The following is a 115,343-nucleotide window of genomic DNA, read 5'->3' as shown; positions in this document are numbered from 1 at the left end:
ATTTTTTTTGTCTCTGGTTTGTTAGTGCCTTATTTATCTGGCATAACACATCTATTCAGAGCCTCATAATTGCCTGGTTATTTTTTTTGTTATTCGGGGCAATTTCGATTTATGCAGTCCATTGTATATCGACTGAACGGAAGCTTACCTTAATTCAGACGACCCTCAAGGCTGCTGAGAATCGAAAACTTATGTTAGAGGTATTTAAACAATTAAAATGGAGCGTTTTACAGAATACACAGCAATTCATAATTGCTAATGTTGCAACAAAATGGTTTGAAGTTGGCTCGTTTGCAATTGCTCTGGTCACTGAAAATCAGATTCATCTAAACGTCGTTTCGGGGTCAAACACCAAAGGCAGAATCCCTTTCTATTTTAGAAATAACAAGAGACTAAAGTTGCTAATCGATACAATAAATCAAACGATTTAAGAATTAGAATGGACTACTTCAACGACCCCGAACTCAACGGCAAATACCTTGGCACCATCACCAAGGATTTCGTCGTCGTGTGCGATACCCTGCTCGAAGCCTCTTCCCAGATTCGCAAGGGCGACTTCAGCAAATACCCCATTTTCGTATTTGCCAAGCAGGAAGTGCAGCTCGGAGGCTTGTTGGTAAATGCCGACGAGTTGAACCTCGATTGGCACGTTTTCGCTAGTTACCTGGAGTTGTTCGTGCAGCAAGGCATCATCGATGTCGACGGCATCGAAGGTTTTCAGGCCACTTACAAAGACCCCGACGAATTCTGCTGCCTTTTCGTGCTCGATAAGGAATTTACCAATTTCGTTTTTGTGCCCTATCCGGAGGATTAACGAATGGATTCGCTTCAGAAATTACTCGATTTCTTAGTTAAGCTGGACGACCGGAAAATTCATTATACGCTGGCGCATCACCGCGAGGAAGCTATTATGGTTTTCGTATCAGTTCCCGGTGAAAGGTGGGAAATCGAGTTTTTCGCAGATTTACACTTTGAAGTCGAAGTTTTCAAATCCAATGGCGCATACTTAGAAGACGAAAGCGCCCTGGAACGACTATTCGACGTTTACGGCGAATAGTCGTTCCAGGGCGCTTTCACGAATTATTTGGAAAGGCTAATTGCGGCGCTGCACCGGCAGGTCTTCCAGTTGGGCGTAGCTGAGTTTCCAGGTTTTATCGGCTCCTTTTTTCCAGAGGAAGATGTAGTTGCCTTCGCCAAAACCGCGGGGCTCACCGGGAGCCGCGGGCAGGACGTCCACGGCAAAAGTACCGGCTTCGTAGGCCGTATTGGCATCGGTGGAAGAACTCACCACGCTGGTTTTCAACCCGCTGATGGTGGGCAAGGTCTCGTTTACCCATTTCTGCGAAACCTCGCCTTTGCCTTTCCAGTGGGCGCTGCCTTGCACAAAACTCACGTCCTCGGCCAGGAAACCATTGATTTTGCCGGAATCCTTGTTGTTCCAGGCACTGATAAACTCTTGGTTCAGGTTCTGGATATTAACTGCTTCATCCGCTTTGGAACAAGAGGTTAGCGTTGCAGCCACGAGCAAACTATACAGGAAGGCTTTCATAAAATCGAAAGAGTTGGTGAAGAAAAAGTAAATGTAAAGGCCCTTGAGGCCGCCGCCAACAAGGGGCTAAAATGGCTAAACCCCGGGCGCGGGCGCCCAGGGTTTAGTAAAGGAAGCGAAGCGAGCAATTACCAGCTCTTGCGACGGTACTCCGAAGTAGAGTACGGGTGCGAAGCGTCGCCGTAAGAAGGATTGGGCAAATAGGCTGCGTTCGAAACTACGGGCATGCCCTGGGCATCATACGCAATGGCTGCAGCGGGTGCGGCCGCCAAGCTGTTGTAAGGCACCATGGCCGTTTGGGTGCGGGTGGTCACCGAAGTGTTGCGAGCAACGGCGGCGCGGTTGGCAGCAGCCCGGTTGGCGGCGGCGCGGTCGGCAGCGGCTTGGTTAGCGGCCGCAATGCGAGCCCGCTCTTTCTGCTTGTTGTCGATGTGCTTGCCCACCCCGTAGCCAATGGCACCGCCAGCGACACCGCCAATCACGCCACCCACGGGACGGTTACGCTTGTTGATAATGGCACCAGCGGCAGCACCGCCCAAGCCACCAATTACAGCGCCTTTGGCCTGCGGGCTCCATTTCTTTTTTTCCTGGGCCTGAGCCGAAGGCGAGCTAAATACGGAGCTGAGCAGCACAATCAAAGTGAAGATATAGGGGAGCTTATTCATGGCTAAGGAGATTTAATTTACTGGAAGAAATACCGATGTATGGAGACCAAAGACAATTAGCGTGCCATACCGGAATTCTTTCCATTGGCCCTCCTAACGCTATAGTTAAAAATAAGGTTATTCGCAGGCTCCGTTTTCGGCTTAAAAACTGGTCCAGCCCTGCGCTTGCAATGGCACGGCCTGGCCGGCTTTGGTCACCAGATTGGCCCCGTCGGCTTTGGCCGTCAAATGGCCAATGATGGTAATATCGGGGTGGTTTTTCAGTTTTTCGTGGTCGGTGACTGGCACGGTGAAGAGCAGTTCGTAGTCTTCGCCGCCGTTCAGCACGCAGGTAAGGGGGTCGAGGTTAAACTCGGCCGCCGCTTCGAGGGTGGGGTTGGCCATGGGCAGGAATTCGGTGAATACCCGGGCGCCCGTGCCGCTAGCGGCGCATAAGTGCAGCACTTCCGACGCCAACCCGTCTGAGATATCAATCATGCTGCTGGGCCGGATGCCGCGCTCCCTCAGCTCGTGAATAATGTCGAGGCGGGCTTCGGGCCGGAGCTGGCGCTGCACCACGTACTCGTAGTTGGCCAGTTCGGGCTGGGTTTCCGGGTCGGCCAGGAAAGCTTGCTTTTCCCGCTCGAGCACTTGCAGGCCCAAAAAGGCGCCGCCCAAGTCGCCGCTCACGCAGAGCAAATCGGTGGGCTTGCCCCCGCTGCGGCGCACGGCCTCGCCGGCCGGCGCCTCGCCCAGTACCGTGATGGCCACCGTGAGTCCGCCGCGGCTGGCCGTCATATCGCCACCCACCAGGTCCACGTTGTAGGCTTCGCAGGCCAGGCGCATGCCCGCATACAGCTCCTCAATGGCTTCCACGGTGAAGCGCGGACCGGCCGAAATGCCCACGACCAATTGCGTGGGCAGGGCATTCATAGCAGCCACGTCCGATACGTTCACCGCCACGGCCTTGTAGCCCAGGTGCCGCAAGGGGCAGAACGAGAGGTCAAAATGAATGCCTTCCACCAGCAGGTCGGTGGTCATCACCAGCTCCGCGCCGGGCGTGGGGGATATGATGGCCGCGTCGTCGCCAATTCCCAGCACTGTACCGGGCTGGCGCACGGTAATTCCTTTTTGCAAACGGCTAATCAGGGCAAATTCGCCAATGGCGGTAAGCGGCGTAAGTTCAGACATCGGTTGTAGGGATACTCTTTAAAAAGGGTGTGGTGCCTTCGGGGCACGAAACGCAGCCGAAGGTTGCGCTCAAACCTAGTTTGAGAGGCGTAAAAGTACGCCCACAAAAAAAGGAGGGAATTGCTTCCCTCCTTTTCCGTAACTGCTGCGGAGTGCTTATTCTACCACCAGCTCTTTGTAAACCTTAGTCTGGCCATCGGTGCCGATAACCTGAACGAAGTACAAACCGGCTTTCAGGCCGGAAATGTCCAACGACAATTTCTCCTGGCCCTGGCCTTTGCCCTGGGCGCTGATACGCTGGCCGAGATTGTTGATAACCACCACGCTGCCTACTTTGGCATCCTTAATTTCAACCGTGGCAGTGCCGTGGGCTGGGTTGGGGTACACGCTAATGTTGGCATCGAATTTGGCCAGCTTGCTGCTGAGCACCGTCTGGTAGGCGCCGTGCGGGCCGGTGTAGTCGAGGTGTTGGCCGAGTTGGTCGTAGAGCTGACCGCCGGGGTTAGACACCGTGCCGTTGAAAGCGCGCGAGTAGGAAATCCACTCATCGGCAATATTGTAGGTAGCCGCGGCCGGGTTCACCTTCACGCCGGTGCTGATGTCGGGCCGACGGATAAGGGTTTGGTTAGCCGAGGAAGCATAAACAGGGGGGGTACCGTCGGCAGGGTTCGTGCCGCTCCAGTTGCCGGCTCCGCCCGTGCCACTGGCGGCGGGCTGCGAGCCGATGACGCCAATGATGTCGATGATTACGCCCGTGCCCTGGCCAGCAACGCCGCTGGGGTAGCGCACCAGTGCCATAGCGTCGTCGCCGTTGAAGAACACCGTGCCACCGCCCACAATCACCGTGGGGGTAGTGGTGCCGGCCAGGTAAGCCGCGCTGAACTGATTGGCGTTGTTCACAATCTCATTCAGAGTTGCCTGCCCGTTGGCAATTACGAAGGTGGATTGCGGGGGCAAAGTGTTGGCACCCACGGCCTGCTGCGTGGCGTTGCTGCGGAACAACTTTTCCTCTTCTACCACCGTGGCGCTGCCGTTGGAGTAGCGACGGATGGAATAAGGAGCGAGGCTAACAACGTTGTTAGTAGGATTGTAGATTTCAAGGGCCCGCTCGTTGCCGGTCGAAAGGCCAGTGCCGCCGTAATTAACACCCGACTGGTGTGCGCCTTCGGCATACTCCGAGAAAAACAACTCAGTTCCCTGGGCTTGAGCGGCTCCTGCTAGCAGCAAAGCTGCCGAAAGCATGTAGTAATGTTTTTTCATAAAAAAATGGAAGTAAGAAAGTCTGTGCTTCGGCAAAGATACACTCAGCAGCTAGTTAGTTCATCTGTAGAATTGAGTTTAACACGTGTTTTTCAACCTCAAAATAATGAAATTCAGCATTCTCTCGCTGTTAAATCAGTCAGCCAAAACAGCAACTTTTTCTTGCTAACGAGCGTTAGCAAGCATACCTTTGCTTCGTCTTATGAATACCGCAGCTCCACTTCGTTCGCGCAAGGCCCAGATTGACCGCGTGGCCACGTCCCTTTTTCGGGCGCGGGGCTTTGCGGCCACCAGCATGCGCGAGTTGGCCACGGAGCTGGGCCTGGAGGCGGGTAGTTTGTACTCGCACATCAAGTCCAAGGAGGAAATCCTGCACCGCGTGTGCTTTGGCTTGGCAGAAGAATTTTTTGCTGCTTTTGCCGCGGCCACGGCCGATACGACGGCTCCCATTGCCACCCAATTGCGGCTGGCCATTGAGGGCCACGTGCGGGTGCTTACCCGCGACAGCGCGGCCTCAACTGTGTTTCTGCAGGAGTGGCGCCACTTGAGCGAGCCAGCCCGTACCGACTTTCTGGCCCTGCGCGACCGCTACGAAGCCGCCTTTCGTGCCTTGGTTCAGCAGGGCATCGCCGCTGGGGAGTTGCACGCGCCCGATGCGGCCTTCGTTGCCCTTACGCTATTGGCCAGCCTCAACTGGCTGCCTGCCTGGTACCGCCCCGACGGTAAATTAACCCCCGACGAAATTGCCCACCGCCTGGCCGAACAGTTGCTGGGCGGCCTGCTTGTTAAAGACTAAATGGAAGAGCAAAGCGGAATACGTTCTATTCCACTGCCCTTTTCTACCATCTCCTATCCTTCATCCATTCCCACCCTGTCTCATGTACGGTTCCGCCAGCACTCACGACCTCCCAACCACCGCCGCCACCGGCCTGGAAAACGAAGACCCCATTCTGCTGGCCGAATTTGAGGCCCGCATTGGCCGGGGTGAGAAGATTGAACCCGGCGACTGGATGCCGGCCCTCTACCGCAAGCAGCTTACCCGCATGATTGAGCAGCACGCGCACTCCGAAATCATCGGTTCGCTACCCGAAGGCACCTGGATTACCAGGGCACCCGGCTTCCGCCGCAAAATGGCCCAGATGGCCAAAGTACAGGACGAAGTAGGCCACGCGCAGTTGCTGTATTCGGCGGCCGAAACGCTGGGCAAAACCCGCGAGCAAATGCTGATTGACCTCATCAACGGCAAGAGCAAGTACTCCAACGTGTTCAACTACCCCACGCCCACCTGGGCCGATTCGAACGTGATTTCCTGGCTGATTGACGCCGGGGCCATTGTGAACCAGCTCGCCAACGCCAAGGGCAGCTACGGCCCTTATTGCCGCGCGCTGGACCGGATTTGTGCCGAGGAAGCCTTCCACCTGAAGTACGGCCACGACGCCGTGGTGCACATGGCCACCGGCACGCCCATTCAGCGCAAGATGATGCAGGAAGCTCTAAACCGTTGGTGGCCCGCTATCATGACCTTCTTCGGCCCATCGGATAAGATGTCGGTGCACACCGAAATTTTGATGCGCTGGAAGGTGAAGATGGCGTCGAACGACGAGTGCCGCAACCAGTTTCTGGACATGTATGTGCCCAAAATTTGGGAAATCGGCCTGACGCTGCCCGATGCCAACCTGCGCAAAAACGAGGAAACCGGCCAGTGGGAATTCACCGAGCCCGACTGGGAAGACTTCAAGCGTGTGATAAACGGCGACGGCCCCTGCAACGCCGAGCGCATTGCCGTGCGCCGCGCTGCCGAAGAAAACGGCGCCTGGGTGCGCCGTGCCCTGCTCACGCCCAAAACGCAGTACGTGCGCCCGTTGGCTTAATTGAAAGCAATAGCCTGTCATGATACATTCCCACGACCCGCGCATGAACCGGCTGGGGCTGCCCGATGCGCCCGCCGCACCGGCGGCCAAAGCGGCCTTGGACCAGTTCGGTACCTACGAGGTATTTCATCAAAAGAAAGAAGGCGCGCCCTACGTCTACGTGGGGCCGGTGCACGCACCGGAGGCTGACGTGGCTTTTCTCTTTGCCAAAGAGCAGTACAGCCGGCGCTTTGCCTGCACGGGCCTGTGGGTAGTGCCCACGGCGGCCGTCACCGTAACGGATTATGTTGGCGACCAGGATTCGGCTTACGATACGCTGCCCCTGCTCCCCAACAGCCCTGCGGCAGCCGTTGGGGCCGCTGATTCGCGGGCGACTGACCATACTGCCGAAGAAGAAGCGGCCTACGCGGCGGGCGAGGAAGACTACGACATCTTTCACCTCAAAAAGCGGGGCAAAGCCCATCAGCACGTGGGCAAAGTGCGCGCCAGCTCCCCGGCCGATGCCCTGCAAGTGGCCAAAGCCGTGTTTGGCGAGCAGCGCCCGGTGGCCAATGTGTGGGCCGTGCGCTCGGCCGATTTCCTCCGCTCCAGCGACGAGGACCGCGACATCTGGGCTACCACGCCCGAGAAAAAGTACCGCGACGCCATTTCCTACAAAGTGCAGGACCGCATCGAAAAATTTAAGGCCGAAAACCCGCAAGCGTAGTTCATGGACCCCAAACTCGACCTTTTATATCGCCTCGCCGACGACCAGCTGATTCTCGGCCACCGCAATTCGGAATGGAACGGCCTGGGGCCGATTCTGGAAGAAGACATTGCTTTTTCGAGCATGGCCCAGGATAAGCTTGGCCACAGCCTGCAGCTGTACACGCTGCTGCACCAGCTGGGCGAAAGCGAACCGGATACGGTGGCGTTTACGCGCAACGCCGAACAGTTTCACTGCTGCCAGCTGGTGGAGCTGCCCATTGGCGAGTACGATTTCAGCCTGACCCGCCATTTCCTGTTCGACCACGCCGAGCTGCTGCGCTTCGAAGCCTTGGCTGGCAGCAGCTACGAGCCGCTGGCCCAGGTGGCCCGCAAGCTGCGCGGCGAACTGAAGTACCACGCCCTTCACGCCAATACGTGGGTAAAACGCTTGGGTACGGCCACCGATGAAGCCATCGAGCGCATGCAGCGCTCCCTGGATTTCACGCTGCCCTACGCGCTGGGCATTTTTGAAAAGACCGATGCCGAAGCGGAAATTATTAGCTCCGGCTTGTTTGTTGGCGAAGATGAGTTGCTTGGCCGGTGGCTGGAGAGCATTACCAAAGTACTGGCCCATACGGCGCTACAGGTGCCCGATGTGCTTAGCCTGACGCCCGTTTTTGGTGGGCGCCAGGGCCAGCACACGGAGTATTTGCAGCCCTTACTGGATGAAATGGCCGAGGTATTTCGGCTCGACCCGACGGCTGACTGGTAACCCTTTGGGGGCGGGCGGGCGAAGCCAAAAAAGCGCAGCGCCAATGCCTTACGCCGCATCGTCTTAATTAGCTTGATAGAATAGCTTCCTTCGGGACGCCCCCTAAGCATGACTATTGTACACCCCGATAAAGCGCAAATTCTCGACTGGTTGCAGGCGGTAAAAGACCCGGAAATTCCGACTATTTCGCTCATCGACCTCGGGGTGGTGCGCGGGGTAGCGCTGGACGACGCCACGGGCAAGGTGACGGTGGAGCTTACGCCCACGTTTGCGGGCTGCCCGGCCATGGATTACATGAAGCGCGATGTGGAGCGCACCCTGCTCGCGCACGGCGTGCCGGCGGTCGAAGTCAACATCAGCCTGCGCGAAGCCTGGACGTCGGATATGCTCACCGAAGCTGGCCGGCAAGCGTTGCGCCAGCACAAGCTGTCGCCGCCGCCGGTCATTGGCAACCAAGTCTTTGACCTGGATTTTCTGGAGTATGCAGAATGTCCGAATTGCCACGGCCACAATACGGAGCTGCGCACGCCGTTTGGGGCTACGCTATGCCGGGCCGTGCACTATTGCCACGACTGCCGCCAGCTATTCGAACAGTTCAAGCCGGTGTAGCTTTGCCAGCAGTCTTACTTCATTATTAATTTCTTAGCAATGCCCAAGCCAATCGTTTTCTCTGTTAAATCAGCGGTTGTTATCCTATTAGTTATTACCGGATGCGCGGCTTCCTGCAAGCGCGACGGCAGCAAATCCGTCGTGTTGAACCCGGCATCTGCGGCGGCTATCAAATCTCAATTTGACGTGTTGAGTGATTCTGTGGATGTAAAGTGGCGCAACATGACCGAAAGCGACGACCAGAAAATCGGCGTCACGGGCCTCTTGCTGCGGGAACTGAAGAGCCAGCCCGGCGCCAACGCAACCCAATTGCAAGGCCTGGAACGCGCCAATGCCCGCCTCAAGACCCGCCGCTACACGCAGCAAACTATGGGCAGCTCCGAGCTGATTGACCAGTATGATGCGGCCCAGGATTCGCTGTTCCGGGTGCTCATGCCCGTGGCCTCCCCCAATGGCAATGCCCCCACCGAAAACGCCCGCAATTTTGTAGAAGGCTTGCAGCAGCTCGACGCCGGCGTGGTCGGCTTTCGGGTGCAATACGACCGGGCAGCCATGCAGTACAACAATTACGTCAAGCTTCACCAGGCAGAAATCCAGTCCTTGGGCGGCAAATACAGCGGCGTAAAACTCCTGCCGTTGTTTACGCTGGGCGCCAAATAAACCGGCTCCATCTACTGCAAGACTTGTAAAAAAGGCGCCCGGCAACATTGCCGGGCGCCTTTTTTTGGGGCTCTAATTCCGGGCACTTTGGGAGATAAACCAGGGCCCGATTTTCGCTACCGCGCCCTTACTCCATGCGCAAAAGAGATAAAAAAGCAGCCCATGCAACCTTAAATTCGCCGTGCCGGTCAGCTGCAAAACCCACCTTCAACCAGCCTGCTCTATGCGTCTCTTTACTTCGCTTTACGCGCTAACCTGTATCGGTTTGGCCACGGGCGTTTTGCTTACTGGCTGTGCCGCTCAGGATTCGACCGAGCCGGAGCCTTGCACCACCACGGCTACCGTGCAGCTTTGCTACGGCATGACGGCCGTGTGTCGCACCGAACACACCACGCTCAAGCTTGCCAACGGCACCATTTTGCACCCGAGCGGAAAGGTGTGGGAAGCCTACCTGCCCAATCAGGTAGACAAGCAAATCCTTCGCATTAGCTACGCAATACTCCCCCGCATAACGAACGATGCCCCCGGCTACGAGAATGCCACCCTCTCCTGCCTGGAAAGCAACCAACCACGGTGTGGCAATGAGTAACGCCCGTACAAGCAAAAGCCCCGACCCATTGCTGGGCGGGGCTTTTTGGTGCAAGCGTAGTTGAGCTGAAATTACAGCGCCGCCATTTCCTCCCGCACGAAGTCGGCCAGGGTACGCAGGTAGTCGGTGCTGAAATCGAAGCGAATGCCGGCGGCCGCATAAATCTGTCCAATTGGCGCGGTGTAGCCCAACGCCAGGGCGCGCTTGTAGGCTGCCAATCCTTCCGTCGGGTTTTGGCGGAAGTTGCGCCACACGGCAATGGCGCCGAGCTGGGCCATGGCGTACTCGATGTAGTAAAACGGCACTTCGTAGAGGTGCAACTGCTTCTGCCAGAGGTAGGGCTTGAAGTTCTCCAAACCCGTCCAGTCGACGGTGCGCTGGTTGAATTCGTCGAAAATCTCCACCCAGCGGCTGTGACGCTCGGCCTCGGTGTGGGTGGGGTTTTCGTAAATCCAGTGCTGAAACTTATCGACCGTAGCCACCCACGGGAACGTTTCGAGCACGCTTTCGAGGTGAGTTTTCTTGGCGCGGCGCAGGTCTTCGGCATTCGGGAAAAACACGTGCCATTGGTCCATGCTCATCAGTTCCATGCTCATCGAAGCCAGCTCAGCCACCTCGGACGGCGGGTGCTTGTCGGCGCCCAGGGGCAGGCCCCGGGTGAGGAAGGAATGCACGGCGTGACCGCCCTCGTGCAACATGGTCACCACGTCGCGCAGGCTGCTGGTGGCATTCATAAAGATGAACGGCACGCCGGTTTCGTCCAGCGGGTAGTTGTAGCCGCCGGGGGCCTTGCCCTTGCGGCTTTCCAAGTCGAGGTGGCCCATCTGGCGCATGGTGCGCAGGCAGTCGCCCAGGTACGAATCCAGGTTTTGGAAAACCGTGATGGTTTTCTCCAGTAATTCCTCGCCGGTACCAAAAGGGCGCAAAGGGCCTTGGCCGCTGGGGTCAACGTCGAGGTCCCAGGGCCGCAGGGCGGGCAGGTTCAGGTCTTGGCGGCGCTCCAAATCGAAGTCGTCGCAGAGGGGAACCACCGTTTCGCGAATGGCCCGGTGGAAGTTGAAACAGTCCTGCGGCGTGTAGTCGAACCGGCCCAGGGCCGCAAACATGTAATCGCGGAAGTTAGAAAACCCGGCGTTGAGCGCCACTTGGTTGCGCAGGCCCACCAGTTCGGTAAACAGCGCATCGAGCGGCTGGGCATCTTGCAGGCGGCGGGCCTGAATGGCGCGCCAGGCCGTTTCGCGCACCGTGCGCTCGGGGCTTTTGAGTCGGTCGGCAGCCTGGGGCAAGGTCAACTCCTGGCCGTCGAGGGTCACGTTCATGGCACCTACTGTGGCAGCATATTGCTGCTGCTTGGTGCTGATGTCGGTTTTGAGCGGAATGTTCTCTACTCGATAAATCTCCGAAGCCCGGCGCACCGAGCGCAGAAACACGCCGTAGCGGTTTTCGTTGAGGCCCGCCAGATGCGGCGAGGCCAGCATCTTTTCGTTCAGGGCATGGTCGTAGGGCGCTACTTGAGGCTCTACTTCGTTCACGAAATACTGGAACGCCTCGGCGCGGGCACTATCCTGCGTGTCGCACGTCATGCGGATGTAGCGCCACGCCAAGTCTTCGCTCAGCACCGATTCCAGTTCGGAACGGTCGAGCAGCCAGCGCTCCAACTCGGCGGGCGTATATACCGGCCGGTCCTGTAATTCTTGGAAAAACGGCTCGATGGCGGCCCAGTCGGTTACCGTAAAATCCTCGGGCAGATACTGGCGCGGCGGCCGGCTGGTATCGGTCGCCGACTCGGCGGTGGGTTCAGCAATTAACGTCATAACACAATGATAGTAGAAGAAAATCGGGCAGTTGCAGCCAAGGCCGCGGCCTATGCTTTACGGAGCAAACAACGCGCCGGACGAACAAGGTGCAAGTATAACCGGCAACGGAATAACAGCAAGGTGCTTCCTTGCTTAGCTTATGGAAGCCCGATTCCATTCATTTTCAGCGGCCCTGACTCCCGGTATTGCGAACGAAGAAAAAGGCTTGTCGGGTTCGGCCCGATGGCTCATTTGCAACCGCCCGCGCGGTTTAGAAGTCGCCATCGACCGGCAAACCGGCCCACCGTATTAGCCGATTTCGATTACGACATCATCCGTCATCGGGTGGCCCACGCACGTCAGCACGTAGCCTTGTTTCATTTCCGAATCCGACAAGCCTTCGCGCTCATCCAAATGCACTTTGCCGCTCAGGCACTTGCCGCGGCAGGCGGTGCACAGGCCGGCCTGGCACGAATACGGCAGGTCAATATCCTGGTCCAGTGCCGTTTCGAGGATGGTTTTTCCGGCGGGCACTTCGATAATATACTCGCTGCCTTCGTACTGAATGGTGACGCTGCGGGTCGATTTGGTGTCGTCGCCGGGGCTGGCCGATACGTCGCCGTGGCCGTTGGGCTGGCCGGCCATGGCCTCGGCCGTTTCAGCGCTGGCCACAAAGCTCTCCCGGCGAATGCGCGCCTCTGGCACGTTCAGCAGGTCGAGGGCGGCGCGGGCTTCGGCCATCAGGCCTTCGGGGCCGCACATAAAATACTCGGCCTGCTCGGCCGGAAACTGGTGGCGCTGCTCCAGAATGCGCAGTATCATGGTGCGGTTCAGGCGGCCGGTGTGGCGGTGGGGGCCGCCGGGGTGCAGGGGCTGGCTGTACACGTGCTCTACTTGCACGCGGCCGTTGGTGCTGGTTTCCAGGTCGGCGAGTTGCTTTTGAAAAATCACCGATTCTTCGTTCCGGTTGCCGTAAATCAGCAGCACGTGGCTGTTTTGCTCCGTGCTCACCACTGCTTTGAGGATGGACATGAGCGGCGTGATGCCCGACCCGGCGCCGATGAGCACCAGCGAGCGGGCGGCTTTGGGGCTGGGGCTGAGGGTGAAATTGCCCAGCGGCTCCATCACCTCAATCTGCTGGCCGACCTTGACCGTATCGAGCAGGTAATTGCTCACCAGACCGCCGGTTACGCGTTTCACCGTCACCGACAGGCGCGGCGCTTCCATGGGGGTGCTGCTGAGGGAATAGGCGCGGCGCTCTTTTTTGCCGTTGGGGCCGCAAGGCAGAATAAGCGTCAGAAACTGGCCGGGCCGGCAGGCCACCGGCGCCCGGTCGGGCCGCTCCAGGTGAATGGTTACAGAATCGGCGGTTTCCTGGGTCAGCTCAACAACGGTCAGCGTTTGGTAACTCATGCGGGGGATTGGGGGTGTGGGAAATTTTACGGGTAAACGCAGCCTTTCAGGTTCCCGAACTTCAGAAATGACAAAAAGTTAAACCGAAGCCCGGCGCACGCGGCCAGACCTCGGCCGCAAAGGTAACTTGCCGCGCGGCTGCCGTCTAACAGCAGTCTCCCGGAAACTGTTGGGGAGCGGCAGCCGCGTTTCTACGGTTTCATTTCACTTTGTTCACGCCCGCGCTTCGCCCTTGTCCCTCGCCGCCCTCCTGCTCCGCCACCAGGCCGATTTCGGCCCCGTCCTGCCCGTCGACCTCAACGGCCCCGCCGTCGCCCGCCTCGATTTAACCGATGCCAACCCCGTGGTATGCCACGCCGACCTGCGCGACACCGCCGCCTTTGAAGTCATCGTGAACAACATGCTCGCGCAACAGCATGCCCGCGTGGGCATTGGCGGCTACCTCGAAAACCGCGTTATCTACCGTCGCAGCCAGCATTTCGGGCCCGGCCAGGTTGAGGAGGCCCGCTCCCTGCACCTCGGCGTCGATGTGTGGCTGCCGGCCGGCACGCCGGTGCTGGCGCCGCTGCCGGCCCAGATTCATAGCTTGGCCGACAACGCCAATTTTGGCGATTACGGCCTCACGGTTATTCTGCAGCACGAACTCGACGGCACCATTTTTTACTCGCTCTACGGCCACCTTAGCCGCCTGGAGTGGACAGCGCTCCGCGTCGGCCAACATTTGGCCAAAGGCCAGGCCTTTGCCACCGTGGGGCCCTATCCCGAAAACGGCGACTGGCCGCCGCACCTCCACTTTCAGCTCATTGCCGACATGCAGGGCCGCGTGGGTGATTTTCCCGGCGTAGCACGCCCCTCGGAGCGCGCCCAATGGGCGGCCCTGTGCCCCAACCCTAACTTGATTTTGCAATCGAGCCACCTCTAATAAGTGGCCTGCCAACACGGCCTACCTGGCTAGTCGAACTTGATGGCTACCACCGGCTTAATGCGGGCAATGAGGTAGGTAGGAATCAGCACGGCCAGCAACGACGCGGCGAACGTGGCGAGGTTGAGCACGATGAGCATGCGCGGGTCCCAGGAAATGGGCACGCGGTCCATGTAGTAGTTCTCCGGGTCGAGCGGAATCACGTGGAAATAGTACTGCACGGCGCAAAATCCCACGGCGATGACGTTGCCGATGAGCATGCCACGCACCGTGAGCGAAAGCCCGCGGAAGAAGAACATCTGCCGAATCTGGTTGTCGGTGGCACCCAGCGCTTTCAGAATGCCAATCATATTGGTGCGCTCCAGAATCATGATGAAAATGGTGGCCACCATGTTGAACGTGGCCACGAAAATTATCAGCAGCAGGAAAATAATAACGTTGCGGTTGAGCAACTGCAGCCAATCGAATAGCTGCGCGTACTGGTCCGTGATTTTGTCGATTTTGAGGTCGTACGGCAGCTGCTCGTAGAAATTGTCGGCGGTTTGGTCCAGAACGGCAAAATCTTTCAGCACCACCTCCATGCCTCCTACCAAGGAGTCGGCCCAGGCCGGCGAGTTCAGGTCGCGGATTTGCCGCAAGTCGCCGATGACGTACACCTCATCGAACTCGTCGAGCCCGGTGGAGTAAATTCCGCTCACCCGAAATTGCCGGATGCGCGGCGGGTTCTGAATAAAGTAAAACAGGGCTTTATCGCCCACCACCAGCCGGAGCTTGTCGGCCACTTTGCGCGAAATCAGCACGTCGTCGCTGGCCGCCGAATCCGGAAAGGTCAGAAACTTGCCGCTCTGCAGGTTCTCGCGCATGGGCGAGGGCGCGTCGGTTTCGGCGATGCCTTTCAGCACCACGCCCAGCACCTCGTCTTTGGTTTTGATGATGGCCGTTTTCACGGCGAAGGGATGCGTGGATTTCACCTGCGGAAACTGCCGCAGGTCCTGCACCAAACGCGGCCCGGCAATGGGCGCCACTTCCAGCGAATTGTTGGTATCGTAGCGCGAGATTTGCAGGTGCGCGCCAAACGAGAAAATCTTGTTCTGAATCTCGTTGCGGAACCCCTGCAAAATGGCAAACGACACAATCATCACCGCCAAGCCCATGGCAATGCTGATGATGGCTATTTTTGTAACCGACGAAGTGAACGAGCCGGAATTGGCTCCTCCATCGATTTTGTGCGAAATGTAGCGGGCGACGTTCATTATGTGACCGTAAAGCTACGTTTCCAACCGGTATTGGGCGCGTTGTGGCCCAACATCTGCCGGACTGCGCCAAGCAGCACCGTATTTTTAGCCCTTCCCTTCCCGTTTATGCTCGGAATTTCCGCAAAAATCACCTTCTCAATGCTGCTGGCCCTGCCCACCTGCAGCCCTTCGCCGCCCACTTCCTCACCCGTCGGCGAAAGCAGCCCGCCGATAGCCCCAACCCCAGCTGGTATCCCAGCGGCTACATCTCCAGCCGACCCCATCACCGTAGGCGCCGCACGCCTAGAGCAGTACCTGCCGCTGTTGAAGAACAAACGGGTCTGCCTCGTCATCAACCAAACCTCGCGGGTCGGCAACGCTTTTCTGGTGGATACGCTGCGGGCCCGGGGGGTGAACGTAACGGCCATTTTTGCGCCTGAGCACGGCTTCCGGGGCGAGGAGGCCGACGGCGCGACCATCAAGGACGGGCGCGATGCGCGCAGCGGCGTGGTCGTCCGGTCGGTGTATGGCAAAACCAAAAAGCCGACGCCGGAAATGCTGGCCGATGTAGACGTGCTGGTCTTTGACATTCAGGACGTGGGCGCGCGCTTCTATACGTTCATCAGCACGCTGCATTACGTGATGGAAGCCGCGGCCGAGCTCAACAAACAGGTGGTGGTACTTGACCGCCCCAATCCCAACGGTGACCTGGTGGACGGCCCCGTTTTGGAGCCCGCCCACAAGTCCTTCGTTGGCCTCGACCCCTTGCCCATTGCCCACGGCCTGACGGTGGGCGAGCTGGCCCAGATGCTGAACGGCGAAAAGTGGCTGGCCGGCGGCCAGCGCTGCCAGCTCACCGTGGTGCCCATGGCCAAGGGGTACACACACGCCACCAAATACCACCTGCCGGTGCGCCCCTCGCCCAACCTGCCCACCGACCAAGCCGTGGCCCTGTACCCGAGCATCTGCCTGTTCGAGGGCACCAACGTGAGCGTGGGCCGGGGCACCAGCACGCCGTTTGAAGTCATCGGCAGCCCGTCGCAGCCGGCCACGCGGCCGTTTTCTTTCACGCCCAAACCCAACGCGGGCTCGCCCACCCCGCCCCTCAACGGCCAGCGCTGCTACGGCCTGAACCTAGCCGATGCGCCCACCCGCGAATCGTCGGGCCTGGTGCTCAAATACCTGCTCGATTTTTACCAGCAGAGCAGCGACAAAGCCAACTTCTTTGGTAAGTACTTTGAGCAACTGACTGGCACCCGAACGTTGCGTGAGCAAATCATTGCCGGCAAAAGCGAAGCCGAAATTCGGGCTTCGTGGCAACCGGGCTTGGGCAAATTCAAAACCCTCCGCAGCAAATACCTGCTGTACCCGGAGCGGTAACGACGGGTAGTTGGCGGGACTTCATTTCCGTTTTGCGCAAGTTTTACTATTACATTTCACATGCTGAAAATCGTTTTCATGGGCACGCCCGATTTTGCCGTGCCCACCCTGGAAAGCCTGCTGGCCTGGCCCGGTGGCACCGTGGTGGCCGTGGTGACGGCGCCCGACCGGCCGGCTGGCCGGGGCCGCCAACTGCAAGCTTCTGCCGTGAAGGTGGCGGCCGAGGCGCACGGCTTGCCGGTATTGCAGCCCATCAACCTGAAATCACCCGAGTTTCAGGCCGAGTTGCGCGCTTTTGAGGCCGATTTGCAAGTTGTGGTAGCTTTTCGAATGCTGCCCGAAGCCGTGTGGAACATGCCCCGGCTGGGCTCCATTAACATTCATGCCTCGCTGCTGCCGCAGTACCGCGGCGCGGCACCCATCAACTGGGCGCTGATGCATGGCGACACCGAAACGGGCGTCACCTCCTTTTTTCTGCGCCATGAGATTGACACCGGCGACCTGATTTTGCAGGACCGGCTGCCCATTGCGTCCAGTGACGATTTTGGCAGCCTCTACGACAAACTTAAAATGGCCGGAGCGGCGTTGGCCCGGCGGTCGGTAGAAGCCATTGCGGCGGGCACGGCGCCCAGCACCCCGCAGCAGCACCGCGAGGACTTGCGTTCGGCCCCCAAAATTCAGAAGGAAACCGGCCGGCTCGAGTTCAACCGCCCCGCCGCCGAGTTGGTGAACTGGGTGCGCGGCCTCTCCCCCATTCCCACGGCCTTCGCCACTTTGCCCGACGGCCGCACCTTGAAGATTTTCCGCGCCCAAACTCTCCTGCCCGAAACCGCCGCCGAGCCCCTCCCCGCTCCCGGCACCTGGGCCTCCGACGGCAAGCACTACTTGCGCGTAGCGGCCGCCGATGGCTGGCTCGACCTGCTCGATGTGCAACTGGAAGGCAAAAAACGCCTGCCCATAAAAGAGCTGTTGCTCGGCTTCAAGTTGCCTGCTTGATGCGGCACGGCAGTTCATTCCTCATTTCTTAAAACTGATATCTTCTATGGTTTCTTTTGTTGTGGCGGTGGCCGAAAATGGCGTTATCGGGTCGAATGGGGCATTGCCCTGGGGACGCCTGCCCGCCGACCTTCAGCACTTCAAGCGGCTCACGCTGGGCCATCCGGTCATTATGGGGCGCCGCACCTACGACAGCCTGGGCCGGGCCCTGCCCAAGCGGACCAACATTGTGGTGACCCGCCAAGCCGATTGGGCAGCCCCCGGCTGCGAAACGGCGGCGTCGGTACCGGCCGCATTGGCCCGAGCCCGCGAGTTAGACGAGGAGGTCTGTGTCATTGGCGGGGGTGAAATTTACCGGCAGGCCCTTCCCGCCGCCGATGTCATCTACCTCACCGAAGTGCATCACAACTTCGAGGGCGACGCGGGTTTTCCACCTTTGCCGTCCAGCGACTGGCGCGAAGAAACCCGCGAGCGGCACGAGGCGGATGAGCAACACGCCTATGCCTTCAGCTTCGTAACCCTGCGGCGGCGCTAGCTGGCCGCCTGCACGAATAGCGAAAACAGAGAAGGCAGCCCGTTGAGGCTGCCTTCTCTGTTTTCATGCGAGTTGATTTATCGCATCAGCACCAGCTTGCCCCAATCATTCTTGAAGGCGGTGTCGCCGGCGGTGTTGCGGCGGCCAAACTGGCCGCTGGGGTCGTCGAGCGACACGCGGTAGAGATAGGTGCCGTTGGCCAGCCGGTCGCCGAAGGAATCGGTGCCGTCCCAGGCAAAGTCGGTGATGTTGTTGCCGATGTGCAGCGGGCCTAGCTCGCTCATGAAAATCTCGCGCACCACCCGGCCGGTGATGGTCATAATCTGGATTTTCATGTTGCGGGGCAGCTCCTGGCCCGTCACCGTGAACACAAAGCGCGCCTTGCTGACAACCGGGTTGGGATACGGGTAAACGTTCGTGATTTTGGAGGCATTCACGACCTCAAACTTCACCTGAAACTCCTGGCTGCCGGCGCTGGCGTTGCCGGGGTCGCGCCCTTGCACCCGCAGCGTGTATACGCCATCGGCCAGGGGCGCGCCCATGCCGGGGCGGTATTCCAGCTTGGCCACGCTGCCTTCGCTCACCGAAACGCTAAAGTTGATTTCCGGACCGTTCAGGTCCACCAGCGTGGGCATGCTCGAACCGGGTTTTTGCAAGGTTACCGTGAACACCGTGCGGTCGGTGATGGGGTTTAGCTTGTCTTCGTCGCTCAGCTCAATGTTGATTACCGGCGAGGGCGACACCAACTCGCCGTTGAGAATGTGGCGGCCGTCGAAGGCCACATCCAGCGTGGGGGCCACGTTGTTGTCGTCAATGTTGAAGGGCTCCAGCAGCAGCTCGTTGTTGGAATACACCTGCTCGGGCTGGATGCGGGGATTGACGAATACTTCAAAAGCCAGGGAGCCAAATATTCCCCGCACATCGAACTCCACGTTGATGGTGGCTATCGCGCCGGGCGCCAACGCGCCGGGGAAGGTCACCTCAATGGTTTTTTCCACGGCGTTGGTCACGGTATTCCGCAAGCGGACCTGGGCTTTGAGTGGCGCCAGAAACGCTTCCTCCGACACGTTCTGGAACTTGACGGGGAAGCTCACCGTCCCATTTTTCGCCTGCTCGGCCAGGGTGGCCGGCGCGTAGCTGGCTACCGGCACCAAGTCGCGGCGCACCACGCCTTCGGGAATGCCCCGGTAGGTAACCAGCCATTGGCGCAGCTGGGGCGGTATCCGCGTCACGGAATCGCCCAAGGCCAGTTCCAGGCGCAGGTAAGGATAAGCTGCTGCTGAAACAGCCGTTAGAGGCTGCACCGATGAGGTAACCGCGGGCAATACCACCCGTTCGGCTCCTTGCTCGTCAATGGCAACCACGCTCAGTTTGTGGTACCCGCTGGGCGTTAGCGTTTGAATGGTGGAATACAGATTCAGCCATTCCTTGGCCGGGCCAATACGGGGCGATACAACGAGGCCCGCCGTCGTGCTTTGTTGGAGGTTATCACGCAGTTCAATGGTCTGGCTGCCGCCGGCAATGGTCAGGGAACGGTCCGGACCAACTTCGCGAATCAACCGGCCGGTAGTGGCCGTGAGTTTCTGGCCGACCACGGCGAGCGGGTCGCCATCGGCCAGCTGGGTGATGAGCTGCGAGCCCAGCAAGGCTTGCAGCGACGCTTTGAGCGAAGCCGGCAGCCGGGAATAACGCACCCGGTTGGCCGACACCAGCGCCACGTAGGAACCGTTCGGAATGGCCGCCAGGAAGCTCGCCAGCTGCTGCTGCCGCACGGTGCTGTTGTTCAGGTTGTCCATCGTGTCCAGCACCTGCGGGGCCACGGGGTCACTGGCCGAGAAGTAATAGAAGTTATTAGGCGCCGTACCGCAGGTCTGAAAATTGGCGGGCATGGCCACTGGCTCCAGAGTGCCGGGCGCAAACACGGCCAGCAAAAAGTTGGGTGAGCGCACGCCGCACCCCGTAACGGGTTGCTGGACGCCCGTGGATTGCAAGTAGATACCGGCTCCGCTCACCGTCGCGAACAGGGGCGAGCTGCGCGGCAGCCCACCGCCGCGGGTGCGCAGGCGCAGCGGCACACTGCCCGATTTGAACGTCCACTCACCAGCCGGGGCGCTTACGTCGACCCCGGTGCGGGTGGTGGCCTGCAGCTGCCCGTAGTGGCTTTGCGACCAGCCGCCGGGGCTGGAGGGAATCACCCGGAACGAGGACGCAACCCAACTCCCGTCTTCGCCCACACCCGGCGATTGGAAGCGGGCCCGCCAGTACCAAACCACGCTGTCGCGGGGGGCCACGGCGGGCAACACCGGCTCCCATTCGGCCAATACCCCTGCCGTGATAACCGGCGAGCGCAGCACGATGGGGCTGGTGAAAGTGGGCACGGTATCCAGTTCGAACTCGTAGCCGCGCTGCACTCCGTTGCGGTCGTTGCTTTGCACGACTAGTTTGGGTGTTGTCGAGTTTACAATAGCGAAGTTGGGCGGGCTCACCACGGCCAGGCCTCCTTGCAGGAAGGTAAAATCAATCTGGGCCGTGTTGTTGGTTTCGCTCAGCTCGGCCACGCGGTTGTTGGGGTCCAGCTCCACCCGGAACGTGCTGACGCCGGCTTCGGCCAGCGAGTTTTGCAAGGTCAGGGCGTAGGTGGTGTCGCGCCGCCAAGCTTGGCGGCGCGTGAAAATGGAATATTCCAGCGGCGCACGCCCCGAATCGTAGGTCCGGGTGACTTTAATTTCCAAGGAGTCGAAGGTAATCTTGCCGGGGTTTGAGACGCCCACGTTCAGCACGAATTCAGCCGAGGAAGCCCGCACGGGCTCTTGCCCTGAAACCGGCGTAATGGATAACGAAGCCGAGCTAGCGATGAAATCCGGCTGTTCGGGGGCGAACAGCGACAAGGTTGGGTCGCCCTGCCAGCCCGTGGCCAGCAGCTGCTCGATGCCCACATCGTTGCTGAAAATACCCTTGTTCTGCAGCCGCCGCACTGCCTCGGCATAAACCGCCGTTATGGGCTTGCCATAAAACTCGGGGTTGTTAAACATCAGCTTATACACCGTGTCAATGGAAACCTCCAAGTGGTCGGCGTAGCTGAATCCATACTCCCCTAAAGACCCCAGTGCGCCCTTTTGGCTCGCAAACAACCAGTCCTCAACGATGGTAGAGGCCACCGTGAATGTGTGGTTTGCAGCACACCCGTTCAGGTAAAAGAAGGGGTACTTACCGGGGTTATTATAGTTTTTGGTTGGGTCGGAAGGCACGCCGAAGTTGAGGGCGAAGGTGTTATTGGACCCGTGACCAAAGTAGGTCATAAGGGAAATGCCCGAGTTGATGTAGGACGAAATGTTGATGTTTTCGGGCAAGCCAACCGGAGTCAAGCGCGTCTCCGTGCTTACTTCGCCGCCAAAAAAGGGCCGCTCAACGCGCGCCTTGTTTCGGTCCATTACTTCCCGGAAATCGGCGGTTTCAGCGGGCGTGTAGCCGCCGATGAGGTGCAGCACATTTTTGCGCCAAGGCTCCGGGCCCAGCGCGTCGTGGGTACGCACCTTACCCAGATAATTCATGATTTGCTGGGGCGTGGTAACGGTGAGACGCCCCGTGCGCAGCTTGGGCACGAAATCATCGGCCTGAAAGTTGGCCGTTATCATGTTGTCCGACACTGCCCGCGAGCTGGTGGGCACCAAGTCCACGCCCCGCTCCCCGGTGCCGCGGGCCGTGGTGCGAGTCAAGGTTTCGAAGCGGCTACTGCCGCCAATCAAGGGTTCAGAAGGCACAATGCCTTTGCCCAAGAGCAGCAAGTAACGTTCGGGGTTGTTGGGCGCGCCATCAGCCAACCAGAGACCAAAGTGCCGCAAAGCCAGCCACGACCGTTCGCCGTAATGAAACTGGTCATACAGCTGTGCCATGGTAATCAACAGCGTATCATAGCCACCGCCGGCCGTGGAGGCGCGGTATTTGGCATACTCCAGCGCCGCATTGGTCACCGGAGTGGTGCCATCCAGCGCAGATTTGTAAAGCTGTTGGTGCGAAACAATAGCAAAATTGACGGCGGCTTGGTTGATAGCTCGGAAGCGCACCGGCCGAGCTGCTAGCGGCACAAAGGGCCGCTGCATGTCGGCGAACAGCAGCCTACGCGACTGGGCAGCCGTAGCATTCGGAAAGACGAAACGGCGCCCAAGTGGCCCCAATGTTTGGGCCGTGGTAGGTGCTACGCGCTGCACGTTCCAAGGGTCATGAATATCATATCCTACCACCGACGCCGGAATGCTGTCGACCTCAAACGTGGCCGGTCCGCCGAGCAACGAGTCGCTGGCAAAGAATAGCTGGCGGCGCGGTCCCAGCCAGCGGTTGGCCTGCGGTGCAATCACGCGGATAAAGGCCCGGCGATAATTATCAGCCGACGTACCCGTGCCGGCGGTACTGCCCGAGAGACGCACCGTTACGAGTCCGTTCGGGCCAATTTCAGGGCGCTGCAACGGATAGCGGGCGCCGGCCTGGCCATAGGCCGTAAACGTCAGACGGCCCAGCGAGCGGTAGGTATTGCTGGCGGTGTTCAGCACCAGCACTTCCACGTCGTGGTTGGCAAAAGTGGCCCCCACCAATCGAATTTCCAGGCTCGGCTCGGGCGCAGGTCCGGTGGGCAGCACGGCCCGTAGCACGGTATCAGTCGAAGTAGTGGCGATGCCGTTGAGCTGGCGCGAGAAATAGCCCTCGCCCGGCTCCACCCACGGCAGAAACGTCACCCCGCGGGGCGCGTCGCCAAAGGCTTCGGTTTCCAGCTTGAGGCTGGTAGCTAGGCGCCAAGCCTGAGGGGTACCACCGGCCGAAGCTGGCTCGGCCATGCGTTTGGCGGCCGGGGCGGCCGCCCCGGGGTAAGTCAGGAAATAAGCGGCCGTATCGTTATAAAAACTATAGAGTTTGTGGGGTTGGTCGGCGGGGTTCTTGTACAGGTCGCGGTCCAGCTGGCCATCGTTGCGCTGGCCGTAAAACTCGAAATAAGTATTGCTGTCAAAGACGTTGCTGGTGCCGGCCTGGTACATGGCCACTTCGCGCCCTCGCCGCCAGAGTTGCAGGCGGCTGGGGTCGATGTTGCCCAGACCAGCCAGCGTGAGGTACTGTTGATTCATGCGGTAGATGCCGTCCTGCGCTACCCGAACTTTATAGTATTGCTGGCTGGGTACTATCCACTCGTTGCCGTATGGGCCCGATTGGGCGTGCGCAGCGGAGCCGGCCAGGCAACACGCCAGCACGAGCAGCAACCATCGCAAGCCCTTCCTTTTACCAGTAATTGTATTTTCCATCTTGTCCTTGTAGTAGATATATCTTGTTCTAAGCGTAGTCGTGGCCGTAACCAGTCGCGTGCTGGTCGGGGCTGAGATTATTTGAATCCGTACCCCAGCGAGACAATCAGGGAGTTGGTTTGCGAGGAACTGCCCAGCTTTTCAACGGCCAGGCGCGACAGCGCCAGGTCGACGCGCAGGCCGCTCACGGCCACGCCGGCGCCGAGGCTGTACTGGCCTTTCCAGCTGCTGTCGTAGGTGCCGCTGCTGTTGGCCGAGAAGTCCTGAATTTGTTGGTAGTTGCCGGCCCCGCCGCGCAGAAAAACCAGGTCTTTGTAGCCCAGCTCGATGCCCACGCGCGGGTCCACGCTCAGGGCTTTGGTGGAGATGGGCGTGTTGCGCTCGCCGTCGGTGGTGGTTTCCAAGTCGACGGCAACCAGGGCCGTGAACTGCTTGGGCAGCGTGAAGCGGCGGCCGGCTCCCAGCACAAAGCGCGGCAAGGTAATTTCGGCGCTGTTGGTTGGGATGGCGTCGTTGCCATTGGCCACGGTGCTGTTCACGCCCTTCGTGTATTCTTCGGCGTTGATGGTCCACTGCGTGAACGTGGTGGTGATGTCGCGCGCCATCAGGCCCAGGTTCCAGCCCTTGTGGTTGTACTGCACGCCGGCATCGATGCCGAAGCCGTAGCCGTTGGCAAACTTGCCGATGTTGCGGTAAATGATTTTGCCGTTGGCGCCCACGCTCAGGCCTTCCACGCTGCCCAGTTTGCGGGCGTAGGAGAGCAACAGGGCGTAGTCGGCCACAGAAAACAGCTCAATTTTGCTGTAATCGATGTAGCCGTACTCGTTGATGAGGTTGCGGGTGTCGGCAATGTTGTCGACGCCCAGGCGCATCACGCTCACCCCAATGGCGCTTTTATCGTCCAAGGGCATGGAAAACGCGCCGTAATCGTTCTTCACCACCCCGGCAAACAGCTCGGAGTGCATCAGCACGCCGTCGTACTTGTGGGTTTGGTTCACGAGGCCGGCGGGATTCCAGTAGCCGGCGGTGGCGTTGTCGGCCAAGCTGACCTGCACTTTGCCCATGCCGAGGGCCCGGGCGCCCACTCCGATGTTCAGAAATTCGTTGCTGTACTTGGGTGTTTTGGTAGACTGGGCCGTGGCCGGCAACGCCAGCGCGGCACTAGCGCCCAGAAGAAACAGCCCACGAGCGGCAGAGGAGAGTTGGAGCATATAAATGAAGGCGGGTAATAGTTGCGCCGACGGAACGCAAGTTACTTCAAGATAGTGCGTCTGGCCCACCAAATTCAAGCCAACGACCACAACAATAGCGCTGGCCAGAAGCAGTTGCGTCCGTGCCGAAGCTTTGGGGCCCGGAATTTCTACCCTAAAAAAGCGGGATTGGGCGCTTCGGCGTCCATCCAGGGAACACCCAATGCCGGAAAAGTGCGAAGCAAGCCCGGAGGCTGGAGCTTATATCTGGAATAATCAGCTTTTTCTATTGAAAATTTTATCCTTGATTGTCAGCACTTAGCAAATTATTTTACAGTAAGAAGTGGAATTATTCATCCAGTACCTTGCGTTACAAAGTACCTACCATACATTTGTACTGTTTCTCACCCACTAGCTATTTGTAACGCCCATGAAACTCGAGAACACCCAGGTTCAGATGCGCAAGGGAATCCTTGAATTCTGCATCCTGGAAATCATCGCCCGCGGCGAATCATACGCCTCCGACATGTTGGAGGAGTTGACTTCGGCCCGCATGATAGTGGTGGAGGGGACCCTCTACCCGCTACTGACCCGCCTGAAAAATGCCGCGCTGCTGGACTACGTCTGGAAGGAAAGCACCAGCGGCCCGCCCCGGAAATACTACACCCTGACCGATGCTGGCCGCCAGTTTTTGGGCGAATTGCGCGACACTTGGGAAGAAATGGCCACCTCGGTGGGCATTATCCGCCACAGCGCCCCACCTAAGCCCGCTGTTTGAGTACGCCGCCTTTTTCCTTCTTCACTCACCAGAATTTAAACGGCAGTTTTTCAGCCTTTAACCATGAAAAAGAACATCAGTATCAATCTGCAGGGGATTATCTTTCACATCGAGGAAGACGGCTACGAAGTGCTCAGCCGCTACCTCGCCGAGGTGAAAGCGCACTTTGCACACTACCGCGGCCACGAAGACATTGTAGCCGACATTGAGGGGCGCATTGCCGAGATTTTTTCGGCCCGCCTCTCCCCCACTCAGCAGGTCATCGCCCTGGAAGACGTGGAAGCCATGACAGCCAAAATGGGCCGCGTAAGCGACTTCGCCGCCGATGACCTCGACGCCGAAGACGTAGAAGACACCGCCACGGCCGGCAGCACCTACGGCACCGCCACCTCGTTTGGCACCCAAGGCGCCTACGGTTCGGCTGGCACGGCCACGGCCGGGGCCGCCACCGCCACGGAGCCCCGCCGCCTCTACCGCGACATGGCCCACCGCCGCATAGCCGGGGTAGCCGCCGGCATCGCCCAGTATTTTGCCATCAACCCGGTGTGGGTGCGGCTGGCTTGGATACTGCTCGTGTTTGTGCTGCCCGGCATGTTCGAAGTATTTGATAACCACGACCACGACGGTCATTTCCAATTCGGCGGGTGGGCCTTCCTGGCCTACATCATCCTGTGGATAGTGCTGCCCAAGCGTTACGACGCCCCGGCCCCTAACGATGCCATGCTCAACCAAGGGCCACTGGCGGGCCGCAAGCTCTTCCGCGACACCGGCACGGCTAAAGTAGCCGGCGTAGCGGCTGGCCTGGCCGCCTACTTCAACATCGACGTGACCCTGGTGCGAGTGATATTGCTGGCCGGATTGCTGGGCGGTGGCTTCACCTTCTTCCTCTACATCATCCTGTGGATTGTCTTGCCCGAAGCCAAAACGGTTTCGGACAAGATGCGGATGCGCGGCGACGCCGTGACGCTGGAAGGCTACGACAGCAGCCTGCGGGCCAATGAGTTTGCCGATGGCTCCGCGACCACCAACCGGCCCGTAGGGGCTTTTGTCGAAGATGCTGCCCGGGGCCTGCGCCCGTTGGTTGATTTTGTGGGCTCAGCCATCCGCATTGTGGCGGGGGTGTTGCTCACCGTGGGCGGCTTCTCTTTGCTGCTGACCCTGGCCATTCTGTTGGGCGCCGGCATCGGCCTGATTCCCAGCTCTGAAAATATTTCCTTGGGCGATGCGCCGGCCCACGTCATGCTCAACGGCATCCCCGCCTGGGGCATCATCGCCGGCTTCTTCGCCTTCGGCATTCCCGCCCTGGCCTTGTTTCTGAGCGGCCTGAACCTGCTGCTGCGCCGCTCGCTGATGTCGCGCACGGTGGGCTTGTCGATGCTAGGCCTGTGGATTCTGAGCATTGTGGGCGTGACCATGGCCGTTGCCCAGCAAAGCCGCCAGTACCAATTCGATGCCGAAGTGGAGCAGTTGGAGCGCTACCCCGCCATCACTACGCCGGTAATAATGCTGGACGCCCGCCGGGTAAACCGTGACTGGGAGCAGCACGTGGACGTGCGCCTAGCCGCCGCCGACAGCGGCCGCGCCGTGGAAGTACTCCGCGTGCTGGGCTCGAAAGGCCCCACCGAAGACGAAGCCCGCCGCAACGCCCTGAGCTCCATTGACTACAGCGTGCGGACCCGTGGCGATTCCTCGCTGGTATTCGACGACCATTTCTCGTTCCTGCCCAACGCCAAGTACCGCGACCAGGAACTGGCCCTGACCATTCGGCTGCCCCGCAACCGCACCTACCGGATGAGCTCGCGCTTTGCCTACGACATGCTCAACGACGAAAACTTTGTCAACAACAAGCGCCCCGAAAACCCCGAGCAGTTCCAGTACCGCCTGCGCGGCAACAAGTTTGAGTGCATTGGCTGCTCCGAAACCGACCTGGGCATTTCGGCCGAAGACGAAGACAACGACGTTGACATCAACATTGACATCGATAGTGACGGCAGCAGCTCGGACGGGGGAGATGTGAACGACGACGAAGGCGACGACAACGGCCTCAAGCTCAACTACGGCGGCGCTCCGGCGTTCGACACCGATTTGGAAAGCTATGGCAGCGGCCGCCGCACCTTCCAGCAAAACGGCTTCAACCAGGTGCAGGTAGTGGGCGGCTACCGGGTGGTGGTGCGCAAAGGCGACACCTTCAAGGTGGAAGCCGGCGGCGACGAGGACGTCCTCGAAGACATGCGGGTAACGAGCAGCGGCAACACGCTGGAAATTCGCCCCCGCAACACATCGTTTTTTAGTCGCAACCGCAACGAGAACAAAGTACTGGTTGTCATCGAAATGCCTTCGCTTGAAAAGTTGGATTTGGCCGGCAGCGTGCAGGCCGACCTCGGCGGCTTCGACCGCCAGGACCGGCTGTCCATCGAGCAGGCCGGCGCCAGCCACCTGCGCCTGAACGGCAGCTACGGCAACTTGAAAATTGAGCAGGCCGGCGCCTGCCGCACCACCGCCACCGGCAGCGCCGATGCCGTAGACCTCGACGCCGCCGGCGCCTGCGAATTGGCCGCCGCCAACCTGCATGCCCGCACCGCCACCGTGGACCTGGCCGGCGTGTGCAAGGCCCGCCTCCACGTCACCGAAAGCATTCGGGGCGATGCCGTGGGCGCCAGCCAGATTACCTACAGCGGCAAGCCCAGCAGCAGCGACGTAGACGCCACCGGCCCTTCCAGCGTGAAGCGCCTCTAATGGCCGCAGCGCGGAGCAACGGGTTGTTTCGCGCTGCCGTCTTTGACTTGGCCCGGCATCCCTACGGGGCGGGCTCATTTACTTTCAAGCATTTACCCAGCCTTTGCGCAAGTATTTCCGTATAGCTGACCTCCCTACTCCGAAGCCCCTAAAAACAGAAAAAAAGAAGCCAGGCTTAGTTTGGTGAGTGAACGAAGCCTCCTTCCGGACGAAGTCCTTTGGCCGCCCCCTGCTGCAACAGGAAGGCCAGGGCTTCGTCCATTTCGTTTTTGGGACTTTTGAGAAAAAATACTAAGGCGAGATTTAGAGAAAAGCAGAAATAACTTATTTCGAGGCAACCGCAGCCGTTGGTCTTGCATTAGGTATGGTACAGCATTTCCCCTGCCAAGCCATGAAATCCCTGTATCTCTCTTTTATGACGTATGCCCTGCTGTTAGGGAACGCCGACATCGCCCGTGCTCAGACTACCGCCTTCACCTACGAGCAACTTATGGAGCAAGGGGGTGCCCAACTGCAAGCCCAAAATCCGTGCGAAGCCGTGGCTACGTTTCAGCATGCGTTTGCGCCAGACAGCACCCGCGCCAATGAATTCGAGCTGTTTGGCGCGGCCACTGCGGCGGCTAAATGCCCAGCTCGGCGAGCACTAGCCTGGCGCTGGCTGGGGCAGCTCAGCCGCCACCGGCCCTTGCGCATGACAGCCCAGGACCTCGACAACGTGAGCCAAGACCCGGCGCTAGCCTCGCTAAAGACCGAAGCGGCTTGGCCCCGTTGGGTAGCAGCCATGCGCCGAGCATTGGCTGAGCAGGAAGCGGCCGTTCGCGCCGCCCAAGTGCGGTGGCGGCGCGAAACCCAGGCCCGCGCGCTCTCAACCCCGACCAGCCAAGGGCGCAAGCGCACCCGCTGGGCCACGGCTCAACCCGGTTTGGCGCTCTACTTCAGTTCCGTGCCCAACGACACGGTGCGAATGCCCTATTTGGTCCGCGTGCCTGCCGGCTACTCTCCCGCCCGGCCTGCCCCGGTGGTGGTGTACCTGCACGGCGGCGTGGCCAACACCTCCCAGTTTGGGCACAACGACCCCGAAGTAGTAAACGAACCCATTTTTGCAGCTGCGCCGCCAAACGCCTTGGTGGTGTACCCGTTTGGCCGCCAAACTTTTGGCTGGGTCGACCAACCAGCTGCCTTTGCCCAAATCGAGGCAATAGTGCGCGAAGTACAGGCCCGCTACCGCACCGCCCCCCGCGGCCCCGTGCTGGGCGGCATGAGCAACGGCGGCAGCGCCGCCCTGTGGTTCGCTAGCCAGCGGCCCGACTCTTTCAGTGGGTTCTATGCCCTGTCGCCGGCGCCGAACCTGCCCTTGGGCGCCAGCATCGGTCGCTTGGGCCAGGGAAAAACTTGCCTTCAGTTCAGCGCGCAGGACGACACGCTCTACCCCTACTCAGCCGTGCAGGCCTTCTACGCGGCCAATCAGCGCCAAACGCCTGAGTGGAAATTACAGACCGTGCCCACGGGCGGCCACAGCTTTCTCTACGGCCCCGACGGAATCATGATACTCCAGCAAGCCCTCACCCGCTTATTAACGAAGCTTTAGTTTATCGGGGCAGCGGACTCGGAGCCGGTAATTGATAATGGCGCTTCTGTGTCAGCACTTGGCAAAGCGGCGCCCGGGGATGGCGTCAGTCCTTTGGCTGCCCCCTGCTGCAACAAGAAGGCCAGGGCTTCGTCCATTTCATTTTTAATGGTGCCTTCCAGAATGGCTTCCATCACGGCTTCTTTCAGTTCGCCCACCGTGCGCGACGGCTTCAGGCCAAAGGTTTCCATGATTATTTCGCCGGTAATAACGGGCCGGAAGCTGCGGAGGTGGTCTTTTTCCTCCACTTCCTTCAGCTTCTCCTCCACCTGCCCGAAGTTGCGCAGGTAGCGTTCCTTGCGGGTGTGGTCCTTGCTGGTGATGTCGGCCCGGCAGAGCAGCATCAGGCGGTCGATGTCTTCGCCCGCCTCAAAAAGCAGGCGGCGAATGGCCGAATCGGTCACGGTTTCCTTCACCAGGGCAATGGGGCGCAGGTGCAGCTTCACCAGCTTTTGCACCATGCGCATCTCCTCGCCCTGGGGCAGCTTGAGGTCGGCAAAAATGCCGGGCACCCAGCGCGCGCCCTTGTCCTCGTGGCCGTGGAAGGTCCAGCCCACGCGCTGGTCGAAGCGCTTGGTGGCGGGCTTGGCGATGTCGTGCAGCACGGCGGCCCAGCGCAGCCACAGGTCGCCGCCGGCGTTGGCCACGTTGTCGAGCACTTGCAGGGTGTGAAAAAAATTGTCTTTGTGGGCGTGCGTGCCCACTTTTTCCACGCCGTGCAGCAGCGCCATCTTCGGAAAAATGAGCTGCAACAACCCCGCCTGGAACAGCAACTTGAAGCCATAGCTCGGCGTCGGCGACTCAATTATCTTGTTCAGCTCGACCGTGATGCGCTCCTGTGACACGATTTTTATCCGGTCCTTATTCCGGATAATGGCGTCGAACGTGTCCGGCTCAATGTCGAAATTCAGCTGCGAGGCAAAGCGGATGGCCCGCATCATGCGCAGCGGGTCGTCGGAGAAAGTCACGTCCGGCCCCAGCGGCGTGCGGATGGTTTTGCTGGCCAAGTCCTTCATCCCGTCGTAGCGGTCCACCAGCGCCCCAAAATCTTCCGGGTTCAAACTCAGGCCCAGTGCGTTGATGGTGAAGTCGCGGCGGGCCAGGTCCTCTTCCAGGGTGCCGGCTTCTACCTCCGGCTTCCGCGAATCGGTGCGGTAGCTTTCCTTGCGGGCGCCCACAAATTCGATTTCGCCGGCTTCTTTGGTGGGCAGCATGGCCGTGCCGAAGTTCTTGAAAACGGTGACGCGGCCCCGGCCCGGCAGCTTGGCGCCCACGGCCTGGGCCAGGGCAATGCCGTCGCCCACAGTCACCACGTCAATGTCCTTGCTGTGGCGGCCCAGGGCCAAATCCCGCACGTAGCCGCCGATGACGTACGCCGGCTGCTGCAGCTCCGCAGCGGCGGCGGCGATGGTGCGAAAGATGGGCAATTCGGGCAGTTGGGGCGTCTTCATGGCCGCAAAGTTCGGTAGTGTGCGCAGCAAATCAAGCCCGCCGCCCGTGTCACGGCCTGCCGGGCGCGGCAACCGGGCTCTGCAGCGTGAGGGCTCAGCTTGCGCATACTATCAAGACTGGGGGCTGGAAACGCGCCGGTTCTGCACGCAGCCGTGGCTTGGCTCAGGCATGACCAAAATCAAGCCTCATGATGATAGTAGTCAAGGCATAAGAGGGCTAAAATGGCGATTTTTATCCTGTTCAAACTCCTGTTTTAGGCCGAGCCAGCGGCACTGGCTTCACCCCCAATTTTTACGGTCATGCTTACGCCCGCATTTTGGCTTTCTCTGCTGCCAGTTGCCATTTTTTATATGGCCGTGGCGATGATGGCGCTCTACGGACTGCGCTCCCGCAGCACCGTTAGCCAGCACTAGCTTCCGGTGTCCTTTTTTATCAAAACCCGTTGCGCTCCCCCGGCTGGCGGAGTTGCCGGAGCCCCGTCATATTTCCGGCCCGCCGGGCTGTTGCGGGCCGCATGGCATTTCCCAATAACTATATAATTACCCTCTTTCCCGACTGCTATGACTCCCGCTATCGTTGTGCTGACCGATTTTTTTGCCGTTTCCAACCGCGCCCTTTCATATGCGGCCGGCCTGGCGGTGCCGCTCCAATCGCACTTGGTGTTGCTGCACGTGCGGCACGACGGCCTGCTCTCGCCGGAGGAATACAGCAACCGGGACGCCCGGCGCGACGAGCAGCAAACCGAGAAGGCCCTGCACCAGCTCGCCAGCAGCCTGCCCGTGCCCACTGAGGTACAAATTTCCGAAGCTTTCCTGCCCGAGGCGGTAGCCGATTCCGTGCGCGACCACCAGCCGCAGCTCCTGGTGCTGGGCCGCCCCGGCACAGCGTCTACGCCCGTAGAAATTGTGACCGGCGCCGCCATGGATTTGCTGCGCAACGTGCCGTTTCCGCTGCTGATAGTGCCCACCGTGGGCTGGGGCGACTTTCCACCGCGCCGGCTGGTGCTGGCCGTGGACGGCGACCCGTTTAAGCTGTATGAAAACCAGGGCATTGTGGCGCAGTTGCTAAAGGCGTTGAACGCCACGCTCACCATTCTCTACGTTACCAACGAGAAGGACCCGGGCGCCGCCGCCGGGCACCGCGTGCAACACACCATTATGGACAGCGGATTTGAAGCGTTGACGGCAGACAAATACCCGCACATCGTGTACCACAGCCACGCGGCGCAGGGCATCATGCAGGGCGCTACCGAGCTTGAAGCCGACCTGCTGGTGGTGGTAGCCCGCCGCCATAGTCTGCTGGGCAGCTTGTTTCACCGCAGCGTTACGGCGCAGCTCATCGGCGAGAGCGCGCTCCCCGTTCTGCTGCTGCCCGCCCAGGACTAACGGCCGGCGCCCTTCCAATCACGCTTTCTTTTCTATTCTTCGCTCAGCTCAACCCCACCCTCCTGTGCCATGAAACTTTCGTTGATAGTAATGACCAGCTTCTATCCGGCGGCGCAACACGCGGTGCATTACGCCGATACCCTGGCCCGCACTTTTGGCGGGCAGGTGGTGCTGCTGCACGCCAACCGCGTGGCGCTCTTCGACCCCTACATTTTTGCCGGGGAAGGCCTGCGGCGGGAGGAGCTGAGGGGAGCCGCCGAAATGAAGTCGCTGCTGGCCCGACAGGCCGAAAAGCTAGGGGCGCCCGCCACCGTAGAAATTGCCACCGACCTGCTGCCGGAAGTAGCCCGCGACCTGCTGGCCCGCTACCATCCGGCGCTGTTTGTGGTGGGCCGCCCGGTGCCCACCCGCACCGGGCCGGAGGATTTCAGCAGCGTGGTGCTGGAACTGCTCCAGGCCGCCCACATTCCCGTGCTGCTGGTGCCCCAGGGCGCCGCCGCCGCAAACCCGCCCCGCCGCGTGCTGATAGCGGCCGATTGCGAGGAATTCAGCGTTTCCGGGGCCGCCGTTGGCGTGCACCAGCTGCTCGTGAGCCTGGGCGCGGCCGTGACCGTGGCCCACGTCTCGGCCCTGGAGGAGGACGACAGCTGCCTGTATGCCCTGAACGCCGTGCGGCGCAGCGGCATTCTGGCGGCCCTGCCCGAAGCCGAGCTGCGGGGCTACCAGCACAAGGACGCGGTGAGCGGGGTGCTCGAGGGCATGCACGACACCCAGGCCGACCTGGTGGTGGTGGTGGCCCGGCCGCGCAGCTACCTCGGCGAGCTTTTTCACGAAAGCGTGACGGCGCAGGTGATGCACCAAAGCACGGTACCCGTGCTGGTAGTGCCCGCTGCACAAAACGTGGAAACGCCCGGCCCCAGCAAAAACCTTAAGAAACAGGCGCAACGCCATTCGAGTAGCGCGCACTGAGAGCGTATTGGGGATTTTGCAAAACACGTTTTAGCACGTCAGGCTGAGCTTGTCGAAGCATGACTCAAAAGCAGAGTCTCAAACAGGCTCAAAGCTCCCCCGTCCTTTCCTATGGCCGAACTGGCTGCTCCCCTCGTTGCGTCCGGCACTTCGCCCGCCACCGGCCTCACCGAGGCCGAAGCCCGTGCGCGCCTGCAGCAGTACGGCCCCAATGCGGTAGATGCCCAGCCGCCCGAAAGCTGGGTCCGGGTGCTGCTGCGGCAGTTTCGGAGCGTGATTGTGGTGGTGCTGGGCGGCGCGGCGCTGTTTTCCTTCTTTTTTCAGGACTACGCCGAAGGCTACGCAATTCTGGCGGTTATCTTCATCAACGCTTTCCTAGGGTTTGGGCTGGAGTGGAACGCGCAGGCGTCCATGACGGCCCTGCGCCGCATGGGCCAGGCCACGGCGCGGGTGCTACGCGAGGGCCAAGTTCGAGCCCTGCCCGCCGACCAGTTGACCGTAGGCGATGTGCTACTGGTAGAAGCCGGCGAAGTAGTGGCCGCCGATGCCGAACTCTTCGAAATGCAGCAGCTGCAAGTCAACGAATCGGCCCTCACCGGCGAGTCGATGCCCGTAGAAAAACGCCTGCCCGCGGGCGAGCCCAACGCTGCGCTGGCCGAGCAGCCCCACCGCCTGTTCAAGGGCACGGCGGTGGTCAACGGCACCGGGCGGGCCGTGGTAACGGGCGTGGGCAGCAACACCCAATTGGGTGCCATTGTGCACTTGGTGCAGGGGGCGGAGCGCACCGCCACTCCTCTCGAAGCCAAGCTCAATCACCTGGCCCGCCAGCTGGTTTTTATCACCATCGGTTTGGCCGTATTGTTTGTGGTGGGCGGCTTGCTGCAGGGCAAGTCAGCCTATTCCCTGCTGAAAACTGCCATTGTGCTGGCCGTGGCGGCCATTCCCGAAGGCCTCTCCATTGTGGCCACGCTGGCCCTGGCCTATGGTATGCTGCGCCTGGCCCGCCGCAGCGTGCTGGTGAAGCGCCTGGCCGCCGTAGAAACCCTGGGCAGTACCGACGTCATTTTCACCGATAAAACCGGTACGCTCACCCAAAACCAGATGGCCGTGGACACCGTGCGGCTGTCCGAAGCCAGCCTGCGCTTCCCCCTCGACGCCGCGCACCCGGCCGTCACCAGCGAATCGTACCAGCTGCTGCTGCGGGTGGCCGTGCTCTGCAACAACGCGTCTTACTCGCCGGCGGAAGCCGAGGCTGCCCTCGGCGACCCGCTTGAAGTAGCCCTGCTGGCTCTGGCCCACCAAGCCGGGTTCGACGTGCCCGGCGCCCTGGAAACGGCCAGCCGTCTGGCCGAGCTGCCGTTCAACTCCGATACCCGCCTGATGGCCACCCTGCACCGCCACCACCACGGCCAGGCCTGGGTAGCGGTGAAGGGCGCCGCCGAAGAAGTGCTGCGCCACTGCACCCAGCAGCACACGGCCACCGGCGCCCAGCCGCTGGCCGTGGCCGAACGCGCCGAGTGGCTGCTCCACGCCGAACACCTGGCCCAAACCGGCCTGCGCACCCTGGCCCTCGCCTACCGCATCTTGCCCGCTGAAGACCAGCCCGACTGGGCCCACGAGTTGACCTGGTTGGGCTTGGTGGCGTTTCTCGACCCGCCCCGTCCCGAGGTGATTCCGGCCCTGGATGCGTGCCGGCGGGCGGGCATTCTGGTGCTGATGGCCACCGGCGACCACCCGGCCACGGCCCTTACCGTGGCCCGGCAGGTGCATTTGGCGACTGACGGCGATGGCGACAACGTGGTGGTGACGGGCGCGGAGCTGCCGGATTTGCTGACCCAGCCCCACGGCGCGGCCGCCCGCTTTTGGCAAACGCGGGTGTTTGCCCGCGTGAGCCCGGCCCAAAAGCTGGATTTAATTCGCCTGTACCAGGAGCAAGGCCACATTGTGGCCATGACCGGCGACGGCGTGAACGATGCCCCGGCCCTCAAAAAAGCCGATATCGGCGTGGCCATGGGCCAGCGCGGCACGCAGGTAGCCAGCGAAGCCGCCGCCCTGGTGCTGCGCGACGACTCGTTTGCGTCCATTGTGGCGGCGGTGGAGCAGGGACGCATCATTTTCACCAACATCCGGCGCTTCGTGCTGTATTTGGTTTCGTGCAACCTGAGCGAAATTCTGGTGGTCACGGCCAGCAGCATGCTCCTGCCCGGGGCGGGGCTGCTGCCGCTGCAAATCCTCTTTCTGAACCTGCTCACGGACGTGTTTCCGGCGCTGGCGCTGGGCGTGGGCAAAGGCAGTGCCACCGTGATGAACCACCGCCCCCACGAACCACAAGCGCCCGTGATGCGCCCCGGCGACTGGCGCCTAGCCGTGGCCTACGCCAGCCTGATGACGGCCGCACTGCTGGGCACCAACTACCTGGCGCGTTACCGCTTCGGCCTCTCTCCCGAGGCTGCCAACGCGGTTTTGTTCTATGGCCTTGGCGCCGCGCAGCTGCTGCACGTGTTCAACATGGCGGGCATCGGCACGCCCCTGCGCGCCAACGACGTGCTGCGCAACCAATTTGTGTGGCTGGCGCTAGGGCTGTGCGCGGGCCTATTGCTGCTCACCTACTACCAGCCCGCGCTACACGAGCTGATGAGCATTGTGCCCCTCCCGCCCGTGGCGCTGCTGTTGATTGTGGCGCCGGCCGTGGCCGTGCTGGTACTGGGCCAGTTGCTGGGCCACGCCCTGCGGCGGTGGCAGCACCGGACAGCGGCCGCAGCGCCGGTAGTCAGGAGCTGAGCCGTGGTGAGGATTTCGGGCAAGGAAGACCAACCCCTTCTACAGCACACCCGGCTCGGCTCTGCCACCAGACTGTCACTAACCTTGCTTCGTTGCATCACTACCCATGAAATCAGGTGATGAAATCTAGAAATTAATAGCATAATAAACTTCTATCCAATAAGATACATCATTCATTTACTTGACATTCATCATAGCCTAAGGAATCAATTTTGGCGATTTTTGAAGAGCTTTTAGCTGCCGTATCGACTGGAAGCGGGGGTGGCATCGGGGTGTTTTGTGGCCGACCCTAACTGCCTGAAACCAGTCCAACGAATTTGACTCAACCAGTTTGCCGAAGCATTCCAACCCACCTGCCGGGTCTGTTTCCCGGCCTTAATCCTTCTTCTGTATGAAACCGGCTTTTGCAGTTTTAACCGATATGTCGGCCGCGGCGGAAGCGGCTTTGACCTACACTGCGCGCTTCGCGGCGCTGCTGAACGGGCGGGTGGTGCTGTTGCACGTGTACCTCGACCCACTCCTGGCCCCCGAAGTCTCCATGGTGGGCGCCCCCATCCCCATCACCAGCCGCCAGGCCATCATGCACGACCTAGTGGAGCGCGCCAACTCTCTGCCCGTACCCGCCGATGCCGAGGTCTCCATCGACACGCTGGAAGCCACCGTGGCCGACGTGGTGCGGCGGCGCCATCCGCTCCTGTTTGCCATCGGCCGCGAACAGCCCCAGAACGTGCTGGATAGCTTTCTGGTCAACCTGGCGCTGCCCACTTTGCACCACACCCAGTTCCCCTTGTTGATTGTGCCCGAACACTGGGACAGCCCCGAGCTGCCCAGCCGCGTGGTGGTGGCCGCCGATGGTCACGACTTCCGGCTCACCGAGCCCTCGCAGGCGCTGGCCGAGTTGCTGACCGCCCTTCGCCCCCACGCCACCGTGGTGCACGTGGCCGCCGGCGAAGGCCCCTCCCACGCCGATGTGGGCCTGGAAGCCGTGCGCCAAACCGGCCTGTTCGGGTCGCCCACTGGCAACGACCTGTACGAAGTGCGCGATGAATCCCCGGCCGACGGCATCATGCTGGCGGCGAAGGAAGTGGGCGCCCAGCTTCTGGTGGTGATGGCCCGGCCGCACACTTTCCTGGGCGGGCTGTTCCACCGCAGCGTCACAGCCAAGCTGATGCACCGCAGCCCCATACCGGTGCTGGTGCTGCCCACCACGGCCTAGGGGCAGAAGAAAGGCCTCCTTCCTATTCTGACACAGCGGTTGGCCAGACGCGGTTGAGAGTCTGGCCAACCGCTGTGTGTAATAATCCAAGGTGTAATAATCCAAGCCAACGACTCGGACACGGTAGCGCCAGCCCATGCTCACTGAGTTTGGGCTTGTTTTTTCTGCTGCCGACGGATATAGCCGCGCACCAGAAAATTGTGCTGCAAGGCCTCCATGCTTTGGCTGAAGCCCGCCGTGCCCCGCGCCACGTTTTGCATGCTCTGGCGCAGCTGGCGGCTCATGGTGGTATCCACCAGCAGGGTATTGAGGGGGCCAGCGCCGGTTTGCACCTGCCGTTTCAGGGTGGCCAGGGTGCTGGCCAGGGTGTCGGAGGTGCTGGCCAGCTGGCCGGTGGCGTGCTGCAGCTGGCCGGCAAAAGAGGTGTCGGTGAGCAGGTAGCCCACCGGCCCGCGGCCCTGGCGCACCCCGCGCGTGAGTCGCTGCACGTCCTGAGCCGAGGCCTGCAGCTGGGCCGTGGCGGTTGCGGCCTGGCGCAGGGTTTGGCGCACGCTGGCCACCAGTTGGTCGTCTTCGAGCAGTTGCCAAAGGGAATTGTGGCCGTTGAGCTTGCCGGTTATCTGGCGCAAATCCTGGGTGATGCCGACGAGGTTTTTATTCGACACGTCGAGCGTGCGCAGCATCTCGTTGATGGCCAGCGGCTCGGTGGTGGCCAGCACGTCGCCCGGAGCCACGGGTGGTGCGGGGGTGGCCACGGCGGCCAGGTTCACAATGGTGTTGCCCACCAGCCCGTCGGTGCCAATGGAGGCCACGGCGTTTTTCTTCACGAAGGGGCGCACGTCGCGGTTCAGGGCCATGGCCACCCGCACGGTGCTGTCGTTGATGATGTCGATGCGGCGCACGGTGCCCACGTTAATGCCGGCCAGGCGCACGTTGTTGCCGGTGAGCAGCCCCGACACGTTCCGGAAATCGGCGCGGATTTCCAGCGAGGAGCTGAACATGTTTTCCTTGCGCCCAATCAGGAACAAAGCAGCCACCAGCGCCCCCACGCCAACCAGCACAAACAGGCCCAAACGGGTGTAAATCGAGGTATTGGACTGGGTCATGGGAGCAACTGGTTAAGTGAAAGCCCTATCGAATTGCGCCCGCCAACAGCCCGGCTGAGCTCAGGCAAAAAATTCGTGAATGGCAGGGTCGTCGCGCTGCTCCAGCTCAGCGTAGCTGCCTTCGGCGTAGCAGCGGCCTTCTACCAGCAGGGCCACCCGGTTGGCGGTCAGGCGCACGCAGTTCATGTCGTGCGAAATGATGAGGGCCGAGGTGTTGTACTTCTGCTGCACTTGCAGAATCAGCTGGTCGATTTCGCGGGCCGTCACCGGGTCGAGGCCGGTAGTGGGCTCGTCGTACAGAATGATTTGAGGGCGCAGGATGAGGGTACGGGCCAGCGCGATGCGCTTGCGCATGCCCCCCGACAGCTCGGCGGGCATCATGTCGGCGGTGTGGGCCAGCCCAACGTCCTCCAGGGCCCCGCCCACCAACTCGTTTTCCTCGCCGGCGCGGTGCGTGAGCCAGTGCCGCCGCAGCGGAAACAACAGGTTTTCGCGCACCGTCATCGAGTCGTAGAGAGCGTTGCTCTGAAACAGAAAGCCCACTTTGGCGCGCAGCTGGTCGAGGGCCGCGTGGTCGAGGGAAGCCACGTCCTGGCCCAGCACCGTGATGCGGCCCGCATCAACCGGCAGCAGCCCGATGATGCACTTAATCAGCACCGATTTGCCCGAGCCGGACTTGCCCAGCACTACCAGGTTTTCGCCCTGGTTCAGCGAGAGCGAGAAATCCCGCAGCACCTGGTTGCTGCCAAACGCCTTGCTGACGTGCGCCACCGTGAGCACGGCCTCCGTAGCCGCCGGAGCAGTGCGAGCGGGTGCCGATTGCAGAGTAGTTGCCGGGTTCATATCAGGGGTTGAAGAGGCCGCAAGGCCGATTAGCCTTGTCGAAATCCGGGGAATGTGCCCCTTTTTCAAATATCGTTATTCCATGTGGTTATTGCAATATGCCGCCTTAGCCCGGCGTCAGCACCAACGCGTTTAGTTCAGGCCGAGGGCGCCGGTAATTTGCACGGCCAGCAAGTCGATAATGAAGATGACCAGCGACGACACCACCACCGCCGAGTTGGCCGCCTGCCCCACGCCTTCGGTGCCCTTGTCGGAATGGTAGCCTTTGTAGCAGCCGATAAGCCCGATGACGAAGCCAAAAAAGAAGGTTTTGATAACCGCCGGCACCACGTCGCCAAACGTGAGCCGCTGCAGAATGCTGTTGGTGAACAGCGCCATGCTGGTCACGCCTTTCAGGTTGATGCCAACGTAGGCGGCGAAAAGCGCCACGGCATCGGCCAGCAGCGTGAGGATAGGCAGCATGAGCGTGGTGGCCAGCACCCGCGTCACCACCAGGTACTTAAACGGGTTGGTGCCCGACACTTCCATGGCGTCAATCTGCTCGGTCACGCGCATTGAGCCCAATTCGGCACCGATGCTGGAGCCGATTTTGCCGGCAAAAATGAGGGCCGTGATGATGGGGCCCATCTCCCGGATGATGGTTAGCCCGACCATGGTCGGAATCCAGGCCTCGGCCCCAAACTGGGCCATGGTGGGCCGGCTCTGCAGCGTGAGCACAATGCCCATAATGAAGCCCGTGATGCCCACCAACGGCAACGACTGATAGCCAATAATGTAGCATTGCCGCAGGAGTTCCTGCACCTCGTAGCGCGGGCGAAACCCTTCGCGGAAGAAGCGGCCGGCAAAGTGCGTCATGGCACCGGTTTCGGCCAGCATTGCACTGGTAATCATGGTTTACAGAAAATAAAGCCAGCCCGTTGCTTCCCCATAGGTGGATTTTAGGAGTTTCAGAATCCGCTACGCCCGCTCGAAGGCCGCCGCTTCTTGGGGCCGCTCCCCGGGAGGCGCTTGCTCGGCCGCGGCCATGTTGGCCATTCCTTTGAGCAGCGCATCGGGGCTGAAGGAAATGCTGTCGATGCCTTGCTCCACCAGAAACTGGGCAAATTCCGGGTAGTCGCTCGGCGCCTGGCCGCACAGCCCAATGGGCCGCCCGCAGGCCTTGGCCGTGCGGATAACCTGCGCCAGCATCCGCAGCACGGCCTCGTTGCGCTCATCAAACAGAGAGCTGACGATGGCCGAATCCCGGTCGAGCCCCAGCGTGAGCTGGGTCAGGTCGTTGGAGCCGATGGAAAAGCCATCGAAAACTGCCGCAAACTCCTCGGCCAGCACCACGTTGCTGGGAATTTCGGCCATCACGTAGATTTCCAGGCCGTCCTCGCCGCGCTTCAGGCCAAACTCCTCCATCAACGCCACCACCTTCTGGCCTTCCGCCACGGTGCGGCAGAAGGGCACCATCACTTTCACATTGGTCAGGCCCATCTCGTGGCGCACCCGCTGCAAGGCCGCGCATTCCAGGCGGAAGCCTTCGCGGTACTGCGGGCTGTAGTAGCGCGAGGCTCCGCGGAAGCCCAGCATGGGGTTTTCCTCGGCGGGCTCGAATTGGCGCCCGCCAATCAGGTTGGCGTACTCGTTGGTTTTGAAGTCGCTGAGGCGCACAATCACTTCGCGCGGATAGAAGGCCGCCGCCACCAACCCAATGGCCTGCGCCAGCTTATCGATAAAATATTCGGGCTTGGAGGCATACCGCTCGGTAAGCTTCATGATGGTTTCGCGGGCCTTCTGGTCGGTGAGCTGGTCGAACGCCACCAAGGCCATGGGGTGCACGCGAATGGCGTTATTGATGGCGAATTCCATGCGCAGCAGCCCCACGCCCTGGCTGGGGTAGCGAGCCAGGTGCAGGGCGCGGTCCGGGTCGGCGAGGATGAGCAAGGGCTTGGTGCGCGGCATCTTCACTTGCTGCAAGTCGATGTCGCTTTCTTCCCAGGCCAGCTGGCCGGCATACACGTGGCCTTCGTCGCCCTCGGCGCAGGACACGGTGATGAGCTGTCCGTCCTTGATTTTTTCGGTGGCATTGAGCGTGCCCACCACCGCCGACACGCCCAGCTCGCGGGCCACAATGGCCGCGTGGCTGGTGCGCCCGCCCTTGTTGGTGACGATGACGGCGGCTTTGCGCAGCACCGTGTTCCAGTCCGGGCTGGTGATGTCGGTCACCAGAATGTCGCCCGGCTGCAGGCGGTGGCCGTCGGCCGGCGAGTCGAGGATGCGGGCCACGCCGACCGCAATCTGGTTGCCCACGGCTTTGCCGGTAGCCAGCACCGGGCCTTTTTCGGTGAGCTGGTATTCGTGCAGGCTCACCACCCGCCGGCCGTGGTGAATGGTTTCGGGCCGGGCCTGCACAATGTAGAGCTCGTTGTTGAGCCCATCCTTGGCCCACTCGATGTCCATCGGCATGCCGTAGTGCTCCTCAATCTGCAGGCACCAGCGGCCCAACTGCTCGGCTTCGGCATCGGTGAGTACAAAGGCCTCGCGCCGTTCCGGCGGTGTATCGGTGTTCTTGATGCCCGCCAGCTGATGCTCGTCTACGGCGTAGTGCATGGTTTTGGCCTTGTCGCCCAGCTTTTTGGTAACCAGGGCCCGGGAGTGGTGGCGCAGCGCGGGCTTGAAGAGGTAATATTCGTCGGGGTTAACGGCCCCCTGCACCACGTTTTCGCCCAAACCCCAGCTGCCGGTCAGGTACACCAGGTTTTCGTGCCCCGTTTCGGGCTCGATGGTGAATGCTACGCCGGCGGAGGCCAAATCCGAACGTACCATGGTTTGCACGCCCACCGACAAGGCCACCTGCATGTGGTCGAATCCGTTTTGCAGCCGGTACTTGATGGCCCGGTCGTTGAACAACGACACGTAGCACTCCTGGCAAGCGTGTAGCACGGGCTGCACGCCCCGCACGTTCAAAAACGAGTCGTGCTGCCCGGCAAAGCTGGCCTGCGGCAGGTCTTCGGCGGTGGCGCTGCTGCGCACCGCTACCTGAATGTCGTGGGTGTATTCGGCACTCAGGGCGTGGTAAGCATCGGTGATGTTCTGAACGACCGGCGCCGGAAGGGTGGCGTTGCGCAGCAGGGCCCGCGCCTGGGCCCCCACCTCCTGCAGGTTGCTGAACTCCTGGGCATCCACAGTAGCCAGCAGGGTTGTCAGGGGTTCGCGCAGCCGGTTTTCGTCCAGAAACCGCCAATAAGCCGACGCCGTGGTGGCAAAGCCATCGGGCACGTTGATGCCGTTGGCATTCAACCGATTGAACAGCTCGCCCAGGGAGGCATTTTTGCCGCCTACCAAGGCTACTTTGTCGTTGGCCAGTTCCCGAAAGAACAAGACAAAAGCTTCTTGTGACATGGGAAAGGTGCGTTAAAGGGTGGGGAAGATGGCTGGGAAAAAGCAAGAGGGGGCTACAGCGCAGGCACTATCAGCACGGGCAAAGGGCTGTGCAATAGCACCTGCGAGGTAATGCTGCGGTGAAACAGCCTGCCCAAAAAACTGCGGGGGCGGGTGATGAGCACCACCAGGTCATACTCGGTGGCCTGGGCCGTGGCTAGAATGCCCCGGCCGGGGTTGTCGTGCACCACGGTGCGCATGCGCAAATGCGTGGGATTGGCCACCAGGCTGGCCTGCCGAACGGCTTCCAAAGCCGCCGAACCCAGGTCTTGGGCCTCGGCGTCGGGCGCCACGTACAGCACCGTCACCTCGGCACTCAGGCAGTTGAGCAGGTGCCGGGCCGAAAACGCGTTTTTGCCCAAACCAAACGGCTCGCCATCGACGGCCACCAGCACCCGGCGCGGCGGGGCTGTGGTGGCCCGCGCATGGGGTACCACCAGCAACGGGAAGGGCGCCAGCCGCAGGATATCGAGCGACGTGGTGTGCACCAGCTCATCGGGCGTAGACGGATAATCGGGCCGGCCCAGCACAATGAGAGCGGGCTGGTGCCGGCTGGCGGTGTCCACGGCGGCCGAAGCCACGCGCCCGTGCCCTACTTCGGCCACTACGGGCACGGTGAGGTTGCTCGCCAAGCTGCGCATGGCCAAGTTGATGGCTTCCTTGCTCAGGTTCGACAGCTTGCCGGTAAACATCTCCGGGTCAATTACCGAGTCGCGGTGTACGTGCAGCAGCACCAGCCGCGCGCCCAACGGTTCGGCCAGGTTGGTGGCATAGTCCAACGCCCGGTTGGCCGCCTGAAAAAAATCGGTTAAAACGATAAGGGAAACGGGCATGAGCGGCTGCTGTTGGGAGGCGGGGGGGCAGTTGCAAGGTCGGAGAAGCTAGGCCGAATGGCCATGCGTAAAATCAAGATGGCTATTGATTTGCGTCATGTTGCCCACCAAAACCCAACCCGCATTGGCGGCTCCAGGCCGCACGCATCGCAACGCCACGGGCGTCCCTTGTAGGCCACCTAAAACAACACCTAATGCACCGGCCTAGGCCGGATAATCCCCGCGCAAAAACTCCGGTTTTCATCCCATCCTCTTACCACGGAAAACAGGTGCAATAGCTCCTTGTGCTACCCTGTAGCAACCAGCCACGCACCCAACTGTGGCGAAACATAAGCAACTCGCAATGAGCGGCTATATTTCGCTATTTGCGTTGCTTCAACATACCTTTCCCCCGCAAAAGCTCAGCATTTCCGGCTCAGCCTTACTGCACCCGCCCTTTTCTCATTCGTCCTAAGCTTGCTCTTTCGTATGAAACACCTCGACAGTCCTCATGAAATCATTAGCCCACAGCTATTCAAAGAATACTCTGCCAAATGGCTAACCGTAGTGAGCCAGCCCAGCGTTTCGCCGCTGGCCCAGGCCTTTAGCAACGCGGCCGGCGAACGAATTCTGTACGTTAGCTTTCCCGTCAGCAGCATCGTGGGGCTCTTGTCGGCCATCGGGGTGCACCAAATTAAAGCCCGCTTTCTCCTGGTGCCAGGGGAATCGGCCGGGGCGCAGGACTTCTCCATTGCGCTGTTTGCCGCCGATACCAAAGGCGACCAAGTATCGGCCTACTACATCGGCACCCCGGGCACCAAGGGCCAGGGCTACCGCATGCCCAGCACCTTCGCGCCGGCCGCCAGAAACGAACACGTGCCGGGGGAGTTGGCCAGCATTTGGCTCCGGAATTGGCAGGATGCCGGGGAGGTAAAGCCGGCCATGTTCACCGTCAACCTCGTTACGCTGCAAGGCTATAACTTCAATCTCATTGACTTTATGGTCCCGCTGCCTCGGGCGCAGGCGAGACAGCAGCAGGAAATTCGCGTGTACTTAGCCTTACACGCCTACCACGCCCCCGATTCCACCGGGGAACTGACCGAGGCGTTTGGCTTGGTGGTGCTGTCCAAGAGCGCAAACCCGCGTGGCGGCACCGACGAGGATGATTCCATTAACGGGGATGATGTATTTCTGGACTTAGCCACTCCCTGTCCTCCCAATTTTTAATGCCCGCATTTTCGGCTCAACTCCCAACCGGCACCCGCATGAATTATGAATGAAATAATGGCGCTCACGCTGCCGCAGGTTTTAACTCGCTTGACGATAGTGCCGCTGGTCATTGCTGGTATTATCGGCGCGGTGCGGTTCCGGCAGTTGCCCCTCAATCTGCGCTATTTGGCCGGGCTTCTGTTTTTTGCGGTGCCCATCAACCTGCTGGCCACGGCCATGATGATGCAGCACCGCAACAACCTGTTCCTGTTGCCGGTATTCGCGGTAATCGAGTTGGGAATGCTGGCAATGGTGTACCGCAGCACCTTGCAGTCGGCGGCGTTTACGCGGGCCGTGCCGTGGCTGGTGGGCGGCTTCACCGCCTACGTGCTGTTCGACAGCCTCTTGGCCAATAAGCTGACCATTTACCGGCCCGGCCAGCAGGTGATTCAGGGCCTGCTGGTGCTGGCCATGGTATGGCTGTATTTCCGGAAGCTGCTGCGCGACCTGCAAGTGCAGCGCCTGACGCAGGAACCCATGTTCTGGGTGTCGGCAGGCTTATTTGTCTATTTTTCCGGCTACCTCCTCATTGCGCTTTTCAGCAACTACCTGCTCACCATCTCCAACGAGCTGGCCATAAATATTTGGGCAGTCAATTCCCTATTGTTCATCACACTACACCTCTGCTACTGCGTGGCACTATGGTTCCCCCACCGGAAATAGCTTTTACGCAGCTGCTCTTCGGCGGCATCGCTATTATGCTGCTGGCGGCCGGGTCGGTGCTGGTGTTCCTGGTCACGTATCAGAAGCGTCTGTTGCAGCAGCAGCTCCACCTGCGGGCCGCCGAAGCCTTGCATCAGCAGGAATTACTTCAGGCCATTATCGAAGCCCAGGAAGGCGAGCGGGAGCGCATCGGCCAAGACCTGCACGACGGCATCGGGGCCACCATCGCCACTGTGAAACTCCTGGTAAACCGGCTCAGCAGCCTGGCCGACCAGCCGCCCCCACCCGACCTGCTGGCCCTAATCGAAGAGCTGACGGCATCGGCCGTGCACGACGTGCGCAGCATTTCGCACAGCCTATACCCGGCCATGCTGGGCCGCTACGGCTTGGCCGAAGCCGTGCAGCGCCTGGTCAACGTGTACAACGAAGCCGGCACGTTGCCCATCCAACTGGAACTAGAATACGCCCGCCCCCTGGGGCTGCCGCAGGAGCTAGCGCTTTACCGCATCTGCCAAGAGCTGATACACAACGCCCTGAAGCACGCCACGGGCGCCACCCGTCTCCAGGTCCGGCTGAAACAACACGGTGTGGGCGTAACGCTGGTGGTAGAAGACGACGGCTGCGGCTTTCCCGACGAAAAATCCGCTCCGCTCATCACCGGGTCCGGCCTGCGCAGCATCGACGTTCGGGTGCAAATGCTGAAGGCCCGGCTCGAGCGGCAGTCCGCTCCCGGGCAAGGCACCCGCATGGTTATCGAGCTAGAAAACCCGGTTTAGCAGGCTACTCCCGCACTATTTCCAGTTTTCCGTCGGCGCCCAGCCGCACCACCCGCGAGGGCTGGACTCGGGTAGCATCGTCCTGGCGCCAGTTCACCACGTGGTCGGCGCCGCGCAGGATGGCCTTATCGATTTCCTCGTACACCGCTGGGGTGGGCTCGCCCGCTTTGTTGGCCGAGGTAGAAACCAGGCCGTGGCCGAGGCGCCGCACCACTTTGAAACAGAATTCGTCCTTCACCACCCGCAGGCCCACCGTGCCATCCGGCCCTACCAAGGCGGGCGCCACGGCCCGGCTGGCGGGCAAAATGTAGGTTGTGGGCCGGGTTTCGCTGGCCAGCAGGGCTTCCATTTCGTTGGGCACTTGCGCGGCGTAGCGTTGCAGCATCGCCAAATCGGCCACCAGCACAATGCTGGGCTGGCCTTCGGGGCGGCCCTTCAGCTTATAGAGCTGTTTGACGGCGGGCGGCGCTTCGGCGTCGCAACCCAGGCCCCACACGGTATCGGTGGGATAAAGAATGACTTGCTGCAGCAGCAGGGCGTCAACGGCGGCATCTACTTCTTGCTGGAAACGGTTCATGCGGGGATGGTTTGGCAAAGTTCAACCAATACGCCGGCGGCGCTCTTTGGGTGCACAAAGCACACCAGCTTGTTGTCAGCGCCGCGCTTCGGCTCGTCATTGAGCAACACAAAGCCCTCCCCTTTCAGCCGCGCCATCTCGGCCCGAATGTCGTCGACTTCGAACGCAACGTGGTGAATGCCTTCGGGCTTCTTGGCCAGAAACTTGGTGATGGCGCTGTCGGGTGAGGTGCCGGCCAGCAGCTCAATCTTGGAGCCGCCCACCTGGAAAAAAACCGTATCAACGGCCTCGCCGGCCACATGCTCCTTCTTATAAGGAGCCGCGCCCAGCAAAGTGGTGTAGAGCGCCGTGGCCGCTTCCAGGTCATTAACGGCTAGGCCGAGGTGTTCGAGGTTGGTAAACATAGGGGCAAAACGGAAAGCAATAGGCCGCTGATGGGCTTAAAATGATGGTTTTACTGAGTCTTTTGATTTACGGCCAGAACTCGACGCAATTCCTTATTTAGATTGTATCTACTTTTGTAGAATCAAAGAAAACTGATTGCCCTGGAAGTGTGTTCTACCAGGGTCCAGTTATTCGCTGGCTTACCACCTCTGCTATACCGCTGCGCGCAATGCTGAAGCTCCCCATTTACCTCGATAACAACGCCACCACGCCCCTCGACCCGCGGGTATTGGAGGCCATGATGCCTTACCTGACCGACGTATTCGGCAATGCGGCCTCACGCAACCACCCCTTCGGCTGGGCCGCCGAAGAAGGCGTGGACTATTCGCGTGAGCAAATTGCCAAGCTCATCAACTGCGACCCCAAGGAAATTATTTTCACCTCGGGCGCTACCGAGTCGGACAACCTCGGCATCAAGGGCGTGTTCGAGATGTATAGCCAAAAGGGCAACCACATTATCACCGCCACCACCGAGCACAAAGCCGTGCTCGATACCTGCAAACACATTGAGAAGCTGGGTGGCCGCGTCACCTACCTGCCCGTAAACGAGCAGGGCCTCATCAGCCTTGAGGAGTTGGAAGCCGCCATGACTCCGCAGACCATCCTGGTCACCATCATGTACGGCAACAACGAGACGGGCACCATTCAGCCCATCCGCGAAATCGCCAAAATTGCCCACAGCCACGGTGCCCTGTTCATGACGGATGCCACCCAGGCCGTTGGCAAAATCCCCGTTGATGTCATCGCTGATGGCATCGACATCATGGCCTTCACGGCTCACAAAATGTACGGCCCCAAGGGCGTAGGCGCGCTGTACGTGCGGCGCAAGAACCCCCGGGTAAAAGTAACCGCCCAGATGGACGGCGGTGGCCACGAGCGCGGCATGCGCTCCGGCACCCTCAACGTGCCCGGCATCGTGGGTTTGGGCAAGGCTTGTGAGCTGGCCCGCCTCGAGATGGCCGCCGACACCGCGCGCTTGAGCGCCATGCGCGACCGCCTCGAAAAAGAACTGACCACGCTGGAAGAAAGCTACATCAACGGTTCGGTGGAGCACCGCCTCCCGCACGTCACCAACATCAGCTTCAAGTATGTAGAAGGCGAAGGCCTGATGATGGGCGTGAAGGACTTGGCAGTATCGTCGGGCTCGGCCTGTACTTCGGCCTCCTTGGAGCCCAGTTACGTACTGAAGGCCTTGGGCCTGAGCGACGACCTGGCGCACTCTTCGCTGCGTTTTGGCCTCAGCCGCTTCACTACCGACGAGCAAATCGATTACGCCATCGGCCACGTAAAAGAAGCCGTAACCAAGCTCCGCGAAATGTCGCCCCTGTGGGAGATGTTCAAGGAAGGTGTTGACCTCAGCAAAATTGAGTGGGCCGAGCATTAATCGGTTGAAATCCACTGCATCGCTTAAAATTCTAACTTAACTCAAGCCATGGCTTATTCCGATAAAGTAATTGACCATTACAGCAACCCCCGCAACGTGGGCACGCTGGACAAAAGCAAAAAGAACGTAGGCACAGGCCTCGTGGGTGCTCCCGAGTGCGGCGACGTAATGCGCCTGCAAATCGAGGTAGACGAAGCCACCAACACCATCACCGACGCCAAATTCAAGACGTTCGGCTGCGGCTCGGCCATTGCTTCCTCGTCGCTGGCGACGGAGTGGCTGAAAGGCAAAACCGTGGACGAGGCCCTGGCCATCGACAACATGGAGATTGTGGAAGAGCTGGCTTTGCCGCCCGTTAAAATTCACTGCTCGGTGCTGGCTGAAGATGCCATCAAATCGGCCATTTCGGACTACCGCGTGAAGAACGGCTTGCCCGCGCTGGAGCTCGCCCACCACTAAGTTTTAGACCATTGCTGTCATCCTGAGGGCAGCGAAAGACCTTGTCACGTTTGAACACGATAGTTGTTCTTGCTTGACAAGGTCTTTCGCTGCCCTCAGGATGACAGTTTTTTTTATTCTTTCTGTAATTCCATGACCGACGAATTTGAAGTCGCCCGCTTAGAGCGCGAAATTCAGCAATACTTAGGCCTGGAGCCAGCGCAACTGCGGTTCGAGTTCCGTACGGTGGAAGGCCAAACACGCCTGGACCTGGTCACGGTGAACCCCCGGCACCACCAGTCGTTCCTGTTCCGCTTCGAAACGGGCCGCGACGAAGTGGAGTGCCTGCAGAAGATGCTGGACTACGTGAAGCGTTTCCGCGACACCGAAAGCTCCTACACGCTGCAGTGGCGCACCCGCGGCGACAAGGAATTGCAAACCTCCTATTTCCGCGCCCACAACGCGTACGAGGCACTCGACAAGCTCTATTTCGGCCGCGACCTAAACGCCATCACGGTTTTCAGCGTGGTGCTGAATCCGAGTTCGTAGCGGAAGCCAGTCGGTAAATGTGGGCGAGTGAACAAAGGAAATAAATTCCTTGTTTATAATTTGTCTAAATTGCGCTTCCGTTTAAGCTATTAGTTGACCGAGGCCCTGCCCTCATACTGCCATGATTACTGTATCCGATAAAGCCAAAGAAAAAGTAGCGCGCCTGATTGAAGACGCGCACCTCGACGAGACGTACCGCCTGCGCGCTTCGGTAGCCGGTGGCGGCTGCTCGGGCCTGAGCTACAAGCTGGATTTCGACAACGAAGTGCGGCCCATGGACCAGGAGTTCGAGGACAAGGGTGTGCGCGTAGTGGTCGACATGAAGAGCTTTCTCTACCTGGCCGGCACCGAACTGGACTTCTCCGATGGCCTGAACGGCAAGGGCTTTCAGTTTAACAACCCCAACGCTTCGCGCGAGTGCGGTTGCGGCGAAAGCTTCTCGGTTTAACCCCTTAGAGTTATTGATTCGAATTTGCTCACAGGCCGAGAAGGATAAATTCCTAAGACTACTTTAGTCGCTTTTGTGGCAAATGACAAATAACTAAAAAGGCCACCCAATTGGGTGGCCTTTTTCATTTTGCCTTTCTCGGCTTCGTTCAGGGATTATTGCTTCTCGAAACGCAGCACTACGCGGCCGGTAGCAGTTTGAAGCTCTAGGAAGTAGATGCCCGGCGCTAAGGCATCAATGGCCACCTTGGCCGTTCCGGCTTCGGTGGTGCCGCGCAGCAAGGACTGGCTGAGCTGATTGAGCACCCGGTAAGGTGTGGCCGCATCAGCCATGAAGCTGATGCTGCTGTGGGCCGGGTTGGGAAACAGCAGCACTTTGGAAGCAATGGCACTGCCGGATACCGTCAGCACTGGCGAGTAGCTGGTTTTGCCATCGGTATCGGCCTGGAACAGGCGGTAGTACAAGGTACCCGCCGGAGCCGAACCATCGAGGCTGGCGTAAGTGGCCAATTGGCTGCTGTTGCCTTGGGCCTGCACTTTCGCAACGGTGGTGTACTGGCGACCGTCGAGGCTGCGCTGCACTTCAAAGTATGCGCTGTTCTGCTCGCTGGCCGTGGTCCATTTCACCATCACCGCGTTGCTACCCTGGCGCTTGGCCGTGAAGCTGCTCAACTCAACGGGCAAGGGGTTGTTCATATTGGTGGAGCCAATGGCAAATGTGGCCGGGCTGGTGAGGGCGGCGATGGTAGTTGACGTGACGGTGCCGATGGCACCGGGTCCCGTAGTACCCGTGGCGCCCGACCGGCCCAGGCTCTGCCATTCAGGAAATGCGGGCGTGCGGCCTGCTACCACCAGGCCAGGGTCGTTGGGGTTGTTCACGAAATCGTCGGAGCCGAAGCTGAGCGTGACCCGGCCGCTGGTGCCGCTGGTTGCTGCATCCGAGGAGCTGAGCGTGAACGAGCGAATAGAAGAAACGCGCGTGAGCCGGGCGCCGCCAATGAGATTAAAGGGCGACAACTGCTGCCCCGGATTGCCCTCTACCTGCTCGGCGGTGTAGGTGGTAGCACCCGTCTGGGCCGTGATGGTGAGCGTGAGCGGACGGTAAGCTTCCTCCTTGCCAATGGGGAACACCACGCTAGCTGCCCCGGTGCCCGTGGCGCGTGCCAGCGGGCCGCTCACGAAGCTGGTGGCCGAGCCGCCGGTAATGGTGGCCGCAGTGGCAATGGTGAGCAGGTGGGTGGCGCTGGTAGTTACCACACCATTCATCAGATTCAGGCCGCCATTGATTTGCACGTTGGTATTGAGCGTGAGGCCGGTGGGGTTATTCACGGCCACGGTGAGAGTAGTCCCGAAGCCGCTGTTATTACTGGCGGTGGAGGAACCGAATGCCTTGCCGCTAATAATCTGGGGAGCCTGGCCGTCGAGATTGAGCTCCGTGCCGGTGAAGCGGAGGTTGCCGCTGTTAACGATGTTGCCCCGCAGGTTGGTAATGGATATGTCGTTGAGGAATTGGGTGCCGACTTGCACCGTGAGTGCACCGTTAATGGTCAGCGGCGAAGAGCCATTAGCGGTGTAGCCGGAAGGGTCGTTGGCTAGGAAGGTAAGGTTGCCAAAAAATCTTCCCTGTAGCGCCGGGGATATGATTTGGCCAGGGCTGGAGGGAATGACGTTGTAAACAAACGTGCCATTTTCCGTGCCGCCAACACCGGAAAGGTTATCCGTCAGGTCGGACGACGAGCGGGGCGTGGCGTGTTGGTAGGTGCCGCCATCGTAGATATAGGCGTTTATTATGTTGCCCGTTATCAGAATACCGGCCGCAGACGACGCTAGTGTACGGTTCGTCACTATGGCATTTGCATAGATAGACAACGAGGGCTGGCTGCTGGCCGCGGTGATGGTCAGGGCGGCGCTGAAAGGGTTTGTGTCCGGCACCTCCAGCTCGATGGTGGGCTGGCTGGCTCCGCCCGGGTTCAGAGTGAGCGAACGCAGGGTAACAGCCACCGTGCCGGTACCACTCATGCTCACGAGGTAAGCCCCTGTGACAGTAGAATGGTCAAGCAGCACGTCGTCGCTGGCTCCGGGCACGGCGCCCGTCGACCAGTTCGTTGCCGTGAAGAAGCTATTGTTGCCGCCGGCGCCGGTCCAGCGCACAAACGTGCTGGCCAAACCAGTTCCACTCAGGGCGATGACATAATTGGGGCGGGCCGGGTCGTTGCTAACCAGCGTTAGCGTACCGGTGCGGACGCCAACGACCGTAGGCTCGAAGCGCACGGCAAAAGTGGCTGTACTGAAGGCTGGCACCACGGTGGGCAATACGCCAACCGCTGCGAAGTCAGTGCCCGTAGTGGAGATGGAGCTAATCAACAGGGCTTCGCCACCCGTGTTGCTTACTGTGAAGGTCTGGGTGTTGCGTACTTCCACCCGCGTATCGGGGAAGGTAAAGGAGCCGCCGGCAGCAATGCCCGTGCCTTCGTGGGAAACGCCAATGGTAGGCGGCGCAATGTTGAGGGTGCCGGTTACGGCCACGTTCTGAACGGGCGAGATGCCGCTGGTGTGCACGATGTTGCCGGCCAGCGGGCCTACGGTGCCGCTGCCGCTCAGGCGGACGTAAATGGTGGTGTTGGAAACCACGCCGCCGGTGGGCGTCAAATTCACGGAGTTGGCATCGCCGGTAACCCCGGTAAAGGCGGCAGTGGTCGAGACCTGGAAGCCGGCCGGGGCTTGCACCGTCAGCTGCGAAAAGCCCAGCGAGCTGCCGCTCACGGTGTAGCTCACGGGCGGGGCCGAGGGCACAAGCTGCTGGGTGGTGCCTACGCTGAGCGGGCCGTTAGTGGACACGACGATGGTGCCAGGCACAGCAACCGCCACGGTACCGTTAACGGTCAGGGCGTTGCTCGTAGCGCTATTTCGCAGGTTGAAGTTGCCGCTGCTGGTGGCATTGTAGCCATACAGGCGGAAGTGCAGCGTGCCGTACACGGCCTGCAGCGTGCCAGCCGCCGGGCTGAACGTGAAGCTGTACTCGGTGCCGTCGTTGGGCAGCGTGCCCGTGCCCAGGCTGACGGGGTTGCTGAAGTTGGTGCCGTCGGTGCTGTAGCGCAACTCCAGGGTTTGGGGTCCGGCGGAAGTGCGCTGCCCGATGAGGGTGACGCCGCTGATGCTAGCCTGAAAGCCAGTGCCCACGGTGATGCTGTAAGCCAGGAAGTCCTCGGTGGGAATCAGGGTAGGTGTGTCGTTCCAGTTGCTGCTATTGTACCCACCGGTAGCGGAGGCAGTACCCAGACCAAAACCGCGCGTGATGGTGGAAGCCGTGATGTTGGTGGCGGTAGAAGCAGGACTCACCGATGTGGCACTGCCCGACAAGCTGGCGGTGGAATACGTAGCCAGCGGTGGCGTCAGCACGGTGAAGGTGCTGGTGGCGGTGCCGCCGCCCGGCGCGGGGTTGGTCACGGTCACGGTTTTGGGGCCGGCGGTGGCGATGGCTGCGGCCGGAATGGCTACCGTGAAGCTGCTGCTGCCGAAGCCTGTGGCATTGGGCGCGTAGCTGGTGCCCCCAAAAGTGAAGGTGGTGACAGCGGCGCTCACAAAGCCGGTGCCATTCACGGTGAGGGTGAAACCAGCGCTGCCGGCAAGGGCCGAGCTTGGCGACAGGCTCGAAATTGTGGGGACTGGGTTGGGCGTGGGGTCAACCGTGAAATCGGTGGCGCTGGTAGCGGTGGTGGCATTGCCGCTTACCGTGACGGTGATTGGGCCGGTGGTAGCACCTGTGGGCACGGTGGCCGTGATTTGGGAGGTGCTGACGAACGTGACCGCCGTGGCCGTGGTGCTGTTGAACTTTACGGTGGTGCCGCCGCTGATAAAGTTGGTTCCGTTGATGGTGACAACAGTGCCCACCGGGCCATTGGGCGGGGTGAACGTGGTGATGGTGGGGGCCGGAACGGGGGCCGTCACCGTACCGCTGACCGTTTTGTTCACGGTAGTGGCGTCGGTGCTGCTGTGGGCGAGGCTGCCGCTGTAGGGGCTGCCCGCCACCGTGGTCGTGGAGGCCAACCGCACGTATATGCGAGTGGAGGCCACGCTGCCTCCAGCTTGGGTGAGCACTAACGGAGTAGCAACCGGATGAGCAGCAAACGTGCCGGGCGTGCCGGGCGTGGCCGATTCCAAAGCCAGCTCGTAGCCCGTGGGCGCAACAATGCTGATGTTAGCGGTCAGGTTGGTGCCGCTCACGGTGTAGCTCTGGCTAGCCGAAGCCGTACCGGCCGTGGTGCTGAATGTCGTGAAGGCAGCGGCAGAAACGCTGATGGTAGGGGTAGTGGGAGGAGGAGTGGTAGTGTAACTTAGTGTAAAATCGTCAAGCCCGGTTGTGGGGCGGTTACCACTACCGCCCGAGCCGGCTATGGTAACGATGCGTAAAAATATTGGTCCGGTTTTGTTATCCAAGGCAGTCCCAAAATTCACGTTATAAGTCGTGTTGGTGAAGCTTGAGCCGACAACTGTGATTGGTGTGGGATTTGTGGCAACTGCAGTGAAAGTAGTAGGAGCACTTCCAATACCATAGTCGACTCTAAATGTCGTGGTGCGAGCGGACGTCACATCTAGCGACTGGAGCTTGAAGCTCAACGCAAGACCAGTGAGACCGGTAGTATTAGCCAGCTGTACCACAAATGCTGCGCCAGGGTCGCCAAAGCTTCCTGATTGACGAAGACCAATAACGCGGTCAGTTGCAGCAGCCTGAGCAGTTGCAGTGTAAGCAGCTGAGTTTGCAAATCCGTCAGCTGAAGCCGTATTCCTAAACCCGGTGGTTGTCGCACTTGCAACAGTGTGCGTACTTGTAAATGATTCACTGGTTCCCAAAGCCGAGGTAGTCGCACCCGAGCGCACCGTAAAGCCTGTGGGCAAGCCGGAACCAATGGCATCAAAGTCTTGCGTGTAGGGGGACGTCGCGGGCAGGCTAACCTGCCCCCGCCCTATTATTGGCAGCAGCAACAGCACAAGTAATCCAAGAAATCGACTGTAAGGACAAAGGATTTGAGTAATCTGTTTTCGCATAGTACCGAGTGTAAAAATGTTTTCAATTATGAATCGCTGGGTAGACGCGTCATGAGTAAAGGTACAGTTCGGGCCGATGGTAATAAGCACAGTCAGATTGCTAAATCATTATTATAGGCTATTTTAGCCGTTTAGTTATTTCTTTTAATGCTTTGGTTATATTTTTCAAATCATATACTACCCCGGATGCTTGCGCTCCATTTCGGGGATTGTCCGGCCTGCTTTTAGGCCAATGGCAGCAGCTAGTTGCCATTTCCACGGCAACATCCCTCCGCCAAATCACCCGTCTTTGCGACTTATGCACCGAAACGGCCAACACAACAAAGGCCCCGCAATTGCGGGGCCTTTGTTGTGTTGGCCGTTCAAAAATGCTACCTGGCCAGTATTAGTCGTGCTTCACAAAGCGGCGCACTTGCCGCCCGGCCGCCGTGTGCATCTCCAGGAAGTAGGTGCCGGCCGCGAGGCGCCGCACGTCCACGCTGGGGTTCGCCGCATCGGCCGAACCCTGGGCCAGCACCTGCCCCAGGGCATTAACGACGCGGTAGGTGCGGCCTGCCGCGGCGGGCAGGCTGGCCATGAGCTGGTCGGTAGCAGGGTTGGGATACACGGTGAGTTCGCCCAGGCCGGCAGCGCCGCGCGAAGCGGCCACCGTCACGACCGGGGAATACGCCACGGTACCGTCAATATCCACTTGCCGCAGGCGGTAGTAGAGCAAGCTGGCAGGCGCCTCAATATCGAGGGCTGAGTACGTGTGAGCCTGGCTGGTGGTGCCGTGGGCGGCCACACTGGCCACACTGGCAAATGACTGGCCGTCGAAGCTGCGCTGCACCTCGAAGGAAGCGCTGTTCTTTTCGCTGGCGGTGGCCCAGCTCAGCAGCACGCTGCTGGCCTGGCGGGCGGCGGCAAAACGCACCAGCTCCACGGGCAGCGGGTTAATGTTGGGCGGCGTGTTGATGTCGGTGCCCAGGGTAAAGTCGCCCAATACCGGCCCAAACGGCACCGTGGAGGTGATGAAGCTACCGGTGCCGGTGCCGCCAATGTCCAGCCACTTCGAACCATTCGCTGGGTCTGTTTTCGCAATCCGCAACAGGCTATTGGTCCCGGTGCTGACAAGGTCGGTGGCGGGGTCATAGGTCAGCCGGATGCTGGCGCTCACCAGCTGGCTGGTGTTAGCGCTTTCCTGCACCACGTTGTAGTAGCGCAGCGGCGACACCCGCGCCAGGGTAGCCGGCAGCTGACGCACCGGCGAAGGGGCTTCAAATTGCCGCGCGGTGTAGCTGGTGGTGGCCGCGGCCGCATCGGTAACCGTGAGAATGAGTGGCCGGTATTGGCCGCTGTGGCCCAGCGGAAAAGACTTACTCACGCTCAGGGTTCCGGTATTGGTGACCACGGGCAGCGTCAGGGCATTGATGTAGCTGTTTGCGCCCCCGCCGGTTACGGTACCGCTCGGCAATACTTCCACCCGGGCGGTGCCCCGGACGAAGACGATGCCACGCGTTAAGGTCAGGAATTTTACGACGAGCGTATTCTCCAGCTCCGCGGTCTGAATGACCGGCCCAGCGCGGTTGATGGTGAAGCTATTCAGCGAAGCCTGGCCCGGCACAAACGAGATGACGCCAAGCGGGCCGATGTTGCTGTTGCCTAAAATGGCAAGGTTGGCCGTAGGAAGGCCGCCAACAAGGGTGCCGGCAAAACGGGCCTGCGTGGGGTCGGTAATCAATGACCCGGTCAGATTCAGGGTCACGCCGTCCCCAATTTTCAGCACTCCGCTCGTCATTGTGAGGGTACGCACGTCCAGGGTACCGCTGGCAATTTCAAGCGTTCCATTGGGCCGGTTGAGTTGCAAATCCCGAAGGACCCGGCCGGTGCTGGGCGCGGCAAAAGCCAGGGAGCCCACCGGCCCGCCAATGCCGGGGTTGACAATGAGGTTGGACGTAGTAGAGCCGCTCAACAAGCCGGCGGTAGACGTAACGGAGCCATTCAAGGTCAAGGCATTGCCGTTGAGGCTAAGTATGCCCGCGTTCAGAAAGAGGGCATTTTCGATAATTAAGCTGCTCGTTAACAGGGTGGTCCCCGAGCGATTCAGGGTGAAGGTGCCAAACGTGCGGCCGGCCACCGAAGCGCCAAGCTTCAAAGAGCTGATGGCGCCGCTACCGCCGATTGTTAATTTTGCATTGCCAGCAGCATTGCCCTGCAACACCCCGTTGGTGGTGGTGATGGGTCCGTTCAGCGTCAGCGTAGTGTTGCCCACCAGCAGCTGGCCGCTGGTCAAGGCCAAGGTGCCCTGCACCGTCATGCTAGTGCCCAGTGTCATGGGGCCGGCGGTGTTCAGGGTGAAGTTATTCAGCTCGGCAGCGCCAGCTGTGAGGCGCAAAGTCCCCAGGGTTGCCGTGCCGATTTTATTAAATACCAGATTAGACGTTGGGCTGAGCGTCAGGGTGCCCGTACCCGAACCAGAAATGGTTGCGTCGCTGCCCTGGCTGAAGCTGAGCGTGTTGTTGTTCACGGTCAGGCGGCGGCCCGTGGCCAATTCATAACCGCCGCCGGCGCTGGTGCCCAGCTCCAGGTTGCTGGTGCCCGTGGCCAAGCTCAGGCCGGCCTGGCTGGCGGGCAACGTCACCTTAAACAGCTTGATGGTGTTGCCACCGCCGTTGAGTACCTGGGGGATGGTCGTATTGGTCGCCACGAGGCTGATGTGCTCATCAGCAGCCGTCGTGAAGTTCACGGTTCCCGCCAGCGTGAAGTTGCCGGCCAGGTTCAGTATCGATGCGGAAGCTGCGGCCCCACCCACGGTAGTGGTCCCTCCTCCCGTGGTGCCCACCAGCAGCGCACCGCGCACCACGGTGGTGCTGGCGCTCAGCAGCTTGGTGGCGTTGCGCAAGGTGAGGTTGCCGTAGCCGGGCCCGCCAAGAATGGGCACGGTGTAAGCCGTGGCCTGGGCAAATTCCACGGTGCTGCTCGCGTCCACGGTGCCAAAGGTGACGGCCGGGGCCGCGTTCAGCTGCACCAGCGTAGAACCGCTGCTCAGGTCCATTGTGCCCGTAAAATTGGCAGAGGCTGGCACGGTAAAGCTGGCATTGGTTCCCAACACGACTTTTGCGTTGGTTCCCGATACCGTCAGGTTGCCCGCGATGGTGCGGTTGCTGCCGGTGATGTTGAATACCTGGAGGTTTTTGCTAAAGCTCGTGGGAGGTGGGCCGGTACCATCCGGGGTGCTACTGAAATTGGTTAATATGTTCAGCGCGCCCGTTGCCTTGCTGTAGAAAACGGTGGCCTGGGTAGTTATCTCAGCCGCCGAAGCCGAGTTCTGCGGCTGTGGCACCGGGCGCAACACGAAGTCAAAGTTGTTGTTGTTGCTATCGTAGCCATTGCCTTGGAACTGCTCAGCGCCGCCCACGGCCATCGACGCACTTGTCGACATGGGCCCGGCCTTGCGCTCGATGCTGGACGTGAGGGTTGGCAAGGGCGCAACTCCGGCGCCTTCGTACTTGGCCACGCCACCGTAGCCCACAAAATCCACAATGCCAGGGTCGTTGGCCTCGGCGCTGTTGCTGAGCTGGGCGATGCTGTTGACCAGCGCAATGCGGCCGCCAGCGCTTTCCAGGTCAATTGTGCTGGTTGCATCGGGCGCCACGGGCAACACCGCTCCATTGGCGCCTGCCGAAGCAAACCGTACCAGAAAGTAGCCATGTGCGGGAATGCTCACGTTGCCCAGGGCCGCCACGTTGTAATTGCCCCCGCCGTTCACCGGGTTGAATTGCACGGAGTAATTAGTCAGGCTGATGGCGGCGTCGCTGGAGTTGTAGAGCTCCACAAAGTCGTGGCGCAGAGCCGCGCCGCTTTCGCCGCCAGTGGTGTACACCTCGCTGATGACAACCTGCGCGTGCCCGAACATTGGCATTCCCATCATCAAAAAAAGCAGCGAGCATCTCCAAAAGCTATTGAAGGAACCAGGCCAGTTAGTAAAAAATTGTTTCATGTGTTTTAAGATGATATAGGTTACCGTTTGTACCGCCTTAGCAAAATTAAATCACACGAAACTACAATAATTTTTCACTCCTGCAAATAGTCTTTACATGAATAATATGCTATTCGAAATTGACATAGTTATTAAATGCTGAGAATGAGCATTTTTTCCACAGTACAATTAAAAATCTTTTTTATTCTTTTTAATAAAATACCTGCCTAGAATTGACCATTTACCCTAACCCACTCACAAACAGCATAGATAAGTACAATTTTTAGTCAATTTTCAGGAGCCATTAATAGGCCCTGGCCACTCCAAATTGGCCGATGCCACCGCCAAACCGAACTGCGCACAATGGCCTGCCTCATCGGAGGCATAGCAGCAGCCAGCAACCCGTGATAACATAGCTTACTAATAGCCCCAAAAGCCCACTACAATTGCAATAGGGCACTTTTTGGAGCTAAGGCACGGGAATGGGCACGCGTGTAGCGCAACACCAAAGTCGTTTCCCGCGCGCCGCCTGTGCAGCCGGCAGGCGCTTACGTCCAGCGGCTCAGAAACTGCAGAAACGCGTCTTTGTACTGGTCGCCCACCGGAATGGTAACGGCGCCAATCTGCACGGTGAGGCGGCGCACGGCCTCAATCTTATCGAGCGCGACGATAAACGACCGGTGCACGCGCATAAAGCGCCGGGCGGGCAGCTTTTCCTCCATCGCCTTCAGACTCATGAGCGAGAGCAGGGCGCGCGGCGCGCTTTTGAGGTGCACTTTCACGTAATCCTTCAGGCCCTCTACGTACAGAATGTCGCTGATGGCCACCCGCACCAACTGGTAATCGGCCTTCAGAAACAAATACTCCTCCTCCTCGGGGCCGTTGGCAGCGACGGCGCTGGCGTGCTGGGCCGTGAGCTCGGCGTAGGCGCGGGCCTTGCCGGCGGCCCGCAGAAACTCCTCGTAGTTGAACGGCTTCACCAAATAGTCGAGGGCATCGACGCGGTAGCCGTCCAGCGCGTACTGGCTGAAGGCAGTGGTGAAGATGACGCGGGGCCCGCTGTGGCCCAACACGCGGGCCAGCTCCAGGCCGGTGAGCTCCTGCATTTGAATATCGAGGAAGGCCAGCTCGACGGTGCCGGGGTGCTCGTGCAGGTACTTCAGGGCTTCGACGCCGCTGCCAAACCGGCCCACCAGTTCCAGAAACGGCGTTTTTTGAATAAACGAAACCACCAGGCCCAGGGCCAGCGGCTCGTCGTCGACGGCGATGCATTTGAGGGGCGGCAGGCTGCTCATGCGACGTGCAGGGTTAGGTGAACCAGAAACTCGTTGGTGGGCGTGTGGTCGTCGACCACCAGCGTGAACCGGCCCGGATACAACAAATCGAGGCGTCGACGGGTGTTCACGAGGCCGATGCCGTTGCTGCCGGCCAAGTCGGTGGAGGGCAGCGGCAGGCGCGTGTTGCGCACCTCTAGTTCCAGCACATTGGGCGCAGGCTGGCGCAGGGCCACAAAAATGGAGCTGGCCTGGGTGGCCGCGACGCCGTGCTTGAAGGCGTTTTCAAGAAAAGGCAGCAGCAGCATGGGGGCTACCGGCACGTCGCGCACGGGCTCGGGCCGCTCGAAGGTGACGGTGACCCGCTCATCGAGCCGGAGCTGCATGAGGGTGATGTAGTCCTGCACGAAAGAGATTTCCTGGCTCAACAGCGTGTGGCCCCCGGCACTGTCGTAGAGCACGTAGCGCATCATGCGCGACAGGCGGTGAATGGCCGAGCGGGCCTCTTCGCCATCGAGCAGCGTGAGGGCGTAGATGTTGTTGAGGGTGTTGAAGAAGAAGTGCGGATTGATTTGGGCTTTTAGCACCGAGAGCTCGGAACTAATGCGCTGCTGCTCCAACGATTGCCGAAGCTGGGCGTCCTTCTGCCACTTCTGCACCACCGTGATGCTGGTGGCAATGCCCTGCACAAACATGGTGGTGAGCAGGCCCATGGAATCGAACCGCGGCCCGCGCTGCAGCAGCCGGGGCCGGCCCGCCGCGGCCTCAAAGGCTTTATTCATGAGCTCGTGCAGATTGAGGGCCGATTCGAGGAAGCGGCTGAAGAGCAATACGCCCAGCGTGGTGCCCACCAGGGCCAGCACAAACCAGCCTGTGCGCCCCTGAAACAAGAGCCTAGGCACGCTCACCTTGGCCGTGAGGTAGTAGGAAGCCACCCAAACGCTGAACATCAGGCCCTGCCGAATCCAGAATTCGGTGGGCATCACGAGCCGGCCCGTGAGCGGCTGAAACAGCAAAAAGGTCAGCCCGAACAGCCCCCACACCAGCACATGAATGAGCGGATTGAGGTAGCGACGGGGAGTGATTGGGGGCATGAGCAGGGAAGGAGGCTAAACAAACTTAGGCAATGCCCTTGGCCAAAGTCGCGCCAAACCGACTGTTGGGGGAATTGTATCGACGGCGGGCGGCGTTTTATCGGTCGGGCTAACTTGCACCCATGATACGCCCGTTCCTGCTGCTTGTGCTTCTTTCCGCCGCTTCCACCGCCCCGGCCCAGCCCCTCCCCGACTTCGCCAGCTATCCCATCTACCACGGCCCCGACCTCGGCCTGACCTGGCGCGGCACCCAGGCCACGCTGCGCGTATGGGCCCCCACCGCCGAGGCCCTGCGGCTGCGCCTCTACGCCACCGGCACCGGCGGCACCGCCAAGGCCGAATACGCCATGACCAAGGCCCAGGGCGGCACCTGGACCTTCACCCTGCCAGCCGGCACTGCCGGGTTCTACTCGGTGCAGGCCACCATCAAGGGGAAGAAGATGGCCGAAGTAGTGGACCCCTACGCCCACGCCGTGGGCCTGAATGGGCTGCGCGGGGCCGTGCTCAACCCCGCCACCGCCCAGCCGCCCGGCTGGGCCGACGACCTGCGCCCGGCGCTCAAGCAGCTCACCGACATTGTGATTGGCGAAGTGCACGTGCGCGACCTGAGCATGCACCCGCAATCCGGCATTCGGGAGAAAGGCAAGTACTTGGGCGTGGCGCAGCTCGGCACCCGCGGCCCGAGCGGCGTCACCACCGGCCTCGAACATTTGGTGGAATTGGGCCTGACCCACGTGCACCTGCTGCCCACCAACGACTTCGCCAGTATCGACGAGAGCCTGCCCGCCAGCGCCAACCGCTACAACTGGGGCTACGACCCGCTGAACTACTCCGTGCCCGAAGGCACCTACGCCACCAACGCCGCCGACCCGGCCGCGCGCATCCGCGAGTTCAAGCAGATGGTGGAAAACCTGCACAGCCAAGGCTTGCGGGTGGTGCTCGACGTGGTGTACAACCACACCGCCAACGCCGCCCGCAGCAGCTTCGAGCAACTGGTGCCCGGCTACTACTACCGCCACCGGCCCGACGGCAGCTTATCCGACGCGGCTGCTTGCGGCAACGAAGTAGCCTCGGAACGACCCATGGTGCGCAAGCTCATCGTAGAATCGGTGGCGTACTGGGCCCGGGAATACCACGCCGACGGCTTCCGCTTCGACCTGATGGGCATCCTCGACATCGAAACCATGCGCGCCGTGCGCGTAGCCCTCGACCTACAGGACCATTCCATATTTGTGTATGGCGAGGGCTGGACCGCCGGTGCCTCGCCCCTGCCCGAAGCCCGCCGCGCCGTGAAAGCCAACGTGGGCAAACTACCGCGCATTGCCGCTTTCGGCGACGAGCTGCGCGACGGCGTAAAGGGCCACTACGCTCGCCAAACCGAGCCCGGCTTTGCCAGCGGCCAGCCCGGCTTAGAAGAGAGCATGAAGTTCGGCATCGTGGCCGCCACCCAGCACCCACAGCTCGACTATGCCAAGGTGAATTACTCGAAAGTGCCCTGGGCCGCGGCCCCGGCCCAAGCCATCAACTACGTGGCCTGCCACGACGACCGGGTGCTCTGGGACAAGCTCACGGTGGCCAACCCCGGCGCCTCGGAAGCGGAACTGATTAAAATGGATTTGCTCAGCAACACCATTGTGTTCACTTCGCAGGGCGTGCCGTTTTTGCCGGTGGGCGATGAGTTTTTGCGCACCAAGGGCGGCTCGCACAACTCCTACAACCAGCCCGACAGCGTGAACCAACTCGACTGGGGCCGCAAGGTGAAGTACGCCGGAGTGTATGATTTTTACCGCAAACTCATTGCCCTGCGCCGGGCGCATCCGGCTTTCCGACTGTCCACCACAGAAAAGGTGCAGCAGCACTTAGAATTCTTGCCTAATGTGCCCGCCGGGGCCATTGCCTACCGCCTCAAGGACCACGCTGGCGGCGATGCCTGGCAGAACATTGTGGTGATTTTCAACGGCAACCGCACGGCGGTGAACGTGCCCATTCCCGCTGGAAAATACACCGTGGTGCTGAGTGGCGAGCAGGTGAGCGAGAAAGGCATTGGCAAGGTGGAGCAAGCCGGCGCGGCGTTGCTGGTGCCGGCCAGCTCGGCCATGATTCTGGTGCAATAGGTTTTCAGCGAAGTTTTTACAGCACTTGCCCGTCATGCAGAGTGTAACGCAGCATCTCGTTTGTGGTAGTAACTCAATCCGTTCAATCAATGGAATTAGTGGCGGCACACGAGATGCTTCGCTGCGCGCTGCATGACGGACGGATGACTTCCTCAGCCGCTTTAATGGTACGGTGTTTTACCGGGCAGCAGCAGAATCGGAGTGCCGCTCTGGACAATTCGGTATGGGAAGCCGCGCCGTACTTTTTTGGCCTCCTTGCGTTAACCTCGCAACCCTCCGCCGCGCCTTCGCCATGAAAAACGTCGTCACCCTCACCCTCAACCCCGCCATTGACAAAAGCACCAGCGTGCCCCGCCTAGTACCCGAGCAAAAGCTGCGCTGCGATGCGCCCAAGGTGGAGCCCGGCGGGGGCGGCATCAACGTGTCGCGCGGGTTGCAGCGGCTGGGCCTGAGCTCGCGGGCAGTGTTCACGGCCGGCGGCCCTCCCGGCGAGGTATTGCAACAGCTCATGACGCGCGAAGGCATCGCCCAGTGCCCCGTGCTGACGGATTCCTGGACCCGCGAAAACTTCACCGTGGTGGATGCTTCCTGCAACCAGCAGTACCGGTTTGGCATGCCCGGCTCGGTGCTCACCGAAACCGAACAAGCACAGGCACTGGCCACCCTGGCCGCCCTTTCCCCCGCTCCCGATGTGCTGGTGGCCAGCGGGAGCCTGCCCCAGGGCGTCGCCCCCGAATTCATGGGTAAAATAGCCCGCTGGGCCCGCAGCGTTGGGGCCAAGCTCATCGTTGATACCTCCGACGAGGCGCTGAAATGCGCCGTTGACGAAGGCGTTTACCTGCTCAAGCCCAACCTGGGCGAGCTCAGCCGGCTGGCCGGCGTGGAAGCCCTCGACACCGAATCTGCGGCCGAAGCGGCCCGCAGCATCATTGAAGCGGGCAAGTGCGAAATCGTAGTGGTGTCACTGGGGCCGAACGGCGCCTACCTGGTAACCCGGGAGCAGGAAGAACACATTCCGGCGCCGTCCGTGAAAAAGCGCAGCACCGTGGGCGCCGGCGACAGCATGGTGGCCGGCATGGTGTTCGCGCTCTGCGAAGGTCGCCCGGTGCGCGAGGCCGTGCGCATGGGCGTGGCCTGCGGCTCGGCCGCCACTATGAACTCGGGCACGGAGCTATTTCACAAAGCGGATGCCGAAAAGCTATTCCAGTGGCTGCTGAAGCGGATGCCCCAAACGGCGCTGGCACACCTGTAGTACACACGCTGGCGTTCGCGCCACCACCGGCTATGCCTGACAGCTGATAGATAAGCTCTGTTTCTTTTCAACTGCACCAGTACTGCCTCGTGTTTGCGCCAATTTCGGCGCTTCGGTTGCCAGGGGAGTATCTGCCGTTCGTTTCTTGACTACGGGCTATTAGGATTAGGAGAAGCGGCTCAGCAGAGCCCTAATGGAAAAAGTCAATCTCCGGTATGCCAATGGGCGCACCAGGCGGCATATTCACTGCCGGGGGCGGCGAGAACTTGCTGGGGTCGGCTTTAAACCGGTTGATTTCCGAGAGCCCGAACAGCAGGTTGGCTTTTTGCACGGGTTGGGCACGTTTTGCGGCGCTCTGCATCCAATCATGAAGGCCGTCGACTTGCAGTAGCGCCTGGCCGCGCACGCTGGCCGCGGCGCGGTTGTCGGCGGCCAGTTGCAGCAGGTATTTCAGCGTCAGGTTATTAACTACCGTTTGCAGGGCCGCGGCGTAGCCCTGCGCCGGCTTGGCCCGCCAGGTGCGCTCCAACAATTGCTCCGCCACGGACCCGAAACCGGGCTGCTGGCTGTCGCGGGCCTGGTACTCAATGAGGCGGGCGGCGCGCTCCGGGTTCAGCAGGGCGGCAACGGTGGGGCCGGCCGCGGCTTCCGCGGCGGCCAGGGGGTCGAAGGTGGGGCCGGTGTAGCCCGCAAAAGTTTCGATGGAGCCGGGGTAGCCCGACGGCCGGGGCGGAATCTTGGCAATCAGCGCCTCCGGCAGCTGCAACGCGGCGGGGCTGATGGTTGCCAGCAACGCCGCCAGGGCCTGTTGCTGTGCGGCAGGGGGCACCATTTGGGTGGGCACCTGCCCGTCGTTTTTCACGGCGTGGGTAAAGTACTGCCCGCCAATTGACTTGGCCACGGCTTCTACCTGGTAGCGGTGCAGCAGGTAAATGGGCACCAGCACCTCCTCCAGGGTAGCCAGAGGCGCATTGGCCCGAATGGCTTTTTCCGAGAAGCCGTCCAGCACGCGGCGGCGCACGGCCATCAGCTTGGTGAGTTGGGCCACCGGCTCGGTGCCGTCGTCCCACTGGTTGGCGTCGGGGTGCGCGTAGCCGCCAATGTCCGGGATGAAGCGGAAGCCCTGTTGCAGGGTTTCTTTCATGAGGTTGTCGAGGGCAGCGTTTTCGTCGGTGCCCTTGGGAAAATCGGCGTAGCCCCACGTAATGGCGCGCTTGTCCCAGGCCCCGATGCCGGTGGCGTAGGCATCGGACACATCGACGCGGCCATCGGGCAGCAGGCTGAAACGCGGAAACGGGTAATCCATTACCGAGGCCCGCTCCTTGGTGCTGGCCACAAAATTGTGGTACAGGCCCAGCGTGTGGCCGATTTCGTGGGCCGACAGCTGCCGGATGCGCGCCAGGGCCAGCTGCTCCATCTGGTCCGATACCGGCTTGCCGTCCTCGTAGGGTTGCAGCAGGCCTTCGGCAATGAGGTAGTCCTGCCGGTGGCGGTCGGCTCCCAGCGAGATGATGCCTTTCAGGATTTCGCCGGTGCGCGGGTCGATGTAGGAGGCGCCGTAGGAATAAGCCCGCGGGCTGCCGGAGCGGTTTATCCAGTTCACCACGTTGTAGCGAATGTCCAGGGGGTCGGCCCCTTCCGGCAGCTCTTTCACCTGAAACGCGTTGGTGTAGCCGGCCGCTTCAAACGCCTGGTTCCACCACGCACCGCCCTCAATCAGGGATTTTTTGATGTCGGCGGGCGCGCCGCGGTCCACGTAGTACACAATGGGCTTCACGGCCTCGCTGCGGGCCGCCGCCGGGTCCTGCTTTTCCAGCCGGTGGCGGGGAATGAACCGCTGCGTCAGGGGCTGATTGATGGGCGCCGAGAAATCAACAAAGCTGAACTGGTAGAAGCCCGCCCGCGGGTCAAATTTGCGGGGCCGAAACTGGTTATCCGGCAGCTCGATGAAGGCTTGGTGCATTTGCAGCGTCACCGCGTTGGGGTCCGGCGCCAGGTCCGAGCCGCCGCCTTCCCCGCCCGAGCTGGGCCCGCCGGTGAAGGTTATCATGGCCTCAAATTCGGTGTTTTTGGGGAAGTTCCGAGTGTTTTCCAAGTACACCGCCGAGCGCGACTCATCAAACTTGTAGGGTGCCGCGACCCTGGCCCCCGCCCCTGGCCCGAGTAGGCTCGCGCCGGGGCCGGAAAAACCGCCGCTGCTCAGCCGGTCGCCGGTTTTCTGGCTGTCGCGCACCAGAAACGGCGTGAGGTCGAGCAGCACCTTGGAGCCCTCGTTCGCCACCGGCACAAAGCCCCAAATCACGGACTTGGCAAACGCGTTGTCGACGGCCCGCAGCTCGTCGGCGTTGCCGCGGGTGGCGCGGTAGTCGTAGTTGGGCTCGATGAGCATCACCTTGCCACCCACCCGCACAAACTTGGCAATGGCGGAATTGCTTTGCCCCCGCTCGATGCCGTTGCCCACCCCGCTGGACAAGGAGCCGAAATACAGAAACTCCTCGTTCAGGCGGCTCACCTCCAGCAGTATTTTGCCGGTTTTCGAATCGTAGTAAAAAGGGAAATAACCGTCGAATCTCTGCAGTCCTTTGGTCGCCGACGCGAACGAGTTGCCTGGCTGGCCAACCGCACCAGCCTTCGCCGGCAGCTTGCCCCCTTGACTAAATCCAACCGTGGGAACAGCCAGAAACCCGGCCAGCAAAAGCGTAAAATGCTTCATATCTATTGCGCTATTTCTAAGTATTTAATAGCGCAAGGTTACAATCATTTCGTTTATAAGCAGGCGCTTCATTACGTCCCCAGGCATCTTCCGCTGGCTTTTGTTCGTGTTTGTCCAGATTAGGAAGGCCGCATTCACCTCTTCAAACTTGCTTTCCACGCCTGAGGCGCTTATTTCTACGGCACATAGCCAGGATTACTTCACGGCCGTGCGGAGCTACTTAAGCAGTTATCGGCTTCCCACGCTGCCTTTTTCGCCAGTCGGAGCAGCTGATTTCCCTTGTGGGCTTTCGGGCGGGCCGAGGTAGCTGGCGGGTAGCTCGGCGCGGTGCACCACCAGCTTTTCGAGTACCACGCCGGGGTCGACGCGCCAGAACTTGAGCACGTGCGGGCCAGCTGTGGCAACGTTGTGCTGCGAGGTTTTGATGATGATGTTGTCGGCCACGGCCTGCTCCCAGGGGCGGTTGCCGTTATCGGGTTTCAGGCCGGTGTGCAGGTTGATGATTTGCGGGGCGTCGTCGTCGATGGAAACGGCGTAGCGCAGGCCTTGGGTATTGGTAAAATCCAGGGTCGGCGCGAAGTAGGCGCGCACCGTAACGGGACCAGCCTGCGTCAAGGTGACCTGGTATTGGAGGTGAGGCGAGGCGCCACCGGGCGCGGCATGCGGAGCCGCTGTGACCGGAAAAGTGGTTACCGCACCCAGCGTCCGGCCCAGGTCCGGCAGGCGCTGCCAGGTTACGGGGCCGCTATTAACCGCCTTGGCGAAATGCTCGGCTTCGATGGAAACGTAGCCGCCGTCCTCCATAAAGCCCGCACCTACAACATGCGCCATAGCAACCTTACGAGTAGCCAGTTTTGGAGGGACGGAGGTTTTTGGACTATCAGCCCAATTTGTATCCACAGCCGGCATAGTGTTTTTGGCGGGCTGCTGCCAGCTTGTGTAGCCGATGTGCGTCTGGTCCATCATGTGGTTCCATTTTCCGCCGGCTAAGGCGTGGTAACGGCTGGTGATTTCGATGTCTTTATCAAACAGCTTTCCTGCCTTTATAGCCAATTCTGTTGTGTTCGCTTGATTGCGTTTCTTGGCATCCTGGTTCAGCGCCACGGTGTAATACAGCTCGTTGAGGTTGGCGCCGGCCTGCACCGGATGTAGCACCAGTTGGTAATAGGCGTCGCGGTCGGTGGCCGGCAGCTTCTGGTTGATGGCCTCAGCGCGAGCCAGCAACTGCTGGTACTCGGCCACTACCGTGGCCCATTCGCCCGTGGCCAGGCTGTAGGTTTCCGGGCCCAGCAGCTCGGGCTTGCGGCGCGCGTTGTACTTGGCGTATTTGGCCAAGATGTCCCCGATTTCGGTGGCGTACGTCGGGCCGAACTGCTGGGCAGCCCAGCGCTGGGTGTAGGCGGCCGCGCCGGTGGCGGGAATGCGGTCCGGGTTCCAAGCGTAGTCGAGGAAGAAGCTGATGGGCAGTTCCATGGGCTTGAGGTCGCCTACGTTCACAATCCAGATTTGGTCGGCGCCATAGGCTTTGGCCAAGTGCATCTGCTCCCAGATGCGCGGCAGCGGATTCGTGTTGAGCCATTTGTAATTGCGCGGGCCGCCCACGTAGTCGAAGTGGTAGTAGATGCCGTAGCCGCCCTTGCGGGGCTTCTCCCCCAGCTTGGGCAGCTTGCGGATGTTGCCCCAGTTGTCGTCGCAGAGCAGCAGGGTTACGTCGTCGGGCACGCGCATGCCTTTGTCGTAGTAGTCCTGCACCTCCTTGTAGAGCGCCCACAGTTGGGGCGTTTGCTCGGCGGGTTTGCCGGTGGTTTCGGCAATGATTTGCCGCTGGTCGGCCACTATCTTTTCGAGCAGGTCAATGTTGCTGTCCTCGCTCATGGGCTCGTCGCCGTCGCCGCGCATACCCACCGTCACGATGTTTTCGCGGGTGCCCATGCGCTGCATGCCGCCGCGCCAGAACTCCTGTAGCGCGGGCGCGTTGGTCTGGTAGTTCCAGGCGCCTTTGCCGGCAACTTTCCATTCCTCGTGGGCACGGGTCAGCGGCTCGTGGTGAGACGTGCCCATCACAATGCCGTATTCGTCGGCCAGCACCGGGTTTTGCGGGTCGTCCACGTTGAACATGTTGCCCCACATGGCCGGCCACAGGTAGTTACCCTTGAGCCGCAAAATCAGCTCGAACATATGGGCGTACATCTTCGAGTTCACGCCCCCAAATTTCTCTTGCGACCAGCCCTGCAGCGCCGGCGCCTCATCGTTGATGAAGATGCCGCGGTATTTCACCTTAGGTTCGCCCAGCGTGTAGCGAGCGGAGGCCACGTACAGCGCCGTTTGCGTCTTTACCGGCACGTCGGCCCACCAGTACCAAGGTGACACCCCAATCTGACTGGACAAGTCATAAATCCCAAAAATCGTCCCCCGCTTGTCACTACCGGCAATGACCAGCGCGCGCTCTACACCCGGCATGGGTTTCTCCACTACCTGGCGCACGAAGGTTTCCCAGCGCCCAGCCACTGCTTTGGCATCCAGCTTTTTGTCCTTAATCAGCTGGTCAATCAGCGGGCTTTTGCCGATGGTGCCGATGAGGACAACCTCCGCCCCAGCCGGCTGGCTTGTTCTGAAAGCTGGGGAAATTTTGGTCACGCGCTCCACATCGGCTTGTAGGTCTTTGGCGGCCCGCAGCACGCCCGGCCAGTCGTTGGCACTGGCATGAATGGGTGCCACTTTCCCGTTTGCCGCCAGGGCGAAAGCGCCTTGGCTTTTCTTATTGGAAACGGTTGTTGTGCCGACGGGCAAAGTCGTTTGGGCCACCGCCTCAATGGTGCTGATTAGCGCCATTAGGGGTAGCAGGAATACGCGAAAGGGTATAGTTTTCATAGAATAGTGTATGTTGGCCAACTCAAATACTTGAGTCCGTCATGCAGAGCGCAGCGAAGCATCTCGCGTGCTGTCACTAGTTCTTTTTCTGGCAATTGGATTACTCCCCCGAGCGAGATGCTTCGCTGCGCTCTGCATGACCGTAGTTGTGCTAGAACTTCACCACCTCGTAGAAAGCCTTCTTGGGCTTCTGATTTTGGTCAAAAAGCAGGGGGTAGTTTTTGCGGCCAGCCACGGGGTAGGTATCCAGCCAGGTGTACTTGTCGGAGATGTTCCAGAAGGTGACGCCAGTCAGCACGCCTTTGTAGTCGCGGAAAACCTTGAAGAACATCTTGTACTGCTCGGCTTGCTTCTGCTCCAGCTCCGGCGTGTAGGCGTCCGACTCGTCGGGGCGCTTGGCGCGGCGTTCCTTTTCCCAGGGGTAAATCGACACATCCAATTCCGTAATCTGGATTTTCAGGCCCAGCGACTTGTACTGGTCCAGCGCGGCGCGCAGTTCCGGCTCCGTGGGCTCTTGCAGCGACCAGTGGCCCTGCAAACCAACCGCATCAATCGGCACTTTGGCATCCTTCAGCTTCTTGAGCAGCTTCACAATACGCTCGCGCTTTTCGGGCCGCTCGGTGTTGTAGTCGTTGTAGAACAGCACGGCCTTGGGGTCGGCGGCGTGAGCGTATTCGAAGGCTTTAGCAATGAAGTCTTCGCCGCAGATTTTGTACCACTCCGAGTTTCGCAGAAACTCGTTCGGGTTGTCTGAAATGGCTTCGTTTACCACGTCCCAGGCGTAAATTTTGCCTTTGTAGCGCTTTACCACGGTATCGATGTGGTCCTTGAGGCGCTTGAGCAGGACTTCCTTGGAAACGGTTGAGCCGTCGGCGTTTTTGAACAGCCACGCCGGGGTCTGCTCGTGCCAAAGCAGGTTGTGGCCGCGGACCTTCAGCTTGTTAACCTGCGCAAACTGCACGATTTCGTCGGCGTCCTTCCAGTTGTAGCGGTTTTCTTCGGGGTGGATTGGCCCCATCTTCATGGCGTTTTCCGGCGTGATGCTGTTGAATTGCTGCTTAATCAACTCGCCCTCCGCTCCTCTCAGACCTTGTGGCGACACGGCTACGCCCACCGGGAAATAGGCTTTGTAGTAGTCTTTCAGGCCCTTCGTAGCGGGTGCCTGCGTGGGCGCCGACTGCGCATGCGCCAGCGAAGCCACGTCGTAGCGGCTGTTCAACGCTCCCAAACCGCCCATAATGAGGCTACCGAGGAGTAAGCGGCGCAGCGGGGTAGCGAGAATGTTGGTTTTCATATTCGTATGTTGAAAAGGACAGTTGTGTTGAGCGCACCGCCGGCCCCTCACCTGCGGAAAGATGAGCCGGACAAAATGTAGCGTGGACTCTGCGAGTCCGCGTATTGTCGCATCGTTCGGAGTTCGTTCTGGCGGGCGCGGACTCACAGAGTCCACGCTACAGTTGCGCCGCCGTACCCCCCTTCTACAAGGGAGAGGAGGCTTAGCTGCGCACCTACCGCAATTCCAGCACTACCACCGACTTGGCCGGCAGTTCCACGGTCAGCTTGTCGCCGCGCTTTTTGGCGCCGTTGAAGGCCACTAGCTTCACCGTGTTGGGGTTGTCGAAGGTGTTGTAGTCGTTGATTTTGGCGGAAGTCAGCAGCCGGCCCGTCACCGTTTTCCAGGTCACGCCGGCCAGCGCTGTTTCCAGCTTGATGGCTTTGTTGGGGTCCAGGTTCACCAGGGAGATGTGCACGGCGCCTTTGGCATCTTTGGAGGCCGAGGCGTTTAGGGCTGGGATTTTCTCGTTGCCGAAGGCGTAGTCCGGGCTGCTGAATTGCAGGGGCAGGTACTGCGCGTCCTGGTGCACCTGGTAGAGGTCGAAGACGTGGTAGGTGGGCGTGAGCAGCATTTTGTCCTTCTCCGTGAGGATGACGGCTTGCAGCACGTTCACGGCCTGGGCCAGGTTGGCGCCGCGCACCCGGTCGCAGTGGTTGTTGAAGATGTTGAGCGTGGTGCCGGCCACCAAGGCGTCGCGCAGGGAGTTTTGCTGGTAGAGGAAGCCGGGGTTGGTGTTGGGTTCCACGTCGGTCCACACGCCCCATTCGTCCACCAGCAGCGCCACCTTTTTGTCCTTGTCGTACTTGTCCATGATGGCGGCGTGCTTGGTCACCACGGCTTCCATTTTCAGGCAGTTGCGCAGCGTGCTGAAGTACATGTCCTCGCCGAAGCCGGTGGCCTTGCCCTTGCTGCCGGTCCAGCTGCCGGTGGGCAGCGTGTACTGGTGCAGGGTGAGGCCCCACATCTGGTTGAGGGGGATGTTTTTCATGCACGTTTCGGTCCAGTGGGCGTCGTCGCCGTTGGCCCCGCTCACAATTTTCTTGAGCGGCGGGGAGGCCGGGTAGTTGTGGGCGAAGGTGGCGTAGCGCTTGTACACGTCGGTGTAATATTCGGCGGTCATGTTGCCGCCGCAGCCCCAGCTTTCGTTGCCAATGCCCCACCACGTCACTTTATACGGGTCGGGGTGGCCGTTTTTGCGGCGTTCCAGCACCAGCGGGGTGTCGTCGTTAGAGTTGAGGTATTCCATCCAGCCGGCCATTTCCTGCACCGTGCCGCTGCCTACGTTGGCCGCCAGGTAGGGCTCGGTGCCGAGCAGGTTGCACAGCTCAAGAAATTCGTGGGTGCCGAAGCTGTTATCCTCCAGGTTGTTACCCCACCACATGTTCAGCATTTTGGGGCGTTGGGCCGTGGGGCCTACGCCGTCGCGCCAGTGGTAGGTATCGGCGAAGCAGCCGCCGGGCCAGCGCAAATTCGGAACCTTGATTTTCTTGAGCGCCTCCACAATATCCATCCGAATCCGGCCCTGTTGCGGGGCTTTTGAGTCTTTGTCAGCCCAAAAACCACCGTAAATGCAGCGGCCCAAATGCTCGGCAAAGTGCCCGTAAATGTGTTTGCTGATTTGCAGCTTGGGGTCGCCGGCCTGCACGGTCATCTGCACGGTTTGGCTTGCGCCTTCCTTCGGTTGGGCCGAGGAAGCAGTCGGCACGGCAAAGCTCAAAGTGGCCACGGCAGCCAGGCGTCGGGGAAAATTCATAGAAGAAGGGAAATAAATGGTGAGTGAAATACTGGCCCAAGCTACGGCCTGGTATTCCAGCCGGCAAAGCGGCGTTCCGGCTCGCAGGCAACCGTGCCCACGTGAAGCAAAACCCCGCTCACCAACGGGCCTTGTGCTTGTGCCGAAACGCCGATGCCGCCTACTGGCAAGCGAGCTATTGCAGGCGCGCCGCAGTCGGCAAAACATCCCCGGCCAGCCGCCTTGCTATTCCCACCACTTGGCGGCCGGCTGGTTCTGTTTTTTCGAAGTGCGCCGGGCCCTGCCCGACGCGCTTTTTTTGTTATTACACCTACCCTTCTAACCCGTCATGTCGAGCGCAGCCGAGACATCTCGCCCGCTTTGTCCTCACGATTGGATTACTACCACACGCGAGATGTTTCGACTTCGCTCAGCATGACGTTCTTTTTTGTTGCGTTAAGGCGTTGGGTTAATGCTTATATGTACTGGTTGATGATGGCTTCCAGCCACTCCTGCTTGCCGCTCTTGGGGGTCGGCTCGCCCGACTTGTGGGCGATGGTGCGCAGGTCTTCCAGGGTCAGGCCGCCGCGCTCGAACTCGGCACCTTGGCCGGAATCAAACGAGGCGTAGCGCTCCGTGCGGAACTTCCGGTAGGGCGACTTTTCGAGGATGTCGTTGGCCACCACTAGGGCGCGGGCAAAGGTGTCCATGCCGGCGATGTGGGCGATGAAAATGTCCTCCAAATCCGTCGAGTTGCGGCGGGTTTTGGCGTCGAAGTTGATGCCGCCGGGCGAAATGCCGCCGTGCTCCAGGATGATGAGCATCGACTCGGTCAACTCGTTCAGGTTGTTCGGGAACTGGTCGGTGTCCCAGCCGTTCTGGTAGTCGCCGCGGTTGGCGTCGATGCTGCCGAGCAGGTTGGCGTCGGCGGCCACTTGCAGCTCGTGCTGGAAGGTGTGGCCGGCCAACGTGGCGTGGTTCACTTCCAGGTTCAGCATGAAGTCGTCCTGCAGGCCGTGCTCGCGCAGGAAGCCGAGGACGGTGGCCGCGTCGAAGTCGTACTGGTGCTTGGTGGGCTCGGCCGGCTTGGGCTCGATGAAGAACTTGCCGGTGAAGCCCTGCTTGCGGGCGTAGTCGCGGGAGATGGTCAGGAACTTGGCCAGGTGCGCCTGCTCGCGCTTCATGTCGGTGTTGAGCAGGGTCATGTAGCCCTCGCGGCCGCCCCAGAAGGTGTAGCCTTCGCCGCCCAGCGCGATGGTCGCGTCGATGGCGTTTTTCACTTGCGTGGCGGCGTGGGCCACCACCTGGAAGTCGGGGTTGGTGCTGGCGCCGTTCATGTAGCGCGGGTGCGAAAACACGTTGGCCGTGCCCCACAGCAGCTTCACGCCGCTGGCGGCCTGATGCGCTTTGGCGTAGTCCACGATGGTAGCCAGGTTGCGCTCGTACTCGGCCAGCGAGTCGCCTTCTTCTACCATATCAATGTCGTGGAAGCAGTAGTACGGCGTGCCCAGCTTGGTGAAGAACTCAAACGCGGCGTCCATCTTGTCCTTGGCGCGGCCAATTATTTCGTGGTGCGAGTCCCAGGCAAACTGCTTGGTGCCGGGGCCGAACGGGTCGCCGCCGGTGCCGGTGAACGTGTGCCAGTACGACACGGCGAAGCGCAAATGCTCCTTCATGGTTTTGCCGGCCACCACGCGGTTTTCGTCGTACCATTTAAAGGCGAGCGGGTTGTCCGACTCGCGCCCTTCGAAGCGAACGGTGTCGATGCCCGTGAAAAATTCTGTCTTGGAAAGCGTGTTGCTAGACATAGGAGGGGGTGGTGATGGTATTGGGAATAAGGTGAGATAATGCGTCTTGCCAGCGGCCGTAAGCGGCTTGGTATTGTTCGCGGAGCTGGTGCGTGGGCTCCACGGTGAGAATGCGTTCGAGTCCGCCGAAGGCTTCGGCCGGGCTGGCGTACACGCCGGCGCCGATGCCCGCGCCGCGCGCCGCGCCCTGGGCCGCGTCGGTGTTGTAGAGTTCCAGCTCCACGTTGCCGCTGTTCACGAAAGCTTCGCGGAACACCGGGCTGAGGAACATGTTGGCGTTGCCGGCGCGCACCTTGCGCACCTGCACGCCGCTGGCCCGCATGATGTCCATGCCGTAGTTCAGGGCGAATACGATGCCTTCCTGGGCGGCGCGCAGCACGTGGCTCTGGTGGTGGATGTTGAAGTTGAGGCCGCGCAGTTCGGCGTCGGCCGGGCGGTTTTCGAGGATGCGCTCCACGCCGTTGCCGAAGGGCAGAAACACGAGGCCCTCCGCCCCTACCGGCGCCTGGGCGGCGAGTTGGTTCATCTGGTCGTAGGGCAGCTGGCCCACGATTTTGCGCAGCCAGCTATTCAGAATGCCGGTGCCGTTCAGGCACATCAGCACGCCGTTGCGGGGCTGGGCGGGCGTGCTGTTCACGTGCACAAAGGAGTTCACGCGGGAGCGTGGGTCGGGCGTGTTAGTTTCGTTGATGCCGTAGACCACGCCGCTGGTGCCGCCCGTGGCCGCCACTTCGCCGGGGTTCAGCACATTCAGCGAGAAGGCGTTGTTGGGCTGGTCGCCGGCCCGGTAGCTGATGGGCGTGCCGGCCGTGAGGCCCAGTTCCGCCGCGGCCTCCGCCGTCAGGTGCCCCTGCACCGAGAAGGTGTCTACCACCTCGGGCAGCAAGTTGGCGCTAATGCCGAAGTGGTCCAGCAGTTCCTGGGCAATGGCCTGCCGCTTGAAGTTCCAGAATACGCCTTCCGACAAACCCGAAACGGTGGTTTGCAACTGGCCGCTCAGTTTGAAGGCGATGTAGTCGCCGGGCAGCTGAATCTTGTGAATCTGCGCGTACACCTCGGGTTCGTTTTCGCGCACCCACTTCAGCTTGGAGGCCGTGAAATTGCCCGGCGAGTTCAGGAAATTGCTAAGGCAAAACTCTTCGCCCAGCTCTTCAAACGCTTGGTTGCCGAAGTCCACGGCGCGGCTGTCGCACCAGATGATAGCGGGGCGCAGCACCTTGCCGGCCCGGTCAATCAGCACCAGCCCGTGCATCTGGTAGGTAATGCCGATGCCGGCCACGAGCGAGGTATCAAAGCCGTAGTCGGCCTTGAGTTGGGCGGTGGCGTTCACGCATTCCTGCCACCACCGCTCGGGGCGCTGCTCGGCCCAGCCCGCGCGGGGCACGCTGATTTCCATCTCCTGCTTGGGCGAGGTGACGGCCGCCACGCACTTGCCGGTGTTGATGTCCAGCAGCGAGGCTTTTATAGAAGAGCTACCGATGTCGTAGCCGAGGAGGTATTTCATATTTCTAGAGAAAAACCGTCATGCAGAGCGCAGCGAAGCATCTCGCGTGCTTCAACTAATTAATTGCTCCGAGCGAGATGCTTCGCTGCGCTCTGCATGACGTTCTTTATAGTTGTTATTTAATAGTTAAAACCGCTTTGGCAGCTGGGCTGGCACCCAACGCGACGCTACGGGCACTGGGCAGCGAGCCGCCCACCCACACCGTAACCGGGCCTGTGGCCGCCACCGACTGTCCTTTGTCATTGACCAAGGCCAGCATATCGGGCGTGAGCGTGAACTTGACGGTAGTGCTGGCGCCGGGCGCCAGCTTCACGCGCCGGAAGTTTTTCAGCGAGTACAGCGGGGTCTGAGTGCCTTTTTTGGCAGCGTGCGTCACGTAGAGCTGCACCACTTCTTCGCCCTCCGCCTTGCCAGTGTTGGTGATGGTGGCCGTCACGTCGACGGGCTTGTTTTTGGCCACGCGCTTGCTGGCAAGCTTCACCGAAGGGTACGTGAATTTGGCGTAACTCAGGCCGTAGCCGAAGGGGTACATGGGCTCAGCAGCCAGGTAGCGGTAGGTGCGGCCGGCCATGCGGTAGTCCTCGTAGGCGGGCAGCTGCTCCAGGGATTTCGGGAAGGTGATGGGCAGCTTGCCCGAGGGCGAGACCTTGCCAAATACCACGTCGGCCACGGCGTTGCCGCCTTCCTGGCCGGGGTACCAGGCCAGCACCACGGCGTCGGCCAGCTCGTGCACTTCGGCCAGGTTCATGGGGCTGCCGCCCGTGATGATGGCAATGAGGGGCTGCTTGTTATTTTCGCGCAGTTTTTTCAGGAAGTCAATCTGGTTTTTGGGCAGGTTGTAGTCGAGGCGGTCGCCGAACGTGGGCGAGGCAATGGACTCGCCCTCTTCCCCTTCCAGCAGGCCGGTGATACCCAGCACCACAAACGTGGCATCGACGGTGCGGGCCGTGGCGCTCACCCAGTCGATGGTGTTGGCGTTGGGCCGGTCGAGCATGGCGCCCTGACGGTACTGCATCTGGCTGCCGGGCTGCACGCCGCCCACCAGGCCTTCCAGGATGGTTTTCATCTCCGGGTTCACGCCGTAGTAGTTTCCCAGCAGGGCGTCGAGGTTGGCGGCGTTGGGACCGCACACGAAGTACTTGGGCAGGTCGTTGCGCAGGGGCAGCACGCCGTTGTTTTTCAGCAGCACGATGGACTTCTGGGCCGCCTCCCGGGCCAGGGCGCGGTGCGAAGCGCTGTTAATGACGTCGGGGCCGAGCTTATCATAGGGGCTACTGCCCTGCGGGTCGAGCAAGCCCAGCTTGAACTTGGTGCGCAGCAAAATGGCGAGCGAGCTGTCCATTTTGGCTTCGGTGGTGAGGCCCTTTTGCACGGCCTCAGGCAAGGATGGGTACACGCTGCCGCAGTTCAGGTTTACGCCGCGCTCCAGGGCCAGGGCGGCAGCTTCGGCGGGCGTTTTCACCACTTTGTGGCCCTGGTAGAAGTCGACCAGCGCCCAGCAGTCGCTCACGATGTGGCCCTTGAAGCCCCACTGCTTACGCAGCACGTCCTGCAACAGGTAGGTATTGCCGCAGCAGGGCTCGCCGTTGGTGGCGTTGTAGGCGCACATCACGGCTTCCACTTTGGCATCGACCAGCTTATGAAAGGCCGGCAGGTAGGTTTCCTGCAGGTCCTGGGGCGTGGCTACGGCGTTGAACTCGTGGCGCAGGCGCTCGGGGCCGCTGTGCACGGCGAAGTGCTTGGCGCAGGCCGCCGTTTTGAGGTGCTGGGGGTCGTCGCCCTGCAGGCCCTGCACGAAGGCGACGCCCAAGCGGCCGGTGAGCGTAGGGTCTTCGCCGTAGGTTTCCTGGCCCCGGCCCCAGCGCGGGTCGCGGAAGATGTTGATGTTGGGCGTCCAGAACGTGAGGCCGCTGTACTGCTGGCGGTAGCCCTTGGCCACGGCCGCGTTGTAGGAGGCGCGGGCTTCGTCGGAAATGGCGGTGGCCACGCGCTTGGCCAGGTCGTCGTCGAAGGTGGCGCCCAGCCCAATGGCCTGCGGAAACACCGTGGCCGCGCCGGCTCGGCCCACGCCGTGCAGGGCCTCGTTCCACCAGTTGTAGGCCGGGATGCCCAGCCGCTCGATGGCCTTGCTGTTGTACATCATCTGGTCGGCCTTCTCCTCCAGCGTCAGCTTCGAAATCAGGTCCTTAATGCGGGCGTTAACGGGCTGTTTGGGGTCGAGAAATAGGGCAGTTTGGGTGGCCGCCTGCGCGTGAGCGGATTGGCTTATTGCCAATGCTGCAAACAGGCAGACGATTAACCTCACACCCCAAAAGAGAGAGAGAACCCTAGGAATGTAGCGTGGACTCTGCGAGTCCGCGCCCGCCAGAACGAGGCCCAAAAGACGCGACCCTACGCGGACTCGCAGAGTCCACGCTACAGCCGCACTTAGCCGGTGCCAATATCCCGTTGGTGCTGGGCCGTCACCAGTATATGCCGGGGAGCAAGGTTTCCTAGCAGAACGATGTAGCAGGTTAGAGAACATCGGCGGCGGTTGTAAAGGGTGAAGCGGGTAAACCTTCTTGGTTGTAGAGATTGGCGCCTTCGGGGTTGTCGGCCCAGGCGTAGCGCACCGTGGTGGGGTTGGTCACTTGGTCGCTCCAGACCACCACTTTGTTCCCCTCAATTCGGGCTTGAGCCCACACGAATTTCTTGTCCGGGCCGGCCACGGCGAAGCCTTTCAGCGGCCCGCCGCCCTTTGCCACCAACCCACTACCGATGCTGGTGAAGCTGACCGTGGCTTTGTTGCCGGCCACCTGCATGGCCTGGTACAGCGGCCCAGCGGCAACCACTTTAGCGTCGCCGTACGCTACTTTCTGAGCAGCCAGGGCCAAGCGGTGACCGGGGGTTTGCTTGTCGAGGGGGTGAATGTCGTTCCACTCGCCGGCGTCGGTAATCACGGCCATGCCGGTGTGGGGCACGGCCAGCAGGCGGCGCTGGGCGTCGCGCACGGCAGCCCAGCCGCTTTCGCCAGGCTCGGGCTTTGCGGCCATGAAGTTGGCCAGTTGCACGTAGAGGAACGGCAGGTTGGGTTGGGCAAAATGCTGGCGCCAGTCGGCAATCAGGCTAGTCATCAGGGCTTGGTAGTCCTGCGGGTGGCCGGTGTTGCTTTCGCCCTGGTACCACAACACGCCCTTGACGGCGTAAGGCAGCACCGGGGCAATCATGCCGTTGAACAAGCCGCCGGGCTGGTACTGGAACGTGGTAGTGCCCGGCGTGGGCGGCATGGTGGCGCCCAGCCGGTACTGCCATTGCCCGCGCAAATCCAGCGTTTGACCGCCAGCTGTGAGTTCGTATTTCTTGTCCGAGGTAAAGCCGCCGCGGCCGCTGTTGCTGATGAGGCGCACCACCACCACGTTTTTGCCGGGCTTCAGCACGCCGGCTTTCACCTCGTACTTCCGCGGCGGGTACTGGTAGCCGGTGCTGCCCACCAGCTGGCCGTTGAGGTAGGTGGAGTCGGCGTCGACCAGCGTGCCCAGCTCCAAGCGGGCAGACTGGCCTGCCATGGCGGCGGGCACCTCTACTTCTTTGCGGAACCAGACCACGCCGTTCACGGGGCCCAGCGGGGTTTGGTCGGCCCAGTAGCCGGGCACGTTCATGGTGGCCCAGCTGCTGGCGTCGTAGTCCAGCGCCGACCATTTTTGCTGGCCCCGGGCCTGGCCCTGGTCGGCCTTATAGAGGGTTTGGTACCAGCTGGCCACGGCGGCGCTTTCGCGCTGCTTGGTGCTGGCCACCAGCGTGCTGTCCTTGTATTTGGCGCCCTGCTGCTCGTAGGTTGGGAACTGCTTCAGCGCCTCGGCGCTCAGCCAGGCTTCGGCCGGTGAGCCGCCTACGGCGTCTTTGATGATGCCCACAGGCACCTGGTATTTGGCGTTAATTTCCTTCGCGAAGAAGTAGGCCACGCCCGAAAACTGAAGCACAGTTTGGGGGTTGGCCTCCGTCCATTTGCCGCCGGCAAGGTCGGCACGCGGCTTCAGGAAAGCGTAGGTCATCGGCACCTCAAACTGCCGGATGCGCGGATTGGTGGCCTGGGCAATGACGTCGGGGTACTTGTCGCGCAGGCGGCTCATGGGCGTTTCCATATTCGACTGCCCCGAGCACAGCCACACGTCGCCCACCAGGATATTTTTCACGGTCAGCTGGTTGCTGCCGGCAATGCTCATCTCAAACGGCCCACCGGCTTTCAGATGCGGCAGCTTCACGCGCCACTTGCCATCAGCCCCAGCGGTGGCGCGGTACGTCTTGCCCAGAAAGGTCACGCGGACCGCTTCCTTAGGCGCGGCCCAACCCCACACGGCCACGTCGGCGTCGCGCTGCAACACCATGCCGTCGCTCACCAAGCGCGGCAGACGGACGGTAGCGGCGGCCCGCGAAGGCGTCAACAGCCCAATGCCCACGACCAGGGCGCACAGCAGGCCCCGCCAGCCCCGGATGGAGGGCTGCGGACGAAATACGCACAGGGAAAGGAAACGAGTCATCGGGCGTTAGTAGGTGTAGAGTTTGACCCGCTGAATGCTGTAATCGCCGCCGGACACGCGCACGTGGCGGCCCTGGTGGTCCTGGTCGCCGTTCATGCGGCGGCCGGGCAGCCACTTTTCGTTTTCAAAACGCCCTTCGTCGACGCTTAGGTAGCCGGCGCGCTTGCCTTTGGCAGTGGGCTCGGCGGTGAGCACCAGGCCGGTGCCCACCACGTAGAACTCATCGGGCGCCACGGCGATGATGAGGCCGCCGCCCGGCGACCAGTCCGGCTTTTTCGACCCCATCGACCAGCCCAGCGCATACTCGTGCTTAACGGTAAACTGGTAGTCGCCCAGCGCAAAGGCGCGGGCCGCCGAGTCTTTTTGCAGCAAAAACCCGCGCACCTGCCCGGCCGGCTGGTACTTGCCCAGCAGGAAAGTTACCTGCCGCAGCAGTTCATACGCCTTGCCGATGGGCGGCGATTTTAAGGTGTCGCTGCCCTCAATGGCGAAGGGCGCAAACGACAGGCAGTTGTAGTTACCAAAGGCGAAAAGGGCCTTCGCATCAACGCCCGCCTCAAAGCGGATTTCGGGGATAAAAAGCGGGTTTGAGCCCCGGGTGTAGAGGTCGCACCAGTGCTCGAAATTGGGGTTATAGAAGTCCGGCGCCAAGATGTCGATGGCCGGTGCGCCGGCTTGCCACACGTCCATGAGGTGCGGCAGCGGGCCGGCGCTGGGGTATTTGCCGGGCGGCACGTTGGGCCGGTTCAGGGCCGCGTTCACGTACATGGGCAAGGGGTAAGCGGCTTTGCCGGCCACGGTTATGGCGTTGGTAAAGGTGGCGTAATACCAGGCCATGAAGATTTCATCGGTAGCCAAGCTTTTGCCGAACACCTCTTCCCAGGTGCCTTTGGTTTTGGCGCCCTGGCGCTGCCAGATGGCCGCAAACTCCGGCTTCAGGTTTTTGCGCTCGCGCTGCAAATAGGTGAGCAGCGGGGCGGGCACGGGCTGCTTGAAGGCGGCATTGGCGCGGTCGTCGTAGCTGCGGGCGGTGGGCAGCATGCCGATTTCGTTTTCCACCTGCACCGTAATCACGGTGTGCTGCTGGTCATCGGTGGCTTTGAGGTGCTGCATGAGCTGCACGAAAGCCTTGCGGTCAGCCTCTAGGTTGGCGGAGCTGAACGGGGTCATGATTTCCTGCGGCACGCCCTTGTCGTCTTCCACGCGGGGAAAGCGTTTCAGGTCCGTTTTCACCCAGGCCGGCGCGTAGCACGACATGCTGTTTTTCCAGGCGCCGAACCAGAGCAGCACCAGCTTCATCTGGTGCTTGCGGGCGTCGCGCAACAGGACGTCCACCAGCGTGAAGTCGAACTTGCCTTCGGTGGGCTCCATCAGCTCCCAGTACACCGGCGCAATCACCGTGTTCAGGTGCATGGCCTTGAGTTTGGGCCACACGGGCTGCATGTACGCCGTGCTGGAGGCGGTGGAATTACCCAGTTCGCCGCCCAGCACGAAGTAGGGCTTGCCATCTACCAGAAGTTGGGTGCTTTGGCCGGTTTTCACCAGGCGCGGCATGTTGGCCGGGCTCTGGGCTTGCGCCGCGAGTGCCGTCCCGATTAACAGAAGAAGCAGGAGAAGTTTGTGTAGCAAAGCGAAGCGCTTGGATTTATTAGAAAGGAAGGCAGGAAGAAAAAAGAACGTCATGCAGAGCGGAGCGAAGCATCTCGCGTGCAGTAGTAATCAATGCCAGCTCAACGAAGGGGTAGAGATGCTTTGACTCCGCTCAGCATGACGTTCTTCTATTTAACTTCCAGATACTAGTACCCGGGGTTCTGGGTGATTTTGCCGCTGGTGCGGTCCACCTCCGTTTGCGGAATGGGCCGCAGCACGTGGTAATCCTTGATGTTGATGGCCGCATTGGAGCCGTAGACGCCACTGGCCAGGCGGGTGAGGGGCGGGTTGTAAGCTTTCACCCGTTCCAACAGCTTGCCGGTGCGCTTCAGGTCAAACCAGCGCATCATTTCGCCGGCCAGCTCGCGGGCGCGCTCGTCCAGAATGAAGTCGATGGAAACCTGGCTGGGCGCAATCGTCATCTCGGCGGTTTTGCCCGGGGCGGCGGCGCGCTGGCGCACCACGTTGATGTAGGTGGCGGCCTGGGCCGCATCGCCCAGGTAGAAGTAGGCTTCGGCAGCTATCAGGTAGGTTTCGGCTAGGCGGTAGATGATGTTCGGCCGGGTAGAGAAACCGTTTACCGACGTGCGATTCCGGGAGTCGTACTTGTTGAGCGTGGGGAAGTACTCGGTGGTGTACTGGCTGGGCTGGATAACCCGGTAGGGCACCGGCGTGCGGCTGGCAATGCGAGCGAGCGTGGCGGCCGGCAATTCGCGGCCGGGGTACCACACCGCCGTGTCGCCCACCACGGCGCTGGTGCTGCCGCTGTTGTTGCCGGGCGCGTTCACCCGGTACACCGTGGTAAACCACTTGTTGTAGCGCGAGTCGGTGGTGCGCAACGACGCCCCCGATTCCAGGGCATTGCCGCTGGCATCCCGCAAAATGTAAGCATCCTCCAGGTAGTGCGTCACGGCGTGGCGAGCAAACGGCCGGCCGTTGTTGATGTCGCGCGCCATGTTGGGCAGCAGGTCGTAGCGGCTGCGGAAGTTGAAGCCGGCTATGTTTTCTCCCCCAAAGGTGAAGCCATCGATGCGGGAGAAGGTGGCGTCGCCGTTGAATTGCACGTTGAACAGCACCTCTTTGCCGTTCTCGTTGCCTTCGGCAAATACCGTGGCCGGGTCGGCTTCCAGGCCTTTGCCGTAGCGGCCCTGGTTGTCGATGAGCTCCTTGGCAAACAGGGCGGCGTTGGCATAGTCGCTGGTTTCCTTGGCCGACGAGGTGGCCCGCGTCAGGTACACTTTGGCCAGCTCGTGCAGGGCCGTGGCCCGCGTCACGCGGCCGGGCTGGGCGGGCCGGTCAGCAATCTCATTCATGCCCTCCGTCAGGTCCTTGATAATGGCTTTGTACACGTCGGCGAGGGGGGCGCGCTGAATGTCTTTGGTGGGCGACTCGATGAAGCCCAGCGACAGCGGCACATCGCCGAAGTGCTGCACCAGCGTGAAGTAGTAGTGCGCCCGCAGCAGCTTGGTTTCGGCGGCCAGCTGCTTGGCGCGGGCCGGGTCGAGGCCCGGCACCGTGGACACGTACTGCAGCACGCCGTTGGCGGTGTTGATGTACTGGTAGCACACGGTCCACAGAAACGAGGTCGAGTTGGCGTTGACCGGGGTCAGGTCGTTGAGGCTGTAATCGTTCAGCCCGCTGCTCGACGAAATCCCGTTCGTCCACAGGTCGGTGCCGGCTTCGGTGGTGAAGAACGCCGCGTCGTTGCCGTGCAGCTGGCGCAGGCCCGAATACACGCCCGCCACGCCCGACTCTATCCCCTGCTGCGTGCCCAGAAAGGCCGGCGTGAGAATGGATTGCGGGTTCTCGTCCAGGATGTCCTTGTCGCAGCCACTAGCGGCCAGCAGCAAGGCCGCGCCCAAGGTGACAAATACTATTTTTTTCATATAAAGTAGCGCGTTGCGCTGAAAAATTGAGTGGAGGAATGAGGAGTGACTGGGTGGTGAAGCAGCTGATGGAATGCCCGTTGCTGAAATTCTTTCGACGCGGCATGTTCACTTCTTCGTTCCGCCGCCCAGTCGCTCCTTGAGATTAAAAGCCCAGGTTGACGCCCACAATGAAGGCCCGCGTTACGGGATAGTTGGTGCCCACGCCGGCCAGGCCCGCCGAGCTGCTGTTGGGGTTGCCGCCCGTGAACTCGATGCCGCCGGGGTTGGCCGCGTTGAAGCGGCTGGAGTACGACAGCGCATCGGGGTCAATGGCTTTGTTATCCTTGAAATACTGCTCCTTAGCCCAAATCAGCGGGTTCTGCACCTGCAGGTAGATGCGGGCCGAGCTCATGAACGCCGACTTGGCCCAGGCCTCCGGAATGCTGTAGCCCAGGTCGATGCTGCGCACTTTGACGAACGTGCCGCTCAGGTACGCCAGCGTCTGGCCGTAGGTGGGCCACTCGGTGGCGCGCGCCGTCTGGTCGGGCTGGGGGTACTCGTTGCTGGGGTTGGTGGGCGTCCAGTAGTTGAGGTTCACCTGGTTGCGGCGGCCGGTGTTGGTGGCGAAGTACGCCGGGCCGAACAACGTGGGGTCCACCACGGTGGCGCCCACGCGGGTCAGGGCCACGATGGTCATGTCGAAACCTTTGAACCGGAACCGGTTGGTGAGGCCGGCCTCAAACTTGGGCTGGCGCGAGCCGATAATCTGACGGTCGTTGGAATTGATAACGCCGTTGTTGTCCAAGTCCTGCACCTTGATTTGGCCGGGCTTCGAGCCGTACTTTTTGGCCTCATCGGCCTCCGAAGTCTGCCAGATGCCCAGCTTCTTGTAGTCGTAGATGGTGTAAATCGGCTGGCCGATGAAGCGCTGGTTGCCCACGTCGCTCAGCTCGTTGCCGTTGGCATCGGTGCCGCGGGCCAGCGAGAGGACTTTCTCCCGGTTCAGGGTGAAGTTCCAGTCGGTGCTCCACTCAAAGCCGCCGGCATTAGCCGAGCGCACGTTGGCCGTGGTGAGGGAAATTTCCAGGCCGCGGTTCTGGGTTTGGCCGGCGTTGCGCACGTAGGAGCCGTAGCCGCTGGCCGTGGGCAGGGCGTCGGGCAGCAGCAGGTCGCTGGTGCGCTGCTGGTACACTTCTACCGAACCCGAAAGGCGGTTGTCGAGGAAGCCAAAGTCGAGGCCGAAGTTGGCGGTGGTGGTGTATTCCCAGCCCAGGTCGCGGTTCGAAATACCGGTGGGCACGGCGCCCACGGCCCCGGTGCCGCCAAAGTTGTAGTAGCCCGTGCCCAGGGCCGAGGTGAGCAAGGCGTAGGTCTGGTACGGGTTGACGGCGGTGCTGCCCACCCGGCCCAGGCTGGCGCGCAGCTTCAGCACGTTCACCTGGCCGTAATCCTTCAGGAACGACTCGTTGGCCAGGTTCCAGGCCACGGCGGCCGAGGGGAAGGCCTTGTACTTATTGCCGGGCGCCAGGCGCGACGAGCCGTCCACGCGCATGGTCAGCGTGGCCGAGTAGCGGTCGTCGTAGGCGTAGTTGCCGCGGGCCATGTAGGAAATAATGTCCCACTTCTGCTGGCCACTGAAGGCCGAGCTGGGCGAACCCGCGCCGAGGTTGTCGTCGAGTTGGTAGTTGGTGAGCAGGTTGCGCACGCCGGTGCCGAAGTTATCGGTGCGGAATTCCTGGGCGCTGTACAGGCCCGTCAGGTTCACGTCGTGCTTGCCAAAGGTGTTGTTGTAGGTCAGAATGTTTTCCGCCAGCAGGTTGAAGGCCAGGCTCGTCGAGCGGTTGGCCGTGCTCTGGCCGCCGCCGTTCTGCGGCGTTTGCGAGGCGAAGAAGCTGCCGTTGTTGTCGGAGCGCACGTCGAGGCCCACGTTCAGGCGGTAGTCCAGCCCTTTCAGAATGTTCACTTGCCCGTAGAGGCTGTTGAAGGTCCGAACGCGGCGGTTGCGGTCGCGGTGGGCGTCCTTTTCGTACAGCGTCAGCGGGTTCGACATCCCGGTGTCGGAGTTGGGATACAGAATTGGCACCCCGTTGGCCGCGCGGGGCGACGCCAGCGGGCTGGTGGTGATAATCGAGTAGAGGATGTTGATGTTGGGGTCGTCAGTGTTGTTGAAGGTATTGAGCGTGTTCAGGCCCACTTTCACCCGCTTGCCAATCTGCTGGTCGAGGGTGCCGCGCAGCGAATAGCGCTTGAACCGCTGCACCGGCACGATGCCGGTTTCGTCGTAGTAGCCCAGCGAAGTCGAATACTGCGTTTGCTCGTTGCCGCCACTCACGCCCACCACATGGTTCTGAATGTGGCCGTTCTGGTACATCAGGTCCTGGTAGTCGGTGCTTTTGCCGGCCGCGTAGTTGGCCCGCTCATCGGCCGTCAGGAACGACGTGGCCGTCACCGGGTCGTAGTTGGGGTTTTGGGCGCGGTAGGCTTCCAGGCGGTAGTTGTAGTACTCCTGGCCGTTCTGCACGTCGTAGAGGCCGTAGGCTTTTTTCACGCCGTAGTAGCCGCTGTAGGTGGCTTTGGGCGTGCCGGCCTTGCCGCGCCGGGTTGAGATGAGGATGACGCCGTTGGCACCCCGGGCGCCGTAAATGGCGGTGGAGGAAGCGTCCTTCAGTACTTCCAGCGAAGTAATGTCATCGGGGTTCAGGTCGTTGAGGCTGCCGTCGAAGGGCACGCCGTCCACTACCAGCAGCGGGTCGTTGCTGCCCGAAAACGAGCGGTTGCCCCGGATACGAATCACCGGCGCCTGGCCCGGCACGGTGCTCGAGCTGGCAATGCTGACGCCCGCGGCGCGGCCTTGCAGGGCCTGGCCCACGTTGGCCACCGGCACGTCGCGCAGGGCCTTTTCATCCACCGACGAGATGGCGCCCGTCACCTGGCTTTTCTTCTGCACGCCGTAGCCCACCACCTGCACTTCGTTCAGCGTCTGGGCTTCGGTCACGAGGCGCACGTCCGTGGCACCCGAAGCAGCAACGGTTACTTCCTTGCGCTCAAAGCCAATCGAGCTGATAACCAACGTATTTTGCCCCTCGGGCACGCTCAGGCTGTACACGCCCTCCGCGTTGGTGGTCGAACCAATGGTGGTGCCCTTCACAATAACGGTCACGCCCGGCAGGGCCTCGCCCGTGTCCGACGTAATCTTGCCCGTGACCGTGCGCCCGGCCTGGGCCCACACCGTCGACGGCAGCAGCCCTCCTGCCAGCAGGAAGCCGCCCCCCAGGAGCTGCGCACAGAGCCGGACCTGGCACAGTGCGGTTTTCAATAAATGTACTCGCATGATATTCAGTGGGTTTTTTGGTGGGTGTGAGAGTGCTTGAGAATGAAAAAGGTGGGGTTAAAAGCCAATGGAATTGCCGCCGTCGACGGGCAGCGACACGCCGGTGATGTAGCGCGCGGCCGGCGAAGCCAGAAACACGGCCGCGTGGCCGATATCGGCGGGCTGGCCGAAGGCGCCCATCGGCGTGCGGCGCATGGCCCGGTCGCGGCGGTCGGGGTCGGAGTTCATGGCCTTGCGGCTCATTTCGGTTTCGATGAAGCCCGGCGCAATGGCGTTCACGCGCACGCCGTGGCCCGAGAACTCGGAGGCCAGCACCTTCACCATCCCCTCCACCGCCGACTTGGAGGCCGCGTACGCCACCACCCGGTCGATGCCGTAGTAGGCGGCCATGGAGGAAATCATGAGAATGACGCCTTTTTTGCGGGCTACCATGCGCGCAGCGCAAGCCCGCGTCAGGGCAAATACCGAGTGCAGGTTGGTGTGCAGAATGCGGCTGAATTCCTCGTCGGTTACCTCCAGGGCCGGTTTTTTGAGGTTGATGCCGGCGTTGTTCACCAGTATGTCCAAGGGGCCGTGGGCGGCTTCAATCTGCGCCACCAACCCGTCGATGGACGATAAATCGGTGATGTCGTTGACAATGTATTGGGCGGACTCGCCCAGGTTTTCCACGGCATCGCGCAGCACCTCCTCGCGCCGGCCAGTGATGACCACCGTGGCGCCAGCTTCGGTCATGCAGCGGGCTATTTCGAGGCCGATGCCGGTGCCGCCGCCGGTTATCAGCGCCAGCTTGCCCTCCAACGAAAAGACGTTGGCCGGCTGGGAATGGTCAGCGACTGTGGCGCCGGTAGTGTGTGATTGATGCTCCATATCGGTAGTGGTTGCCGCGACTAATTATTTCAGTTGATAGAGGTCGACCAGGCTTTTGACTTCGGCCAGGGTGCGGGTAGGCGGCGCAAACGGCGCCGGAATGGGCTGCTTCGAGTAGGTCTGGAAGTAGAGCACGCAGGCATCACGCCACCACAGGGCTTCCTGCCGCTGGATTTGCAGGCGGGCCGTTACGTCGGTGTGCAGGGCGGGGTCCACGGCAGGCTTCACGCTGGCCCAGCGCTGCTGCATCCAGGTCACGGAGTCGGCGCCGGTGTAGTAGCGGGTCACCAGTTCGTTCCAGAGGGTGCGGCCGGTGGGCAGCGGCTGCTTCCAGCCCACGTGGTGAAACCAGAGCAGGTAGTTGGGCGGGCAGGTTTTGGGGTCGCCCCACTGCTTTTGCACGCCCGGCGAATACAGCGCCAGGGCATTGGAGCCGGTGGCGGTGCGGTTGAAGCCCAGGCCCATGGAGTCGGCTTTATGGTAATACACGGCGGTCCAGTCGGGGCGGCCGGCTTCGGCCAGCCAGGGCTCGGGGCCGTAGTGAATGTTCTGGCCCATGATGTGGTGCAGGCCCAGCGGCGTGGTGTAGCGCACGTAGATGTCGCGCGACTGGCCCATTAGGTCCACGATGGTGGCCACGGCCTTGGGCTCGCGGGTCAGGGTCATTTTGGTCCACTCGGTGGCAATGGCGGCCGCGGTCAGGCTATGGTCCCAAGCCAGGCGGCCGAAAGCGTACCAGTTGGCCTGGCCCATGGGGTGGCCGGTCCAGTTGCGGTCGGAGCCGATGTTGGCCACGCCCGCAATGCCGCTGAGGAGGTGCTGGTCGAGGCTGCCATCCACCACCTTCGCCACCGTCGAGCCGGGGCCCTTGGTTTGGGTGTCGAAATCGAGGCATTCTTTGAAAAGTGGCGCCAGGTAAACGAGGTGCGTCGCAAAGCCTAAGTACTCCTGCGTGAGCTGCACTTCCAGCACCAGCGGCGTCTTGGGCATGGCCCCAAACAGCGGATGGAACGGCTCGCGGGACTGAAAATCAATCGGCCCGTTCTTCACCTGGACCAGGACTTTGGGCGAAAACTTCCCATCGAGCGGCTTGAACTCCTCGTAGGCTTCCTTAAACCGGTCGCCTTTGCTGTTGGCCTTGTACACGAAGGCGCGCCACATCACAATGCCGTCGTGCTGGCCCAGGGCCTCGGCCAGCATGTTGGCGCCGTCGGCGTGGTTGCGGCCGTAGTCCTGCGGGCCGGGTTCGCCTTCAGAGTTGGCCTTTACCAGAAAGCCGCCGAAGTCGGGAATGGTCTTGTAAATCTCGGCGGTGCGGGCCGCCCACCACTGCTTCACCTGCGGGTCGAGCGGGTCGGAGGTTTTCAGGCCGCCGATGACCTTGGGCGCTGCCCAGAACACCGACAAATACACCCGGATGCCGTAGGGTCGAAACACGCCCGCCAGCGCTTTCACCTTCTGCAAATACTCCGGCGTAAGGTAGCGGGCACTGGCGTTCACGTTGTTAATGGCCACCCCGTTAATGCCAATCGAGGCATTGGCGCGGGCGTAGTCGGTGTAGCGCGGGTCGAGGCGCTCGGGCAGCTCGTACCATTTCCAGATGGAGGAGCCCGCGTAGCCGCGCTCCACGGTGCCGTTGGGGTTGTCCCAGTGGTTGAGCAAGCGGTACTGGATGCGCGGGCTGCTGGCCGTAGCCAAATTCGCTACGGGTTGCTGCGTTTGCAGCTGCCGCAGCAGGGCATACACGCCGTAGAGCACGCCAGCCCCGCTCCTCCCCGTCACCACCAGGTTGCGGCCTTGCGTTAAAATACGGTAGCCATCCTGGGTTTGGGCTGTTCCGGGAACGTTTGCGGTCGGGCTTATCAGTAGTAAGATTCCGCGCTTTGTGCTGTTGGACTCACCCTTTGTCACCAAGGGCACCGGCTGGCCCAGCAGGCCCTGCAAGCCGCGTTGCAACTCGGCGGCGGCCGTTTTCAGCACCGCGGAGTTGCCTTCAGCCACAATGTATTGAGCGGCCTGCCGGTAGGCATTGCGCTGGGCCACGTCCGTAATGAGGTCGTATTTCAGCCACAGCCGATAGCCGTCGTCGGCACGGCTGCGGGGCGTGGCAGCGACCAAAACCAACAGTAGCAAGAGTGACCGGAGGAGCATTGGGTGGGATTTGGGAGGAACGTATCAGGAATATTGTGGGGCGCTGGCGTGAGCGGCGAGCGGCGGGGCCTCTGCTTCCAGGCTGCGGCGGATGCCGTATTCCAGCCCGCGCAGCTCGGCCAGCCCGCGCAGGCGGCCAATGGCGGAATAGCCAGGGTAAGTCTGCTTCTTGAGGTCGTCGAGCATCTGGTGGCCGTGGTCGGGGCGCATGGGCAGGGCTGGGGCGCCGTTTTCGGCCCGGCGCTGCTCCTCGAGCACCAGCTCGCGCACCACGGCGTACATGTCCACGTCGCCGGCCAAGTGGTCGGCTTCGTAGAAGTTGCGCGGGTTGGCTTCGCGCTTGGTGGTGCGCAGGTGCACAAAGTGAATGCGCGGGCCAAACCGCCGCGCAATGGCGGCGGGGTCGTTATCGGGGCGCACGCCCAGCGAACCGGTGCAGAAGGTGAGGCCATTGGCCGGCACATCGCAGGCCGCCAGCAGCTGGGCAATGTCGCTTTCGGTGCTCATCACCCGGGGCAGGCCCAGCAAGGGAAACGGCGGGTCGTCGGGGTGAATGCAGAGGCCAATCCCCAGTTCTTCGGCCACGGGCGCTACCTCCCGAATGAAGTAGTGCAGGTTGTCGCGCAGAGCGGCGGCGTCAATGGCCGCGTATTCATCCAGTAAGCCCTGAAAACCAGCCAGCTCAAACGCTTCCTCCGAGCCGGGCAAGCCCAACAGCACTGTGTTGCTGAGCGTTGTGATTTCTTCGGTGCTCATGGCCGCAAACTGCTGGCGGGCGGCTTCGGCCACATTGGGCTCGTAATCGATTGCAGCGCCGGGGCGCTTTAAAATACAGAGGTCGAACAGCGCAAAATCCTGCCACACAAAGCGCAAGGCAAGCGACCCGTCGGGCATTTCGTAGCTGACGTTGGTGCGCGACCAGTCCAGCACCGGCATGAAATTGTAGCACACCGTGCGGATGCCGCAGGCCGCCAGGTTGCGCAAAGACGCCTTGTAGTTCGCTATATAAAGCTCACGCGCGGGCCGGCCTTTCTTAATGTCTTCGTGCACCGGCAGGCTTTCCACCACCGCCCAGTGCAGGGGCGAATGGGTGGCGTTGTCGGTTTCAATCAACTGCTGGCGCGCTTGAATCTCGCTCACCGGCCACACCGCGCCCACGGGCAATTGGTGCAGGGCCGTGACCACGCCCGCGCACCCGGCCTGCCGAATGTCGAATAACGAAACGGGGTCGTGCGGACCGAACCAACGCATGGTGTGCAGCATAAGACTCTTCGGCAGAATACAATTTGACTATACACTAAGCCTTCTGGTTGCGCTTGATACCCGAAAAGCTTCCGGAAGCATATCTGAAGGACTTATAATCGAAAGTACACCCGTTTCCGTAATAGTCAACAAGAATAAAACGGCCCAAATAACTTGTTTTGGCCATAAAACTATCGGCAACGTTTCCGGAATCGTTGCCGATAGATATCTTAGCTGTGCGGTGGCCTAAAAAATATTTTGTGTGTTACCTTTGAATAACTAGACAAAGCAGGGGCAACACCGGCTATCTAAACTCGTCCTTTTCCACAAAAAGTACAAATCAAGATGATAACCTGCGTTAAATGCAAGTTGAGTAGCTCGGTTTTGAAAGCAGGCTTTGTGCGGGGCCGCCAGCGCTTTCTGTGCAAGGCCTGCGACTACCACTTTACTGAGGAAAAGCCGGCCGGGCAGCTCACCGAGCGACGCCGCAGCCAAACCACCATCGGCGATGTGGCCAAGGCGGTGGGCGTGGCTTCGTCCACGGTGTCGCGGGCCCTGAACGGGCACACGGACATTAGCCCCACCACCCGCCAGGCCATTCTGGACGTGGCCCGGCAAATGGACTACCAGCCCAACCTACTGGCCCAAAGCCTCAAAAGCCGCGAAACGCACACGCTCGGTGTTATTATTCCCGACATTGAACGGCCGTTTTTCGCCACGGTGGTCAGCGGCATTCAGGAGGTTGCTACCGAAGCCGGCTACCGGGTAATGATTTGTCAGTCAAAGGAATCGTACGCAACGGAGGTGAGCAATGTGCAGGCCCTGGTGGCTAGCCGCGTCGATGGCCTGCTCATCTGTCACTCCCGCGAAACCGAAAATTTTGACCACGTGAAGCCTGCCGCCTGCCGGGGCGTGCCCGTGGTGCATTTCGACCGGGTGAGCAACGAAGTGGACAGCGCCAAAGTCATCCTGGATGACTGGAATGGGGCTTTCAACGTCACGGAGCACCTGATTCAGCAGGGCGCCCGGCGCATTGCCATCCTGGCCGGCCCGGAATCGTTGCTTATTTCCCGCAATCGATTGGCAGGCTACCAGCACGCCCTGAAGCGCTACAACCTCGACTTGCGCAAGGAATACGAGGTGCACATTGAGTTCCGGACCGAAGAAGCTGTGGCGGCGCTCGATACGTGGCTGGCACTACCCGAGCCGCCCGACGCCATCTTCGCCATCAACTACACCAACGCCTTCGACCTGCTAGTGGCTCTGAAAAAACGCCGTTTGCGCGTGCCCGAAGACATCGCCGTGGTGGGCTTCGGCGACGAATTCATGGCCGCTATGATTGAGCCCGGCCTCACCACCGTCAACCTCCACCCCTACCGCATCGGCCAGCAGGCCGCCCGGCTTTTCCTCGAGCAAGTGCGCCAGAAGGAGGATTTCCAGCCCCGCACCTTCGTCATCTCCGGCGAGCTGGTTATCCGGGGGTCGTCGCTGAAAGGGAAAGGCGAGTTGTTTAGCTTGAGTATATAGCTGAATTGTAAAGCCCGTCATGCAGAGCGCAGCGAAGCATCTCGCGTGCCACCACTAATTATTGGATTACTGCCACAAGCGAGATGCTTCGCTGCGCTCTGCATGACTGTCATTGATTGTTGAAATGGAAAAATAACCTTTTCATTTTGAAAAAAATCCTCCCCGTTGAGCATAGTGCTCAGCGGGGATTTTTTATTTAATACTCTTATAACCAGCACGAAATAAACATTACCAACAATCAATTTCCGAAACGGCACTGGTATTGGCATGGAGTGGCAGTAACCAACCACCTGCTGCCATGGACATTCTTGATAACCTCACCAAAGCCGCCAAGGGCTTCTTCATCGAAGACGATGGAGCGGCCCTGGCCGAAGCCCCCGCGCCTCAGCCGCTGCCCGCCCAAGCCAGCACCGCCCAGCCAGCTGGCCCGGCGCCGCTCGTCACCCAGGCCGAGCAGCGCCACCTCGACCACATCGCCAGCCTGCTGGTGGGCGACGGCAAGGACTTCGGCGCCTACACCAAGCTGGTGAACAGCATGGCCGGCAGCGGCCTCACCGGCCCGCTGCTCTACCAAACGGCCTTCAACGCCTTCGCCGCCCTCACCGGCGTGGACCGCCCCACCCTGCTGGCCTCGGCCGAGCAGCTCACCCACAAGCTGGCCGACGACCGCGCCCGGGTGCTGCAGCGCCACCGCGAAAAGCTAGGCGAAGCCACCAACTCAAAGGCCGCCCCTGGCCCGCTGGCCCTGCTGCAACAACGCGAAGCCCAGCTGCAAGCCGACGTAGCCGCCCTTACCCAGCAGCTCACCGAAAAGAGCCAGCAGCTGCGTGAAATCCAGCAGCAGGCGCAGGCTGAAAAGCAGAAAACCCAGGCTGCGCTCGCCTCCTACGAACTGGCCAACGCCGCCGCTGCCGCCGAGCTGCAAGCCCACCGCCAGGCCGCGCAATCCTTCCTCACTCCCACTGCCAATCCTTCAACCACTTAATGCCATGAACACGCTACTCACAACTTCCTCTGACACCGACACCGGCCTGCCCAAGTGGCAAAAGCCGGAAAAGATGGCCGGCCGCGTGGTGCTCCTCGGGCTGGTAGGCGCGGCCGTGTACTACTGGGGCAAAATCCTGCCCTTCCTCGTCGACATCGTCTTCAACAGCGTGAAGCTGGGAATTGGGCTGGGCGTGCTGTTCGTGCTGTTTTTGCTGGTCACTAACAAGCGCATCCACGCCGGGCTGTGGTATGCCGGGCAGCGCATTTTGCGCACGCTGGCCGGGATTTTCGTCAACACCGACCCCATCGGCATCATGCAGGACTACATCAAGAACACCGAGCAGGAAGCCCGCAAGATGGACGCCGAAGTGACCAACATCGAAGGTGCCCACGAGTTGGTGAAGCGCAAGCTGGCCGCCAATACCAACCAGATGAAGGAGTACCTGGCCCTGGCCAACTCCGCCACCCGCCAGGGCGAAAAGGACATGGCCGAGAGCTACGCCAGCCGCGCCGCGCAGCTGGAGGACTACAACCGCCGCCTGCAGCCCATGGCCACCACCACGGCCAACGTCTCGGTAGTGATGCGCCAGATTCTGAAGGCTGCCCTGCGCCAGATTGACGGCAGCAAGTTCAAGGTCAACCTCTTGAAAGACGAATACGAGTTGGTGAAGCGTACCAGCTCCGGCATGCGCGCCGCCATGAACATCCTGCGCGGCGACCCCGACAAGAAGTACTTCTTCGACCTCGCCACCGACCGCGTGGCCCAAGACATGGCCCAGCAGTTGGGCCAAATCAAGCAGGCCATGCGCTACTCGCAGGAATTCGTGAAGGAGATGGACATCCAGAATGGCGTGATGAGCGAGAAGGGCCAGCGCCTGCTCACCAAGTACCAAAACGGCGATTTCAACGCCGTGCTCAACGAAAAGCCGCAAGCCCAACAATCCTTCGCCACCACCAAAAAAGCCTCCGATGATGCCTATTATAGCCTGCTTGATTAGCTTTTTGCTGGCCTGTGGCCTGGTGAGCTTGCTGGGCAATGGCGAAACAGTGGAACGTCACACCGCTCCTCATGTAGCCAAAGCACCGGTCATGCAGAGCGCAGCGAAGCATCTCGCCCGCCACCAGTAAACCCAACCATGCAACGATGCGAGCGAGATGCTTCGCTGCGCTCTGCATGACAAACTGGAGGACTGTAGCGTGGACTCTGCGAGTCCGCGTCTGGCGCTCCAAAACCATACTCCAACTCTTTAAAATAACCCGTGGACGCGCAGAGTCCACGCTACAACACTCATGACAACACGTGGTAAAATCGTAATCGGCCTACTCCTGGTAGCGGCCCTTTACTTCGGCATCAACAAGCTGGTATCCAGCGGTGCCGTGTTCAAGAAAGCCGAAACGCAATCGGTACTGCTCAACTCGATTGAGCTGCCCGCCGCCACCGGCGGCAGCCGCGCCACCATTGTGGTGCCGCTGGCCCCGCTGCCGGGCACCGCGCCCGCTGATAAGGGCACCAAAATGGTGTGGGAGGTGATGGCTTGGAACAGCCAGATGGCCGGCATGCTGGCCAACGGCGGCCCCCGCAGCACCATGGGCTCCAGCATGGCCGCCAACGGCATCGACCTGCAGATTGTGCGCCAGGACGACGTGAGCAAAATGCAGGCAGACCTGGTAAAAAATGCCCTCGACCTGCAGAACAACCCGGAAACGCCGGGCCTGATTGTGAGCATTATGGGCGACGGCCTGCCCGCTTTTTCGGCGGTGCAAACGCAGCTGCAGAAGGCCGGCACCAGCCTGCAAATCATCCCCTATTCGGTGGGCAAATCCTTCGGTGAAGACAAGTTAATGGGCCCGAAAGAATGGCTCGACAACCCGAAAACCGCCCTGGGCAAAACCATAGCCTGCTACCTGCGCGACGGCGACCAGAACATTGCCCTGAAATGGTGCGCCGACAACGGCCTGAAAGTGAACCCCGACGAAACCACCTACGACCCCGAAGCCGTGAACTTCATGGCCGCATCCGACTTCCTGGTAGCCGCTGAAAAGTACATCCTCGACAAGCCCGAAGCCCGCACCAAGGTGGTAAACGGCAAGAACACTGGCGTGAGCGTGGACGTGGTAGCCGACGGCGTGGCCACCTGGACGCCCGGCGACGTGAACATCGCCAAGCAGAAAGGCGGCCTCGTCAACATCGTGTCCACCAAGGACTACTCGAACCAGATGCCCAACATCATGGTGACCACCAAGCGTTGGTACGACGCCCATCCCAAAGAAGTAATTGGTCTGATGACGGCCTTCGCCGTGGCCGGCGACCAGGTGAAAGCCCACCCCGAGGCGCTGGCCCGCGCCGCCGACATATCAGCCACCGTGTACGGCGACCAAGACAAGCCCGGCGCCTACTGGCTGAAGTACTACAAAGGCGTGAGCGAAGCCGACCGCAACGGCGAAGTAGTAGAATTGGGCGGCAGCAAAGCCTTCAACTTCAGTGACAACCTGAGCTTGTTTGGCCTCGACGAAGGCGGTACCAACATCTACGCGGCGGTGTACAAAACCTTCGGCGACGTGCAAAGCAAGCTTTACCCCAAGGAGCTGCCCAGCTACGTGCCCCTGGCCGAAATGCTGGACCTCAAGCCGCTGCAGCAGCTTCAGCAGCAATACAAAGGCAAAGCCGTGGCCCCGGCCGAAACCCAGCAGTTTGCCGCCGATGACGAAATCCGCCAAAGCGTGAGCAAGCGCGCCTGGAACATCGCCTTTAATTCGGGCCAGAGCACCTTCACTCCCGCCGCCGAGCGCGACCTCAACCAGCTCTTCAATGACCTCGTGGTGGCCGGCCGCCTTAAAGTGGCCGTGCACGGCCACACCGACAACACCGGCGACCCGCAGCGCAACCAGCAGCTTTCCGAAGACCGCGCCATGGCCGTGGAGCAATGGCTCGAAGCCAAAAGCCGCAGCGCCTTCCCCAAAGGCCGCGTGCAGGTGTACGCCCACGGCGCCACCGAGCCCGTAGCCAGCAACACCACGCCAGACGGCAAAGCCAAAAACCGCCGCGTGGAAATTGTGCTAGGCAACTAGAACGAAAACTCCCCTCCTCAGACGAGGAGGGGATGTTCGAGCCCAGGGCTCGAACGGGGGTGGTTGAACTCGTTGAACGATGCCTTAACGCCTCCCGCGCAAGTCGTTCAACGAGCGCAACCACCCCAGTCAAACCTGCGGTTTGACGTCCCCTCCTCATCTGAGGAGGGGAGTTAGACCGCCTTCTCTACTGCCCCAATGAAATCCCTTTTCACCCCCAACGCCCAACCCGCCCGCCTCGTGTTCACCAGCATGGTGGCCGGCCAGGTAGCCCTGCTGCTGCTGCTGTGGCTGTTCTACCCCATGCAGTTCTTCCCCAGCCTGGGCGAAGTCGTGCGCTCGCTCGGCGACCTCGTCACCACGCAGGGCCTCATCCAGGAGCTGTGGGCCAGCATGACCACGGCCCTGCAGGCCCTGGCCGTGGCCACGGTGCTGGCGCTGCTCATCTCCTACCTCACGGCGCTGCCCTTCTTCCGGCCCATTGCCTACGCGGCAAGTAAGATGCGCTACCTCACCCTCACCGGCCTCACCTTCTTCATGGCCCTGATGATAAGCTCGGGCCACCAGGTGAAGCTCTCGGTGCTCATTTTCGGGGCCACGGTGTACTTGGTCACGGGCATGACGAGCGTGATTCTGACCACCACGCAGGAGGAAATGGACCACGCCCGCACCCTAGGCATGAGCGAGTGGCGCAGTTTCTGGGAAGTAGTGGTACTGGGCAAGCTAGACGAAATGCTTGAAGTCGTGCGCCAGAACTTCGCCATCATCTGGACCATGATTACGCTCGTGGAAACGCTCTACCAATCGGAAGGCGGGATTGGGTTGCTGCTCTACAAGCAGAACCGCTACTTGCATTTGGATGGGGTGCTGGCCATTCAGTTGGTGATTCTAGCTACTGGCGCGGCCCAGGACTATGTGTTTGTGCTGCTGCGGCGGATGTTTTTCCCTTACTCGGCGCTGGGCAGTAGCGCGGACTTTTAGTCCGCGGGTGAACCGCCTTCCCAAAGCTTACTATCAATATAACTCGCGGACTAAAAGTCCGCGCTACTGCGCCAGAAAGCTATACGGCCACTTTTCACAATCATCAACCAACCCAGCCTTTACTGGATTCTCCAACACGTAGCGAACAATCCGTTCCAGTTCTCCCGCTCGCACCACATGGTCGTAGCTCTCGGCCTGCCAGAAAGCCCCGCTCCTCCCCAACAACTGGTTTGCCTGCCGGCTGGAATAGCCTTTAAGCAATTGAAGTGTTTTCGCCAGCGGCGGCGCACCTTCCGGCAACTCTACTACTAAATGAACATGATTGGGCATGATGCAGTAGCACCGCAGGTTGTAGCCCTTCCCATCGGGATAATGCAGCGCCTGCGCTACGACGGTCGCAATTTCTGGCTGCCGTAGCCAAGTAGGACCGTGGTTGCTGCCCGCCAGCAAATTATCGAAGCGACCAAAATATTTCTTCCGCTCGGCATACTGCGCGGCGGGGTCTGGGCCGCAGCTTTCCTGCAGCAATTGGGCTTCTGTCTGCAGCCGCTCCAACACTTCCTGCGGTAAGCTGCCCGCCAGCCGGAACGTGATGAAAATGAGCTCGCCCGGCGGTAACCGATGCGGCAGATTACGCTCATACTAAATCAGGTCGGACACAGCTGCAATGTAGCGCGGACTTTTAGTCCGCGACCCACAAAGCCGTCCGAAACCAATCCATTCATCCATCTCACTCGCGGACTAAAAGTCCGCGCTACTTCCATGACTGCCCACACCTACGCCTACGAAGACCCCATTCTCACCCTGAATGGCGTCTCCATCACCCTCAACAACGAGCAAATCCTGCGCGACATCAATGCCCAGGTCCTCAACGTGACGCGCCCCAATATGAGCCAGGGCCAGGTCGTGGGATTCTACGGCCGCTCGGGCATTGGCAAGTCGGTGCTGTGCCGCATCATGGCGGGCCTCATCGCGCCCGGCACCGGCACCGTGGAAGTGGGCCTCGCCCAGCAGCCCGTGACGCCCGGCATGGTGGGCTTCGTGCAGCAGCGCTACCCCCTCTTCGACCACCGCACCCTGCACGACAACCTGCTGGTGGCCGCCCAGCGCAAGCACGCCCCCGCCGACGCCCGCCAGCACGTCGACGCCTACCTCGAACGCTTCGGCCTGGCCCCGCACCGGCGCAAGTACCCGGCCCTGCTCTCGGGCGGGCAGCGCCAGCGGGCGGCCATCGCCCAGCAGCTGCTCTGCTCCGACCACCTCATCCTGCTCGATGAGCCCTTCTCCGGCCTCGACGTGGCCATGATTGACGAAGTGAAACGAATAATCGTCGAAGTCACCACCATGGACGAACTGAACACCGTCATCATCGTCTCGCACGACATCGTGACTACCACCGCCCTGGCCGACCGCCTCTGGCTGCTCGGCTACGAGCACGACGCGGCCGGGGCTCTTGTGCCGGGCGCCACCATCAGCCCCCAACACCAATACAACCTCGCCGAAATGGGCCTCGCCTGGCACGAAAACGTCGAAGCCGAACCCGAATTCGCCCAGTTCGTCGAGCACATCAAGAATGAGATTCGGGGGAGTTAGTGACAGATTGAGTTTGCAATTCAATTACTTCTCCGTTTGGTATTCGCCCAATTAATGTTCGCGAAAAACTACTCGTAAATGTGTGTTCGTTGAGTTTGTCGAATCCATCATAGTATGAAGAAGGACTACCCGTTTCAAGCAGCAGCAACCATACTTCATCACATCCGCTTAAATAGCCTTGCAAATTCTTGCTCTTGCGACTTATGATACTCTGAATAGTATCAACTGGTGCATCTGGCACCATAAACGACGTAATAGGTGACCAGCAAGGAATTGTGAGTTTATCTGAATAAGAGATGCCAATACTTCGAATATAGTCGTGGCTTAACCTGTCCTTGCGAATAGAAAAGTAAGATTTATACTGCGCAAGTTCTTTTACTTCGGAAATAGAGCGAATAACAATATCTGTCACAAACGATGCGATTTGTTGGCGATTTATTTTGTGCCAATTAGCTGATTCAGCAAAAGATACTGAAACATGAAGCGGCATTTGACACTGCTTTTCGAATTGCTTTTGGGCCTCATTTAATATTTTATCTTGGTCCCCCTCACGTCTGCTAATTTCTCCGTTAGCAATTAGTGTGGTTGTTTCAATACCGATTTTCCTCCCGTCTATTTCGACTATTGCATCAGGTAACGGTGGCGCTGGTTGCAACACGGTATAAGGTTGATTCTCTAATAATGCTGGCAGGAATCTTTCCAGCAAATACAGCTCTCGGCTCTGTTTATTGGGCATAAGGATTGAAAGATAATCACAACCCTTCGCTGCTGAGCCGATACTTTTGGATGCTGAAGCGCCCACAGTGGCCACTCAACATTCGGCACTCAAAACTCAACCCCTCCTAAATGCCCACCGGTACCCTGCTCATCATCGACGACGAAGCGCGCTTGCGCCAGTTGCTGGCCCAGGTGCTGGAGCTGGAAGGCTACACCGTGCTGCAAGCCCCCGACGCCCACCGCGGCCTGGAGCTGCTCCAGCAACACGCCGCCGACATCCTGCTCGTGCTCTCCGACGTGAAGCTGCCCGATGCCAACGGCGTCGACCTGCTGCCCCGCTTCAAAGCCGCCGCCCCCGATGCCGAAGTGGTGCTGCTCACCGCCTTCGGCACCATCCCCGACGGCGTGAAGGCCATGAAGCTCGGCGCGTTCGACTACCTCACCAAGGGCGATTTTGAGCAGCAGCTGGTGGTCGTCGTCGACCGCGCCGCCGAAAAAGCCCGCCTCCGCCAGCGCGTGACGGAGCTGGAGCGCCGCGTGGGCCAGCAGTACCGCTTCGAGTCCATGATTGGCGGCTCGCCCGAGCTGCGGCGCGTGCAGCAACTGGCCCGCCAGGTAGCCCCCACCGACAGCACCGTGCTGCTCGAAGGCCCCACCGGCAGCGGCAAGGAGCTCTTTGCCCAGGCCATCCACCAGGCCAGCGGGCGGCAGGGCAAGGCCTTCGTGGCCGTCAATTGCAGCGCCTTCCCCAAAGATTTGCTCGAATCCGAGCTGTTTGGCTACAAGAAAGGCGCCTTCACCGGCGCGCTCTCCGACAAGAAGGGCCTGCTGGAAGAAGCCAACGGCGGCACGTTGTTCCTAGACGAAATCGGCGAGTTGGAACTCAACGTGCAGGCCAAGTTCCTGCGCGTGCTCGAAAGCCAAAGCTTCACCAAGCTCGGCGACACCAAGCCCACCAAGGTCAACATCCGCCTGGTGGCCGCCACCAACCGCAACCTCAAGCAGGAAGCCGCCGAAGGCCGCTTCCGCCCCGATTTATACTACCGCCTCTCGGTCTTCACCATCCTCGTTCCCAGCCTCAAAGACCGGCCCACCGACGTGCCGCCGCTGGCCAACTACTTCCTTCAACACTTCGCCGCCCGCCTCAGCAAGCGCCTCCCCGGCCTTTCGCCGGAAACCTTAGCCATGCTGCAACGCTACCCCTGGCCCGGCAATGTGCGCGAGCTGAAAAACGTATTGGAACGGGCCGCCATCCTAGCTCCCGCTGGCGAGCCGCTGGCCGCCGACTTCCTGCCCGATGAATTCCACGCCCTGGGCCGGCCGGTGAAACCCGGCGCCGATGCGACCGACGAAAGCCTGCGCGCAATGGAAGCCCGCCACATTGGCAAGCTCATGGGCGAAATGGATGGCAACAAACCAGAGGTAGCCAAGAAGCTGGCGATTGGCCTGACCACGCTATACCGCAAGTTGCAGGAGTACGGCCTGGAGGGATAATGTAGCGTGGACTCTGCGAGTCCGCGTAGTTCCGCACGGTGTTGCTCGCCCAGGCGCGGACTCGCAGAGTCCACGCTACTAGCCGTCTGGCGACACGAGAATAGATAACTGAAGCCATGTCCCTCAAACTCAAAATCCGCCTCAGCGTCTTCCTGCTGCTTTTGTTGCTGCTGGGGCTGGGCGGCTACGCCTTCCTCACCATCAGCTACCTGGAGCAAGGGGCGCAGGGCCTCGAGCAAACTGATTTTAATGCGGCGCGCAGCACGGTGCTCGCCTTTCTGGGGGCCGGTACGGTGGTGGGCATCACGATGATGGTACGGCTGCCGCGCATAGTGGTGCGCCCGTTGCGCCGCCTGACCGTGGACATGGAGCGGGTAGCCGGCCCCGGCCCCGCCACCCGCGTAGCCGTGGGGCGGCACGACGAAGTGGGCACCATCGCCGCCGCGGTAAACCGGGTGCTGAGCCAGGCCCAGGACGAGCGCCGCGCCACCTTGGCCGAGCTGTTTACCGAACGCAACCGCATGGACAGCCTCGTGCGCAGCCTGGACGAAGGCCTGCTGCTGCTCGATGAGCAGAAAACCATCGTGCTGGCCAACCCCGTGGCCTGCGACCTGCTGGGGCTGCCCGCATCCCAACTCATAGGCCAGCCAGCGGCCGCCGTGACGGCCACCAGCGACCGGCTGCGCAAGCTGCTGGTGCCCCTGGCCGAAGCCAACCTGGCCAACGACAACGTACCCGACCCGGTTTTCGCCTTCCCGCACAAAGGCGATTCGCCGCATTACCAGCTTAGCATCAGCCCAATTGCGCATATTGGCCAGCAAGCGCCGGGGCAGCAGGCGCCCGCCGGCTACATCTTCTGCCTGCGCAATGTTTCCGATTTCAAGAAGCTCGACGAGCTGAAATCCACTTTCCTGGCCACCATTTCGCACGAGCTGAAAACGCCGCTGGCCAGCATCAAGCTCAGCCTCATGCTGCTGCAAAACGACCGCACCGACGCGGCCGAGCGCCAGCGCCTGGCCACCGGCATCGGCGAAGAAACCCAGCGCCTGCTCAACATGGTAGGCCAGCTCATCGACGTGGCCCGGCTCGATGCCGGGGCCGGCATTAAGCTGAACCCAGAACCCCTGCAGCTGGGTGAAGTAATCCGCTACGCCCTGCAAACCGTGCACCCCCAGCTCCACGACAAGCAGCTCCGGCTTGAGGTGCAAGTGCCCGACGGCCTGCCCACCGTCCACGGCGACCTTGAGAAAACTTCCTGGGTGCTCATCAACCTGCTTTCCAACGCCATCCGCTACTCGCCCACGGCCGCGCCACTGGTCATTCGGGCGGTGCAGTGGGGCGAAATGGTGCGCGTGAGCGTGGAAGACTGCGGTCCCGGCATCCCGGCCGAGTACCACAAGCGCATTTTTCAGCGCTTCGCCGGCGGCCCCGGCCACTCCGGGCAGGGCGGCAGTTCGGGACTGGGGCTGAGCATTTCGCGGGAGTTTATCGATGCGCAAAATGGGCAGCTGTGGGTGGAAAGCCAGCCGGAAATGGGCAGCCGCTTTCTCTTCACCCTGCCGGTAGCGGGGGAAGAAGGCCGGAGGGCAATTTCTGGGATTTGATTGTGGCGACGACGTCATTTCCGGTTGTTTGCCCCCGCCGTGCGTAAACCCAACCGTAACCGTGGCCTCGTGCCACCTCCCTCCTCACCCGCATTTGCTCTTATTATGTTAACCCCCGCCTCCAAGTTCACCGTTGAACGCCTCTCTTTTACCTCCTTGTCCGAACTGCCCAATTCCTGGCAGAATTCAGATTATAAGGAGCTGCTGAAGAAAATGAATTATGATAATCCGGATGAAATAAAAGAGGCCGAATTAAAGGAAATGTGCCTCATGTCTTTTACAGATATGGAGCCCCGTGAAGCGGCCGAAATTGTATTGGGCTATTTATTTCCCGAAGAATTAAATGCGGGCCAAATTGAAAACCTGGGCCACCAGATGCTCACCGAAAAACTCTGGGAAGAAAACCCCGAGCTGCCGCTGCACAAAGGCTTCTACAAAGCCACCGAATTGCTGCACACGGCCTACAACGGCACTTTTCCGCGCACGCAAGCCGTCCAGTTTCAAGTAAAATGCACGGCCGAAAACCCGGAAGACATAGCCCTGCTCACGGAGTCACCGGCGGCGCCGCTCATGCGTTTATTGGCCCCAGGCTTGCCGGATAATGCCTTGATAAATCGGCTTTTTACGACGCAATTAGAAGGGCCGAAATTCTCGGAAGCCGAATCCATGCTGTGGGATTTAACAACGGTGAATAAAGACGCCAATTCGGTCACGTTTGAAGTGGTAAGCTCCGCGTATTGGCTCGACGATTTTAAATACGCCGACACCTACGAAGCCACCACCCACGCCGATGAGCTGAGTACGATGGAAGGAGAATAAGGAACGGGCATTGCCCACCGACAATGCGCAGCTTTCTAAAGCCCTGAGCCGCCCTGCTCGGGGCTTTTGCGTAGATGAGTTTCCCGCCCACGGCCGGGATTATTGCCCGCGCATTAGCTCAAGTACAACTACCTTCAATTGATTTGGTGTTGCTGGTGCGTACTGGTATCTTGCCCTGCCGCTTATTTCTATGAAATCATTCTCCGTCCGTCGGCTCCTGGCTTTGCTGCTGCTGCTTGGCGTGCTGGGAACGGGGGTAGCGGTGTGGCTGCTGGGCAGCGAATACGGCCGCAAACGCATTGCCCAGGCCGTGCGCGAGGGCCTCACGCATAATTCGGAGCTGGTACTGGGGCCGTTTGAAGTGGATTTTTCGCCGTGGCGCGACTTCCCGCACCTCACGGCTTCCATCCACCACCTCAGCCTGACCGATACGTCCTACCGGCAGCGGGTGCCTGTGTTGCGCATCGCGCGGGCCGATATGCGCCTGCATTGGGCCAGCTTGCTGCGGGGCCGGGCCCACGTGACCCGCTTGGTGGTGAACGATGTTGATTTTCGGGAACGAGTCGATTCGCTCGGGCACTCCTGGGGCCTGCGGGGCAAGCGCCGCAAAGGCACCGGCGCCCCGCCCACCCTCAACCTGGAGCTGGACGAGCTGCTCGTCAACAACTTCCGCATGAGCTCGCACAACGGGTATTCGCGCAGCGAATTCGGGGCGGTAGTGAGGCAGGCGCGCCTCACGGCCCGGCTGCAGCGCGGCGTGCTGCAAGTTGCCGGCACCCTGGACGGGCAGTTGAGCTACCTGCGCACCCGCACCGGCTCGCTGTTTGAGCGGGAGCCGGTGCAAGCCTGGGTCAACTACAAATACACGTTTGAAAACCGCCAGGGCCAGCTCTGGAACACCCGCGCCACCCTCAACGGCGACACCATTCAGGTGAGCGGCACCCACCGCGTCGACCCCAGCCAGCCGGTGGGCACCCTGCTCAAGCTGAAGTTTGTGGGCACCCAGCCCCTCACCGACGTGCTGCGTGCGGCCCTACCCCCGCGGCTAGAGCCGCACCTCGAGGGCGCCACCAGCCCCAGCCAGGCGCATATTCAATACACCATCACGGGGCTGAGCGGGCCCACCATCACGCCCCGCAACGTGCTCACCTTTTCGCTGCGCAACGCCAGTCTGCAATGGCCCGATGCGGACCAGCGCATCAGCCGCTGGGACCTGCAAGGCACCTATGACAACGGCCCGGCCCACAACCCCACCTCCACCGCCCTTACCCTGCAGCGGTGCCGAATCTACTCGCCCGCGGGGCAGCTCGACGCGGTGTTCAGCATTCGCGACTTCACCCGGCCCTTTGTGGAGGGGCACGTGCAGGGGCGCACCGAGCTGCAGGAACTGGCGGCCGTGGTGGTGCCGGGCCGCTGGCGCGCCCGCCAGGGCACGGCCGACATCAACGTGCGGCTGCGGGGGCTGCTGCCGCCGCTGGCCGGCCGGTTCGACCCCCGGCCCTTGCGCCGGAACATGTCGGTGCGCGGCAGCGTAACGCTGCGCAAGGCGTCTTTTGTGGTGCCGGTGCGCGGGGCTGATATTTCGAACCTCAACGTGCAGGTGGGCCTGCAAGACAGCGTGTGGCGGCTGTCGGATGCGTCGGGGGTGCTGAACGGCATGCAGTTTCGGGCCGCGGCGGTGACCACCAATTTGTATGACTACCTGGGCGGCCTGCAACCCAGCGCCCGCATTGCCGGCACCTTCGCGGTGGATGAGTTGCGCATCGACCGCCTGCGGTCGTTGCTGCAGCCGGTGGCCCGCACCAACCGGACCGGGTTTTCGCCCACCAGCCTGCCCAAGCCCGGCCGGGCGCCGCGCGACAAAGCCCAGCTGGCGGCCACGCTAGGCAGCGAATTGATTCCACCGGGCCTGCTGCTCAACGTGGGCCTGCGCTGCCAGCGCTTGCTGCTGGCCAGCGACACCCTCAGCAACCTCGCCGTGACCGTGCGGCACGACGGCCAGCGTGTGCAGCTCCTCAACCTGGCCGGCCGCGTGTGGAACGGCGACGTGCGCGGCAACGTGGAATGGCCCACCGACCCCACCAACCAGGTAGCACCCGTGCGGTACCAGTTGGGCGTGCGGTTTGCCACGCTCAACTACCGGCAGTTTCTGGCCCGCCTGGCCCGGCCCGAGCCCACGGCAGCGCGGCCCACCAAGGCCAAGGGTGCGGCCATTCCGGCGTTGCGCGACTTGCTGCTGGCGGCCAACGGACGGATTGGCATCGACATTGACCAGCTCCTGTTTCCCGGCAACGAAAGCATTTCGCAGGTACGCCTGCGGCTGGAGAAAACCGGCGGGCTCCTGCGGGTTCCCTTCCTGCGCTTCCAAACGCCCGGCGGCGGCCGGGGCGAAGCCACTGCCACTGCCCAGATAGATGACCTGCGCCTGCTGGCCGCCGATGCCGACGTGACCCTGCGCTACGCCTCCCTGGACGTGCAGCGGCTGCTGAGCATCGTTGCCAGCCTCACCACCCCGGCCGAGCCGGGCACGTCGGCCCTGGGTCTGGCACGGGCCACGCGGCGGGCTACCCGCCGCGCGCTCCGCCAGCAAACCCAGCCCGACCCGTCCCTGCTCACCAACGGGGTGCTGAGTGCAGTGCTGCGCGTGGAGGCCGACGAGGTGCGCTACGCAGCCATCCGGGGCAGCCGGCTGCGGCTGGTGTCGCACCTGCTCGAGGGCGAAGCACGCCTCGACAACTGCACCCTCAACGCCCTGCAGGGCCGCATCAGCCTGCGCGGTCTGATGGTGAGTACCCCCGACCGGGCCCATCACCCCACGCAGGCGCAGGTTTCCTTCGAGGGAATTCAGCTGCCCGCCCTGTTTTCTACTGCTACTGCCATGGGGCTTAGTGTGCTGGGCGGCGATAATATTCGGGGCACCGTGCGGGGCGAAGCCGACCTGCGAACGGACCTCGGCCTGACTTTTCTGCCAGATTTGCCGCAAACGGTGGGCTACTTAAAAACCGACTTCCGCGACCTGGAGCTGCTGAACGTGGAGCCACTGATGGAAGCCCTCAAATTCATGAAAGAGGAGCGCACCAGTCACCTGTACTTCGAGCCGGTGCGCAGCGAATTCATCTTGGCCAACAGCCAATTGCTCATTCCCAACCTGCGCCTGAACAGCAACCTCAGCAGCCTCGATGTAAGCGGCCGTTACGGCCTCAACGGCCACACCAATCTGTACATTGGCCTCAAACCCCTACAGGCGCTGTTTGGCAACAACAATAAGCGCGTCGAGCGCATCCAGGACGGCGAACAAAAGCCCAGCGCCAACCGCAAGCTCACCTACATCAACCTCAACCGCGCTGGCCCGGGCGAGAAGTACAAAGTGAGGCTTTTCCAGAAGGCAGAACAAAGCCGCGAGCACGCCGCACTCCGCCAGGAATACCGCGACTTTCTCCTCACCCAACGCCTCGATACGACCCTGCGCCTGCTGCGCTAAAACCGAAGAAACCGCGAGACGGAAATTGCCGGGTTGGCCGCTCCCAGCTGGCTATACCAACGACTGAAAAAACGCATCGGTGAAGTCGCTGGCGAAGTGCAGCACGTTGGGCAGGGCCGTGAATTCGGCCGCTTCGTGGGTGGTGGTGAGCACCACGGCTTGCATGCCGGCATTGTGGGCGGCTTCGGCGCCTTTGGGCACGTCTTCAAACACAAGGCAGTCGGCCGGCGCTACGCCGAGCTGCGCGGCGGCCTTGAGGAACGTTTCGGGGTGGGGCTTGCTCAGCACCACGTCATCGGCACTGACAATTGCTTGGAAATAGTGCCGGATGTTCAGGTTATCGAGCACGAAGTCGATGTTGAACGGAATGGCCGCCGAGCCAATGGCCATGGGAATGCCCTGCTGGTGGGCACTTTCCAGAAACTTCTGCAAGCCCGGCAGCAGCGCCAGATGCGGCAGAAACTCGTGCTGGTAGCGCCGCTCTTTTTCCAGCGAAAGCCGGTCCATTTCGGCGGTCGTAAACCGGTCCGCCCCGAACATACGCACCAGCACTTCTTGGTTCTTGCCGTACATCTGCGGCTTCACGTCTTCCCAGGTGAAATGGCCGCCCAGGTCGTTATTGAACAGGTATTGCCAGGCGCGGGTGTGGTATTCCATGTCATGAATCATGGTCCCGTTGAGGTCGAAGATGAAAGCTTTCATGCGAGCAAGGCGCGCCGTAGCGGCCGGATGGTATATCCGGCAAAGGTCGGCAGGCGGCGCGAATGTCGGTTGGTTTGGGCGCAAAAATGGCTTGGCCGCAGGGGTCAGACCTCAATGATTCGTGCTTTCGGCGTGCAACTCCGAAAGAGCAATGGATAAACAGAGCAGCTGAAGTAGCAGCCATTGGACTACCTTCGAATTAATAGCCGTTGCTGCAAGGAGCTTTGATAGCGGTGATGAAGCTATCAATGGTACGATTGGATGAAGTTTGGAAGTTTAATTCCCGGGTCATGCTGAGCTTGTCGAAGCATCTCTCCCGCTTCGTTGCAGCCGATGGAATTAATTGCGCAGTAGAGATGCTTCGGCTGCGCTCAGCATGACGTTGTGGAAGATATTTTTATAGTATCAATAACACGCTCTTAAATCAAATTTTTAATTAATGCAAAAGTCTACATTCATTCTCGTTGCCAGCTTTTCTACATTATTACTTTCCTGTACTTCTAACTCCCAAAAAGAAAACGTGCCCACTATGGAAAAATCAATTGTAGTTACCGGCGAATTTGGGACTTGTTGCAAAGATTTGAAAGATGCCATGGACCCAAGTAAAGTCCATAATTCGTTTTTTAGGATTGAGAAAAACAATGTCTTGTATTTGACGGTCGGGTACGTAAATTCTGAAGCAGGCTCTGGATATTTTGACCAAGCAGTAATCTATTGTCCCTTCTGCGGCCAAAAAGTGCAAGAAAGGGTTGAAATAAAAGGCAAGGCGGGTTTATAAAAATCTATCTGGCATTAGATAGAATCATTGGTTTTGCTATGCTGAGTTGCTTCGACAAGCCCAGCATGGTGGGATTTTAATTCATTCTCATCAGAAGGAACTACTTAAATTATTTTAAAGTGGTGTATTAATTAAAAAGGCCCCGTTGCTCAATAGCAACGGGGCCTTTTTGCATCTAATAGTCGCTATTTAGGAATACCCAGCAGCGCTACAAAAACACCCGAAACGTCGTACCCTCTCCTACTTCGCTCTCTACCTCAATGCGGCCGCCGTTGCCTTGCACGATGCGGTTGACGAGGTAGAGGCCCACGCCCGTGCCCTCGGTGTGGTCGTGGAAGCGGCGGAAAAGGTGAAACAGCTCGCCGCGGTGGCGCTGCACGTCGAATCCCAGGCCGTTGTCTTCTATTAACAGCACGGGGCGGCCTTCGGCCACCCACAGCGACAGGTGCACACGGGCGGGCCGGGCGGGGTCGGCGTACTTGAGGGCGTTGCTGAGTAGGTTGAGCAGGATGGTGCGCAGGTTGGCGCGGGCGTAGGTGATGGTGGGACGGGCCGCAAAATCGGTGGTGACGCGGGCCCGGGCGGCTTGCACCTGGGGCTGCAGGGTTTGCAGCACTTCCTGGGTCAGCTCGTCCAAGGGCACAGTTTCGGCGGGCAGGTCGGGCAGGCGCTGTGCCTGGCCCACGGCGGCCAGGTCGTCGATGGTGGTGGAGAGTTGGCGCAGGGCGTCGTCCACCATGGGCACGAGCATACTTTCCTCCTCGGGGTCGTTGAAAACTGCCGCCAGCCGCACTTCCGCCACAAGGCCCGCCAGGTTGTTGACGGGCTGCTTGAGGTCGTGCGAGGCGGCGTACACGAAGTTGTCCAAGTCTTGATTGGTGCGCAGCAACTGTTGGTTGGCGGTGGCCAGTTCGTCGTTGCGGAGGCCCACGGCCTGGTTGGCGGCCACCAGCTCGGCGTTGGCCCGGGCCAGCATTTCGCGCGCGGCCACCTGCTCGCTCACATCGGTCACGACGGAGGCCACGCCGGAAATTTCTCCGTTGGTTTCGCGCAAAGCCTGGTATACCAGATTGAGGTAAACGGTTTCGATTTGACCATTGCGGCGCAATTGCGTGGGCTGCTCTTGGGCGCTGTAGGTTTCGCCGGTCCGCATCACTTGTCGCAGCAGCAGGTCGTAGCGCTGGCCTTCCAGCTCCGGAATCACGGCTTCCAGGGGCTTGCCCAGCACCTCGGCGGGCGCCAGGCCCCACAGCTCGCAGGCCACGGGGTTGGCGAGCTCAACAATTAATTCCGGGCCCCGCACCACGGCAATGGCCACGGGCGCTTGCTCAAATAGGTCCTGTAGTTGGGCATCGCGTCGGGCCACTTCCTGTTGCAAGGACGCGGCTTGCTGGCGGGCCTGCACCTGCTCGGTCACGTCGAAGGCAAACGAGGACACGCCCACCGTCACCCCGTTTTCCTGGTACGCTTGGTAGGTGAAGTTCAGGTAGCGGGGTTTTGATTTGCCCGCAGTGTCGTGGGTACCGGTCAGCACTTCGTTGCCGAAGTACGGCGTACTGGTGGTGTACACGTGGTCCAGCAGGGCGATAAACCCGTGTTCGACCGCCTCCGGAATAGCCACGGCCGTGGGCTGGCCCTTCAGCACCCGTCCCGGAAACAAGGATTGGTATGCCGGATTCACGTACTCAATAAAGTGCTCGGGGCCGCGAGCGATGAAAACCAACGCCGGGGTTTGCTCAAACACTTGCTGCAGGGTTTCGCGCTGGCGCACCAGTTGCTCGGCAGCTTCCAGGGCTTCGGCCTGCAGGGTCTCGTTGTGGCGGCTGGCCCGCACCTGCTCGGTTACTTCGAAGGCAAACACCATGATGCCGTCAATCCGGCCGTCCTCGTCGTAGCGGGCCTGCTGAATGTAGTTGAAGTACCGGTCTTCCAACTCCCCATCGGCGGGGCGGGCAATGGGAATGAGCATGCCCAGCTCTTGGTGGGTTTGGCCCGTTTCGTACACCTGCTGAAAGGTCTGTAACACGGCGTGGTCGGCAAGCTCGGGCAGGGCCTTCCGAATGGGCCGGCCATTCAGCAAACGCCCGGGAAAAAGCGCCTGGTACGAAGGGTTCACGAGCTCAAAGCGCAGGTCGGGCCCGTCGAGAATGCAAATGGCGGCCGGGGCCTGCATAAAAAACCGTTCGAGGCGGGCCCGTTGCTTCTCGGCTTCGCTCTGGGCGCGCAGCAGCCGGGCAGTGCGGTCGGCCACCCGCGCCTCCAACTCGCCGTTGAGTTCCCGCAAGGTCAGTTGGGCAGTGAATAGGTCGTCGTTGTTGGCCCGAATCTCCTCGTTAGCGGCTTGCAGTTCCTCGTTGGCGGCGGCCAGCTCTTCGTTCACGCCAATCAGCGCCTGCTTGCTTTCGGCCACCAGTTGCCGGGCGCGCACCTGTTCGGTCACTTCATAGGCAAACACGATGATGCCATCGACGGCGCCGCTGGCATGGCGCCGGGCCTGGTAAATGAAGTTGTAGTAGCGCTTTTCCAGCTCCTTAATTCCGGCATTCTCGTGGTCGAGCTGCACGAGCATCTCGTTGGCCCGGAATGTTTCGCCGGTGCGGAACACTTGGTCGAGCAGGCCAAAAATTGGTTGACCAGTCAACTCGGGCATGGCCTCGCGAATGGGCCGCCCGAGCAGCGGCCGGTTGCCCACCAGCTGCTGGTAGTGCGGGTTCACCAACTCAAATACGTGTTCGGGGCCGGCGAATATGCAAATCATGGCCGGCGCCTGCATGAAGGTTTCGTACAGAGCCGCACGCTGGCGCTCGGCTTCGGCCAGCGCGGCGCGTTCCCGGACCTGGCTTTCGCGCAAGGCCACTTCTACGGCCGTGCGGCTATGGTCGGCGGTGTCGCTGAAGCTCACCAGCAGCCCCTGGCCCACCCGCCGGGCCGATAGGTGAAAGTAGTTGTCGAGGCCGTCGCCCTGGTAGTTAACCTTCAAGTGCGTCACCTCGTCCGTCTCACACGCCCGGCAGTGAAAGTCAAATACCCCCGTTTCCCGCGTGTGGGGGAAATGTTCCAGGTACGTTCCAGCCGGGCGCGCCGGCTGGTGGAGTACCTGCTGGGCCACCGGATTGAAATAATCGATGGTAAAATCAACGATTTCTCCCCCGGGCGCCCGCACAGGGGTATAAAGCCCCACGCCGGTGAGCGAGGTTTCCAGCATTCCCCGCAACAAGTCATCCGGCGGAAAGGCGCTGCTTAGGTCAGCAGGAATAGACGCGGCGTCGGCGGTAGATTCGGGCATGCGGCGAAAGTAAACACATCACTGGGATTGGTCAGGTTTATACGCAGATTAGATTCTGATGATTTATCAGCGGCAAAAAGCCCCTGTTATATCATGCTTTTTCAGGGGCTAAATCTAAATAAGCACTCATGAACAAGAACACTACTTCTCCATTCGGTCGCTTCTTCAAGTAGTCAGGCTTCGACTGCGCTCAGCATGACCGTGGTTTTAGCTTTTAGCCTTTGCACAAATACACGCACACAAATCAGTGCGCAACATTAAAAAAGCCCCGTCGCTTGCTGGCGACGGGGCTTTTTAACGGGAAGTAGTCCCGATATTCTAAAACTCAGCCTTTACAGCTCATCGCCAATTACGGCCACGGCTTCGGCCAGGGCGGCGTCTTTGCGCAAGGGTTTCAGGAAGCGGGCAATGCGCTTGGCAGCTGTCGAATCGCTGCCAACCACGGTGCCGGCATCGGCCGAGAGCTGGGCCACTTCAAGCGAAGGCAGAGCATTCTGGGCGGCCGTCTGCTGCTTGTTGATGACACGGGCCTGCTGCTGAATGGCGCGGTAAGCGGCCAGGTTGAGCGAGAGGTTGGTTTGCTTGCGGCGCTCGGTGGCGCGGTCTGCCGCTTCGGTAATGAGGCGGAAACCGGGGCTGGCGGCTACCCGCGCGGCGCTGGCGGTGCGCAGCTTCTCCACGGCCGCCAGCGTGTTGGTGGGCTGGTACGTGGCAGGCGCGATTTCGTCCCACTGCAGCGGGTAGTCCGTTTCCTGCTCGCCTTTGGCGTAGGAAGTGAGGGCATCGGGCAGCGTGATGTCGGGCACTACACCCTTGAACTGAGTAGAGCCCCCGTTCACGCGGTAAAATTTCTGCACCGTGAGCTTGAGCGAGCCGAGGGGCGTCAGGGCTTTTACTTCGGGGGTCACGGCGTTGTCCAGGTCGAACACCTGCTGCACCGTGCCCTTGCCGTAGGTGGTGCTGCCCATCACAATTGCGCGGCGGTAGTCCTGCATGGCCGCGGCCAAAATCTCGGAGGCTGAGGCGCTGTATTTGTTCACGAGCACCACCAGCGGGCCGCCGTATTGCACCTGGGGGTCTTTGTCGGCCAGCGGCTGGGCCTTGCCGCGGCCGGTTTTCACTTGCACCATGGGGCCGGTGGGCACAAAGAGGCCGCCCATTTCCACGGCGTCCTGCAGGGAGCCACCGCCGTTGTAGCGGAGGTCGAGAATGACGCCGGCCACGTTTTCCTTCTTGAGTTTGGCCAGTTCGGCTTTGACGTCGGTGGCGCTGCTGCGGCCGCCCTTGCCCGCGAAATCGGCGTAGAAGCCGGGCAGGTGGATGTAGCCGTAGTTGCGGCCGCCGCGCTTAATCACGGCCGACTGCGCGTAGGTTTCCTCAATCACCACCACGTCGCGGATGATGGGAATGACGATGGTGGCGCCATCGGGCTTGCGCACGGTTAGGCGCACTTCGGTGCCCTTGGGGCCGCGAATGAGCTTCACGGCCTTCTCAAAGCGCATGCCTTCCACGCTCACCGGCTCGGCCGCACCCTGGGCCACGCGCAGAATTACGTCGCCCACTTTCAGTTCGCCCTGCCGGAAGGAAGCCGAACCGGCCACAATGTCCGTTACTTTCAACAGGCCATCGTCTTCCTGCAGCAGAGCGCCCGTGCCTTCGAGGCGGCCCGTCATGGAAATATCAAAGTTGTCGCGCACCAAGGGCGCGAAGTA

General features: G+C 60.8%; 81 protein-coding genes (2 of these 81 cut by a window edge). 41 read left to right on the top strand and 40 right to left on the bottom strand.

The window, feature by feature from the left end; all coding sequences use genetic code 11:
- The 3 genes in view from I2I05_RS10305 to I2I05_RS10295 are tightly spaced (at most 8 nt apart) and all read left to right on the top strand, a layout consistent with a single transcriptional unit that may run on beyond the window.
- Positions 1-431: the 3' portion of a hypothetical protein gene (locus I2I05_RS10305; RefSeq protein WP_196282169.1), read on the top strand. 88 nt of this gene lie to the left of the window's left edge; the window shows 431 of its 519 coding nt (coding positions 89-519); its start codon lies off the left edge, out of view; the stop codon is at positions 429-431.
- A gap of 8 nt (positions 432-439) precedes the next feature.
- A complete protein-coding gene (locus tag I2I05_RS10300; RefSeq protein ID WP_196282168.1) occupies positions 440-814 on the top strand; it encodes a hypothetical protein in 375 nt (124 codons plus the stop codon).
- A gap of 3 nt (positions 815-817) precedes the next feature.
- Positions 818-1,057: a hypothetical protein gene (locus tag I2I05_RS10295; protein WP_196282167.1), complete on the top strand. Its 240-nt coding sequence runs from the start codon at positions 818-820 to the stop codon at positions 1,055-1,057.
- A gap of 36 nt (positions 1,058-1,093) precedes the next feature.
- Here the strand turns inward: I2I05_RS10295 and I2I05_RS10290 are convergent, their stop codons facing one another.
- The 4 genes from I2I05_RS10290 to I2I05_RS10275 form a co-directional block, all read right to left on the bottom strand.
- Positions 1,094-1,549 (bottom strand): YybH family protein, encoded by a 456-nt coding sequence (locus tag I2I05_RS10290; protein WP_196282166.1) that lies wholly within the window; start codon positions 1,547-1,549, stop codon positions 1,094-1,096.
- Positions 1,550-1,677: 128 nt separating this feature from the next.
- The gene (locus I2I05_RS10285; protein WP_196282165.1) at positions 1,678-2,214 is read right to left on the bottom strand and encodes a YMGG-like glycine zipper-containing protein; all 537 of its coding nucleotides are present in this window, start codon (positions 2,212-2,214) and stop codon (positions 1,678-1,680) included.
- A gap of 141 nt (positions 2,215-2,355) precedes the next feature.
- Positions 2,356-3,384, bottom strand: a complete 1,029-nt coding sequence (thiL, locus tag I2I05_RS10280) for a thiamine-phosphate kinase (protein ID WP_196282164.1) — start codon at positions 3,382-3,384, stop codon at positions 2,356-2,358.
- A 156-nt stretch (positions 3,385-3,540) separates the two neighbouring features.
- Positions 3,541-4,644 (bottom strand): T9SS type A sorting domain-containing protein, encoded by a 1,104-nt coding sequence (locus I2I05_RS10275; protein ID WP_196282163.1) that lies wholly within the window; start codon positions 4,642-4,644, stop codon positions 3,541-3,543.
- Positions 4,645-4,846: 202 nt separating this feature from the next.
- Here I2I05_RS10275 and I2I05_RS10270 point away from each other — a divergent pair, with 202 nt between their 5' ends.
- From I2I05_RS10270 to I2I05_RS10240, 7 genes are all read left to right on the top strand, one after another.
- Positions 4,847-5,440, top strand: a complete 594-nt coding sequence (locus I2I05_RS10270; protein WP_196282162.1) for a TetR/AcrR family transcriptional regulator — start codon at positions 4,847-4,849, stop codon at positions 5,438-5,440.
- Between the two features lie 82 nt (positions 5,441-5,522).
- A complete protein-coding gene (gene paaA, locus I2I05_RS10265) occupies positions 5,523-6,515 on the top strand; it encodes a 1,2-phenylacetyl-CoA epoxidase subunit PaaA (protein WP_196282161.1) in 993 nt (330 codons plus the stop codon).
- A gap of 19 nt (positions 6,516-6,534) precedes the next feature.
- Positions 6,535-7,221, top strand: coding sequence for a phenylacetic acid degradation b (locus tag I2I05_RS10260; protein ID WP_196282160.1), 687 nt, complete (start codon positions 6,535-6,537; stop codon positions 7,219-7,221).
- 3 nt (positions 7,222-7,224) lie between these two features.
- On the top strand, positions 7,225-7,974 hold the full coding sequence (paaC, locus tag I2I05_RS10255; protein WP_196282159.1) for a 1,2-phenylacetyl-CoA epoxidase subunit PaaC: 750 nt from the start codon (positions 7,225-7,227) through the stop codon (positions 7,972-7,974).
- 108 nt (positions 7,975-8,082) lie between these two features.
- The gene (gene paaD / locus I2I05_RS10250; protein ID WP_196282158.1) at positions 8,083-8,583 is read left to right on the top strand and encodes a 1,2-phenylacetyl-CoA epoxidase subunit PaaD; all 501 of its coding nucleotides are present in this window, start codon (positions 8,083-8,085) and stop codon (positions 8,581-8,583) included.
- 186 nt (positions 8,584-8,769) lie between these two features.
- Entirely contained in the window at positions 8,770-9,243 is a 474-nt protein-coding gene (locus I2I05_RS10245) for a hypothetical protein (RefSeq protein ID WP_196282157.1), read from the top strand.
- 223 nt (positions 9,244-9,466) lie between these two features.
- Positions 9,467-9,832 (top strand): hypothetical protein, encoded by a 366-nt coding sequence (locus tag I2I05_RS10240; protein ID WP_196282156.1) that lies wholly within the window; start codon positions 9,467-9,469, stop codon positions 9,830-9,832.
- Between the two features lie 71 nt (positions 9,833-9,903).
- Here I2I05_RS10240 and I2I05_RS10235 read toward each other — a convergent pair whose 3' ends face one another.
- Both I2I05_RS10235 and I2I05_RS10230 read right to left on the bottom strand, forming a co-directional pair.
- Positions 9,904-11,646 carry a M3 family oligoendopeptidase gene (locus I2I05_RS10235; RefSeq protein ID WP_196282155.1) on the bottom strand — a complete coding sequence of 581 codons (1,743 nt, stop codon included), beginning with the start codon at positions 11,644-11,646 and terminating at the stop codon, positions 9,904-9,906.
- Positions 11,647-11,937: 291 nt separating this feature from the next.
- Positions 11,938-13,041, bottom strand: a complete 1,104-nt coding sequence (locus I2I05_RS10230) for a ferredoxin--NADP reductase (protein ID WP_196282154.1) — start codon at positions 13,039-13,041, stop codon at positions 11,938-11,940.
- A gap of 232 nt (positions 13,042-13,273) precedes the next feature.
- Here I2I05_RS10230 and I2I05_RS10225 point away from each other — a divergent pair, with 232 nt between their 5' ends.
- Positions 13,274-13,963, top strand: a complete 690-nt coding sequence (locus I2I05_RS10225; protein WP_196282153.1) for a peptidoglycan DD-metalloendopeptidase family protein — start codon at positions 13,274-13,276, stop codon at positions 13,961-13,963.
- Positions 13,964-13,992: 29 nt separating this feature from the next.
- On the opposite strand, the gene I2I05_RS10220 is transcribed toward I2I05_RS10225, so the two are convergent.
- On the bottom strand, positions 13,993-15,216 hold the full coding sequence (locus tag I2I05_RS10220; RefSeq protein ID WP_196282152.1) for an ABC transporter permease: 1,224 nt from the start codon (positions 15,214-15,216) through the stop codon (positions 13,993-13,995).
- Positions 15,217-15,324: 108 nt separating this feature from the next.
- Between I2I05_RS10220 and I2I05_RS10215 the strand changes: the two genes are divergently transcribed.
- Genes I2I05_RS10215 through I2I05_RS10205 form a run of 3 tightly spaced genes read left to right on the top strand, consistent with a single transcriptional unit; the run spans position 15,325 to position 18,109 of the window.
- Positions 15,325-16,578 carry an exo-beta-N-acetylmuramidase NamZ family protein gene (locus I2I05_RS10215; protein WP_196282151.1) on the top strand — a complete coding sequence of 418 codons (1,254 nt, stop codon included), beginning with the start codon at positions 15,325-15,327 and terminating at the stop codon, positions 16,576-16,578.
- 60 nt (positions 16,579-16,638) lie between these two features.
- Complete coding sequence (gene fmt, locus I2I05_RS10210) at positions 16,639-17,574, top strand: methionyl-tRNA formyltransferase (protein WP_196282150.1); 936 nt, start codon at positions 16,639-16,641, stop codon at positions 17,572-17,574.
- A gap of 46 nt (positions 17,575-17,620) precedes the next feature.
- On the top strand, positions 17,621-18,109 hold the full coding sequence (locus tag I2I05_RS10205; protein WP_196282149.1) for a dihydrofolate reductase: 489 nt from the start codon (positions 17,621-17,623) through the stop codon (positions 18,107-18,109).
- 77 nt (positions 18,110-18,186) lie between these two features.
- Here I2I05_RS10205 and porU2 read toward each other — a convergent pair whose 3' ends face one another.
- Together porU2 and I2I05_RS10195 are read right to left on the bottom strand one after the other, a co-directional pair.
- Complete coding sequence (porU2, locus tag I2I05_RS10200) at positions 18,187-23,397, bottom strand: putative type IX secretion system sortase PorU2 (protein WP_196282148.1); 5,211 nt, start codon at positions 23,395-23,397, stop codon at positions 18,187-18,189.
- A gap of 77 nt (positions 23,398-23,474) precedes the next feature.
- Complete coding sequence (locus tag I2I05_RS10195; RefSeq protein ID WP_196282147.1) at positions 23,475-24,608, bottom strand: putative type IX sorting system protein PorV2; 1,134 nt, start codon at positions 24,606-24,608, stop codon at positions 23,475-23,477.
- Between the two features lie 409 nt (positions 24,609-25,017).
- Between I2I05_RS10195 and I2I05_RS10190 the strand changes: the two genes are divergently transcribed.
- The 3 genes from I2I05_RS10190 to I2I05_RS10180 all read left to right on the top strand — a co-directional run bounded on the left by I2I05_RS10190 (position 25,018) and on the right by I2I05_RS10180 (position 29,689).
- Positions 25,018-25,365: a PadR family transcriptional regulator gene (locus I2I05_RS10190; RefSeq protein WP_196282146.1), complete on the top strand. Its 348-nt coding sequence runs from the start codon at positions 25,018-25,020 to the stop codon at positions 25,363-25,365.
- Between the two features lie 63 nt (positions 25,366-25,428).
- Positions 25,429-28,101: a GIN domain-containing protein gene (locus tag I2I05_RS10185; protein WP_196282145.1), complete on the top strand. Its 2,673-nt coding sequence runs from the start codon at positions 25,429-25,431 to the stop codon at positions 28,099-28,101.
- A gap of 391 nt (positions 28,102-28,492) precedes the next feature.
- Positions 28,493-29,689, top strand: a complete 1,197-nt coding sequence (locus I2I05_RS10180) for an alpha/beta hydrolase-fold protein (protein ID WP_196282144.1) — start codon at positions 28,493-28,495, stop codon at positions 29,687-29,689.
- On the opposite strand, the gene I2I05_RS10175 is transcribed toward I2I05_RS10180, so the two are convergent.
- Entirely contained in the window at positions 29,686-31,179 is a 1,494-nt protein-coding gene (locus tag I2I05_RS10175) for a CCA tRNA nucleotidyltransferase (RefSeq protein WP_196282143.1), read from the bottom strand. The genes I2I05_RS10180 and I2I05_RS10175 overlap by 4 nt on opposite strands.
- 561 nt (positions 31,180-31,740) lie before the next feature.
- On the opposite strand from I2I05_RS10175, the gene I2I05_RS10170 reads away from it, so the two are divergent.
- From I2I05_RS10170 to I2I05_RS10155, 4 genes are all read left to right on the top strand, one after another.
- Positions 31,741-32,565 carry a universal stress protein gene (locus I2I05_RS10170; RefSeq protein WP_196282142.1) on the top strand — a complete coding sequence of 275 codons (825 nt, stop codon included), beginning with the start codon at positions 31,741-31,743 and terminating at the stop codon, positions 32,563-32,565.
- A 69-nt stretch (positions 32,566-32,634) separates the two neighbouring features.
- The gene (locus tag I2I05_RS10165) at positions 32,635-33,534 is read left to right on the top strand and encodes a universal stress protein (protein WP_196282141.1); all 900 of its coding nucleotides are present in this window, start codon (positions 32,635-32,637) and stop codon (positions 33,532-33,534) included.
- A gap of 111 nt (positions 33,535-33,645) precedes the next feature.
- A complete protein-coding gene (locus I2I05_RS10160) occupies positions 33,646-36,315 on the top strand; it encodes a cation-translocating P-type ATPase (RefSeq protein ID WP_196282140.1) in 2,670 nt (889 codons plus the stop codon).
- Positions 36,316-36,706: 391 nt separating this feature from the next.
- Complete coding sequence (locus I2I05_RS10155; protein ID WP_196282139.1) at positions 36,707-37,531, top strand: universal stress protein; 825 nt, start codon at positions 36,707-36,709, stop codon at positions 37,529-37,531.
- A gap of 140 nt (positions 37,532-37,671) precedes the next feature.
- Here the strand turns inward: I2I05_RS10155 and I2I05_RS10150 are convergent, their stop codons facing one another.
- The 5 genes from I2I05_RS10150 to I2I05_RS10130 all read right to left on the bottom strand — a co-directional run bounded on the left by I2I05_RS10150 (position 37,672) and on the right by I2I05_RS10130 (position 43,739).
- Entirely contained in the window at positions 37,672-38,637 is a 966-nt protein-coding gene (locus I2I05_RS10150) for an MlaD family protein (RefSeq protein WP_196282138.1), read from the bottom strand.
- A 60-nt stretch (positions 38,638-38,697) separates the two neighbouring features.
- The gene (locus I2I05_RS10145; protein WP_196282137.1) at positions 38,698-39,480 is read right to left on the bottom strand and encodes an ABC transporter ATP-binding protein; all 783 of its coding nucleotides are present in this window, start codon (positions 39,478-39,480) and stop codon (positions 38,698-38,700) included.
- Between the two features lie 132 nt (positions 39,481-39,612).
- Complete coding sequence (locus tag I2I05_RS10140; protein WP_196282136.1) at positions 39,613-40,371, bottom strand: MlaE family ABC transporter permease; 759 nt, start codon at positions 40,369-40,371, stop codon at positions 39,613-39,615.
- A 66-nt stretch (positions 40,372-40,437) separates the two neighbouring features.
- Positions 40,438-42,867, bottom strand: a complete 2,430-nt coding sequence (gene ppsA, locus I2I05_RS10135; protein WP_196282135.1) for a phosphoenolpyruvate synthase — start codon at positions 42,865-42,867, stop codon at positions 40,438-40,440.
- A 53-nt stretch (positions 42,868-42,920) separates the two neighbouring features.
- Positions 42,921-43,739: a universal stress protein gene (locus I2I05_RS10130; RefSeq protein WP_196282134.1), complete on the bottom strand. Its 819-nt coding sequence runs from the start codon at positions 43,737-43,739 to the stop codon at positions 42,921-42,923.
- 468 nt (positions 43,740-44,207) lie between these two features.
- Between I2I05_RS10130 and I2I05_RS10125 the strand changes: the two genes are divergently transcribed.
- Genes I2I05_RS10125 through I2I05_RS10115 form a run of 3 tightly spaced genes read left to right on the top strand, consistent with a single transcriptional unit; the run spans position 44,208 to position 46,426 of the window.
- Entirely contained in the window at positions 44,208-44,945 is a 738-nt protein-coding gene (locus tag I2I05_RS10125; RefSeq protein ID WP_196282133.1) for a hypothetical protein, read from the top strand.
- Positions 44,946-44,990: 45 nt separating this feature from the next.
- Positions 44,991-45,650 (top strand): hypothetical protein, encoded by a 660-nt coding sequence (locus tag I2I05_RS10120; protein WP_196282132.1) that lies wholly within the window; start codon positions 44,991-44,993, stop codon positions 45,648-45,650.
- Positions 45,629-46,426 (top strand): sensor histidine kinase, encoded by a 798-nt coding sequence (locus I2I05_RS10115; protein ID WP_196282131.1) that lies wholly within the window; start codon positions 45,629-45,631, stop codon positions 46,424-46,426. The genes I2I05_RS10120 and I2I05_RS10115 overlap by 22 nt, the downstream gene beginning before the upstream one ends.
- A 4-nt stretch (positions 46,427-46,430) precedes the next feature.
- Here the strand turns inward: I2I05_RS10115 and I2I05_RS10110 are convergent, their stop codons facing one another.
- Complete coding sequence (locus tag I2I05_RS10110; RefSeq protein ID WP_196282130.1) at positions 46,431-47,003, bottom strand: L-threonylcarbamoyladenylate synthase; 573 nt, start codon at positions 47,001-47,003, stop codon at positions 46,431-46,433.
- On the bottom strand, positions 47,000-47,407 hold the full coding sequence (gene mce, locus I2I05_RS10105; protein ID WP_196282129.1) for a methylmalonyl-CoA epimerase: 408 nt from the start codon (positions 47,405-47,407) through the stop codon (positions 47,000-47,002). Before mce ends, I2I05_RS10110 begins: the two co-directional genes overlap by 4 nt.
- A 209-nt stretch (positions 47,408-47,616) precedes the next feature.
- Between mce and I2I05_RS10100 the strand changes: the two genes are divergently transcribed.
- The 4 genes from I2I05_RS10100 to I2I05_RS10085 all read left to right on the top strand — a co-directional run bounded on the left by I2I05_RS10100 (position 47,617) and on the right by I2I05_RS10085 (position 50,266).
- The gene (locus I2I05_RS10100) at positions 47,617-48,831 is read left to right on the top strand and encodes an IscS subfamily cysteine desulfurase (RefSeq protein WP_317192340.1); all 1,215 of its coding nucleotides are present in this window, start codon (positions 47,617-47,619) and stop codon (positions 48,829-48,831) included.
- A gap of 48 nt (positions 48,832-48,879) precedes the next feature.
- Positions 48,880-49,290, top strand: coding sequence for a Fe-S cluster assembly scaffold IscU (gene iscU, locus I2I05_RS10095; protein ID WP_035561862.1), 411 nt, complete (start codon positions 48,880-48,882; stop codon positions 49,288-49,290).
- A gap of 132 nt (positions 49,291-49,422) precedes the next feature.
- Entirely contained in the window at positions 49,423-49,818 is a 396-nt protein-coding gene (locus tag I2I05_RS10090; protein ID WP_196282128.1) for a hypothetical protein, read from the top strand.
- 121 nt (positions 49,819-49,939) lie between these two features.
- Positions 49,940-50,266, top strand: coding sequence for a HesB/IscA family protein (locus I2I05_RS10085; protein WP_196282127.1), 327 nt, complete (start codon positions 49,940-49,942; stop codon positions 50,264-50,266).
- A gap of 155 nt (positions 50,267-50,421) precedes the next feature.
- Here I2I05_RS10085 and I2I05_RS10080 read toward each other — a convergent pair whose 3' ends face one another.
- From I2I05_RS10080 to I2I05_RS10065, 4 genes are all read right to left on the bottom strand, one after another.
- Positions 50,422-54,720 carry a beta strand repeat-containing protein gene (locus tag I2I05_RS10080; RefSeq protein WP_196282126.1) on the bottom strand — a complete coding sequence of 1,433 codons (4,299 nt, stop codon included), beginning with the start codon at positions 54,718-54,720 and terminating at the stop codon, positions 50,422-50,424.
- A 976-nt stretch (positions 54,721-55,696) separates the two neighbouring features.
- Complete coding sequence (locus tag I2I05_RS10075; protein WP_196282125.1) at positions 55,697-59,212, bottom strand: T9SS type A sorting domain-containing protein; 3,516 nt, start codon at positions 59,210-59,212, stop codon at positions 55,697-55,699.
- 605 nt (positions 59,213-59,817) lie between these two features.
- Positions 59,818-60,564: a LytR/AlgR family response regulator transcription factor gene (locus I2I05_RS10070; protein ID WP_196282124.1), complete on the bottom strand. Its 747-nt coding sequence runs from the start codon at positions 60,562-60,564 to the stop codon at positions 59,818-59,820.
- Positions 60,561-61,637, bottom strand: a complete 1,077-nt coding sequence (locus I2I05_RS10065) for a sensor histidine kinase (protein ID WP_196282123.1) — start codon at positions 61,635-61,637, stop codon at positions 60,561-60,563. Before I2I05_RS10065 ends, I2I05_RS10070 begins: the two co-directional genes overlap by 4 nt.
- 122 nt (positions 61,638-61,759) lie before the next feature.
- On the opposite strand from I2I05_RS10065, the gene pulA reads away from it, so the two are divergent.
- Together pulA and I2I05_RS10055 are read left to right on the top strand one after the other, a co-directional pair.
- On the top strand, positions 61,760-63,751 hold the full coding sequence (pulA, locus tag I2I05_RS10060) for a type I pullulanase (RefSeq protein ID WP_196282122.1): 1,992 nt from the start codon (positions 61,760-61,762) through the stop codon (positions 63,749-63,751).
- A gap of 292 nt (positions 63,752-64,043) precedes the next feature.
- Positions 64,044-65,003 carry a 1-phosphofructokinase family hexose kinase gene (locus tag I2I05_RS10055; RefSeq protein WP_196282121.1) on the top strand — a complete coding sequence of 320 codons (960 nt, stop codon included), beginning with the start codon at positions 64,044-64,046 and terminating at the stop codon, positions 65,001-65,003.
- 190 nt (positions 65,004-65,193) lie between these two features.
- On the opposite strand, the gene I2I05_RS10050 is transcribed toward I2I05_RS10055, so the two are convergent.
- The 14 genes from I2I05_RS10050 to uxuA all read right to left on the bottom strand — a co-directional run bounded on the left by I2I05_RS10050 (position 65,194) and on the right by uxuA (position 92,614).
- The gene (locus I2I05_RS10050) at positions 65,194-67,716 is read right to left on the bottom strand and encodes a zinc-dependent metalloprotease (protein ID WP_196282120.1); all 2,523 of its coding nucleotides are present in this window, start codon (positions 67,714-67,716) and stop codon (positions 65,194-65,196) included.
- Between the two features lie 228 nt (positions 67,717-67,944).
- A complete protein-coding gene (locus I2I05_RS10045) occupies positions 67,945-70,587 on the bottom strand; it encodes a glycosyl hydrolase 115 family protein (protein ID WP_196282119.1) in 2,643 nt (880 codons plus the stop codon).
- A gap of 151 nt (positions 70,588-70,738) precedes the next feature.
- The gene (locus I2I05_RS10040) at positions 70,739-71,881 is read right to left on the bottom strand and encodes an endo-1,4-beta-xylanase (protein WP_196282118.1); all 1,143 of its coding nucleotides are present in this window, start codon (positions 71,879-71,881) and stop codon (positions 70,739-70,741) included.
- 214 nt (positions 71,882-72,095) lie between these two features.
- Positions 72,096-73,676: an alpha-N-arabinofuranosidase gene (locus tag I2I05_RS10035; RefSeq protein WP_196282117.1), complete on the bottom strand. Its 1,581-nt coding sequence runs from the start codon at positions 73,674-73,676 to the stop codon at positions 72,096-72,098.
- A gap of 455 nt (positions 73,677-74,131) precedes the next feature.
- A complete protein-coding gene (xylA, locus tag I2I05_RS10030; protein WP_196282116.1) occupies positions 74,132-75,463 on the bottom strand; it encodes a xylose isomerase in 1,332 nt (443 codons plus the stop codon).
- Positions 75,456-76,967 (bottom strand): xylulokinase, encoded by a 1,512-nt coding sequence (locus tag I2I05_RS10025; protein ID WP_196282115.1) that lies wholly within the window; start codon positions 76,965-76,967, stop codon positions 75,456-75,458. The genes xylA and I2I05_RS10025 overlap by 8 nt, the downstream gene beginning before the upstream one ends.
- A gap of 115 nt (positions 76,968-77,082) precedes the next feature.
- Positions 77,083-79,272: a glycoside hydrolase family 3 N-terminal domain-containing protein gene (locus tag I2I05_RS10020; protein ID WP_317192339.1), complete on the bottom strand. Its 2,190-nt coding sequence runs from the start codon at positions 79,270-79,272 to the stop codon at positions 77,083-77,085.
- A gap of 208 nt (positions 79,273-79,480) precedes the next feature.
- Positions 79,481-81,484: a sialate O-acetylesterase gene (locus I2I05_RS10015; protein ID WP_196282114.1), complete on the bottom strand. Its 2,004-nt coding sequence runs from the start codon at positions 81,482-81,484 to the stop codon at positions 79,481-79,483.
- A gap of 6 nt (positions 81,485-81,490) precedes the next feature.
- Positions 81,491-83,113 (bottom strand): GH35 family beta-galactosidase, encoded by a 1,623-nt coding sequence (locus I2I05_RS10010; RefSeq protein WP_230688269.1) that lies wholly within the window; start codon positions 83,111-83,113, stop codon positions 81,491-81,493.
- 167 nt (positions 83,114-83,280) lie between these two features.
- Positions 83,281-85,020, bottom strand: coding sequence for a RagB/SusD family nutrient uptake outer membrane protein (locus I2I05_RS10005; protein ID WP_196282112.1), 1,740 nt, complete (start codon positions 85,018-85,020; stop codon positions 83,281-83,283).
- 145 nt (positions 85,021-85,165) lie between these two features.
- Positions 85,166-88,333, bottom strand: a complete 3,168-nt coding sequence (locus I2I05_RS10000; protein WP_196282111.1) for a SusC/RagA family TonB-linked outer membrane protein — start codon at positions 88,331-88,333, stop codon at positions 85,166-85,168.
- A gap of 57 nt (positions 88,334-88,390) precedes the next feature.
- On the bottom strand, positions 88,391-89,200 hold the full coding sequence (locus I2I05_RS09995; RefSeq protein WP_196282110.1) for an SDR family NAD(P)-dependent oxidoreductase: 810 nt from the start codon (positions 89,198-89,200) through the stop codon (positions 88,391-88,393).
- A 24-nt stretch (positions 89,201-89,224) separates the two neighbouring features.
- Positions 89,225-91,351, bottom strand: a complete 2,127-nt coding sequence (locus I2I05_RS09990; protein WP_196282109.1) for an alpha-glucuronidase family glycosyl hydrolase — start codon at positions 91,349-91,351, stop codon at positions 89,225-89,227.
- Between the two features lie 24 nt (positions 91,352-91,375).
- Complete coding sequence (gene uxuA / locus I2I05_RS09985) at positions 91,376-92,614, bottom strand: mannonate dehydratase (protein WP_230688268.1); 1,239 nt, start codon at positions 92,612-92,614, stop codon at positions 91,376-91,378.
- A gap of 324 nt (positions 92,615-92,938) precedes the next feature.
- Here uxuA and I2I05_RS09980 point away from each other — a divergent pair, with 324 nt between their 5' ends.
- The 5 genes from I2I05_RS09980 (at position 92,939) to I2I05_RS09960 (ending at position 99,157) form a co-directional block, all read left to right on the top strand.
- A complete protein-coding gene (locus I2I05_RS09980; RefSeq protein WP_196282108.1) occupies positions 92,939-94,120 on the top strand; it encodes a substrate-binding domain-containing protein in 1,182 nt (393 codons plus the stop codon).
- Positions 94,121-94,418: 298 nt separating this feature from the next.
- On the top strand, positions 94,419-95,105 hold the full coding sequence (locus tag I2I05_RS09975) for a hypothetical protein (protein WP_196282107.1): 687 nt from the start codon (positions 94,419-94,421) through the stop codon (positions 95,103-95,105).
- A 4-nt stretch (positions 95,106-95,109) separates the two neighbouring features.
- The gene (locus I2I05_RS09970; RefSeq protein ID WP_196282106.1) at positions 95,110-96,105 is read left to right on the top strand and encodes a hypothetical protein; all 996 of its coding nucleotides are present in this window, start codon (positions 95,110-95,112) and stop codon (positions 96,103-96,105) included.
- Between the two features lie 292 nt (positions 96,106-96,397).
- Positions 96,398-98,176 (top strand): OmpA family protein, encoded by a 1,779-nt coding sequence (locus I2I05_RS09965; protein WP_196282105.1) that lies wholly within the window; start codon positions 96,398-96,400, stop codon positions 98,174-98,176.
- 198 nt (positions 98,177-98,374) lie between these two features.
- Entirely contained in the window at positions 98,375-99,157 is a 783-nt protein-coding gene (locus I2I05_RS09960) for an ABC transporter permease (RefSeq protein WP_196282104.1), read from the top strand.
- A 63-nt stretch (positions 99,158-99,220) separates the two neighbouring features.
- On the opposite strand, the gene I2I05_RS09955 is transcribed toward I2I05_RS09960, so the two are convergent.
- The gene (locus I2I05_RS09955) at positions 99,221-99,715 is read right to left on the bottom strand and encodes an REP-associated tyrosine transposase (protein WP_317192338.1); all 495 of its coding nucleotides are present in this window, start codon (positions 99,713-99,715) and stop codon (positions 99,221-99,223) included.
- 204 nt (positions 99,716-99,919) lie between these two features.
- Between I2I05_RS09955 and I2I05_RS09950 the strand changes: the two genes are divergently transcribed.
- The gene (locus tag I2I05_RS09950) at positions 99,920-100,750 is read left to right on the top strand and encodes an ATP-binding cassette domain-containing protein (RefSeq protein ID WP_196282103.1); all 831 of its coding nucleotides are present in this window, start codon (positions 99,920-99,922) and stop codon (positions 100,748-100,750) included.
- Here the strand turns inward: I2I05_RS09950 and I2I05_RS09945 are convergent.
- Positions 100,725-101,486 (bottom strand): hypothetical protein, encoded by a 762-nt coding sequence (locus I2I05_RS09945; protein ID WP_196282102.1) that lies wholly within the window; start codon positions 101,484-101,486, stop codon positions 100,725-100,727. The two genes, I2I05_RS09950 and I2I05_RS09945, sit on opposite strands and share 26 nt — an antisense overlap.
- Positions 101,487-101,596: 110 nt before the next feature.
- On the opposite strand from I2I05_RS09945, the gene I2I05_RS09940 reads away from it, so the two are divergent.
- From I2I05_RS09940 to I2I05_RS09925, 4 genes are all read left to right on the top strand, one after another.
- A complete protein-coding gene (locus I2I05_RS09940) occupies positions 101,597-102,961 on the top strand; it encodes a sigma-54-dependent transcriptional regulator (RefSeq protein WP_196282101.1) in 1,365 nt (454 codons plus the stop codon).
- 116 nt (positions 102,962-103,077) lie between these two features.
- Positions 103,078-104,565: a sensor histidine kinase gene (locus I2I05_RS09935; protein WP_196282100.1), complete on the top strand. Its 1,488-nt coding sequence runs from the start codon at positions 103,078-103,080 to the stop codon at positions 104,563-104,565.
- A gap of 105 nt (positions 104,566-104,670) precedes the next feature.
- On the top strand, positions 104,671-105,384 hold the full coding sequence (locus I2I05_RS09930) for a hypothetical protein (RefSeq protein WP_196282099.1): 714 nt from the start codon (positions 104,671-104,673) through the stop codon (positions 105,382-105,384).
- Positions 105,385-105,574: 190 nt separating this feature from the next.
- On the top strand, positions 105,575-108,865 hold the full coding sequence (locus I2I05_RS09925) for an AsmA-like C-terminal region-containing protein (RefSeq protein ID WP_196282098.1): 3,291 nt from the start codon (positions 105,575-105,577) through the stop codon (positions 108,863-108,865).
- A 51-nt stretch (positions 108,866-108,916) separates the two neighbouring features.
- Here I2I05_RS09925 and I2I05_RS09920 read toward each other — a convergent pair whose 3' ends face one another.
- Positions 108,917-109,567: an HAD family hydrolase gene (locus I2I05_RS09920; protein WP_196282097.1), complete on the bottom strand. Its 651-nt coding sequence runs from the start codon at positions 109,565-109,567 to the stop codon at positions 108,917-108,919.
- A 439-nt stretch (positions 109,568-110,006) separates the two neighbouring features.
- Here I2I05_RS09920 and I2I05_RS09915 point away from each other — a divergent pair, with 439 nt between their 5' ends.
- On the top strand, positions 110,007-110,345 hold the full coding sequence (locus I2I05_RS09915) for a hypothetical protein (RefSeq protein ID WP_196282096.1): 339 nt from the start codon (positions 110,007-110,009) through the stop codon (positions 110,343-110,345).
- A gap of 208 nt (positions 110,346-110,553) precedes the next feature.
- Here I2I05_RS09915 and I2I05_RS09910 read toward each other — a convergent pair whose 3' ends face one another.
- Together I2I05_RS09910 and I2I05_RS09905 are read right to left on the bottom strand one after the other, a co-directional pair.
- Positions 110,554-113,631 (bottom strand): PAS domain-containing protein, encoded by a 3,078-nt coding sequence (locus I2I05_RS09910; RefSeq protein WP_196282095.1) that lies wholly within the window; start codon positions 113,629-113,631, stop codon positions 110,554-110,556.
- Positions 113,632-113,963: 332 nt separating this feature from the next.
- On the bottom strand, positions 113,964-115,343 hold the 3' portion of the coding sequence (locus I2I05_RS09905; RefSeq protein ID WP_196282094.1) for a carboxy terminal-processing peptidase. It continues 750 nt past the right edge of the window; 1,380 of the gene's 2,130 nt are visible here — the last part of the coding sequence; its start codon lies off the right edge, out of view; its stop codon occupies positions 113,964-113,966.

This window comes from Hymenobacter jeongseonensis (assembly GCF_015694725.1).
GTDB lineage: Bacteria > Bacteroidota > Bacteroidia > Cytophagales > Hymenobacteraceae > Hymenobacter > Hymenobacter jeongseonensis.
Note: the sequence above shows the minus strand (reverse complement) of the source record. Positions and strands in the feature narration are given on the sequence as shown.

Coding starts and splice junctions, on each gene's coding strand:
- I2I05_RS10185 (WP_196282145.1), top strand. CDS start 25,429: ATGAAAAAGAACATCAGTATCAATCTGCAGGGGATTATCTTTCACATC.
- paaA (WP_196282161.1), top strand. CDS start 5,523: ATGTACGGTTCCGCCAGCACTCACGACCTCCCAACCACCGCCGCCACC.
- I2I05_RS09980 (WP_196282108.1), top strand. CDS start 92,939: ATGATAACCTGCGTTAAATGCAAGTTGAGTAGCTCGGTTTTGAAAGCA.
- I2I05_RS09975 (WP_196282107.1), top strand. CDS start 94,419: ATGGACATTCTTGATAACCTCACCAAAGCCGCCAAGGGCTTCTTCATC.
- paaC (WP_196282159.1), top strand. CDS start 7,225: ATGGACCCCAAACTCGACCTTTTATATCGCCTCGCCGACGACCAGCTG.
- I2I05_RS10295 (WP_196282167.1), top strand. CDS start 818: ATGGATTCGCTTCAGAAATTACTCGATTTCTTAGTTAAGCTGGACGAC.
- I2I05_RS10170 (WP_196282142.1), top strand. CDS start 31,741: ATGACTCCCGCTATCGTTGTGCTGACCGATTTTTTTGCCGTTTCCAAC.
- I2I05_RS10195 (WP_196282147.1), bottom strand. CDS start 24,608: ATGCTCCAACTCTCCTCTGCCGCTCGTGGGCTGTTTCTTCTGGGCGCT.
- I2I05_RS09940 (WP_196282101.1), top strand. CDS start 101,597: ATGCCCACCGGTACCCTGCTCATCATCGACGACGAAGCGCGCTTGCGC.
- I2I05_RS09920 (WP_196282097.1), bottom strand. CDS start 109,567: ATGAAAGCTTTCATCTTCGACCTCAACGGGACCATGATTCATGACATG.
- I2I05_RS09935 (WP_196282100.1), top strand. CDS start 103,078: ATGTCCCTCAAACTCAAAATCCGCCTCAGCGTCTTCCTGCTGCTTTTG.
- I2I05_RS10065 (WP_196282123.1), bottom strand. CDS start 61,637: ATGCCCCCAATCACTCCCCGTCGCTACCTCAATCCGCTCATTCATGTG.
- iscU (WP_035561862.1), top strand. CDS start 48,880: ATGGCTTATTCCGATAAAGTAATTGACCATTACAGCAACCCCCGCAAC.
- I2I05_RS09960 (WP_196282104.1), top strand. CDS start 98,375: ATGAAATCCCTTTTCACCCCCAACGCCCAACCCGCCCGCCTCGTGTTC.
- I2I05_RS10070 (WP_196282124.1), bottom strand. CDS start 60,564: ATGAGCAGCCTGCCGCCCCTCAAATGCATCGCCGTCGACGACGAGCCG.
- I2I05_RS10175 (WP_196282143.1), bottom strand. CDS start 31,179: ATGAAGACGCCCCAACTGCCCGAATTGCCCATCTTTCGCACCATCGCC.
- I2I05_RS10035 (WP_196282117.1), bottom strand. CDS start 73,676: ATGAATTTTCCCCGACGCCTGGCTGCCGTGGCCACTTTGAGCTTTGCC.
- I2I05_RS10145 (WP_196282137.1), bottom strand. CDS start 39,480: ATGAACCCGGCAACTACTCTGCAATCGGCACCCGCTCGCACTGCTCCG.
- fmt (WP_196282150.1), top strand. CDS start 16,639: ATGCTGAAAATCGTTTTCATGGGCACGCCCGATTTTGCCGTGCCCACC.
- I2I05_RS09945 (WP_196282102.1), bottom strand. CDS start 101,486: ATGCCCAATAAACAGAGCCGAGAGCTGTATTTGCTGGAAAGATTCCTG.
- I2I05_RS10285 (WP_196282165.1), bottom strand. CDS start 2,214: ATGAATAAGCTCCCCTATATCTTCACTTTGATTGTGCTGCTCAGCTCC.
- I2I05_RS10205 (WP_196282149.1), top strand. CDS start 17,621: ATGGTTTCTTTTGTTGTGGCGGTGGCCGAAAATGGCGTTATCGGGTCG.
- mce (WP_196282129.1), bottom strand. CDS start 47,407: ATGTTTACCAACCTCGAACACCTCGGCCTAGCCGTTAATGACCTGGAA.
- I2I05_RS10290 (WP_196282166.1), bottom strand. CDS start 1,549: ATGAAAGCCTTCCTGTATAGTTTGCTCGTGGCTGCAACGCTAACCTCT.
- I2I05_RS10045 (WP_196282119.1), bottom strand. CDS start 70,587: ATGAAAACTATACCCTTTCGCGTATTCCTGCTACCCCTAATGGCGCTA.
- I2I05_RS10110 (WP_196282130.1), bottom strand. CDS start 47,003: ATGAACCGTTTCCAGCAAGAAGTAGATGCCGCCGTTGACGCCCTGCTG.
- I2I05_RS10075 (WP_196282125.1), bottom strand. CDS start 59,212: ATGCCAATGTTCGGGCACGCGCAGGTTGTCATCAGCGAGGTGTACACC.
- I2I05_RS10180 (WP_196282144.1), top strand. CDS start 28,493: ATGAAATCCCTGTATCTCTCTTTTATGACGTATGCCCTGCTGTTAGGG.
- I2I05_RS09915 (WP_196282096.1), top strand. CDS start 110,007: ATGCAAAAGTCTACATTCATTCTCGTTGCCAGCTTTTCTACATTATTA.
- I2I05_RS10130 (WP_196282134.1), bottom strand. CDS start 43,739: ATGCCCGTTTCCCTTATCGTTTTAACCGATTTTTTTCAGGCGGCCAAC.
- I2I05_RS10005 (WP_196282112.1), bottom strand. CDS start 85,020: ATGAAAAAAATAGTATTTGTCACCTTGGGCGCGGCCTTGCTGCTGGCC.
- I2I05_RS09965 (WP_196282105.1), top strand. CDS start 96,398: ATGACAACACGTGGTAAAATCGTAATCGGCCTACTCCTGGTAGCGGCC.
- I2I05_RS10220 (WP_196282152.1), bottom strand. CDS start 15,216: ATGAACGTCGCCCGCTACATTTCGCACAAAATCGATGGAGGAGCCAAT.
- I2I05_RS10270 (WP_196282162.1), top strand. CDS start 4,847: ATGAATACCGCAGCTCCACTTCGTTCGCGCAAGGCCCAGATTGACCGC.
- I2I05_RS09925 (WP_196282098.1), top strand. CDS start 105,575: ATGAAATCATTCTCCGTCCGTCGGCTCCTGGCTTTGCTGCTGCTGCTT.
- I2I05_RS10160 (WP_196282140.1), top strand. CDS start 33,646: ATGGCCGAACTGGCTGCTCCCCTCGTTGCGTCCGGCACTTCGCCCGCC.
- I2I05_RS09930 (WP_196282099.1), top strand. CDS start 104,671: ATGTTAACCCCCGCCTCCAAGTTCACCGTTGAACGCCTCTCTTTTACC.
- I2I05_RS10090 (WP_196282128.1), top strand. CDS start 49,423: ATGACCGACGAATTTGAAGTCGCCCGCTTAGAGCGCGAAATTCAGCAA.
- I2I05_RS10015 (WP_196282114.1), bottom strand. CDS start 81,484: ATGACTCGTTTCCTTTCCCTGTGCGTATTTCGTCCGCAGCCCTCCATC.
- I2I05_RS10140 (WP_196282136.1), bottom strand. CDS start 40,371: ATGATTACCAGTGCAATGCTGGCCGAAACCGGTGCCATGACGCACTTT.
- I2I05_RS10165 (WP_196282141.1), top strand. CDS start 32,635: ATGAAACTTTCGTTGATAGTAATGACCAGCTTCTATCCGGCGGCGCAA.
- I2I05_RS10040 (WP_196282118.1), bottom strand. CDS start 71,881: ATGAAAACCAACATTCTCGCTACCCCGCTGCGCCGCTTACTCCTCGGT.
- porU2 (WP_196282148.1), bottom strand. CDS start 23,397: ATGGAAAATACAATTACTGGTAAAAGGAAGGGCTTGCGATGGTTGCTG.
- I2I05_RS10150 (WP_196282138.1), bottom strand. CDS start 38,637: ATGACCCAGTCCAATACCTCGATTTACACCCGTTTGGGCCTGTTTGTG.
- I2I05_RS10275 (WP_196282163.1), bottom strand. CDS start 4,644: ATGAAAAAACATTACTACATGCTTTCGGCAGCTTTGCTGCTAGCAGGA.
- I2I05_RS09910 (WP_196282095.1), bottom strand. CDS start 113,631: ATGCCCGAATCTACCGCCGACGCCGCGTCTATTCCTGCTGACCTAAGC.
- I2I05_RS10240 (WP_196282156.1), top strand. CDS start 9,467: ATGCGTCTCTTTACTTCGCTTTACGCGCTAACCTGTATCGGTTTGGCC.
- I2I05_RS10055 (WP_196282121.1), top strand. CDS start 64,044: ATGAAAAACGTCGTCACCCTCACCCTCAACCCCGCCATTGACAAAAGC.
- pulA (WP_196282122.1), top strand. CDS start 61,760: ATGATACGCCCGTTCCTGCTGCTTGTGCTTCTTTCCGCCGCTTCCACC.
- I2I05_RS10050 (WP_196282120.1), bottom strand. CDS start 67,716: ATGAAGCATTTTACGCTTTTGCTGGCCGGGTTTCTGGCTGTTCCCACG.
- I2I05_RS09995 (WP_196282110.1), bottom strand. CDS start 89,200: ATGGAGCATCAATCACACACTACCGGCGCCACAGTCGCTGACCATTCC.
- I2I05_RS10000 (WP_196282111.1), bottom strand. CDS start 88,333: ATGCGAGTACATTTATTGAAAACCGCACTGTGCCAGGTCCGGCTCTGT.
- I2I05_RS10120 (WP_196282132.1), top strand. CDS start 44,991: ATGAATGAAATAATGGCGCTCACGCTGCCGCAGGTTTTAACTCGCTTG.
- thiL (WP_196282164.1), bottom strand. CDS start 3,384: ATGTCTGAACTTACGCCGCTTACCGCCATTGGCGAATTTGCCCTGATT.
- I2I05_RS10115 (WP_196282131.1), top strand. CDS start 45,629: ATGGTTCCCCCACCGGAAATAGCTTTTACGCAGCTGCTCTTCGGCGGC.
- paaD (WP_196282158.1), top strand. CDS start 8,083: ATGACTATTGTACACCCCGATAAAGCGCAAATTCTCGACTGGTTGCAG.
- I2I05_RS10215 (WP_196282151.1), top strand. CDS start 15,325: ATGCTCGGAATTTCCGCAAAAATCACCTTCTCAATGCTGCTGGCCCTG.
- I2I05_RS09990 (WP_196282109.1), bottom strand. CDS start 91,351: ATGCTCCTCCGGTCACTCTTGCTACTGTTGGTTTTGGTCGCTGCCACG.
- I2I05_RS10100 (WP_317192340.1), top strand. CDS start 47,617: ATGCTGAAGCTCCCCATTTACCTCGATAACAACGCCACCACGCCCCTC.
- xylA (WP_196282116.1), bottom strand. CDS start 75,463: ATGTCTAGCAACACGCTTTCCAAGACAGAATTTTTCACGGGCATCGAC.
- I2I05_RS10260 (WP_196282160.1), top strand. CDS start 6,535: ATGATACATTCCCACGACCCGCGCATGAACCGGCTGGGGCTGCCCGAT.
- I2I05_RS10230 (WP_196282154.1), bottom strand. CDS start 13,041: ATGAGTTACCAAACGCTGACCGTTGTTGAGCTGACCCAGGAAACCGCC.
- uxuA (WP_230688268.1), bottom strand. CDS start 92,614: ATGCTGCACACCATGCGTTGGTTCGGTCCGCACGACCCCGTTTCGTTA.
- I2I05_RS10125 (WP_196282133.1), top strand. CDS start 44,208: ATGAAACACCTCGACAGTCCTCATGAAATCATTAGCCCACAGCTATTC.
- I2I05_RS09950 (WP_196282103.1), top strand. CDS start 99,920: ATGACTGCCCACACCTACGCCTACGAAGACCCCATTCTCACCCTGAAT.
- I2I05_RS10085 (WP_196282127.1), top strand. CDS start 49,940: ATGATTACTGTATCCGATAAAGCCAAAGAAAAAGTAGCGCGCCTGATT.
- ppsA (WP_196282135.1), bottom strand. CDS start 42,867: ATGTCACAAGAAGCTTTTGTCTTGTTCTTTCGGGAACTGGCCAACGAC.
- I2I05_RS10235 (WP_196282155.1), bottom strand. CDS start 11,646: ATGACGTTAATTGCTGAACCCACCGCCGAGTCGGCGACCGATACCAGC.
- I2I05_RS10025 (WP_196282115.1), bottom strand. CDS start 76,967: ATGAAATACCTCCTCGGCTACGACATCGGTAGCTCTTCTATAAAAGCC.
- I2I05_RS09970 (WP_196282106.1), top strand. CDS start 95,110: ATGAACACGCTACTCACAACTTCCTCTGACACCGACACCGGCCTGCCC.
- I2I05_RS10300 (WP_196282168.1), top strand. CDS start 440: ATGGACTACTTCAACGACCCCGAACTCAACGGCAAATACCTTGGCACC.
- I2I05_RS10155 (WP_196282139.1), top strand. CDS start 36,707: ATGAAACCGGCTTTTGCAGTTTTAACCGATATGTCGGCCGCGGCGGAA.
- I2I05_RS10190 (WP_196282146.1), top strand. CDS start 25,018: ATGAAACTCGAGAACACCCAGGTTCAGATGCGCAAGGGAATCCTTGAA.